Origin of the sequence: Mesorhizobium sp. B2-4-12, from assembly GCF_006441575.1 — a bacterium.
In the GTDB taxonomy this organism is placed as follows: Bacteria; Pseudomonadota; Alphaproteobacteria; order Rhizobiales; family Rhizobiaceae; genus Mesorhizobium.
Genome location: NZ_VFVC01000002.1, coordinates 112,570 through 225,041, shown reverse-complemented (window position 1 = coordinate 225,041; position 112,472 = coordinate 112,570). Strand labels below are relative to the sequence as shown.

The following is a 112,472-nucleotide window of genomic DNA, read 5'->3' as shown; positions in this document are numbered from 1 at the left end:
GCGGCGCTGAGCACCTTGTCGAGGCTGAGGCCTTCCTTGCTGCCAAACGCAAAACCAGCGCTAACGGTGCATGTAAGCAAGCCGGTTTCGGTTTCTATCAGGCGCGTCGCGAAAGCGGTCCGGATGCGCTCCGCCACTTCCTGCACCGTTTCCGGCAGCGTGCGCTTCAACACCAGTGCGAATTCCTCGCCGCCCATGCGCGCGGCGACGTCGGTCTGGCGAAGATTGCCGGCGAGTTCGCTGGCGAACACTTTCAGCACCTCGTCGCCCGCCGCGTGGCCGAACTCGTCGTTGATGGCCTTGAAGTTGTCGAGGTCGAAGACGACCACCGCGGTAAAGGCGCCGACCGGGGCATTGCCATGTATGTCGAACAGAGCGCGCCGGTTGAGCAGGCCTGTCAGCGGATCGGTCAGGGCATTGCGGCGGTGGTGCCTGGCCAGACGACCCTGGTTGAGAGCAAGCGAGAGCGCGCCAATACCCGTCATGCTGGCGATAACCACGACGAGGCTCAATTCCTCGGCCCAGTTGCTCGGCGCATGGCCCAGGACCAGTTTTCCATCCCAGCCAAGCACCATGGCGCACAGCGCGAAGGAGGCGGCGGTGGCCGAATAGAGCGCGGTGATGCCGATCGTCAGGGCAGGGGCCTCGTCGCGGCCCCTCCAGTATTCGAAGGCCGTCGCGAACAGGAGCAGGGCGGCGAACATGTTCTCGAACATGAAGCCGAGGCCATCATAGCCCAGAGCCATGGGAGGCAGCGCCACCGCCAGCGAAAGGCAGCCAAACATCATTCGCCGCAGCGGCGAGCCGCCTGTCCTGAACTGGTAGGCAGCACCCAGCATGACTGAGAAACCAATCAACAGGAACGCCAGCGCGGCGATCCCGAGCAGGCGCCCAGGCATGTCGATATAAGCGTCATAGGCAAAAATATCGCCGACCACGAACACCAGGCTGATCGCCCATGTCAGCAGGAACCGCTCCGTGCGCGCGGTCAACCACATGCCGAACAATGTCAGGCTCAGGCAGGCGGCGGAGAACCCGACAGCCAGCAGAAGTGAAGTGTAGTCGAGCGACATGCCCCTCTTTTCCTGCCGGCGGCGGTTCCAGTTCTGCGGCTTGGCGTCCGCGCATTCATGCAGCAAGGAAGTGTCGAGAAGGTTACGATCGTGGCGAAGATGCCACGAAGTGGGCGCCCGCCTGCGCGCAAAACGCATAGGCGGCGCGCTTATGGCGTGCAGCCGGATACCGGCTGACGCTCGTCAGCCGGTCACACGCTTCATCAGCGCCATGGCCCCGAACGGTGCGCGCACCTTGCCCTCGGTGATGAAGTAGACAAACACGTCGCGTGGCTGCACCGGCGCGTCGGTTGCGGGATCGGCGCGCCGCAGATCGGCCGGCTGCTTGCCTTCCGCCCAAGTCTTTGCCCGCGCCGCCCATTCGTCGAGACCCTTTGGCGTGTAGCAATCGGGATTGTCGTCGCTGCCGGTCTGCAGCCTCGCATAGACGAAATCGCCGGTGATGTCGGCGATATCGGGGTATTTGGCATGATCGGCGTAGACGATCGCCGCCTTGTATTTGCGCGCCAGCGCGGGAAATTCCGGGACAATGAAACTGTCGTTGCGCACTTCAAGCGCATGGCGCAGCGCGACACCGTCCTGCTTCTCCGGCAGCAGTTTCAGAAAGGCTTCGAAATCGTCCGGGTCGAACTTTTTCGTCGGCGCGAACTGCCACAGGATCGGTCCCAGTTTTTCGCCGAGCGCGGCGACGCCCGAGCCAAGGAAGCGCATCATCGATTCGCCGGCTTCGCCGAGTACGCGCCGGTTGGTGACGAAGCGATTGCCTTTCAGCGAATAGACGAAACCGTCCGGCGCTTCGCTGGCCCATTTGATGAAGGTCGGCTCCTTGAAACTGGAATAATAGGTGCCGTTGACCTCGATGCTGGGCACCTGACGGCTGGCATATTGCAACTGTTTCGCCTTCGACAACTTGTCCGGATAGAAGGACGTGTCCCAGGGCTCGAAGGTCCAGCCGCCCATGCCGGCGCGGATTGTTCCCGATTTGCTCATTGTCGTCCTCCCAGGTGCAGAAGTCGGTTCCGAAAGATCAGGCTGTCTCACCGACCGGCTTGGCCATGTCGACGAGCACCCATCCTGGTCGGTAAGGATTGGGCCGGCGACCCGTTTCGCGATAACCGTAAGCGAGATAGAGCGCGATGTTTCGCTCCATTTTCGCATTGGTATAGAGCCGCACCTCCGGCAAGCCCCAAAGGCGGGCCTGTTCATCCGCGTGCTTGAGCAGCGTGATGCCGAAGCCCTTGCCTTGGAAGGCAGGTGACACCGCGACGGAGAAGATCATCGCGTGGTCGGCGTGGCGTTCCAGCGTGATTACCCCGGCGAGCTCGCCGACGCGCTCCAGCAGCCAGACCTCGCCCCGGGCGATGCGCGGCGCGTAGTCTTCGGTAACCGGGATCGGCGGCGCATCGAGTATGGCGTCATAGGGGGCATAGGCTGCTTTCGTCAACGCGACGATCGCGGCAAGATCATCACGGCGGGCGAGCCTCATGATTGATCCATTCCAGCAGCAGAGGCGATCACCTTTTCCATGCCGGCGGCAATCGCCGCGACTGCGGCGCGGCTGGCCTCGCCCAGGCTATGGCGCCCGGCGATCCAATTCGCATCATTGTAGGAGAGCCACACCTTGCCTTGCTCATCCTCCCAGGCCAGCGCCTTGACCGGCAGATCGATGCCGGCGAGCTGCCTGTCCTGCATCAGTGGTGTGCCACCCTTGGGATTGCCGAAAATCAACAGTTCGGTGGGGCGAAGCGCGGCGTCGACATCGCGCGCGCCGGCTGCGTGATCGATGCGCGCGAACTCAAGCAGTCCCGCACGCTTTATCGCTTCCGCCAGGCGGTCGATGGTTTCGGTCACGCCAAACTGGCTCTGGACCGTGATGAGACCATCCCCAGCCATCACTCCGCCGCTTCGCGTTTGCCTCCGGGGCGCCGCTCCAGAAGTTCCTTCAAGAACTGGCCGGTGTAGCTGCGCTTTTCGCGCACGATCGCTTCCGGCGTGCCGGAGGCGACCAGTTCGCCACCGCCGTCGCCGCCTTCGGGACCTAGGTCGAGCACCCAGTCGGCGGTTTTTATCACCTCGAGATTGTGCTCGATGACTACCACCGTGTTGCCCTGGTCGACCAATTCGTGCAGCACTTCCAGGAGCTTGGCGACGTCGTGGAAGTGCAGGCCGGTGGTCGGCTCGTCGAGAATGTAGAGCGTCTTGCCGGTCGCCTTGCGCGACAGTTCCTTGGCGAGCTTGATGCGTTGCGCCTCGCCGCCGGAGAGCGTCGTCGCCTGCTGGCCGATATGGATGTAGCCGAGGCCGACCTGTTTCAGCGTGTCGAGCTTGTCGCGCACGCCGGGCACCGCGGCGAAGAAATCGACGCCTTCCTCGACGGTCATGTCGAGCACGTCGGCGATCGACTTACCCTTGAACAGCACGTCGAGCGTCTCCCTGTTGTAGCGCTTGCCGTGGCAGACGTCGCAGGTGACATAGACGTCGGGCAAAAAGTGCATTTCGATCTTGATGACCCCGTCGCCCTGGCAGGCCTCGCAGCGGCCGCCCTTGACGTTGAACGAAAAACGGCCCGGTTGGTAGCCGCGCGCCTTGGCTTCAGGCAGGCCTGCGAACCAGTCACGGATCGGCGTGAAGGCGCCGGTATAGGTGGCGGGGTTCGAACGCGGCGTGCGGCCGATCGGCGACTGGTCGATGTCGATGACCTTGTCGAGGAACTCCAGACCCTCGATGCGGTCATGTTCGGCCGAATGCTCGCGCGAACCCATGATGCGGCGCGAGGCCGCCTTGAACAGCGTCTCGATCAGGAAGGTCGACTTGCCGCCGCCCGACACGCCGGTGACGGCGGTGAAGGTGCCGAGCGGTATTTCGGCGGTGACGTTCTTCAGATTGTTGCCGCGCGCACCGACGATCTTCAGGCGCCGGTTCTTCTTCGCCTCGCGGCGCACGGCCGGCGTTGCCACTTCGAGTGCGCCCGACAGATATTTGCCGGTGATCGAATTGGGGTTCGCCATCACCTGCTGCGGCGTGCCCTGGGCGATGATCTCGCCGCCATGGATGCCGGCGGCCGGGCCCATGTCGACGACATAGTCGGCGTGCAGGATGGCATCCTCGTCGTGCTCGACGACGATCACCGTGTTGCCGATGTCGCGCAAATGCTTCAGCGTATCGAGCAGGCGCGTGTTGTCGCGCTGGTGCAGGCCGATCGATGGCTCGTCCAGCACGTAAAGCACGCCGGTGAGACCCGAGCCGATCTGCGATGCCAGCCGGATGCGCTGGCTTTCGCCGCCCGACAGCGTGCCGGAATTGCGCGATAGTGTCAGGTAGTCGAGCCCGACGTCGTTGAGGAACCGCAGGCGCTCGCGGATTTCCTTCAGCACGCGCACCGCGATCTCGTTCTGCTTGTCGTTGAGCTTTGCGGGCAGGTCGGTGAACCAGCGATCGGCGTTGCGGATCGATTGCTCGGTGACTTCGCCAATGTGCTTGCCGGCAATCTTAACCGCCAGCGCTTCCGGCTTCAGCCTATAGCCCTTGCAGACCGGGCAGGGCGTTGCCGACATGAAGCGCTCGATCTCTTCGCGCATCCAGGCGGACTCGGTTTCTTTCCAGCGCCGCTCGAGATTGGGGATGACCCCTTCGAAGGTTTTGGTGGTCTTGTAGGAGCGCAGGCCGTCATCGTACTGGAAGGTGATTTCCCGTTCGCCGGTGCCACGCAGGATCGCCTCCTGGGCCTCGGCGCTCAAATCCTTGAACTTGTCGCCGAGCTTGAAGTTGTAAGCCTTGCCCAATGCCTCGAGGGTTTGCACGTAATAGGGCGAAGTCGACTTCGCCCATGGGCTGACCGCGCCGTCGCGCAACGACACATTCTCATCCGGCACCACGAGATTGGGATCGATGGCGCGCTGGCTGCCGAGACCGTCGCAGGTCGGGCAGGCGCCGAACGGGTTGTTGAACGAGAACAATCTCGGCTCGATCTCGGGAATGGTGAAGCCGGATACCGGGCAGGCGAATTTTTCGGAGAACAGGATGCGTTCATGCGTCTCGTTCTTCGATTTGTTGACCGAATCCTCGCCGGTCTGGCTGGCGTCGAGCGGCTTGTCGGCGAACTCGGCCACCGCCAATCCCTCGGCGAGCTTCAGTGCCGTCTCGATGGAGTCGGCAAGCCTCGTGGCGAGATCGCCGCGCACAACGATGCGGTCGACGACGACATCGATGTCGTGCTTGTACTTCTTGTCCAGGGCCGGAACGTCGGCGATTTCGTAGAAGACGCCATCGACCTTGACGCGCTGAAAGCCCTTCTTCTGCAGTTCCAGCAATTCCTTGCGGTACTCGCCCTTGCGGCCACGCACAATCGGCGCCAGCAGGAACAGGCGTGTGCCCTCCTCGACCGCCAGCACGCGGTCGACCATCTGGCTTACGGTCTGGCTCTCGATGGGCAGGCCGGTGGCCGGCGAATAGGGCACGCCGACACGGGCGAACAAAAGCCGCATGTAGTCGTAGATTTCAGTGACGGTGCCGACCGTTGAACGCGGATTCTTCGACGTGGTCTTCTGCTCGATGGAGATGGCGGGCGACAGGCCGTCGATCTGGTCGACGTCGGGCTTCTGCATCATTTCGAGGAATTGCCGCGCATAGGCCGAAAGGCTCTCGACATAGCGGCGCTGGCCTTCGGCATAGATGGTGTCGAAGGCGAGCGACGATTTGCCGGAGCCCGACAGGCCGGTCATGACGATCAGGCTGTCACGCGGCAGGTCGAGATCGACATTCTTCAGATTGTGTTCGCGCGCCCCGCGAATGGAAAGGAATTTATGGTCGGCCATCGCCGGTCGCCGCCTCAGATCTGGAATTCGTGGGATTGGCGGGTTTTCCCGACCATCCCCTATGTAGGTTTTTTTGCCGCCACGTCGAGAGACGCCACAACTCCCGACAGAAGTCGTTTAACCGCCTTTCGTGCGAACGGGCAAGCGGAAAGAACAAAGGCCGAACACGCTCCTGACAAAGCTGTGCGGAAACTGACCTGCACGTAACCTCCGCGCGATCACATTTTTCCGTAACCGGCTATTGATGGTTGACGCGGCCGGCTCACGGGGGCAGTCTCGGGACGTCAACGAAGCCGGCTGTCTTTCGATGGCCTCGCCACCCAGAGGTGGCCTGCGAGACGCCGCAGGCATTTGCGATTTGCGCTTCGGGACGAGATGTCGCAACGGACAGAGGAGCGGAGCATGACGCCACCGGACAGTCCCTTGAGGCTCCACGTGTCGCTGGAGCCGCGGCAGGCATAAGTGTCAAGGGTTTAGCGTTTGCGCCACCCGACAAACCGTGACCTGCCGTAACCCACCAAAAATCAGAGACTGCTAGTCGGATCGTCGGCTGAAAGCCGCGAAGCATCCGAAATCTAACGCCGGCAGTACACTCCCGGCAAAAGATTGGACTATAGATCCAGGAAAGCCCCGGCCGTTTGCCAAGAGCACGGCGGGGCTGTTCTCTTTTTGAGCGGGGAGTTGGCAACGCTCCGGGCCTTTTGGAGGCCTCATCCCACTACCTATCTGGCCACTACTTATCTGGGAGGCTTGATCGCGCCGGCGCCGATATCGACGGTGATGCTGCCGGAAATCCTGACATCCGTATCGCCGATCTTGAATTGACCATTGCCGTTGCCGGGGAACGCGTCGTCGGGCTCCGGCTGTGGGGCTGGCTTGGCAATGCGATAGTCGCCGCTGACGCCGGGCAGGGCGCTTTTCTGCGCCGATGGCGAGGCATTCTCGGCAAACGCCGTACTGGATACAAAACCTGTGATGGCGAGCACCGTAGCGATGATGGCGCGATGCGATACTCTGGGCGGATGCGTGTCAGTCATCCCGGGACTATAGGGGCGTACCCCCATCGGAACCAGACCGGTATCGTCAAATCTTCGACAGGCGGCTGGCTTTTGGTCTGATCAAGCCGCTTTTTTGCGGGTGCCGAAGACATGGTCGACGATGCCCCAGGCCTGGGCTTCGCGGGCGGTCATGAAATGGTCGCGGTCCAGCGTGCGTTCGACCTCTTCATAGGTGCGGCCGCAATGCTGGGCGTAGAGTTCGGTCATGTGGCGCTTGGTCTGGCCGATGCGCTCGGCATGGCGCTGGATGTCGGAAGCCTGGCCCTGGAAGCCGCCCAGCGGCTGATGTAGCAGGATGGTGGCGTTCGGCAGTGCGATGCGGCGCCCCACCGTGCCTGCCATCAGCAGGAATGAGCCCATCGAAGCGGCAAAGCCCATGCACACGGTCGATACCGGACAGCTGATATATTGCATCGTGTCGTAGATGGCGAAGCCGCTGGTCACCACGCCGCCCGGCGAGTTGATATAGAGCGAGATCTCCTTGTCGGGATTGTCGGATTCCAGCGACAGGAGCTGTGCGCAGACCAGCGCCGAGACGTCGTCATTGATCTCGCCGTTGATGAAAATGATGCGCTCGCGGAGCAGCCGCGAGAAAATGTCGAAGGCACGTTCGCCGCGGCTCGATTGCTCGATCACCATCGGCACCAGACTGGCGAGGCCGCTCATTTCTCTTCTCCGATTTCCGTGTTCAGGCCGCGCGCAGCAGCAGGCATGGCGTGTTCGCGGCGATGGGCTTTCCGGCCCCACGCAACCCGAGCGAAAGCTGGCAGCGGGCGCCCGCCACGGCAATAGCGGGCATTGCCGTGCGGGCAAAACCGTCATGGACAATGCGCAGATGCGTGCCGCCGGAAATCGTGCGGGCGAGCGTGAAGGTGACGACGCTGTCGAGCGGATCCTGGCGCGCGGCATCCCCCGGCTGCTCCCGCCAGGAATAGCGCAAGAGGCGTTCGGGTTCGGCTTCGAGGATTTCGCATTCGATCGCCGCCTCAGTTCCGGCGAAGGCAAAACGGCTACCAGCCCGCGGCCTGATGTCGTTCGGCATCATCCAGGCTGCGAGCAGTTCCGGCACGGTCAGCGCCCGCCACACTTTTTCCGGGGGTTCGGCAAGATCGTATTCGAACTCGATCGCATCCGGGACGACTTCGCTTTGATTTTTGGCGTTCATCGATCCTATGTCCTTCACTGATCCGGATCTTTCACTGATCCATGTCCTTCAAAACCGTCTTCAGCCTTTCGATGCGCTCCGGCCAGAACGTGCGGTAGCGTTCGATCCAGGAGAGCAGGGGGGCAAGCCCTTGCGGATCGGCTCGATAATAGGCGTTGCGGCCAGCCCGCCGCTCGACCACCAGGCCGGCGCCGCGCAGCACCGCCAGATGCTGGGAGACGGCCGGCTGCGACACCGTCAGGCCGCTGCGCAGTTCCGACACACTCATCTCGCTTGTCGCCAGACGCTCAAAGACGGCGCGTCGCGTCGGGTCGGCCAGTGCGCGGAAAATCTCTGCTTCAATCATGGCAAAAGCATAAGTCGATACTTATCGATTTGGCAAGCGCTGTTTTGAAACCCATATGATGGCCTCAACCATTGCTGCCATTCCTTGACAATCAGCAGCAGTTCATATAGGAACGAAAAGGGAACAAAAACCTTGTGGGAAAAGCCAGCCTTGGCAGGCGGCTGACGTTCGCAGCCTGTAAGGTGCTGCGACAAAAATTTGTTTCGGATGAGCGCGGAGAAGTATCATGGCGGGTAGCGTCAATAAGGTCATTCTGGTCGGCAATCTCGGCGCGGACCCTGAAGTCCGGCGCCTCAACTCGGGCGAGCCGGTCGTCAACATCCGCATCGCCACGTCGGAGAGCTGGCGCGACAAGAATTCCGGCGAGCGCAAGGAAAAGACCGAGTGGCACAATGTCGTCATCTTCAACGACCAGCTCGCCAAGGTGGCGGAGCAGTATCTGAAGAAGGGCATGAAGGTCTATGTCGAGGGCCAGCTGCAGACCCGCAAATGGCAGGACCAGACCGGCAATGACAAGTACACGACGGAAGTCGTGCTGCAGAAGTTCCGCGGCGAGCTGCAGATGCTCGATGCGCGCGGCCAGGGTGAGGGCGGCCAAGTCGGCGGCTATTCCGGCGGCAGCAGCCGTGGTTCCGATTTCGGCCAGTCCAGCCCGAACGAGAGCTTCAACCGTGGCGGCGGTGCGCCGAGGGGCGGTGGTGGCGGCTCGTCACGCGAGCTGGACGACGAAATCCCGTTCTGATCGACAGCAATACCGAACGGCTGACGTCAGGTGATCGATATGCCTCGAAGGTCCTGCATGGACTTTTCGGGGTTTTGCATTGTTGATTTGGCCTGAACAGGCGCGATCAAGGACTGAAAGGGCAGAGCGGTGAAAGCACGGGTAAAATGGGTCGAGGAGCGCACCTTCGTCGGCGAGTCCGGCAGCGGCCATAAGGTCGTGTTGGGCACAGCCTCCCGCCCTGATGGCAAGACGCCGGGGCCAAGCCCGATGGAGCTGGTGCTGATCGGCACTGGCGGCTGCTCTGCCTATGATGTCGTCCATATCCTGGAAAAAGGCCGCGAGGCGGTCGAGGACTGTGTGGTCGAACTCGATGCCGACCGGGCCGAGACTGACCCAAAAGTGTTCACGCGCATCCATATGCACTTCATCGTCAAGGGCAGGGCGCTCTCGACCGACAAGGTCAAGCGGGCGATCGACCTGTCGATCGAGAAGTATTGCTCGGCTTCCGCGATGATGGCCAAGACGGCCACGATCACCCACGATTTCGAGGTCATCGATACCGCGGCGAAATAGACCGACAGGCGCGCCTGTCGCGGATTATCCCACCATCAGCGCCTTGATGCCGTCGGCGACGAACTGCACAGCGAGTGCGGCGAGAATGACGCCGAGCAGGCGGGTCAGGATCGAGCGGCCGGTCTGGCCAAGAATGCGGTCGATGCGTTCCGACAAGACGAACACCAGATAGGTGATGACGAGGCACGCGAAGATGATGCCGACCAGTGCCGCCTGCGCGGCAAAGCCCTGAAACGAGCCTGAAAGCAGCACCGTCGCCGAAATCGCGCCGGGGCCGGCGATCAGCGGGATCGCCAGCGGGAAGGCGGCGATGTTGTGGATCATATCCTTGGTGATGGCGACGTCGCCGATCTTCTCCTTGCGGTCCTGCCGGCGTTCGAACACCATTTCGAAGGCGATGAAGAAGAGCAAAAAGCCGCCGGCGACGCGGAACGCTGGGAGCGTGATGCCGAACACCGACAGGATCGAGGCGCCGGCGACCGCGAACAGCGCCATCACCAGGAAGCCGATGACCGAGGCGCGCACGGACACCTGCTGGCGCTCCTCGCGATTCATGCCGCGTGTCACGGCGAGGAACAGCGGCGCCAGCCCGGGAGGATCGATGGTCACGAGAATGGTGACGAAGGCATTGAACAGGCTGTCGAAACTCGGCATCGCTGACCCCTCCCGCCGGGCCGAGCCCGCGCTCCGATATTGGTAGAGCAAAGCCCGGTCGGTGGGAACTGCCAGGGCCGCGAAACTACCGCGCCCGACAGAGGGTCAGCCGGCGGCACCGTGACAGGATGCTGTCTCGCGTCGGCGCGGCGAAGGTTTGTCCATCGCTGCAACGGGTTGCTGCGTCAGGGGGTTGTTGCTCGGCGCGCCAGGAACTCGACCTCCATCCGCCATGTCGCGCCATTGTCGTGCGAGCGCTCGCCGAGCCAGCGGAAGCTATTCGCCGTGATGCGCGAAAAGCTCCAGCGCACCGAGGCGCCGGTGCCGTCAGCGCCGACCTGCACGATCGTGTCGCCCTCGGCGCGGCCGAGCTGGCGGCTGAAATACTGGTTGCGCGGATCGCTCCAGAAGATATGCCAGGCATCGGCGCCGGGATCATAGACGCGCAGCGTTGTGCCATAGAAGGTCCACTTGCCGAGCGAGGGCGACGGGCCGGCATCGCGCGCCGGCAGGATCCAGACATCCTGGATGGCGCGGCCTTCCAGCACCCAGCCGAAATGCACCTCGCCGCGGCCAGTCAGCACGGTGCCATCCTCGAGGCGACGCGAGGCGTCGAAAGTCCAGGCGCCGACGAAGCGACCGTAGAGGTTCAGTTTCTCGGCAAGTCCGTCGATCGGTCCGGCACTGTGCAGGGCTTCGGCAAAGGAGGACGGGGTGAACATGGCTGCGGTCTCTTCTTGTCAGGAGATCGGAAGGAGTAGGCGCTGACGGGGTTCTGGGCTTGGGAAAAATTGCTATATTTCGGCCATGACAGCGACCACCCGCACTATCGCATCCGGATCCGGCTGGCACGTGGCGGATGTGATCTGCACAGCCGGCGCCGGCGATCGGCCGTTCGAGGAGGCACATCAGGATTTCTGCATCGCGGCGGTCACCGGCGGCGCGTTCCGTTACCGCGCGCAACAGGGCACCGCGATGCTGGCGCCGGGGAGCCTCCTGCTCGGCAATTCCGGCACATGCTATGAATGCGGGCACGAGCATGGCAGTGGCGACCGCTGCCTCTCGTTCCATTTCAGGCCGGCTTACATGGAACGGATTGTGGCTGGCGTGCCTGGTGCCAGGGGGCTGACCTTCGAGGCTCCGCGCCTGCCGCCTTTGCCGGCCCTGGCGCCGTTGTTGGCCGAGGCGGAAGCCGCGCGTGAAATGGCCGACACGGACGCTTTCGAGGAACTCTCCCTGCGCATTGCCGCCGCCGCCGTGGCCACGGTTTCCGGCGCCACGCCTGTCCGGCGCGCGCCGAGCCGCCGCGATCAGAAACGGGTGGCCGAAGCCGTGCGGCGGATCGAACTGGATGCTGATGGACCGGTTTCGCTGTCGGCTCTGGCGGATGAAACGGCGACCAGTCCCTACCATTTCCTGCGTACCTTTCGGCGGATCGCCGGCATGACGCCCTACCAGTTCCTGCTCAAAACCCGGCTGCACAGGGCGGCGGTGCGGTTGCGCCTGTCAAATGAAGCGATCTCGGCGATCGCCTTCGACGCCGGCTTCAACGACCTGTCGACCTTCAACCGCCGGTTTCGACGCGTCATGGGTGAGACGCCAGGCAACTATCGTGCCCGCCGGCCAAGCCGTTGAGGCGGGGTCAGTCCGAAGTCGGCCCGCACCAGCCTGGCAGATAGTCCGCGTCCTGGCCCTTGGACACGCGCAGCGCTTCTTTCATCGCCTTGTCGAAGTTCTTCGCCACGGCGCCCGGCGTGATGCGCCGGCGCAGGAAGTCCGCCCACAGGAATTCGCTGAACGGGGTCGTGTCCTTGGCAAAGCCACCTTGCCGGCGCAGTTCGCCCGCCATGCTCCGGTATGGGTCGTCGACGAGTTCGGCCATGGTCTTGGGAATGGCGTCGTAGGGTTGACGCTTGCCGTTCTCGTCGAACGGATGCATCCAGCCCCTGTTATCGAGCACGACGAAGAAGGCGTCCTTGTCGAGCCCCGACAGGTCGCTGATCACCGTGACCAGCACATCCCTGACACCTTCCTCGAGCAAGGCGCGGGCGAGGTGATGATGGTCCGTGACATAATTGCGCTTCTTCGGCCCCAGCACGACGGGAATCATGTGGCTGCCGAGAAAGGTCCCGGTCTTTCTGGCGCTCTGCGAGCGGATCATCTGGCGCTTCAAGGCGACCTCGCGCATGCCGACCGTGATCTGCGTCGGCCGCAGATCACTGACGGCAACGGGGTTCAGCAAGGGTTCCCGTTGGCTCATCATATTGCTTCGTCCTGTTGTTGCGGCTCCCGGCCGCGAAGCCGCCGAGCCGGGCCGTTGCCATCTGCTCGGGAATGGCGATCGCGGCCAGTGTCACGCCGGCGATCAGATCACCATTGAGATCCCGGCGCGTCCAGCCGCTCATCGCTCGCAGAGGCAGCCACGGGGTCCAATTCATTGCGCTCGCGGCTTTCGTTCGGGGAAATTGGTCCATTGCCGGCTTTTGCCTTCCTGGCGGCGAAAGGCACCGTGGCCATATCGTCGCAATCAGCGGTATCCTTTTGAAATTACCACCAAAAATGACACTGGAAAAGTGCCGCGAACGTTGGAGTTTCGGCCTGGCTTCCTATATAAGCAGCAAGTGATTCCTGATTAGATTGTGATCCGATTTGACCGACCAAAAGACACCGCGCGGCGCCGACGGCGGCCCTACCGGCATCGAGCCGATCTCCATCATCGAGGAGATGCAGAGCTCCTATCTCTCTTACGCCATGAGCGTGATCGTCAGCCGCGCGCTTCCTGATGTGCGCGACGGCCTGAAGCCGGTGCATCGCCGTATCCTCTATGCCGCCCATGAGAGCGGCTACCACTGGAACCGCAAATATGTGAAGTCCGCGCGTCCCGTCGCCGACGTGATGGGTAAATACCATCCGCATGGCGATGCCTCGATCTATGACGCCTTGGTGCGCATGGCGCAGGGCTGGTCGCTGCGCGTGCCTCTGATCGACGGGCAAGGCAATTTCGGTTCGATCGACGGCGATCCGCCGGCGGCCATGCGTTATACCGAATCGCGGCTGACCAAGGTCGCGCATGAGTTGCTGGAGGATATCGACAAGGACACCGTCGACTTCCAGGACACTTATGATGCCTCGGACACCGAGCCGAAGGTTCTGCCGGCGCGCTTTCCCAATCTGCTGGTCAACGGCTCCGGCGGCATCGCCGTCGGCATGGCCACCAACATCCCCCCGCACAATCTCGGTGAGGTCTGCAACGCCGCCATTGCCGTCATCGACAATCCGGCGATCGACCTGCCGGCGCTGATGGAGATCATTCCAGGTCCCGATTTCCCGACCGGTGGCATCGTGCTTGGCCGTTCCGGTATCTACAGCGCCTATTCGACCGGCCGCGGCTCCATTGTCATGCGCGGCAAAGTCAACATCGAACAGCGCGGCAATGACCGTGAATCGATCATCATCACCGAGGTTCCCTATCAGGTGAACAAGGCCTCGATGATCGAGAAGATGGCCGAGCTCGTGCGCGACAAGCGCATCGAGGGCATTTCCGACATCCGCGACGAGAGCGACCGCCAGGGCTACCGGGTCGTCGTCGAGCTGAAGCGCGATGCCGTTGCCGATGTCATCCTCAACCAGCTTTACCGTTTCACGCCGCTGCAGACCTCGTTCGGTGCCAACATGGTGGCGCTGAACGGCGGCAAGCCGGAACTGCTGACGCTGACCGATATGCTGAAGGCGTTCGTCACCTTCCGCGAGGAGGTGATTACACGGCGGACGAAATTCCTGCTGCGCAAGGCGCGCGACCGCGCCCATGTGCTGGTTGGCCTGGCGATTGCCGTCGCCAACATCGACGAGGTCATCAAGCTGATCCGTACCGCGCCGGATCCGCAGACGGCGCGCGAACAGTTGATGGAGCGGCGCTGGCCGGCCGGCGACGTCGAATCGCTGATCCTTCTGATCGACGATCCCCGCCACCGCATCAACGAGGACGGCACCTACAATCTTTCCGAGGAACAGGCACGCGCCATCCTCGAACTGCGCCTGCAGCGCCTGACGGCGCTTGGCCGCGACGAAATCGCCGACGAATTGAACACGATCGGCACCGAAATCGTCGACTATCTCGACATTCTGTCATCGCGGGCGCGCGTCCAGCAGATCGTCAAGGACGAGCTCGCCGCCGTGCGCGACGAGTTCGGCACGCCACGCCGCACCGAACTCACCGACGGCGGCGCAGACATGGAAGACGAGGACCTGATCCAGCGCGAGGACATGGTCGTGACGGTGAGCCATTCCGGCTACATCAAGCGCGTGCCGCTGTCGCTCTACCGGGCGCAACGCCGGGGCGGCAAAGGCCGCTCCGGCATGTCGACCAAGGAAGAGGATTTCGTCACCAGGTTGTTCGTGGCCAATACGCACACGCCGGTGCTGTTCTTCTCCTCGCGCGGCATCGTCTACAAGGAAAAAGTCTGGCGGCTGCCGATCGGCAATCCGCAGTCACGCGGCAAGGCGTTGATCAACATGCTGCCGCTCGAGCAGGGCGAGCGCATCACCACCATCATGCCGTTGCCCGAGGACGAGACGAGCTGGGGCGAACTCGACGTGATGTTCGCCACCACGCGCGGCACGGTGCGCCGCAACAAGCTTTCCGACTTCATCCAGGTCAACCGCAATGGCAAGATCGCCATGAAGCTGGAGGAGGAGGGCGACGAGATTCTCGGCGTCGAGACGTGTACCGATAATGACGACGTACTCCTGACCGCGAGCTCCGGCCAGTGCATCCGCTTCTCGGTTGGCGACGTGCGCGTATTCCAGAGCCGCAACTCTGTCGGCGTGCGCGGCATAGCCATGGCCGATACCGACCGCGTCATTTCGATGGCTGTCATCGAGCATGTCGATGCGCCGCCGGCCGAACGCGCCGCCTATCTCAAGCGGGCGGCGGTCGAACGGCGGTTGGCTGCCGGTATACCGGGCGAAGAAGAAGAAATCGCGCTGACCAATGAAGAGGTCGACGAGGAAGCGGAGCTGTCCGACGAACGCTACGAATTCCTCAAGGCGCATGAGCAGTTCGTGCTGACGGTCACGGAATACGGTTACGGCAAGCGCTCCTCGTCCTACGATTTCCGGCTGACCGGCCGCGGCGGCAAGGGCATCCGCGCTACTGACGTCTCGAAGACGGCGGAAATCGGCAGGCTGGTGGCGACCTTCCCGGTCGGCAATGACGATCAGATCATGCTGGTGTCGGATGGCGGCACAGTCATCCGGGTGCCGGTGAACGGCATCCGTTTCGCAAGCCGGGCCACCAAGGGCGTGACCATCTTCAATACCGCCGAAGGTGAAAAGGTGGTTTCGGTCGAGCGCATTTCCGAGCCGCAATCGGACGAGGAAAGCGAAGAGACCGTCGAGGGCGTCGCCGAGACCACTCCTGTGGTGGACACCGGCCCGGAGATTGCCGAGTAAGTCCGGCCGCGGGTCTTTAAACACGGCAACGCCGGCCAATCGGCCGGCGCGGTAGCAAGCTCAGACTGACTTGGTTCAGGCTGACTTAGTGGTGGCGATACGGCTTGCGGAGGCCGAAGCCTTCAAAACGTTTCGTGGTGGCCTTGACGCGGGCGCGTTGCGCCTCCTGATGCAGCCCGAATACTGTGGCGATCAGCATGGCAACGGTCATTGCGGTGGCGAGCATGTAGATCAGCATGTGCGTGTTCTCCTGCGCCTTACCAACGGATAGATGGGGTTTTGGTTTCATCCTATTAAGGTGCAACCTAGTGAACGCTGCGTGAAGGCTTCGTGATCAGCGTGTTCATCTGTCGTTCATGTGCCGGAAAAGGTTCACGGACATGATCTCGATCGGATTTGCCTTTGTGAGAGAGGCTCGCTAGAAGCTCCGGCATGACCGAACGCACAGCCCTCTATGCCGGCTCCTTCGACCCGCTGACCAACGGCCATCTCGATGTGCTGAAGGCGTCTCTGGCGGTTGCCGACATTGTCTATGCCGCGATTGGTATTCATCCGGGCAAGAAGCCGCTGTTCTCCTTCGAGGAGAGGGTGCACCTCATCGAAGCGGCGACGAAGGCTGAATTCGGCCGCGACGGGGGCCGCATCAAGGTGGTCGCCTTTGACGGGTTGGTCATCGATGCCGCCAGGAAACAGGGAGCCTCGATCATGATCCGTGGCCTGCGCGACGGCACCGATCTCGACTACGAGATGCAGATGGCGGGCATGAACGAGACCATGGCGCCGGAATTGCAGACGGTTTTTCTGCCCGCCAGCCCTTCGGTGCGCACCATTACCGCCACACTTGTGCGCCAGATAGCTTCGATGGGAGGCGACATCCGCCCCTTCGTGCCGGCGGCGGTTGCCGGCGCGCTCACCGCAAAATTCGCAAAATAAGTTTCCCGGAGAAGACCATGCAGCTGAAAAAGCTTGCCTCGTTCCTCGTCGTGCTCGCCGGTCTCGTGACCGCATCGGTCTCGGCCTATGCCGCCGATCCCGAGAACACCATGATCATCACGCTGAAGGACGGCGACGTGACCATCGCGCTTCGGCCCGATCTGGCGCCCAAGCATGTCGCGCAGATCAAGAAGCTCGTGCGTGAGCATGCCTACGACAATGTCGCGTTCCACCGCGTCATCGACGGCTTCATGGCCCAGACCGGCGACGTCAAGTTCGGCAACATGAAGAAGGGTTTCAATGCCCAGGCCGTCGGCACCGGAGGTTCCGATCTTCCCGACCTGCCGGCCGAATTCTCGCAGACCGAGCACTACAAGCGCGGCGTGGTCGGCATGGCCCGCTCGCAAGATCCGAACTCTGCCAATTCGCAGTTCTTCATTATGTTCGCGCCGGCGCCGCCGCTCGATGGCCAGTATACCATCGTCGGCAATGTCGTCAGCGGCATGGAACTGGTCGACAAGATTAAGAAGGGCGATGAGGCGGACAATGGCACGGTTGCCGATCCCGACCGGATGATCAAGGTGCGCATCGCCGCCGACAAATAATTCTGTTTTTGGAAAAGGATATCTGACATGGCCGAAATCAAGGACCGCGAGAACGCGCTCATCATGGAAACGACCAAGGGCGAGGTCGTCATCGAAATGTTTCCCGACCTGGCGCCCGGCCATGTCGCCCGCATCAAGGAACTGGCGCGTGAGGGTGCTTATGACGGCGTGGTGTTCCACCGCGTCATCGAAGGCTTCATGGCGCAGACCGGCGACGTCAAGTTCGGTAATTCGTCCAAGCCGACTTTCGCGCCTTCCCGCGCGGGCATGGGCGGCTCCGACAAGCCGGACCTGAAGGCAGAATTCTCCAACGCCAATCACGGCCGCGGCACCTGCTCGATGGCCCGCGCCCAGAACCCGAACTCGGCCAATTCGCAGTTTTTCATCTGCTTCGACGATGCCGCGTTCCTCAACCGCCAGTACACGGTCTGGGGCCAGGTGATCGAAGGCATGGACAATGTCGACAAGATCAAGCGTGGCGAGCCGGTGCAGGACCCCGACAAGATCGTGTCGCTGAAGGTCGCGGCTGACGTCAAGTAAGGCAGATAACAATGATGGGCGTCGTCTGGTCGCTTCTCGGCATCCTGTCCGGCGCCTTCATTGCCATTCAGGCGCCGATCAATTCGCAGTTGGCGCGCGGCCTGGGGCTCCCGGTCGCGGCGGCCGCGTTTTCGTTCCTGTCGGGCGCTATCGTGCTTGGCATCATCTCCGTCACGGTGGTGAAGCTGCAAGGCATTTCGCTCGACTGGAAGGCGCCGGCGCCGTGGCTGTTCGTCGCCGGCGGCATGCTCGGCGGCTTCTATGTCACGCTCTCGACGATTCTCACGCCGCGCATCGGCGCTGCCGCGCTGATGGCGTTCCTGGTGGCCGGCCAGCTGCTGGCCGGCATGCTCATCGACCGCGTCGGCTTCCTTGGTGTCGCGGTGCGTGAAATCTCGCTCGGCCGCGTCGCCGGCGCGGTGCTGCTCTTGGTCGGAGCACTGCTCGTCCGGCTGTTTTGATTTCCAATGCGTGTCGACCTCTTTGATTTTGACCTTCCGGAGCAGCGCATCGCGCTTCGCCCGGCAGAGCCGCGCGACAGCGCCAGGATGCTGGTGGTCAAACCGGGCGAGGCGCTCGATGACCGGACGGTTGGCGATCTGCCTTCCTTGCTCAAGGCCGGCGACGTTCTGGTGTTCAACGACACCAAGGTCATTCCGGCGCAGCTCAAAGGCATCAGACGGCGCGGCGAAGCGCAGGCGCAGGTCGAGGCCACGCTGCATATGCGCGTGGCGCCGGATCGGTGGCTCGCCTTCATGCGGCCAGGCAAGCGCATCGCCGCCGGCGACCGCATCCATTTTGGCCATGACGGCAATTCCTGTTTCCTTGGCCAGCTCGATGCCACGGTGATCGAGAAAGGCGAGGGCGGCGAGGCGCTGCTCGGCTTCGACCTGTCGGGGCCTTTTCTCGACGAAGCGTTGCACGCCGTCGGCCATATCCCGCTGCCGCCTTACATCGCCTCGAAGCGCGACGACGACGAGCGCGACCGGTCCGACTACCAGACCATCTACGCCCGGGAGGAGGGGGCGGTTGCGGCGCCCACCGCCGGCCTGCATTTCACGCCGGAGCTTTTTGCGGCACTCGACGCCAAGGGGATCGAACGCCGCTTCGTCACCTTGCATGTCGGTGCCGGCACGTTCCTGCCGGTGAAGGCGGACGACACCGCCGACCACAAGATGCATGCCGAGATCGGCTCGGTCAGCGAGGCGACCGCCGACGCGTTGAATGCAGCGAAGACGAAGGGCGGACGCATCATTGCCGTCGGCACGACATCGCTGCGCCTTCTGGAGAGCGCTGCACGCGACGATGGCACGCTGGCGGCCTGGTCCGGACCGACCGATATCTTCATCACCCCAGGCTACCGCTTCCGCACCGCCGATCTGCTGATGACCAATTTCCATCTGCCGCGTTCGACGCTGTTCATGCTGGTTTCGGCCTTCAGCGGCCTCGACACGATGCGTGCGGCCTATGCGCATGCCATCGCTAACCACTACAGGTTCTATTCCTACGGAGACGCGAGCCTGCTTTACCGCGCGCGGATGAGCCCTGCATGATCCAATGCCAGTCGCTCAACACGCAGGCGCCGTGCGCGCCAATCCATGACAGGGAATTCAATGGCTAAGCCGTTCAGCTTCACGGTTCTGGCGACCGACGGCAAGGCGCGGCGCGGTTTGATCGACATGCCGCGCGGCGAAATCCGCACGCCCGCCTTCATGCCGGTCGGCACCGGCGGTACGGTCAAGACCATGTACATGGACCAGGTGCGCGGTGTCGGCGCCGACATCATCCTGGGCAATACCTATCATCTGATGCTGCGGCCCGGCGCCGAGCGCGTGGCGCGGCTCGGCGGTCTGCACGAATTCGCCCGCTGGCCGCATCCGATCCTGACCGACAGCGGCGGTTTTCAGGTGATGTCCCTGTCGAAGCTGAGGAAACTGACCGAGAAAGGCGTTACCTTCCGCTCGCATATCGACGGCGCCCCTTACGAGATGTCGCCGGAGCGTTCGATCGAGATCCAAGGTCTGCTCGATTCCGATATCCAGATGCAGCTCGATGAATGCACGGCGCTGCCGGCCGAGTTGAAGGAGATCGAGCGCGCCATGGAGTTGTCGCTGCGCTGGGCCGAGCGCTGCAAGGTGGCGTTCGGCGACCAGCCCGGCAAGGCGATGTTCGGCATCGTACAGGGCGGCGACAACGCGGCCCTCAGGGTGCGGTCCGCGCAGGCACTGAGCGCGATGAACCTGAAGGGCTATGCGGTTGGCGGGCTGGCCGTCGGCGAGCCCCAAGCGGTGATGCTTGAGATGCTTGACATCACCTGTCCGGAGCTGCCTCAGGACAAGCCTCGCTACCTCATGGGCGTCGGCACGCCGGATGATATCCTGAAATCGGTGGCGCGCGGCATCGACATGTTCGATTGCGTGATGCCGACGCGGGCGGGCCGCCATGGCCTTGCCTACACCAGGCGCGGCAAGGTCAACCTGCGCAACGCCCGCCACGCCGATGATCCGCGCCCGCTCGACGAGGAAAGCGACTGCCCGGCGGCGCGCGATTATTCGCGTGCCTATCTGCATCATCTGGTGCGCTCGCAGGAGGCGCTCGGCGCGATGCTGCTGACCTGGAACAACCTGTCCTATTATCAGAAGCTGATGCAGGACATCCGGGCGGCGATCGAGGCCGGCAGCTTCGAGACGCGCGGGGCCGAGATCACCGAGGGCTGGGCGAGGGGCGATATCCCGGCGCTATAGCCGTTCAGGTGCTGAGCGAGTTCGACGCCCGCAGGCTGCAGCCGGTGATCCGGAACGTGCCGTCGGGCTGTTGCTGCAACGTGTAGACCGCCTCATAGTCCTTGCCGTCGGGTCCGACGATCAGCACCTGCTGGACGATCGAACCTGGGCTCGTCTCCTTGACCTTGCCGAAGGAGTAGGTCTGTGGCTTGCGTACCGGCGCATAGCCATTGGTGACCATGTTCATGAAGGTGTCGACGGTCGGAAAGATCTGTTTCACATTAGGGGCCGCGAAGCTGTAGGCGGTGGCGCCGTCATTGGCGATGAAGGCTTTCAGCTGACCATCTATGGCTGCCTGGGCCGCCTTGATATCGGCATCGCCGGCAGACGCCGAGGAAGCGAGTATCAGCGGAACCAAAGCGAATGCGAAAAGTGTGCGGCGCATGACCGGTCTCCCTTGTCCTCGAAAGCCGCCATTGAAAAAGCTGTCGGCGGGTATTCTAACATACGCATGACGGCGCTCCACGGTTTCAGCGTCCGCCAATATTCGTTTCCCTGCGGCAGATGCTGACGGCCAATGAGCTGGGGCTTTCCGAAGACCGCACTAACGATATTCTCGGCTCCGTAGGGTCGACATCGCCCTGTCACGCAACGACGCCCAGGCAACCGCCTTCCTGCTGCAGGGCACGCCGGCACTGGTGATCGGCGGCAGGTCCTGCAAGCGCGGCACGCCGGTTGCGCAGCTGCGCGAGGCCGTGGCGAAGGCCCGCGCCGGCTAAGTGCGCATTCCAACGCTTGAAAGGCCGCCTCCAGTCTGCCAGAAGGGCCGCTTGGACCTGGAAGTTTAGCGGGACGAAGCCATGAAGGCGTTTTTCGTGCAGATCAAATGCGAACTCGGCAAATCCTATGAGGTTGCCAGCGCGCTTGCCGATGCCGAGATCGCGTCGGAAATCTATTCCACCGCCGGCAATTACGATCTGCTCGCCAAATTCTATGTCGACGACGAGGAAGACGTCGGACATTTCGTCAACGAAAAGGTGCAGGTTCTGCCGGGCATCAAGGACACCTTCACCGTCGTCACGTTTCGCGCCTTCTAGCTGCCGAGCGGATTTGCCCGGGCATCATGCAAAGCCTGAGCAAGGTGATATTTCAGCTGCCTTAAATTTAGGCAAGCGCAAGATACTGATCGGCTGCACCCCTCAAATCACCGATTGCGCTTGATTTTCTCCGGCGACGCCAGTGAAATGGCGTTACAGGGGAGTTTGCGATTGGCAGCGTTCGATGAAATGCTTCCGGAGGTCTCCGGACTTAGAAGACCGTATTCGGCTTATGACCGTTGGCTGAAGGAGCAGGATCCAGCCAGGCTTACCGAGAAGATGCAGGACGCCGAACGCGTCTTCCGCAAAACCGGCATCACCTTCGCCGTCTATGGCGAGCAGGAAGCCTCCGAGCGGCTCATTCCTTTCGACATCGTTCCGCGCATTATTTCCGGCCAGGAATGGCGGCGCCTGACACAAGGCATCGAACAGCGCGTGCAGGCGCTGAACGCCTTCCTCGACGATATCTACCATCGCCAGGAGATCCTGCGCGCCGGCCGTGTCCCCAAGGACCTGATCGCCAGGAACGAGGCTTTCCTGCCGGAGATGATCGGTGTGCGGCCGCCGGCCGGCGTCTACACCCACATCATCGGCGTCGATATCGTGCGCATCAGCGAGGACGAGTTCTACGTTCTGGAGGACAATGCGCGCACGCCGTCCGGTGTCTCCTACATGCTGGAGAACCGCGAGACGATGATGCAGCTGTTCCCCGAGCTGTTCCAGAAGATCAAGGTGCGGCCGGTGGAGAATTACCCGCAGCTGCTGCGCCAGTCGCTGGCGGCGGTTCGCCCCCAGAGCACCAAGGGCGCGCCGACCATTGCGGTGCTGACGCCCGGCAGCTACAATTCCGCCTATTTCGAGCACGCCTTCCTCGCCGACCAGATGGGGGTTCAACTGGTCGAGGGCCAGGACCTGCGCGTTATCGACGGCCACGTCGCGATGCGCACGACCGAAGGCTATAAGCAGATCGACGTGCTCTACCGCCGTGTGGACGATTCCTTCCTCGATCCGCTGACCTTCCGGCCGGATTCGGCTCTTGGCATACCCGGCATCATGGATGTCTACCGAGCCGGCAACATCACCATAGCCAATGCGCCGGGCACCGGCATCGCCGACGACAAGGCGATCTACTCCTACATGCCCGAGATCGTCGAATTCTACACCGGCCGCAAGGCGATCCTCGGCAACATTCCCACCTGGCGCTGTTCCGAGCCGGACAGCCTCAAATATGTGCTCGAGCACATCCACGAATTGGTGATCAAGGAAGTCCATGGCTCCGGCGGCTACGGCATGCTGGTGGGACAGGCAGCGACCAAGCAGGAATGCCAGGACTTCGCCAAGAAGCTGGCCGCGAAGCCTTCCAACTATATCGCCCAGCCGACACTGGCGCTGTCGACCTGTCCGATCCTGACCGAGAAGGGGTTGGCGCCGCGCCATGTCGATCTCCGGCCCTACGTGCTGGTCTCCGACCGCATCCAGATCGTACCCGGCGGGCTGACGCGGGTTGCGCTGAAGGAAGGTTCGCTGGTCGTGAACTCCTCACAAGGCGGCGGCACCAAGGATACCTGGGTGCTGGATGATTGAGATGAGCAGGGATTAGGCAGTAGGCAGTAGGCAGTAGGCAGTAGGCAGTAGTAGAGGGGGGACAGCGCATGCCATATCCAGTGGAGATTCAACTGTTTACTACTGCCTACTCACTATTCCCTACTCACTAGCTCGAAGGGGCCGCTTCACATGCTTCTCGGCCGCACCGCAAACGGGCTCTACTGGATGAACCGCTACATCGAGCGAGCGGAAAACATGGCAAGGTTGGTCGATGCCGGCTTGCGCATGGCGCTGACCCGGACGCAGGACGCATCCGAAGAATGGAACTCAGTGCTGCTCAGCGCCGGTTCGGATGCCGCCTTCACACAGAAATACCAGGACTACACGGCGGCCAATGTCGCTGACTTCCTTTTGCGCGACACGTCGAACCCGTCGAGCACCATGGCGTCGATCGAGACGGCCCGCAACAATGCGCGCATGGTGCGCACCGCGCTGACGCGCGAGACATGGGAAAGCATCAACGAGGCCTGGATGGCGCTCAAGCGGATGCTGGCAAGGCCGATCGACGAGCGCGACCTGCCCAGCGTGCTCGACGCCATCAAGCGCGAGACGGCGCTGATCCGCGGCTCGTTCTACGGCACCATGCTGCGCAACGAGATCTTCGACTTCTCGCAGCTCGGCACCTATGTCGAGCGTGCCGACAATACGGCGCGCATCCTCGACGTGAAATACTACGTGCTTCTGCCGTCGATCTCCTGGGTCGGTTCGACGCTCGACAACTACCAATGGGAATCGATCCTGCGCTCGGTGTCGGCGCATCGCTCCTACCGCTGGGTCTATGACGCTGACTACAAGCCGACCAATATCGCCGATTACCTGATCCTCAACGTCCGCATGCCGCGATCGCTGACCTTTTGCTACCGCTTCCTGGCGGAGCATCTGAAATTCCTCGGCGAGGACTATGGCGAACGCCATGCCTGCCACGCAACGGCGGAGAAAACGCAGGCGATGTTGAGGGCAGGGTCGATCAAGGACATTTTCGATGCCGGCCTGCACGAGTTCCTGGCCAATTTCATTCGCGACAACACCAGGCTCGGCGACGAGATCGCACAGGACTACAGGTTTAATTGAGCATGGTCCCGAACCGAATGACCATGACGGTGAAAAATGGTTGCCGGTTTTCGGATGAGATTATGCACACAAACGGACGATAGCCATGCGGCTGAAAATCTCTCACCGGACCGAATACCGCTACGATGCGCCGGTGCATTACCTGTTACAGCGGCTGCGGCTGCTGCCGGTAAGCGGGCCGACACAGACGGTGCTGTCCTGGGCATTAAAGGTTGAAGGCGCGCGCGAGGAGGTTCGCTTTACCGACCAGTATGGCAACGATAACAGGCTGTTGAGCGTCGAGGGTGACCACGACTTCATCACGGTTGAGGCGTCGGGCGAGGTGGTGACGCGCGACACATCAGGCGTCAGCGGTCCGCATCAGGGCTTCGCGCCACTCTGGTTGTTCGCGCAGGAGACGCCTTTGACCACCATAGGCAGCGGCATCCGTGGTCTTGCCGAAGCGGTCGGCTCGGGCACCGATATCGAAAGGCTGCACCGGCTGATGGCCATCATCGGCGAGCGCGTCGCCTATACACCTGGCATCACCAATGCGGCGACCCCGGCTGAAGAGGCCCTGTCGCTGAAAACCGGGGTTTGTCAAGACCATAGCCACATCTTTGCCGCCGCCGCGCGCGCCATGGGTTTTCCGTCCCGCTATGTCAGCGGCTATCTGATGATGGAGGCGTCTGTCGAGCAGGCGGCAAGCCATGCCTGGGCCGAAGCACATGTTCCGGGCCTGGGCTGGGTTGCCTTCGATCCCGCCAATGGTATTTCTCCCGACGAGCGCTATGTGAAGGTGGCCACCGGCCGCGATTATCGTGACGCCTCGCCGGTCTCGGGAATTCGGCTGGGACAGGCGGAAGAACAGCTTGCGGTCACCGTCACGGTAGAGCAGTAATCCCTCAGGATTGCCGCCAGAAGCAATTCCAGGAAAAGTGTGAAGCGGTTTTCCGTCCGGAATTGCGTCGAGCCACTCTAGAAGAGATTCCATGACCTATTGCGTCGGCCTGAAGATCGATCGCGGGCTCGTGTTCATGTCGGACACGCGCACCAATGCCGGTATGGATTCGATCTCGACTTTCAAGAAGATGCATGTCTGGGAACAGCCGGGCGAGCGCGTCATCGTGCTGATGTCCGCCGGCAATCTGGCGACGACACAGGCCGTGGTCAGCCTGCTCGAGGAGCGCACCAAGGCCGTGGCGGACCGCCATGCCACGCTGCTCGAAACACCGTCGATGTATCAGACGGTGCGGCTGGTCGGCGACACGGTCAAGGAAGTGATCGCCCATTCGTCGCCTGTCGGCGAGAAGGCCGATTCCTATTTCAATGCCTCTTTCATCCTGGGTGGGCAGATCAAGGGCAGCCCGCCACGGCTGTTCATGATCTATCCCGAAGGCAATTTCATCGAATCGACCGACGACACTCCATTCTTCCAGATCGGCGAGACCAAATACGGCAAGCCGATCATCATCCGCGCCTATGAGCGGACGATGAGCCTTGCCGAGACCGTGAAGCTGCTTCTGGTCTCGTTTGATTCGACGCTGAAGTCGAACCTGTCGGTTGGTTTGCCGCTCGACCTTCTGTTCCTGGAGAAGGATGCTTTCCAGGTCGGGCTGAAGAAACGGATCAGCCAGGACAACCAATATTATCGCGCCATTTCCGAAGGCTGGTCGAATGCGTTGAAGTCAGCCTTTGCCAGCCTGCCGGACTTTCCGGGGTAGTGCTGCCGCCAGGCCTCTCGCCGGTTGCTCCAATTAAAGAGACGGCTGGGGCAACCGGCCCGCTCGCCGGCTATTGGGAGAAAAGCATGGACAATGAAGAGTTCCGCGACTGGTCGAGGCGGGCCGCCGACTGGGGCGCCGACTATCGCGCCAGCCTGCGCGACCGGCCGGTGCGGCCAGCGATTGCGCCGGGCGAGATATTCAGGAGCATCGAGGCCTCTCCACCCGAAGCCCCGGAGCTGATGGACACGATCTTCGCCGATTTCGAAGCGAAGATCGTGCCCGGCATGACGCATTGGCAGCATCCGCGCTTCTTCGCCTACTTTCCGGCCAACGCGGCACCGGTCTCGGTGGTGGCCGAGTATCTGGTTTCGGCGATGGCCGCGCAATGCATGCTATGGCAGACCTCTCCGGCGGCAACCGAGCTTGAAACGCGGACCGTCGACTGGATGCGCCAGGCGCTCGGCCTACCGGAAGGGTTCTCCGGCGTGATCCAGGATTCCGCCTCGTCGGCGACGCTCAACGCCGTGCTGACCATGCGCGAGCGGGCGCTGGACTGGCAAGGCAACAAAAAGGGACTGGCCGGACAGGCGCGGTTGCGTATCTATTCCTCCGACCAGGTGCACACGTCGATCGACCGCGCGATATGGGTTGCCGGTATCGGCGAGGACAATCTTGTCCGTATCCCGGTGGCAGGTCGCTTTCGCGCAATGGACACCGCAGCTCTTGAAGCGGCGATCGTCGCCGACAGGAAAGCCGGCCTGCTGCCGGCGGGCATCATTGCTTGCGTAGGTGGTACCAGCACGGGTGGCACTGACGACGTTGTCCTGGTCGCCGAGATCGCCAAGCGGCATGGGCTCTACCTCCATGTCGATGCGGCCTGGGCCGGATCGGCGATGATCTGTCCGGAGTACCGGCGCTTCTGGACAGGTATCGAAGGTGCGGATTCGATCGTCTTCAATCCGCACAAATGGCTGGGCGCGCAGTTCGACTGTTCGATCCAGTTCCTGCGCGATCCCGAAAGCCATGTCAGGACGCTGGCCATCAAGCCCGACTATCTCAAGACGCACGGACATGACGGCATCATCAACTATTCCGAATGGTCAGTGCCGCTGGGCCGGCGCTTCCGCGCCCTGAAATTGTGGTTCCTGCTGCGCGCCCACGGGCTGGAAAACCTGCGCACCATGATCCGCAATCATGTCGCCTGGAGCGAGGGCCTTGCCGCCCGGCTGGCAAAGGAGCCTGACTTCGAGATTGTCAGCCAACCGATTCTGTCGCTGTTTTCGTTCCGGCACAAGGCTGCCGTGAACGGCGATGCCGACGAGCACAATCTGCGGCTGGTCAATGCGATCAACGATGATGGCCGCATCTACCTAACGCAGACGCGGGTCGATGGACGGGTGGCGATCCGCTTCCAAGTTGGTCAGTTCGAAACGACCGGCGATGATGTCGATGCGGCTTTCGCTGTCATCACGGAAATCGCGCGCGGCATGGCTTGATCAACCCGGATTCGAATCGGACACGGGTGCTGGCGTAATCAGGAATTTTCGTTAGCCGGCTTGTGCCTTTTCATTGGTTTCGTTTTCCGCTATAAGCAACAAAAACGAAAATGGGAGCTGTCTAATGTATCTGTCGCCGCGTCATGCCGAGATCATCCAGATGGCCAAGGACCACGGCCGCGTGCTGGTTGACGATCTGGCCACGCATTTCAACGTGACGCCGCAGACCATTCGCAAGGACCTCAACGATCTGTGCGACCAGAGGCTGCTTTCGCGCATTCATGGCGGCGCGTTGTTCCCGTCCGGCATCGAGAACATGGAGTATGAGGCCAGGCGCAAGATCGCGGCGGACGAGAAGGAGGCGATCGGCCGCGCGGCGGCCAGGCTGATCCCCGACAACGCTTCCTTGTTCATCAACATCGGGACAACGACCGAGGCCGTCAGCAAGGCGCTGCTCGATCACAACGGCCTGATGGTCATAACCAATAATATCAATGTTGCCAATAGGATGCGTATCTATCCTTCGATCGAGGTTGTGATTGCCGGTGGCGTGGTCCGCGGTTCGGATGGTGGTGTCGTCGGTGAGGCCGCGGTCGATTTCATCAGGCAATTCAAGGTTGACTACGCCGTCATCGGCGCCTCGGCCATCGACCATGATGGCGCCTTGCTCGACTTCGATTTTCGCGAAGTGAAGGTGGCGCAGGCGATCATCGCTAATGCCAGGCACGTCATCCTGGTATCCGACCAGACCAAGTTCGAACGCACCGCGCCGGTGCGCATCGGCCATCTGTCGCAGGTCAACACTTTCATCACCGACCGCTGCGATATTCCGTCGGTGCGCAAGATCTGCCAGGAGGCCGAGGTTCATCTGATCGAAACTTCGCCTGGCGGACCCATTCACGACCATTTCACAGGCGTGTGATATTTCGTTTGACATTCGTTATCAGTTCGAAATAATTCCGCCACAGTTTCGCAAAAGGCCAAAAATGGTGCAATGCGAAATCGTGGAGGAGCTCAGTGGACACATCTTCGGTCCGGGACATTTTCGTCATAGGCGGCGGCATCAACGGCTGCGGCATCGCCCGTGACGCCGTTGGCCGCGGGTTCTCGGTTTTTCTCGCCGAGATGAACGACCTCGCCAGCGGAACGTCCTCGGGCTCGACCAAGCTGATCCATGGCGGCCTGCGCTATCTCGAATTCTACGAGTTCCGCCTGGTGCGCGAGGCGTTGATGGAGCGCGAGGTTCTGTGGAAGAACGCGCCACACATCATCTGGCCGATGCGGTTCGTGCTGCCCTATGCCAAGGGCCTGCGTCCCGCCTGGATGATCAGGCTCGGCCTGTTCCTCTACGACCACATTGGCGGGCGCAAATTGCTGCCAGCGACCAGGACACTCGACATGGCGAGCGATCCGGCGGCCAAGCCTCTGAAACCATTGTTCAAAAAGGCTTTCGAATATTCGGACGGCTGGGTCAATGATGCGCGCCTGGTGGCGCTCAACGCCCGCGATGCCGCTGATCGCGGCGCGACGATCCGGACCCGCACGAAGGTGGTCGGAGCCAGTCGTGAAGCCGGCATGTGGGTGATCAAGATCGAGAACCTCAGGACCGGCGATACCGAGGAGGTCAGGGCCAGGCTGCTGGTCAACGCCGCCGGACCATGGGTCGACCACGTACTCTCCGACGTCGTCGGCCTCAATGACGTGCACAATGTCCGGCTCGTGCAGGGCAGCCACATCGTCATCGCCAAGAAATTCGACGATCCGCGCGCCTATTTCTTCCAGAACAAGGATGGCCGCATCATTTTCGCCATTCCCTACGAGGAAGAGTTCACGCTGATCGGCACCACCGACCGGGACTATCCGGGCGATCCGCATGACGTGAAGATCAGCGACACCGAGATCGATTATCTCTGCGCCGCGGCCAGCGAATATTTCGCTCAACCCGTCATGCGGTCCGACATCGTCTGGACCTATTCGGCCGTGCGTCCGCTCTATGATGACGGCGCCTCCAAGGCGCAGGAAGCAACGCGCGACTATGTGTTGAAGGCCGATGGCGGGGAGGGCGCCGCCCCGATCGTCAATGCCTTCGGCGGCAAGATCACCACCTACCGCCGGCTGTCGGAATCGATGCTGGAGAAGATCGAAGGGTTCCTCGGCACACGCGGCAAGCCATGGACCGCCAACGCACCGCTGCCGGGCGGCGATTTCCCGGCCACCGGTTTCGATGCGCAGGTGACGAAGCTGAAGGCGGCCTATCCGTTCCTCGATGCGCGCCTCGCCCGCCGGCTGACCCGGCTTTACGGAACGCGCGCTCAGGTTCTGCTCGGCCTTGCCAAGTCGAATGCCGAACTCGGCCGCAACTTCGGTGGTGACCTTTACGAGGCCGAGGTGCGCTATCTCGTTGAAAACGAATGGGCAGTTACGGCGGAGGATGTGCTGTGGCGCCGGACCAAGCGCGGTCTGCACCTTAACCGCGAGCAGGTCGCAGCGCTCGATGAATTCATGCGCGGCATAAGCCGCCGACATGTCGCTGCTGCCGAATGAAGAGGTTTTGAGCTGATGCGGAAAGCCTGGGAGGAGGCGTCATGCTTGAATTGAGGAACGTTACCAAGACGGTCGGTGCGGTCGAGCATATTCGCGACGTGTCGCTGACGCTTCAGCACGGCTCGCTCAACGTTCTGCTCGGGCCAACGCTTTCCGGCAAGACCAGCCTGATGCGGCTGATGGCCGGCCTCGATGTGCCGACCACGGGTTCGGTCTGGTTCGACGGCCGCGACGTCACCGGCACGCCGGTGCAGAAGCGCAAGATCGCCATGGTCTACCAGCAGTTCATCAACTATCCGGCGATGACCGTCTACGAGAACATCGCCTCGCCGCTGCGGGTGGCCGGCGTAGAGCAGGGCAAGATCGACAGCCAGGTGCGCGAGGCCGCGGCGCTGCTCAAGCTGACGCCCTATCTCGACCGCACACCGCTCAACCTTTCAGGCGGCCAGCAGCAGCGCACCGCGCTGGCGCGCGCCATCGTCAAGAATGCCAGCCTGGTGCTGCTCGACGAACCGCTGGCCAATCTCGACTACAAGCTGCGCGAGGAATTGCGGGCTGAACTGCCGAGGATCTTCGCCGCCGCCGGCACCATCTTCGTCTATGCCACCACCGAGCCGCACGAAGCGTTGCTGCTGGGCGGCAACACGGCGACGCTGTCGGAAGGCCGGATCACGCAGTTCGGACCGACGATCGATGTTTTCCGCAAGCCGATCGACCTGGTGACGGCCAGGACATTCGCCGATCCGCCGCTCAACACCATCGTGCTGGCCAAGAAGGGGCCCGACTTCCTGCTGGAGGGCGGCGTCAAACTGCCGGTGCCGACGGAACTCGTCGGCATCGCCGACGGCAATTACACGATCGGTTTCCAGCCGCATCACCTGTCGCTCGAACGGCCTAATGCCTTGGCGGTACCGGTGCGGGCGAAAGTCATCATCACCGAGATCACCGGCTCCGAGAGTTTCGTCCATCTCGACTTCGCCGATGCCCGCTGGGTGATGCTGAGCCATGGCATCAGGGATTTCGAGACCGACGCGGTGGTCGAAGTGTTCATCGATCCGCGTCATATCATGGTCTTCGACCAGCACGGCCGCGCCGTGACCGCGCCGAAGCTGGCGGCATAGGAGGGCGATATGGCGCGCATCGACGTCAACCATGTCAGGCATTCCTATCTGCCTAACCCGCGAACGGACGCCGATTTCGCGCTGCGGGAAGTGCATCATACGTTCGAGGATGGCGGCGCCTATGCGCTGCTTGGGCCATCCGGCTGCGGCAAGACCACACTGCTCAACATCATTTCAGGCCTGCTTCATCCCTCGCACGGCCAGTTGCTGTTCAACGGCAGGGACGTGACCAACCTGTCGACGCAGGAGCGCAATATCGCACAGGTGTTCCAGTTCCCGGTCATCTACGACACCATGACCGTCTACGACAATCTGGCGTTCCCGCTGCGCAATCGCGGCGTGACGGAGGCCGACGTCGACCGCAAGGTGCGCGAGACGCTGGAAATGATCGACCTGGCCTCCTGGGCCAAGAAGAAGGCGAGAGGGCTGACCGCCGACCAGAAGCAGAAAATATCGCTCGGGCGCGGGTTGGTCCGCTCGGACGTCAACGCCATCCTGTTCGACGAGCCGCTGACGGTCATCGATCCGCACATGAAATGGGTGCTGCGCTCGCAGTTGAAGCAACTTCACCGCCGTTTCGGCTACACTATGGTCTATGTCACCCACGACCAGACCGAGGCCCTGACCTTCGCCGACCAGGTCGTGGTCATGTATGATGGCGGCATCGTGCAGATCGGCTCGCCGGCGGAACTGTTCGAACGGCCGCGCCATACCTTCGTGGGCTACTTTATCGGCTCGCCCGGCATGAATGTCATGCCGGTGGCGATCGACGGCAGGACGGCGACGCTCGGCTCGCAGCGCATCGAACTGCCTGGTGTGCCGAAGGCCGGCAGCGGCGCCGTCGAACTCGGCATTCGCCCCGAATATATCAGGCTCGGCCGCGATGGCATGGCCGTTTCGATCAGCAAGGTCGAGGATCTTGGCCGCCACAAGGTGGTGCGCGCCAAGCTGGAGGGTCGCGACATCGCGGCGGTCATCGGCGAGGACGAGATCGTTCCAGCCGAGCCCAAAGTGCGGTTCGATCCTGCCGGCATCAACATCTATGCCGATTCCTGGCGTGTCGAGATGGGGGCTTAGATGGAAAAGACCTGGAACAACAAGGCCTGGTTCCTGGTGCTGCCGGTGCTGGTGCTGGTAGCGTTCTCGGCCGTCATCCCGCTGATGACCGTCGTCAATTATTCGGTGCAGGACACGTTCGGCAACAACGTCTTCTTCTGGGCCGGAACGGAGTGGTTCGAGGAATTGTTGCATTCCGACCGCTTCTGGGAGGCGATGGCCCGCAACCTGATTTTTTCCGTCATCATCCTGGCCATCGAGGTTCCGCTTGGCGTCTTCATAGCGCTCAACATGCCGAAGAAGGGCTGGGGGGTGCCGGTTTGTCTGGTCTTGATGGCGCTGCCGCTGCTGATCCCGTGGAACGTGGTCGGTACCATCTGGCAGGTATTCGGGCGCGGCGACATCGGTCTGATGGGCTATTACCTCAACGCCCTAGGCATCGACTACAATTACGTACAGGATCCGTTCGATGCCTGGGTGACGATCATCATCATGGACGTTTGGCACTGGACCAGTCTGGTCGTGCTGCTCTGTTATGCCGGTCTGGTCTCGATTCCGGACGCCTTTTACCAGGCGGCCAAGATCGACGGCGCGTCGCGCTGGGCGGTGTTCCGCTATATCCAATTGCCGAAGATGCAGCGCGTGCTGTTGATCGCCGTGCTGCTGCGCTTCATGGACAGTTTCATGATCTACACCGAACCCTTCGTCGTTACCGGCGGCGGCCCGGGCAATTCGACGACGTTCCTGTCGATCGACCTGGTCAAGACGGCGCTCGGCCAGTTCGACCTCGGTCCGGCAGCGGCCATGTCGCTGGTCTACTTCCTCATCATCCTGTTGTTGTCGTGGATCTTCTACACCGTGATGACCAATTACGACGCGGAGCGCTGAGATGACCGGCGTCAACGAACGCACCGAACGTAGTGCGATGAACGGGACCGCCGCCTCCGAAGGGCTCGCCAGTTCGCTGTCGCAGAGCGAACTGGACAGGCGGATGCGCCGGCGCGGCGAGGAATCGCGCTGGTGGTGGATGGTGCCGACGCTGTACATCTTTGTGCTGCTGCTGCCGATCTACTGGCTCATTAATATGAGCTTCAAGACCAATGCGGAGATCGTCAACTCGCTGACGCTGTATCCGCACGCACCGACCCTGCATAATTACTACACCATCTTCACGCAGTCGGCCTGGTATTCCGGCTACATCAACTCGATCACCTATGTCGTGATGAACATGGTGATCTCTGTCACCGTGGCACTGCCGGCGGCCTATGCCTTCTCGCGCTACCGCTTCCTCGGCGACAAGCATCTGTTCTTCTGGCTGCTGACCAACCGCATGGCGCCCCCAGCGGTGTTCGCACTGCCGTTCTTCCAGCTCTATTCCGCCTTCGGCCTCATCGATACCCATATTGCGGTGGCTCTCGCCCACTGCCTGTTCAACGTGCCGCTGGCTGTGTGGATCCTCGAAGGCTTCATGTCGGGCGTGCCGAAGGAAATCGACGAGACAGCCTATGTCGACGGCTATTCGTTCCCGCGCTTCTTCATCAAGATATTCATGCCGCTGATAGCCAGCGGCATCGGAGTCGCATGCTTCTTCTGCTTCATGTTCTCGTGGGTCGAACTGCTGATCGCCCGCACGCTGACGACGACTGACGCCAAGCCGATCGCGGCGACCATGACCCGCACCGTGTCCGCATCGGGCATGGACTGGGGGCTGCTGGCGGCCGCCGGCGTGCTGACGCTGATCCCCGGCGCGCTGGTGATCTGGTTTGTGCGCAACTATATCGCCAAGGGCTTCGCCCTGGGGAGGGTCTAATCCATGAACCTCAATTTCTCCTGGATGGCGTGGACCTGGCCGACGGCCGCGTTCTTTGTCGTCATCGCGCTGCTTCTGTTTGGCATGGGTGTTTGGGAATACGCTTCGCCGGGTGGCAACCCGCGCGTCGGCGTGCTGCGCTTCGAGACGACGCGCGGCGATCGCCTTTTCGTTTCGCTGCTTGGCAGCGCCTTTATCCATCTCGCTTGGTTGGGTCTCGTTGGATCCAATCTGTGGTGGGCTCTCGCTCTCTCCGTGCTCTACGCCGTTGGCGTGTTCCGCTACGTATAGAGGGAGATACTGATGGAGCGGCCGCGTGTCGGCGGACGGTCCAGATCGCACTTGAAACCTTTTAAAAACTCGGAGGAGACACAATGCGACGGCAATTTTTAACGTCAACGACTGCCCTTGTCCTGTTGCTCGGTGCGGGCAATGCCTATGCCGGAATGGATGAAGCAAAGACCTTTCTCGACAAGGAGATAGGCGATCTGTCGACGCTTTCGCGCGCCGACCAGGAAAAGGAAATGCAGTGGTTCATCGATGCGGCCAAACCGTTTGCCGGCATGGACATCAAGGTCGTCTCGGAAACCTTGACCACACACCAGTACGAATCGCAGGTGCTGGCGCCTGCTTTCACCGCAATTACCGGCATCAAGGTCACGCACGACGTTATCCAGGAAGGTGACGTCGTTGAGAAGATCCAGACCCAGATGCAGACCGGCCAGAACATCTATGACGGCTGGGTCAACGATTCGGATCTTATCGGTACCCACTGGCGCTACCAGCAGGTGCGAAACCTGACTGACTGGATGGCGGGCGAAGGCAAGGACGTCACCGATCCGATGCTCGATGTCAACGACTTCATCGGCACCAAGTTCACCACAGCGCCGGACAAGAAGCTCTACCAGCTTCCCGACCAGCAGTTCGCAAACCTCTACTGGTTCCGCTACGACTGGTTCAACGACGAGAAGAACAAGGCCGACTTCAAGGCGAAGTACGGCTATGACCTCGGCGTGCCTGTCAACTGGTCGGCTTACGAGGACATCGCTGAATTCTTCACCGGCCGCGACGTCGGCGGCAAGAAGGTCTACGGCCACATGGACTACGGCAAGAAGGATCCGTCGCTCGGCTGGCGGTTTACGGACGCCTGGCTGTCGATGGCCGGCAATGGCGACAAAGGCCTGCCGAACGGCCTGCCGGTTGACGAATGGGGCATCAAGGTGGACGAGAACTCTCGCCCGGTCGGCTCATGCGTGGCGCGGGGCGGCGATACCAACGGCCCGGCGTCGGTCTATGCGATCCAGAAATACCTCGACTGGTTGAAGGCCTATGCGCCGCCGGAGGCGCAAGGCATGACCTTCTCTGAATCGGGCCCGGTTCCGTCGCAAGGCAACGTGGCGCAGCAGATCTTCTGGTACACCGCCTTCACCGCCGACATGGTCAAGCCCGGCCTGCCTGTCATGAACGACGACGGCACGCCGAAGTGGCGCATGGCGCCGTCGCCGCACGGCTCCTACTGGAAGGACGGCATGAAGCTCGGCTACCAAGACGTCGGCTCGTGGACGCTGATGAAGTCGACGCCGACCGACCGCGCCAAGGCCGCCTGGCTCTATGCTCAGTTCGTCATCTCCAAGACCGTGGATGTGAAGAAGAGCCATGTCGGCCTCACCTTCATCCGCGACTCCACGATCCACGACAAGAGCTTCACCGAACGCGCTCCCAAGCTCGGCGGGCTGATCGAGTTCTACCGTTCGCCGGCGCGCGTACAGTGGACGCCGACTGGCACCAACGTTCCCGATTATCCGAAGCTGGCGCAGCTCTGGTGGCAGAACATCGGTGACGCCTCGTCGGGAGCCAAGTCGCCGCAGGAGGCAATGAATGGCCTCTGCGCCGATCAGGAGAAGGTTCTGGAGCGTATCGGGAAGTCGGGTGTCCAGGGCGATATCGGTCCGAAGATGGCCGAAGAGCATGACCTTGCTTACTGGAACGCCGACGCGGTGAAGAAGGGCAACCTCGCGCCGCAGCTAAAGCTCGATAACGAGAAGGAAAAGCCGATCACCATCAACTATGACGAATTGGTCAAGAGCTGGCAGAAGTAAGACGATCCATGCGGGCGCCGTGCCCGTGTGAAATTGGGGGAGGCGGCGCATTGCCGTCTCCCTTCTTTGTGTCAAGGCGGAGGACGCGGGAATGAGCGGTTTTGTGCTGGCAATCGACCAGGGAACGACATCGACCCGGGCAATTCTGTTCGACGGCGACATGAAAGTCGTCGGCAGCGGGCAGCAGGAATTCACCCAGCACTATCCCGCGTCCGGTTGGGTCGAGCACGATCCGGAAGAAATCTGGGCAAGTGTCGTGGCTACCGTGAAAGCCGCGCTGAGGGCCCCCGATTGTGAGGCTTCGGATGTGGCCGCCATCGGCATTACCAACCAACGCGAGACCGTCGTCATCTGGGACAAGGCGACCGGCAAGCCGATCCACAATGCCATCGTCTGGCAGGACCGCCGCACCGCGCCGCTCTGCCAAAAATTGAAGAAGCAGGACCTGGAGAAGAAATTCACCCGCAAGACAGGGCTGCTGCTTGATCCCTATTTTTCCGGCACAAAGATCGCCTGGATGCTGGACAAGGTGAAAGGCGCCAGGAAACGCGCGGAGAGGGGCGAATTGCTGGCAGGTACCATCGATAGTTTCCTGATCTGGCGGCTGACCGGCGGCAAGGTCCACGCCACCGATGCCACCAACGCCTCGCGCACGCTGGTCTACAACATCGCTGAGAATATTTGGGACGACGAACTGCTTTCCATCCTGCGTATCCCCGCCGCTTTGCTGCCTGAGGTGAAGAACTGCGCCGACGATTATGGGGTGACGGAAAAGAGCCTGTTTGGCGCGGAGATACGAATCCTCGGTGTCGCCGGCGACCAGCATGCCGCGACCATCGGCCAGGCCTGCTTCGAGCCAGGCATGATGAAGTCCACCTATGGCACAGGCTGCTTCGCGCTGCTCAATACCGGCGCCGATCTGGTGCGCTCGAAGAACCGGCTGCTGACCACGATTGCCTACCGGCTGAACGGCAAGACCACCTATGCGCTGGAAGGCTCGATCTTCATTGCCGGCGCCGCCGTGCAGTGGCTGCGCGACGGCATCAAGGTGATCGGAAAGGCCGAGCAGAGCGGCAAACTGGCTGCCGAGGCCGATCCGGCGCAGCAGGTCTATCTGGTGCCGGCCTTCGTCGGACTGGGCGCGCCGCATTGGGACGCGGACGCGCGCGGCGCCATCTTCGGGCTGACGCGCAATTCGGGCCCGGCGGAATTTGCCCGCGCCGCACTCGAATCTGTCGGCTACCAGACCCGCGACCTGCTGGATGCCATGCACAAGGATTGGAAAGGCGCCGCAGCCACGGTACTTCGCGTGGATGGCGGCATGGTGGCGTCGGACTGGACGATGCAGCGCCTAGCCGACATACTCGACGCGCCGGTCGACCGCCCGACCATATTGGAGACGACCGCGCTCGGTGCGGCCTGGCTCGCCGGCTCGAAGGCAGGTGTGTGGCCCAAGGCGAAGGAATTCGCCAAGACCTGGGCGCTCGACCGGCGATTCAAACCGGACATGGACGTCGCCACACGATCCGCCAAACTGGCAGGCTGGCGCGATGCCGTGCGCAGGACCCTGAGCTCGCAATAAGGGACTGTGCGGATGGATGTGGGGGAAATGAAGCCAGATTGGTATTCTGATTGGCGCGATGAGGCCTTCGAACAGCTGAAGGTCAAGAACGAGCGCCTGCACAAAGATTTCCGCCTCGGCACCTGGCCGCGCTACGACTATGACCTGAAAACTGGGAAGCTCCTGTTCTCGGAGGAAGGAACGGTCAAGGTCATTGCCGAGATCCAGATCGCGGGCACCACGAGCGCCAAGGCGAACAACTGGCTCTGGGCCTGGGCAAACGCAAATTTGCCTGGTGAACTCCTCGGCGACGCAAAGCTGGTTCGGTCCTTCGGGGAGAAGAATGGCATAGACGAATTGGCCCGGGCCTATGTGACGGATGGGATCAACGACCTTGAACCGCTCGGTTGGGAACTGACCGGAGCAATGGTGCGGATTTGCAATGCCCTTGGCGCCTATCGCTCTCCAAGCGGCGAAGGTGGCGGACTTTATCTAATCATCAAAAGGATCGGCTGGGCCAACTGATTCGGTCTTTTTTACGATCTCAAGACCATGGGAAACCCCGCGCCCGTCGGCGCGGGGTTAAAGAGACTCGTCCTTGATAGCTCCAATCAGTAGGGGGAGCGGCACTCCCGACGAGGACCATTGTTCGGCTGGAAGGTATTGTCCGAAGCGCGGTAACTTCGGTAATGGTCATAACACCACTGCACGTGGGCATTGCCTTCGTAAACGCGGTGGTTCTCGCTGTTGACAATAGCGCCAGTGATCAACGCGCCGGTAGCGAAGGCCGCAAGCGGGAACCAGTAGTCGCCATGGCGGCGATAGCCGCGATGATACTCACGATAGCCGCGATGGCCGTTCCAATACATGTCGCCGTTGCGAGCAAAGCTGCGATTGCGCGAGAAACTGCGATTGAACGGACGGTTTCGCCTCCATTCCTGATATTGCACCGTCTGCACATCCGGCGTTGCGATCTCGGGCATGGGCACATAGGCCGGCTGGGCGTTGACCGGCACGGTCTCCGCAGCAATGAGTGTGGCTGAGAGGGCCGCAGCAAGAAGGCCCGATTTGACTCTGCTCATGGTATTCTCCTCGAGGGTTTTGCGAACGTCCCTGTCGACGGAAAACGAACGTCGCACGCGATTTGTTCCGCGGGAGGCGGGCGGCGGCTATCGGGTGGAGATCGTGGCCCACTCCTGACGGACTGCCCGCCCGACCGGTACCAGCAGGCAAAGGTGCCGCGATTTAGGGGCGAAGAAGCGGCTGCCGAGCCGTCTTTTCCGGTTGACCGCTCGCGGCACTCTCCCTATGTTCCGCGCAATTTCGGGGGCGGCCTTTTCGAGCCCGCGGGAGCGCGTAGCTCAGCCGGTAGAGCAACTGACTTTTAATCAGTAGGTCATGGGTTCGAATCCCATCGCGCTCACCAAACATGCTCATCGCCAGCACGACTATGAATACCCAGGGCAACTATATGGGGACCGAACTCGCGCAAGTGCCTGGCACGCGAGTTCACCGTCTGGGATTGCAACATCACCTGCCAGGGCTGCGGCATCCAGCTGATCACACGACCGGCGTCAAGATCCTTAAGTCTTATATCGAGCACCCGTCGTATAGGTTATTATTCCAATTTTGACCAAGGGGCGACATTGAGTCTTACAAACAGTAACGTCAAGACGTTTCACGTTTGGCTGGCGGCTTTCTTTGTTGGCGCCATTTTCCTGGGTGGCGTATGGCTCGGCAAGATTACGCTACCGATAAGCACGTTGATATTGCCGGTATTCTTCATGAGCCGCGCCCAGTTCAACTTGCGGCTCCCTCCGGCCTGCGTTCCGCTCTTGGTGATAGTCGTCGTCATCCTGATCCAGTTCGGCATGTATCTCGGTAACCCCGCCTTCAGATGGAAATCCGATCTGGCGGTCTGGCTACCGGTTGCCTTTGCAGGCTTGACGATCGTGGCGCTGAGGCGCGCCTCTATTTCTGATCGGATGGCGCTTCGGTCCATGATCGCCGGCGGCGCGGTGACCGCCGCAATTATGATTACGATGATCGTGTTTGTTCCAAACGGCGCGTTTCTTCTGCCGGGCCAGGACGCGGCCAATGTCGAGGCTGCATATGCAGCGGACGTGGAAAGGACCACGTCCCGCCCCATCATCGTGCAGCCGTTGGCGCAAGATCCCGCATCAATCGATGCCGAAAATCCTTCCCCTCAAACGCCATCAGTAGCTGCGCCCGCTGGCAGGGAAGCTTTCTCGCCTAAGGTCGGAGATCAAGGGTTCTACGACCTGAAAAACAGAGCCAGAAGCTTCCTTGGATTGTCGAATTATATCGCCGTTTTTTTAGTGTTTCTATTCGCGGTAACGCTTTTTTCCGGGCTTCCTTTCGTCGCCGGGGTCTTTGGTATCCTTGTGTTTCTGACCCTGTCCCGCTTTGGGATAGCCATGCTAGTGGTTGTCACTGGCGTCTATGTCTTGCGCTCGAAAGTGAACCCGGTGAAAGCTGCGACGTCGGCAGCGATCCTCTGCGCAGTCGGCCTGGTTGTTCTATATGTCCTAAGGGACGCCGTGCCACATATGCCTCACTTGGCGTCCTTGATGGCTAGGTTCGAATATTGGCGCTCCGGCGTCGATGCACTGAGGCTGCATCCGATCGTCGGCGCGCCTCGATCTGTCTATCTGATCGAGATGGGCTACAGTATCACATGGAACCCGCACAATTCGATTCTGTGGCTGGCCGTGAACTTTGGTCTTATCGGGGTTGCCGGCTACGGTGCCTACGTATGGATTGCTGTGCGAGAGATTGCCAAAGCGGCCGTCTCGTCCAGCCTCTGGACTGGAGTATTTGTCGGTATGATCGCGCTCCTGGCATGGAGCTTCGAAGAGATTATCGTGCTTACGCCTGCCTTTGAGCTGTTGCTGGCAGCGATGTACTCCCTGGCGCGGGCCAGCCGCCGCAGTTGACCCGCCGACGACGGCCTTAGTCTCCGTCTCACAACAAGAGTGAGCGACATGTGCAAGGGCAAGGCAGAGGATCCGTTTCGTTCGAAGGCGCGTCTTCACTACCGGTGACAGCGCCGATCAGCTTCGCAATCATCCTTCGATTTCCGTGCGGAGATCCCGCACGGGCTGGGCGAGCTAGTCCACCGCGGCACAAGGTGATCGACCGCTCAGCCGCTCTGCGACAAATGAACGTGCAGAACGGCGGCTTTCTTTGCAATCAGTCCTTCCAAATCCGCGTCCGACCGTTTGGTGCCGGTCCGTTCCCGCAGCAGCGAGATCACCGCTTTCATAGAAAGCTGGGCCGTCTGACCGCTCAGGATGGCATCCACCGCGCCGGCAACATCCGGGGTCTCCGTTGGTGCTCGCATGATCGGCTCCTTTCTGTTCAGGTCGGCCTCGGTGCCGGCCGGTCCTCTGAGGCCGCGGTCGAAGAAGACGGGCAGGCCGTTCTTGACGGCGAGGGCGGCGACCATATCGTCGAGCTTGCGGTCGGAGAGTGCCGGGTCCGAAGGAGCGGGTTTCAGGATTCTACGGATCACTCGGGCAGCCTGGTCCGTCGACACAAAACCAAAACGCCGCTTTCTGGCCTCGACATATTGTTCGATGATCATGCTCAGACGTCGGGCTGCAACATCCTTCGATTCCTGCACCTGGGCCTCCTTGGCTGCCATGCGTGCGATATCGGCAGCACAAACAGGAAATAGGGCGGCTTGATCGAACATCAAACAGGGAATTGGCCATCATTCGCTCCATCTTCTCGTAAGACAGGAACGATCCCGCGCCTGAAGCATTTCGCCCTATGACCAGCTCATTGAGGGAACGCCGGGCCATGAAGATTGCCCATGTCGCACCGCTTTACGAATCCGTGCCGCCAAGGCTCTATGGCGGCACGGAGCGTATCATCTCCTACCTTACCGAGGCTCTCGTCGACCTCGGCCATAGCGTGACCCTGTTCGCCAGCGGCGATACGAAGACCTCAGCCAATCTGGTGCCATGCCGTGAACGGGCGCTTCGTCTCGATCCTCGTCCGCTGAAATCCGAGATAGCGGCGCATTTGTCGATGCTCGACGAGGTGCGCAAACGGGCCGACGATTTTGACGTCATTCATTTTCATCTCAGCCATTTCCTGCATTTCCCGTTTTTCCGCGACATGCCGCAGCGGACCGTGACGACGCCCCATGGCAGGCTGGATTACGCCGACCTCCCACAAGCCTACGATCGGTTCCCGCGGTTCCCGATGATTTCCATATCCCGCAGCCAGCGAGCGCGATTCGCATCCGCGAACTGGCTGGCCACGATCCATCACGGGCTGCCGATCGAGCTCTATGAGCCCGATTTCGAGGCAGGATCGGATGGTTCCTATCTTGCCTTTCTTGGCCGGATGTCGCGTGACAAGCGGCCGGATCGGGCGATCGAGATCGCCCGCCGTACCGGCCTGAAACTCAAGCTCGCGGCCAAGATCGGCGATGGCGATCGCGCTTATTTCGAGGAAGTCGTCCAACCGATGATCGATGGCGACCGGGTCGAATATGTCGGCGAGATCGGCGAGGACCAGAAGAACAGGTTTCTTGGCAATGCGGCAGCCTTGCTGTTTCCCATCGATTGGCCCGAGCCTTTCGGCCTTGCCGTGGTCGAGGCCATGGCCTGTGGTACCCCTGTGATGGCCTGGAGTTGCGGTGCCATGCCCGAGATCATCGATCATGGGGTCAGCGGCTTCGTCGTCGAAACCATTGAAGATGCTGTGGCGACGATGCCGGCTCTCCTCCAACTCGACAGGCGGCGAATAAGAGCGGTTTTCGAGAGGCGGTTTTCAGCCGACAGAATGGCCAGGGATTATGTCGCGGCCTATTCCCGGCTGAGCGACGGCCATCAGCAAAGCAGAGCCTCCTAGGCCCCTTCACCCGTTCGGAAACCCAACACGGGGACAGTCTTCTTGACCATCATCCAACTCGACGAACGCAAGCTTGATCCGGCGATAGCGCTGGCTTCACTCGATGAAACCGCGCCCAGGGAGCCGCACAGGCTCTTCGCGCTCAAGCATGGCGATTGCTTTGCCGTCGCCGATGCCTATGGCGACATCCGTGGTGTCGGCGACGGGTTCTTCCGCGATGACACGCGCGTGCTTTCTGAATATCGCCTCGCGATCGGCGGCCGTTCGACATCCCTTCTTGGTGCGTCGCTCAGCCAGGACAATGTCCTGTTCACCGCCAATCTCACCAATCTGCCGATCGAAACCGTTGGTGGCCGGCCCATTGCGCAAGGCGCCATTCACATCGAGCGCGTCAGGCTGCTGTGGCAGGACCGCCTCTATGAGCGGCTGACGCTGTCGAACTACGGCCGGGAGCATTCCACCATCCTGCTTTCGCTGCGCTTTGCCGCCGATTTCCGCGACATGTTCGAAGTTCGTGGATCGACGCGGCCGAAGCGGGGCACCTCACATACGGCCGAGGTTGGCCGGAGCTCCGTGATGCTTCGCTACGAGGGGCTGGACAAGGTCGAGCGCAAATCGGCGATATCGTTTTCGCAAGTGCCCGACGAACTGACCTCGGAACGAGCGGACTTCCTCATCGCCGTCACCAAGCGCAGTCGCAAGACGCTGTATGTCGAGGTTGGCACCGATGCCAGGGATACGCCCGAACGCGAGCGGTTTCGCGCTGCGGCCGCCCGCGCGCGTTTCGGCATGCGCGCCAAGCGTCGCCACGGCGCAACGCTGCACAGCTCCGGCAGGGTGTTCAACGACTGGATCGAACGGGCGCGTGCCGACGTGGCGCTGCTCACAACGGAGCTGGCGACAGGTCCCTATCCCTATGCCGGCATTCCATGGTTCTCGACGGCCTTTGGCAGGGACGGGGTGATCTCCGCGCTGCAAATGCTGTGGCTCAACCCCGGCCTGGCGCGCGGCGTGCTCGCCTTTCTTGCGCAACACCAGGCAACCGAAACCTCGCCCTTCAGCGACTCCCAGCCCGGCAAGATCATGCACGAAACGCGCAAGGGCGAGATGACGGCGCTCAGCGAACTGCCGTTCGGCCGCTACTATGGCGGCGTCGACACCACGCCGCTCTATGTCCATCTTGCCTGTGCCTATGCTGACCGCACTGGCGACACGGACCTTATCGATGTCCTGTGGCCGTCGCTGTGCGCCGCCGCCGAATGGATCGAAGCCGCGAGCCGGCCGACAGGATTTGTCACCTACCTCCGTGCGGCGGAATCAGGCCTCGCCAACCAGGGTTGGAAGGACAGTTTCGATTCCGTTTTCCACGCCGATGGTCGCATCCCGAAGGGGCCGATCGCGCTGGTCGAGGTCCAGGGTTACGTCTTCGCGGCGTTCCAGGGGTTGGCGAAGCTGGCTCGGCTGCGCGGCGAAGACGAGAAGGCCGAAGGTTGGGAGAGGCGCGCTCAGGAAATCCGTCAGCGGGTCGAAAGCCATTTCTGGGTGGAGGAGCTTGGCTATTATGCGCTGGCCCTGGACGGCGACGGCCAGCCTTGCAAGGTGCGCACGTCCAATGCCGGACACCTGCTTTATGTCGGCCTTCCCGACCCGGATCGCGCGCGGATCGTCGCTGACCAATTGCTGTCGGCTTCATTCCACACCGGCTGGGGACTGCGCACGCTGGCGGATGATGCGATCTTCTTCAATCCGATGTCGTACCACAACGGCTCCATCTGGCCACACGACACCGCGATCTGTGCGGCAGGCCTTGCGCGATACGGCATCCGCGACAGCGTGGTGCGGCTGATGAGCGGTACATTCGAATCCGCAGTCCATTTCAACATGCGGCTGCCTGAGCTGTTCTGCGGTTTCACCCGCGCACCTGGCGAGGCGCCGATCGCTTATCCGGTCGCGTGCTTGCCGCAGGCCTGGTCGGCAGGCTCGGCCTTCATGCTCATGCAGGCGTGTCTCGGCCTTCAGATCGACGGCTGGACCGGTGAAATCCAGGTGACACGGCCGCGCTTGCCAATCGGCATCGACAATCTGGTGGTCCGCCATCTCGCGGTCGCGGGTGTTGCTGTCGATCTGACATTCCAGCGGGTAGGGGACCGCGTCGGCGCCTTCCTGGCCGATCGCCATGAGGGGCTGGTGCCTCTCGTGGTCAGAAGCTGAAAACATCGGAACCATCGCGCGCCGCGAACGTTGGACCCCCGCACGATGGGTGCCGGAACTCAGTCGACGAGGCCCGCCGCGGCATCCCGTTGAAAGGTAATTGACTTCAAATGCCCGACAACACTTCGTACCTGGTCGCTCCCTCGTCCGCCTTGTGGCTTCTTGTCCTTGTAGCTGTCGGCATCCTGATCATCGCGCGGGCGACCATGATGTTGCGGGCGAAGAGGAGCAGGAAGCTTGCCGCCGTGACGGTTGAGCCGGCTCGCGGTCCATTGCCGGAATTCGCGAAGAATGGGCAGTCCGCCGCCGCTGCGCTGGTGCAGTGGTCGCCCGAAACGCTGCGTCACATATTGGCGACGGAGCTTCCCGATGCCCAGGTGATCGTCGTGTCAAATCGCGAGCCGTATATCCACAACCGCAAGGGAGAGGACATACAGTTGGTCGTACCCGCCAGCGGCCTTGTCTCTGCCCTGGAGCCGATCACCCGGGCCTGTGCAGGCACGTGGATCGCCTATGGCGGTGGGTCGGCCGACACGCTCGTGGTCGACAAAAATGACAGGGTCGAGGTACCGCCCGAAAACCCTTCCTACACGTTGCGTCGTGTCTGGCTGAGCGAAGAAGAACAGCAAGGCTATTATCTCGGCTTTGCCAATGAGGGCCTCTGGCCGCTGTGCCATATCGCCTTCACCCGGCCAATATTCCGCGCCTCCGATTGGGAGTCCTACGAGGCGGTCAACCGCAAATTCGCCGACACCGTTGTCGCGGAAGCCCGCAACGAACGGCCCATAGTGCTGGTCCAGGACTACCATTTCGCGTTGTTGCCGCGGATGATCCGGGAGCGCCTGCCGGAGGCTATCATCATCACCTTCTGGCACATTCCATGGCCGAATTCGGAGGTGTTCAGCATCTGCCCGTGGCGCGAGAAGATTCTCGAAGGCCTGCTCGGCAGTTCAATTGTCGGCTTTCACACCCAGTTCCATTGCAACAACTTCATCGACAGCGTCGACCGCTTTCTCGAGAGCAGGATCGAGCGGGAGGATTCGGCCATCTCCTATGGTGGCCAGGTCAGCCTGGTTCACGCCTATCCGATTTCGATCGAATGGCCGCCGGTGCAACTCGGCAAATTGCCTGACGTGGCGCAATGCCGCCAGCGTGTTCGTGAGAGATTCGGACTGGCTGAAAATATCAGACTGTGCGTGGGCGTTGAACGTCTCGACTACACCAAGGGTATCCTCGATCGCTTCAACGCGCTCGATGAACTGTTGAAACTCCATCCCGAATGGATCGGCAAGGTGGCGTTCCTGCAGATCGCCGCGCCCAGCCGCGGAAGCTTGCCTGCTTATCAGCAGTTGCATGAAGAGTGCCTGCGTCAGGCAGAGGATCTCAACCAACGCTATGGTCGCGAGGGTTACACGCCCGTCGTGATGGTGACGGAACACCACTCACAAGAACAGGTCTACGAGCTCTATCGCGCCGCTGATGTTTGCATGGTCACAAGCCTGCATGACGGCATGAACCTGGTCGCCAAGGAATTTGTCGCGGCGCGTGACGACGAACAGGGTGTCCTGCTGCTCAGTATGTTCGCTGGAGCTTCCAAGGAGTTGCTTGAGGCGCTGATCGTCAATCCCTATGACGCGGCAATGATGGGCGACGTCTTGCTTCAGGCTTTGACCATGTCGCAAGAGGAGCAGCGCCAGCGCATGCAGCGCATGCGTGAGGTCGTTCGCGACAACAATGTCTATCGATGGGCAGGCAGCATGCTGCTCGACGCCGCGCGCTTGCGCAAACGTATTGAAATCGATCGCGCCGTCGGTGCCGCTCCGATGGCTCCACGTAACGTGATATCGTTGCTCGACCGCAAGCGGGTGGCGGCTCTGTGATGTCGATACTTCCGAACCTGCCCGCGCCTGACGTTCCCCAAGGGCCATGGGCCTTGTTCCTGGACATCGACGGTACGCTTCTTGAACATGCCGCGCATCCTGACGCAGTGGTTGTCAATGACGCGTTACGCATGCTGTTGGCAAGACTTGAAGCGCAATTGGACGGAGCGTTGGCGTTTATCACGGGACGGTCGATTGCCGCTGTCGACCATCTCTTCCAGCCCCTTCGACTGCGCGCCGCCGGACTTTATGGTCTCGAGCACAGGCTGGCGCGGGATGGTCCGGTGGAGGCGGCGGGCGAGCCGGCCGACATTGCAGCACTTGCCGGGGAAATCGAGGCGGAACTGGCCAGCGCTGATGTCTATATCGAACGCAAGGGACCGATCCTTGCCATTCATACGCGTGCGGCGCCGCACTTGCTTCAGCGTGCGACACAGTTGGTCGAACGGGCGTTGGACAGGTTGCCCCCGGGATATCGGGTGCTGGCTGGCAATGCAGGGGTCGAGCTGATGCCGCTTGAGGCTGCCAAAGGAGCGGCGATCAGGCGCTTCATGGCGGAACCGGCTTTCAGGGAACGATGCCCGGTGTTTCTTGGCGACGATACATCCGATGAGAACGGGTTCGACGTCATCAACGAAATGGATGGGGTCTCGGTACGTATCAGACCGCGCGCACCGACAGCCGCGCACCATACGCTTGCCAATGTCGACGAGGCACTCGCCTGGCTGGACGCCGTGAGCCGGAGTAATGCGAAGAGACTTACCGCCTGACCATCTCATGAACCGAAGGAGCCGGCAATGACCCAACTCGCAAGCCTCATTCGGGAGATCATGCCCACTTGGCTGCGCCGGCGCCCACGCCAGAACGCGCAGCAGACCGAGTCAGGGCTCGATCCGTCTCGCCCGGCGAATGCAGATATGGTCTGGCGCAAGATTGTCGAAAAGGATCTCTTTGGCGCCAATACACAGGACTATGCGGAAACTCAGGACGAAGGGACCAAACGTCACTGAAGGACGGCTTCAGTCGTTCCCAAAAACCAGCGAAACATGGCCGCCCGCATGACGTTCGAGCCGGCCGGCGAGATCGAGTTCCAGAAGCACCATGAAAACCTGGGCCGGGTGCAGGCCGGTGTGGCGGATGATTTCGTCGATCGACACCGGCGTCGGGCCGAGCGCCTCGATTACCTCTGTGCGGTCGCTCTCGCCGGGCGGCGGTGTGGCCGAGAAATCGGGCGGGTCCTCAAACGGCGACACGTCAGGTGCCTGCATGCCGGTCAACGGCGCGATTGCCCTGGAAACATCCGATGCTTCGGTGACCAGCGTGGCGCCGTCCTTGAGTAGGCCGTTGGTGCCGGCAGCACGCGGATCGAGCGGGGAGCCCGGCACGGCGAAGACCAGGCGGCCCATTTCGCCGGCAAGCCTGGCGCTGATCAGGGATCCCGACCGCTGCGCCGCCTCGATCACCACCAGCCCAAGGGCGGCACCCGCGACGAGACGATTGCGGCGCGGAAAATCCTGCGCACGCGGCTGCCAGCCGAATGGCATCTCGGAGATGACCGCCCCATGTTCGGCGATTTCCTCGCACAAGCCGGCATTTTCGGGCGGGTAGGGCAGGTCAAGGCCTCCGGCCAGCACGCCGATCGTGCCGGTCGACAGACTGCCCTGATGTGCCGCTGTGTCGATGCCGCGTGCCAGGCCGGAGATGATCCCATATCCATCGCGCCCAAGATCGGCCGCCAGCATGCGCGCCATCTTGATGCCAGCCAGCGATGCGTTGCGCGCGCCGACGATGGCTACGCCCGGCAACCGGAACACGGCGGCATTGCCCTTGACCGCCAGCAGCGGTGGCGGATGGTCCATGCTGCGCAACAGCGGGGGGTAATCGGCCTCACCGATGCCGACAAAGCGTGCACCATTGCGCCGGGCTGCTTCCAGTTCGGCTTCTGCCTCGGCAACGGAAGGGATGCGGACCATCCGGTTGGCGCCCCCGGAAATCATCAGTTCCGGCAGCATTTGAAGCGCGACTTCGGCCGACCCGAAGCGGTTGATCAGGTCCCGGAAGGAAGCAGGGCCGACATTCTGGGTGCGGATCAGCCGCAGCCAGCTCAGCCGCTGCCGGTCGCTGAGGCGCGGCCCGGCGGCTGGATCGCTCACCCCTTGGCTCCGATCTTGCCCTCTGTGCCGGCAAGCAGGCGTGAAATGTTGGCGCGATGCTTGACGAAGACGATGATGCTCATCACCACGAAAACAGCGGCGATCCGCGGTGTGCTCAGGACGTAGAGAGCGATCGGCACGATCACAGCTGCCGTCAGTGCTGCCAGCGAGGAGTAGCGGAAGAGGTATGCCATCGCCAGCCAGGCGACGGCGAAGACCAGCGCCACTTGCCAGGCCAGGCCGATCAGCACGCCGAGATAGGTCGCGACGCCCTTGCCGCCCTTGAAGCCTAGCCAGGCCGGGAAGAGATGGCCGAGAAAGGCGCCAAGGCCGGCCCAGACCGCGGTTTCAGGCGCGAAATGGCCCGCTATCAGCACTGCGGTCGTGCCTTTCAGCGCATCGAGCAGCAAGGTCGCGGCTGCCAGCCCCTTGTTGCCGGTGCGCAGCACGTTGGTGGCGCCAATATTGCCGGAGCCGATATTGCGTACGTCACCAAGACCAGCGGCTCGCGTCAGCAACAGCCCGAAGGGAATCGATCCCAGAAGGTAACCGAATACCAATGCCAGGATCAGGCCGTAAGTCATTGTTTCCCCCGCATTTCCCCCTGGCGAACTTGATCAGACGCGACTGGCGTGTCCGGTCTATGCCGAGAACACTGTGCGGCCCGCGACCAGCGTTTGCAAGACCTTGCCTTGCAGGCGCGCGCCTTCGAAGCAGGTGTTTTTCGAGCGCGAGCGGATCCCGCTCTCACTGACGATCCAGGGTTCATCGAGGTCGACAAGCGCAAGGTCCGCGATGGCGCCGGGCTTCAGCGTGCCGCCGGGCAATCCGAACAGCCTTGCCGGCGCGGTGGAGAGTGTCTCGATCAGCCGCGGCAATGGCACGTCGCCATTGTGGTAGAGCCGCAAGGCGGCGCCAAGCAACGTCTCCAGCCCGATGGCGCCGGCTGCCGCGTCGGCGAAGGGCAGGCGCTTGGTGTCGACATCCTGCGGATCGTGCGAGGAGACGATGATGTCGATCGTACCGTCCTTTACCGCCTCTATCATTGCCAGTCGATCTTCCTCGGCGCGCAGCGGCGGCGTCAGCCGGAAGAAGGTACGATATTCGCCGACATCGTTTTCATTGAGCGACAAATTGTGGATCGACACGCCCGATGTAACCGTCGCGCCGTCGGCCTTCGCTCGCGCCACCGATCCAACCGCCATAGCCGTCGAGATCTTGGCCGCGTGGTAGGAGCCGCGCGTCAGCCGAGCCAGCGCCAGATCGCGCTCGAGCGGAATGGATTCGGCTTCACGAGGAATACCGGAGAGACCAAGCCAGCTCGCGTAAAGGCCCTCATTCATCACCCCGGACGAGGCAAGATCTGCATCCTGCGTCTCATGCACAATCGTGGCGCCGAAGTCGCGCGCATAGGTCAGCGCGCGGCGCATCATCAGCGCGCTCGATATGGTGTGGCGGCCATCGGTGAAGGCGACGGCGCCTGCTTCGCGCAGCAGGCCGAACTCGGTCATCTCGCGGCCATCAAGGCCCCTGGTGATGGCCGCCGCCGGGAAGATGTTGACCACCGCCGTGTCCTTGGCGGTGCGCAGCACGAACTCGACCAGTGCCACATTGTCGATCACGGGATCGGTATCGGGCATCATGACGATGGAGGTGATGCCACCGGCCGCCGCGGCGACACTTGCCGACGCAATGGTTTCGCGATGCTCGCCGCCGGGTTCGCCGATGAAGACGCGGCCATCGACCAGGCCTGGGATGATCGCCTTGCCGGCACAGTCGATCAGCGCAGCCCCATCGGGCGCGCCCTGGTTCAGCGCCGCCTTGCCGGCGGCAACGATTTTCCTGCCGTCGACAATGACGGAGCCCACTTCGTCCATACCGCGCGAAGGGTCGACGATGCGGGCGCGCTCAAAGACCGTCGTGCTCATGCGCCGCAGCCCTCTTGGTTGCGGCCCTCTTGATTACGACGGGGATCGAGCAGCGCTTCCATCACCGCCATGCGCACGGCGACACCCATTTCCACCTGTTCCTGGATGACGCTTTGCGGGCCGTCGGCGATTTCCGAGGCGATCTCGACGCCACGGTTCATCGGGCCGGGATGCATCACAAGCGCATCGTCCTTGGCGGCCTTCAGCTTCTCGGCGTCGAGGCCGAAATAGCGGAAATATTCGCGGGTCGACGGTACGAAGGCGCCTTCCATCCGCTCACGCTGCAGGCGCAGCATCATCACCACGTCGGCATCCCTGAGGCCTTCGGCCATCGAACGCGACACGATCACGCCCATTCTGTCGATACCGGAGGGCAAAAGCGTCGAAGGCGCGACGACCCGCACCTGCGCGCCGAGCGCGTTGAGCAGCATGATGTTGGAACGCGCTACGCGCGAATGCAGGATGTCGCCGCAGATCGCCACGATCAGCTTCGACAGCGGGCCCTTGGCGCGGCGGATGGTCAACGCGTCGAGCAACGCCTGCGTCGGATGCTCATGCGCGCCGTCGCCGGCATTGACTACGGAACAGCCGACCTTCTGCGCCAGCAGGGCCGCGGCACCCGCCGACTGGTGGCGGATGATCAAGATATCGGGCCGCATGGCATTCAGCGTCATTGCGGTGTCGATGAGCGTCTCGCCCTTCTTCACCGAGGAACTCGCCACCGACATGTTCATGACATCGGCGCCGAGCCGTTTCCCGGCCAGCTCGAACGAGGACTGCGTGCGGGTCGAGGCTTCGTAAAAGAGATTAATCTGGGTGCGGCCGCGCAGCGTCGAGCTCTTTTTCTCGGATTGCCGCGAGATCGCGACCGCCCGATCCGCCCTGTCGAGCAACAGTTCGATATCTCCAGGCGAAAGATCGCTGATGCCCAGAAGATGGCGGTGGGGATAGAGTGGCAGGGACGAAGCGTCGGTCATCTCAAGGGGCTGCTATAGGGTGCGGATTTCGCGCCCGCAAGCGTCCGCTTTGGATTGCCGCCATTCTCCCCGGTATTTTCGTCGCGCGCCCAGCGATGCTTGGGTTATATCTAGCCGACGGCCTCGGATTCGTGGCCTTTGGCAACAAGGACAGAGCGTGACCGACGACGTAACGAACCAGCCGCCGCCGCTGACGGGCGGCAACGCCTGGCGAGGCGATCCGTTGCTGATCCAGCTTGCCGAGCGCTTTTCCGATCCGGTACGCAAGGACCTCGATGGGCTCGGCCGTTTCGTCTTGACGCAGGAAGCGCAGGAACTGGCGCGCCTGGCCAATGTCGAGACGCCGAAACTCAGGACGCATGATCGCCAGGGACGGCGCATCGACCTGGTCGAATTCCATCCGGCCTACCACGCCTTGATGCGCCGCTCGGTGGCGAACGGGTTGCATTCTTCGGTCTGGGAAAATGGCGACGCCGAGATCGGCCGCCGCCATCAGGTGAGGGCCGCCCGTTTCTACCTGACCGCGGAACTCGAGACCGGGCACCTCTGCCCCATCACCATGACCAGCGCCTCGCTGGCGGCGTTGATGGCCAGCCCAAAACTGTTTCGGGAATGGGCGCCGCGCGTGACCACGCGCAAATACGACCAAAGCCAGAAGCCGCCGGTCGAGAAGACCGGGCTGACGCTTGGCATGGGCATGACCGAGAAGCAGGGCGGCACGGATGTGCGCGCCAATGTGACCAGGGCCGAGCGCGTCGGCAGCGGCTTCTACCGCCTCACCGGGCACAAATGGTTCATGTCGGCGCCGATGTCGGACGCCTTCCTGGTGCTGGCGCAGGCGCCGGAGGGGCTGTCATGCTTCCTCGCGCCGCGCGTCCTCGGCGACGGATCGGGCAATGGCTTCCGCTTCCAGCGTCTGAAGGACAAGCTCGGCAACCGCTCCAACGCGTCTTCCGAGATCGAGTTCGTCAACGCCATCGGCGAGATGGTCGGCGAACCCGGCGCCGGCGTGAAGACGATCATGGACATGGTGACGCTGACGCGGCTCGACTGCGCGGTGGCGTCTTCGGCGATCATGCGGGCGGGGCTGGCCGAGGCGGTTCATCATGTCCGCCATCGCCAGGTGTTCGGCGCCAATCTGATCGAACAGCCGTTGATGCAGCGCGTGCTGGCTGACATGGCGTTGGATGTCGCTGCCGCCACGGCACTGTCGTTCAGGCTGGCGCGTTCCTTCGACGAGGCGGCGAGCGATCGCGGCGAGGCGGCGTTTGCCCGCGCCATGACGCCGGTCGTCAAATACTGGGTGTGCAAGATCGCGCCACCGTTGCTCTACGAGGCGATGGAGTGCCTCGGCGGCAATGGCTATGTCGAGGAAGCGCCGCTCGCCCGCTACTACCGCGAGGCTCCGGTGAACGCTATCTGGGAAGGCTCGGGCAATGTCATGGCGCTCGACGTGCTGCGCGTGCTCGGGCGTGCGCCTGGCCTGTTCGAGGAGGTGCTGGCCGGCATCGACCGTGACCTCGGCGCCGGCGGGCGTGGCACGATCGGTGTGCTGAAGGCGGCGATGCAGGTCGCCGCAACCGACGAGGGCTCGGCCCGACTGCTGACGGAACAACTGGCGCTGTCGGCGGCGGCGGCGGAACTGCGGAGGCTGGGGGCAGGGCGGATTGCCGATGCCTTTGTCGAGACCCGCCTGGCCGGCCAGTGGCGCAACACCTATGGCATGCTCGATTCGCGCCACGACGCCCGCATGATCATCGATACGCTCTATCCGCCGTTGACCTGAACCGGACGCCGTCCAAGGACGGTGCCATCCATCTTTCGATGATGCAGTCGGCATTCTGATCCGAGGCTGCCGTTAACCTTAACAAATGGTTTCCATTGCGGCGGCGAAGCGCAAAGCCCACTGTCATTCCTGTCGAAGCAGGAATCACGATGCGACATGTATTGACCTCTTTCTTGTCCGTGCACTGGGCGATCGTTTTCGCCCTGTTGGCACTGATCTGCATCGACGGAAACCGTGGTGTGGCGGCGGCTCTAGGCGTGCTCGGCGTGACCATTGGGAGCGCTCGTTTTGTCGATCTGGAGAACGTCGTCGTGGTCGCGCCGCTGTCGATCGCATTGCTGGTCGTGTCGGTGCTGTTCTTCTGGGCCTTTGTCGATACGCTGATCAACGACACGGCCAGCCCGGGCGCGGACAGCGTTGTTCGCATAGCCTTCATCTCGGCTTCCGGCGTGTTGTCAATGATCCTGATCGGCGGCGCAGCTCAAGGCATCAACGGTCTTTTCATGGTGGTGGCCGTGCAACTGGCCGCGCTCCTGGCGTCGTATGTCGCCATGCTCGCCGAGCGGCGCTCGGCAGCGGTGTCGGATGATGCCGATTTCCGCGCCACGGCGCATGGCATGGCGAAGGCGGCGGCCCATAACTCGCTGCTGTCCCTGATCTCGGGCCGGGCCGGGCCGAAGGGAGGCCGCTGATGCGCTACATCTTCGCGATGTGGGCAGGCCCGATGGCGATTTTCTGGGGCTGGTTCTATCTGTCGGCCAACGACATCAATTTCGGCTACGTCATGTTCACCCGGCAGACGCACGACTTCTTCTTCCAGCTCTACGGTCAGATGCTGGGCATCGACCCGTCGATCATCCCCGGAATGGTGGCGAAGACGTGCATCTTCGACGGGCTTCTGCTGATGGCGCTGTGGGCGTTCCGCCGCCGCCGCGAAATCTGGGGCTGGATCAAGGGGCGGACGGCGGGTCAGGCTCCGTTCGAGCGGCTGCATCGAGTGACTGGAGCCGGTCCAGAACTCCCTGCAGAATAAAGGCCGCCGCGGCCGAATCGATCTTGCCGGCGCGTTTGGCGCGCGAGAAATCCATTTCGATCAGCGTCCTTTCGGCCGCGACCGTCGACAGTCGTTCATCCCAGAACACGAAGGGCAGATCGCTCAGCTGGGCCATGTTGCGCACGAAGGCGCGCGATTTCTGCGCGCGCGGACCTTCGGACCCATCCATGTTGATCGGCAGTCCGATCGCCACCGCGCCGACGTTCTCCTTCTCCAGCAAAGCCAGCAAGGCTGCGGCATCGAGCGAGAATTTCCTCCGATTGATGACCGGTCGTGGGTGAGCGAAGGAGAAACCCCGGTCGGAAACCGCGACGCCGATCGTCTTGTCGCCGAGATCGAGCCCCGCCAGCGTCCTGCCGTCGGCGAGCCATGCCGGCAATTGCTCAATCGTGATGATAGCCAACGGTTTTCCCTTGTCTTTTTCAGCCGCGCGCGCTTTTGCGGATGCTCGGCACACTATACCCTTTGATCTCGGGGCTATCGGCGTTCTATCCTGCGGCCCGGCAAAAATCGAGGAATGCATCCATGAAACTGACCTGGTACGGCCACTCGGCCTTCCGCATCGAAACCGGCGACGCCAAGATCCTCATCGACCCCTATCTGGTCGGCAACCCGTCCTGGACGGGCGGCTGGGAAGGGCCGGCGGAGGGGATCACGCATGTCCTTTTGACGCACGGGCACAGCGATCACATCAGCGGCGCGCTGGAAGTTCTCGGCAAGAGCGGCGCCCAGCTGGTCGCCAATTTCGAGATCTGCATGTATCTCGTCGGGAAGGGCGTCAGCGACAAGAAGATCAATCCCGGCAATATCGGCGGCACGGTCGATTGCGACGGCTTCACCACCACTTTCGTCCAGGCACTGCACTCGTCCTCGTTTGGCGAAGAGGGCGGCAAGAACGTCTATCTCGGCAACCCCGGCGGGCTGGTTCTGCATTTCCCGGAAGACAGCACGCTGTATCATATGGGCGATACCGACATCTTTTCCGACATGGCGCTGATCAACGAGTTGCATGAGCCGAAGATCGGCATTGTGCCGGTCGGCGACCGTTTCACCATGGGCGGCGCGGTGGCGGCGCTTGCCTGCCGCCGCTTCTTCAAGTTCGAGACGGTCGTCCCTTGCCACTTCGGCACCTTTCCTATGATCGATCCGACCGCCGAGAAATTCGAGACCGGCCTGGAAGGATCCGGCGTCAAGGTCGCTTTGCCGAAGATCGGCGAGACGATTACGATCTAGAAACAGTCGGCGCGTAATGGCAGCTGGAGATCGTCAGCGGAGGCTTTTTATGTATCGCCATCCTCCGCTGCCGGCTATCCTTGCAGCCGCTCCCTGATGCGCGGCTGACCATCTCGGTCCATCACGATACCGGGTACCGGCAGAGCTAAACGGCTTCGGAGTACGCCGGCCCACGCTTCGCATGATGCATGTTGCGCACCGCGTGCCGCGCCGCTATAGCCCGGACTGGTTTTCCCCGAGGCAAATAGGCAAATACATGTCCGTTGATCTCAAGACAGTGAAGCGCGTCGCGCATCTCGCCCGCATCGCGGTGAGCGAGGAAGATGCCGAACGCATGACCGGCGAATTGAACGCCATACTGGGCTTCGTCGAGCAGCTGAACGAGGTCGATGTTTCCGGTGTCGAACCGATGACCTCGGTGACACCGATGGAGATGAAGAAGCGCAGGGATGTCGTCACCGACGGCAACAAGGCGGCCGACATCGTCGCCAACGCACCGGCGGCCGAAGAAAACTTCTTCCTCGTGCCGAAGGTCGTGGAGTAACGCGCCGATGGCAATCGAGATCGCCATCGAGACGCCGTTGCAGGACGACGTGCGCGGCCTGGTCAGGGAACTCAACGAAACCCTGCTCGAATTGACGCCGCCGGAGCATTGCTACCACCTGACGGTCGAGCAGATGGCAGGCCAGGACACGACCGTTTTCATCGCCCGCGATAGGGGCGTCGCCATTGGTTGCGGTGCGCTGAAACGCCATGGTGACGGCATTGGTGAAGTCAAGCGCATGTATACGCGGCCTTCGCATCGCGGCCAGAAGATCGGCGCCAGGATCGTCGAGCGGGTCGAGGCGCTGGCGCGCGATGAAGGGCTGAAGCGGCTGGTGCTGGAGACGGGCGACCGCCATCCCGCCGCATGGACCGTGTACGAGCGTGCCGGGTTTTCGCGCTGCGGCCCGGTGCTGGATTATCCCGATTCCGAGTGGTCGGTGTTTTACGAAAAGAGCCTTTGATGAGCGACCTGACCCGACTGACGATTTCGCAGGCCCGCGCCAAACTGCGCGGCAAGGAAATCACCGCGACCGAGATCACCGAGGCTTATCTCTCCGCGATCGATCGCGCCAATCCGGCGCTCAATGCCTATGTCGCGGTCACCGGCGACAAGGCGCGCGACATGGCCAAGGCGTCCGATGCCAGGCTGGTCAAGGGCGAGGGCGGAGCGCTGGAAGGCATTCCGTTGGGGATCAAGGACCTGTTCGGCACCGAGGGTGTCCACACCCAGGCCTGCAGCCACGTGCTCGACGGCTTCAAGCCGCGCTACGAATCCACCGTCACGGCAAATCTGTGGGCCGACGGCGCGGTGATGCTCGGCAAGCTCAACATGGATGAGTTCGCCATGGGCTCGTCTAACGAGACCTCCTATTATGGCCCGGTCATCAACCCGTGGCGGCGTTCGCGCCTCGACACGGTGGTGATGCCGACGACGCATCAGGGCGATGGCGGCTTCGTATCGGCCGGTGGCACGAAAACCCAGCGCAGCCTGGACAACGCGCAGCTGGTGCCGGGCGGTTCTTCCGGCGGTTCGGCGGCCGCGGTCTCTGCCTTCCTGTGCGCCGGCGCCACGGCGACGGACACCGGCGGCTCGATCCGCCAGCCGGCCGCCTTCACCGGCACGGTCGGCATCAAGCCGACCTATGGCCGCTGCTCGCGCTGGGGCGTCGTCGCCTTCGCCTCGTCGCTGGACCAGGCCGGGCCGATCGCCCGTGACGTGCGCGACGCCGCGATCCTGCTCAAGTCGATGGCCTCCGTCGATCCAAAGGACACCACTTCCGTCGACCGGCCGGTGCCGGACTACGAGGCGGCGATCGGCAAGCCGATCAGGGGCATGAAGGTCGGCATTCCCAAGGAGTATCGCGTCGACGGCATGCCCGAAGAGATCGAGGCGCTGTGGCAGAAGGGCATTGCCTGGCTTAAAGAGGCCGGCGCCGAGATCGTGGATATCTCCCTGCCTCATACCAAATACGCGCTGCCGGCTTACTATATCGTGGCGCCCGCAGAGGCGTCGTCCAACCTGGCGCGCTATGACGGCGTCCGCTATGGGCTGCGCGTGCCGGGCAAGGACATCGTCGAAATGTATGAGAAGACCCGCGCCGCGGGCTTCGGCCGCGAGGTCAAGCGCCGCATCATGATCGGCACTTATGTGCTCTCGGCAGGCTATTACGACGCTTACTATCTGCAGGCGCAGAAGGTGCGCAACCTGATCAAGCGCGACTTCGAAAACGTCTTCGCCGCCGGTGTCGATGTCATCCTGACGCCTGCGACACCGTCCGCCGCCTTCGGCATCGCCGACGAGGATATGGCATCCGATCCGGTCAAGATGTATCTCAACGACATTTTCACGGTCACCGTGAACATGGCCGGCCTGCCGGGCATCGCCGTGCCCGCCGGTCTCGACCCCAAGGGGCTGCCGCTCGGCCTGCAGCTGATCGGCAGGCCGTTCGAGGAAGAAACGCTGTTCCAGACGGCGGCTGTCATCGAACAGGCGGCCGGCACATTCCAGCCGGAGAAGTGGTGGTAAGGGTATCGCTCGACTAGCGCATGGCCCCAAATACCGGAATCGATTTCGGAAAGGATCATGCGCAGAATCAAAGTTTTACAGCGTCCTTTGCGCGTCCAAGCACGCGCGGCGCTGTGATGGGGTGAGCGATGTTCTTCTATCTTTCCAAGATATTCTGGTTCTTCATTCAGCCGCTCAACCTTGCCATCTTGCTACTGCTGGCAGGCTTGCTGGCAGCGCTTTTCGGCCACCGGCGGCTTACGGGCACCAGCAGCGTGCTCGCCTTCCTGATCCTCGCCCTGTCGGCCTGGACCTCGCTTGGCGCCATGATGCTCAATCCGCTGGAGGAACGCTTTCCACGGCCGCCGCTACCGGAGAAGGTGGACGGCATCGTCGTGCTCGGCGGCGGCTTCGAGGGCGCCATCAACCTCGTGCGCGGTGGCTACGAATTGAGCACCAGCGGCGATCGCATGGTCGAGACCGCGATCCTGGCCCGGCGCTTCCCGCAGGCCAAAGTGGTTATATCAGGCGGAAACGGTTCGCTTTTCCTTGATGGCGAGGGCGACGCCGACACCGCGCCCCGCCTGCTCGGCCCGCTGGGTGTCTCGGCTGATCGCCTCGTCCTCGAGGACAAGTCCCGCAACACTTATGAAAATGCGGTCTTCAGCCGCAAACTGGTCGATCCGAAGCCGGGCGAGACCTGGCTGCTGGTGACCTCCGCCTTCCACATGCCCCGGGCCAAGGCATTGTTCGACAAAGCCGGTTTTCCAACCATCCCATGGCCGGTCGACTATCGCACCTCTGGCAAAGAGGGCGTCGGCCTGTTTCGCGACAACGCCGCCGATTCCTTGCAGAACACGACCATGGCGATCCGCGAATGGATCGGGCTTTTCGCCTATTGGCTTTCCGGCCGTATCGATCAGCCCTTTCCGGCGCCGGGCGGCTGACCAATGACGGCGCGCCGCGCCGCCGAGAAGAACTGGCGCCGCACGAGCACGGCCAGCAGCAGAAGCGTCGACAGCACGAACACCACGGGATCGACGAACCAGCCGAGATAGCCGATCGAGAAGAACACGCCGCGCAGGCCCGAGTTGAAATGCTTGCCGGCCAGCATGTTCATCTGCGTCGCGCGCCAGACAGCCGTTTCGGTGACCGGGTTGCGCGAGGCTTCGCCATGCGGGATCGGCACGGCGCCTATCAGGATCGAGCAATAGTTGAACAGCCGGTAGGCCCAGCCGAATTTGAAGAAGGAAAAAGCCAGGATCAGTACCAGCCCGAGCACCTTGATCTGAAAGGCCGAGCGTGACGGCGCGCTGCCGAGCGGCAGGTTGCTTAGCACTTCAAGAACCCGGTCGGAGGCGCCGAGCAAGGCAAAGCAGCCGCCGAGCGCGATCAGCGAACTGGAGGCGAAGAAGGCGGTTCCCTGCTGCAGGCCGCTCATGATGGCGGTGTCGACGATGCGGATCTCGCGGTCGGCCATGGTGCGCATCCAGGCTTCGCGCTGCGCATTCATCGCCGTCGTCAGTGACATGCGGCTGACCAACCTGCCGTCGGAAGCAAGCGTGTGCAGCACCCAGGCCAGGAGGAAAAAGCCGAGCGCCGCGAGGTCTGCCGTCGACAGGTAGGAGGAATCGTCCATGCTTTCTTGTACCTGCTTTGGTTGGCTCAGGTCGGCAAGGGTTCGGTGGCTTCCATCTCCAAGGCCTTGATGACTTTGTCGGTGCTGGTGACCCATCCCAAGGCGTTCTCGAAATTCCACAATGTCGATTGGCGATTGAAATCCGGGCCCGAATGGTTGATCGCGTCCTCGACCAGGATAGGCCAGAACTCCAGCATGTAGGCGTCGCGCGCGGTTGCATCGACGCAGATGTTGGTGGCGACCCCCGTGAAGAGGAGATAGCGGATTTTACGGGCACGCAGGTATGTTTCCAGGCCGGTGTTGCAAAAACCGCTGTAGCGCGATTTGCGAATAACCTCGTCGCCCGGCTCGGGCTTCAGGGCGTCGACGATCCGCCAATCCCAACTGTCGTCTATCAGCAGCTTGCCGCGAAGCTCCGGGCGCTCGCGCATCAGCACCATCCCCAATTCCTTCTGGTAGTTCGGCGAGGAGGGGTCTCCCGCGTCGCTGAGATCAGACCGATATGACATCTGGAGATAGACCACCGGCATGCCATTTCGGCGGGCGGCCGCAAGCAGGCGCCTGCTGGCTTCGATCGCCGGGGCAGCGCCTGAAATGTCCATGCCTGCCAAGTCGAACATACCGCCCGCCGAGGCAAACGCGTTCTGCATGTCCACAACGACGACCGCTGTCCGGGCGGGATCGATATGCACCGGCTTCGGCCTGGCATCCAACACGAGCATCACATCCCCCTCATGAACCGCAAACCACGCTGGTGCGTTATGTGCGAGAATAGCCGCGAGCCGATGCTCCGGCAATCAATGTCGCTGCCGGAGCAAACAAAGTCGGCAGATGCTGCGCCGCGATTGCCAAAAGAGCGGAAACATCCCGGGAATTCCTATATGTACTCCTCGACGTGACTCAGGAGACAGCGTGTTCCTTTCGGTTTTCGACCTGTTCAAGATCGGCATCGGCCCCTCCAGTTCGCATACGATGGGGCCGATGACGGCCGCGCGGCGGTTTCTCGACGAGGTCGCGGGAGATGACTGGCCGCGGCCCGCCGGCGCCAAAATTGCCCGCATCGGCGCCAGCCTGCATGGCTCGCTCGCCTATACCGGCATCGGCCATGGCAGCGACCGCGCTGTCACCCTTGGCCTCGCCGGCCAGACCCCGCAAACGGTCGACCCCGACCAGGCCGATGAAATCGTCAGCCGGATCACCGCCGACAAGCTGATCTCACCGCCCGGCCATCCCTCCTACCGTTTCGACCCGGCCACCGATCTGGTGCTCGACCGCAAGACGCCGCTCACCGGCCATGCCAATGGCATGGCGTTCTATGCCTACGACGCGGACGGCCGCCTGCTGCTCAAGCGCATCTACTATTCGATCGGCGGCGGATTCGTGGTCTCGGAAGAAGAGTTGCAGCGAATGAGGGCCAAGGGGTCGGTGCCGGCAGAAGGCAAGAAAGTGCCGTATCCCTTCAAGAATGCGGTCGAAATGCTGAAGATGGCGGCCAGGAGCGGCCTTTCGATTGCCGAAATGAAACGCGTCAACGAGCAAACGCAGATGTCGCGCGAAGAGCTCGACGCCGGTCTCGACGCCATCTGGAGTGCCATGAAGGGCTGCATTGACCGCGGGCTGTCGCAGGACGGCGTCATGCCGGGCGGGCTGAAGGTGCGGCGCCGCGCCAGACAGCTCCACGACAAGCTGCAGGAGCAGTGGCAACAGAATCGGCCGAATCCCTTGCTCGCCAATGACTGGCTGTCGATCTACGCGATGGCCGTGAACGAAGAGAATGCGGCTGGCGGCCGCGTCGTCACCGCCCCCACCAATGGAGCCGCGGGCACACTGCCTGCGGTGCTGCGCTATTGGCTGCATTTCCATCCCGAGGCCGACCAGCCAAGCATCCGCGACTTCCTGCTGACGGCTGCCGCTGTCGGCGGCATCATCAAATCCAATGCGTCGATCTCCGGCGCCGAGGTCGGCTGCCAGGGCGAGGTGGGCTCCGCCTCGGCAATGGCCGCGGCAGGCCTGTGCGCCGTCATGGGCGGCACGCCCGAGCAGGTCGAGAACGCCGCCGAGATCGCTCTCGAACACCATCTCGGCATGACCTGCGATCCGGTCGGCGGGCTGGTGCAGGTGCCGTGCATCGAGCGCAACGCGCTTGGCGCCGTCAAGGCGGTGACGGCGGCATCCCTGGCGATCAAGGGCGACGGCGTCCATTTCGTGCCACTCGACGCAGCGATCGAGACCATGCGCCAGACCGGCCTCGACATGAACGAGAAGTACAAGGAAACCAGCCTTGGCGGCCTGGCTGTCAATGTCGTGGAGTGCTGAGCAGGCGTCTGGCACTGTGGAGAACTTGTTCAGGCCGTTGACGCGTTGGTGCACCGGATTAAATCTTCGGGAATGGCTCTCAATCTCCTGAAACTATGCGTCGGCTGCGACAGCGTCGAGGATCTCGAGGAATGGATTGCATTCCGCCTCGACGAACGGCGCCGGGCCGGCGAAGCGGCCGAACACTGGCACACGACCCGCATGATGCCGACGCGCGGCGCCGAGATCACCGACGGCGGCTCGCTCTATTGGGTAATCAAGGGCAGCGTCCAATGCCGTCAGTTGATCACGGAGATCCGACCTTTTACCGACGATGAGGGCATCGGCCGCTGTCACCTGGTTCTCGACCAGCAAGTCGTGCGCACCGACTGGCAGCCGCGCCGGGCATTCCAGGGGTGGCGCTATCTGAAGCCATCGGACGCACCGGCCGATCTCGGCAAAGGCAAGGCGGGTTTGGTCGAGATGCCGCCGAAACTCCGGCGCGAGCTTGCCGACCTGGGCTTGCTATAGCTCATCGAGCCGAAGCGTTGCCCGTTGCTGTCGCGGGCTGGTTTCTGGCCCTCTATCTTGCTTCGCACTGGACTTGCAAGCGGCGCGACAACGCCACATCTTGAAATTCATGCGCGATGAAACTGTCGAAGTCGACGAAGGCTGCGGCGTTGGCGGACCCGGTTCGTATCGCGGCCCTATTCTTGTCCGCGGGAAGGCCATGATTCCGGCGCAGAAAAAGTGTTGAAGGACATCACGCGGCTGTCCAGGCGGACAGGGCACCTGCGGGGCAGTGGGAAATGTTAGGCGCAATTATCGTTCTGGTCGCATTGCTGCTGGTGCTGCTGGGCATAGCCTCGGCTTTCCTCCAGGCCAATCCGGCCCGGCTCGCAACCGAGATGAAAACAGTTGGGCCGATCCTGCTGGCACTGGTTGGTGGCGCGGTGCTCCTGGTCGGACGTCAAGGGATCGGCGGTATCATCCTGTTCGCGGCGATCGCCTGGTACGGCGCCACGCGCGCGAGCCGGCCAAATGCCAATCTGGCGCCTGGGAAACGCTCGATGGTGCGGACGGCAGCCCTCGATATGGAGCTCGACCACAATACGGGTGGCCTAGAAGGACTGGTTCTGGCCGGCCGCCACGACGGCAAGATGCTTGGCGCGATGGGTCTTTCGGAATTGCAGCATCTCTACCGCGAACTCTCCGGCGATGCGGAGAGCCGCCAGCTGCTAGAGACGTATCTTGACGGCAGATTTCCCGTCTGGCGCAAAAACACTGAGACGAACGGTGGCGAAGGGCTGGGTGTTGCGCCAGGTCCGGGCGCCATGACTAAGGAGGAGGCCTACAAGGTCCTTGGTCTTGAAGCGGGGGCCGCCGCGGCGGATGTCCGCAAGGCGCACCGCCGCCTGATGCAGCGCCTGCACCCCGATGTCGGCGGCACGTCTTTCCTGGCGGCGCGGATTAACGAAGCCAAGGACGTCTTGCTCTCCAATCACAACTAGTTCTCCTTCGACGCAGAAATTTTCCGGGAGATATCTCGCCGCCTTACTGCTGGACGGCGTAGCAGGCGATCTTCTTCTTCTTCAAAGCGGTGCAGGCCTTCCAGGCGGCATCCTTCGAGTCGAAACCGCCGAAACGGGCGCGGTAGTAGGTCTCGCCATCCTTGTCGAAGGCGACGGTGAAGCCGGAAGCATCGGCCAGCACCTTGGGCGCTTGCTTGGTGGTCTTGTCGAGAAATGCCTGGGCTTCGGACTGTTTCGGCGAAGAGGCGACCTGGATCGCCCAGCCCGACGGTACCGACGCGGTGCTGACCGGATCGACGGCGGGGGCCGGCTCGGCATAGGCGGCCACGACCTGTGCCGTGGCGACTTTCGGGCTGGAGACGATGACCGTCTTCACCTTCTTTGCCGGGGCGACGAGTTTGGGAGTCTCGGCCTCGGCAGTGCTGTCGGCATTGTCTTCATCCTGGGCGACCATCGCATCCTCGGCAACGGCGTCATCGGCACTGGCCACCGCCACCGGCTTGTCGTCCGGGGTCGGCGCGTCGTGCTTGGGCAGGAGGACTTTGGCAATTGCCTTGACCGGGTTGCTGTCGGCCTTGGCAACCAGATCACCATCGCCGCGGGTCGAGGCCCGCGGCATATAGGTATGGATCAGGCTCGCCATCTGGTTGTCACGGCTGCCGCCCGAGGTGCCGCCCATCACAACGGCGACAAGGCGGCGGTTGCCGTCGGACACTGACGAGACGAGATTGAAGCCGGAGGCGCGGGTATAGCCGGTCTTGATGCCGTCGACGCCCTTGATGCGTCCAAGCAGACGGTTGTGACCGTTGATGCGCTGGCGGCCGTAGAGAAAAGATCGCTGCGAGAAATAGCCGTAATATTGCGGGAAATGCTCCCGGAGCGCGATGCCGAGCGTGGCCATGTCGCGCGCCGTGGTGAACTGACCCGGGTCGGGCAGGCCGTTGGCGTTGCGGAAGACGGTGCCGTTCATGCCGAGCTGACGCGCCTTGGCGGTCATCATTCGGGCGAAATTGGTTTCGTTGCCGCCCAACATTTCGCCGAGTGCTGTCGCCGAGTCGTTGGCCGACTTGGTGACTATCGACAGGATGGCGGTCTCGACCGTGACCGAACCGCCCGGCTTCACACCGAGCTTCGTCGGCGCCTCCGCGGATGCCTTGGCGGAAAACACGACTGGCGAGTTCTTGCCGATCTTGCCCGCCGCCATCGCTTCGAAGGTCAGATAAAGCGTCATCATCTTGGTGAGCGAGGCCGGGTAGCGGCGGCCGTTGGCATCGGCTGAATAGAGCACCTTGCCGGTCTTGGCGTCGACCACGATGGCGGACGACCTCGCCGCCAAGGACGAGGCGGCGCCGGCAACGACAAACGTTATCGCCATGGCGATGATCATGATCGTTTTGAGGGGAGAGGTGGATTTGGAAACGATGCCCGACAACGCCTGACGCACTGGTAGTTCCTTTGAATTCTCGTTGCTTTGGAGGCGGCAAAGGGATCCTGCCTCACTTCCGGCCACGCTACCGGGGCAGCGTTACCAATCCGTTTATGGTAACCGCCGCGTTCACCATTTTCTTCGGGCTTGAAGCTCTCTTTATTCGAATCTTAGCCATTGACGTTCGGGCGGTGCCTCCAGCGGGCGAAATGTTGACTTTTTGTGCAGCGCACAATATATAACGTGCATTGCACAAAACGCCGCCCGGGCAGGGCGCGTCCTATGAACAGGCAACCGTCAAGGGAATCAGGAAATGACCCAGACCTACGAAGATTTCAGCAAATACGGCAAAGAGTTTGCCGACACCGGATTGAAGAGCTTCGCTTCGCTGTCGAAGGGCGCTCAGGCGATCGCCACCGAGGCCGGTGAATACACCAAGAAGAGCTTCGAAGCCGGCAGCGCCGCCTTCGAGAAGCTGTTCTCGGCCAAGTCGCTGGACAAGGCGATCGAGATCCAGTCCGACTACGCCAAGCAGTCCTACGAGGCATTCGTTGCCGAGGCCACCAAGATTGGCGACCTCTATGCCGAACTCGCCAAGGAAGCCTACAAGCCGTTCGAATCGATCGTTGCCAAGGCGAAGTAATTTTCGCCTGACAGTCTAACTCCGGCCCTTTGGGCCTGGGACAAACCCGGTGGCGGAAACGCAGCCGGGTTTTTTCATGTCAATTTCCGGTCCAGGGCCGCGTCACGCTTCACGATTGCGAAAATCCGCCAAGTTTGGTCACCTAGCCATATTGTCAGCTAACCAGAAGGGCTTAAAATCGTCCATCGAACACCTACATGTTGAACTCGCATGAGGATTCGAAGAGGCAGGATTACGTGACGATCGGTTTGACTGCCACGAAACAAGTGGCGCGGATGCAAAACGGCGGCGGTGACGGCAATGAGGCCGGCCGCGGGACGGCGGTCATCACGCGCACCAAAACCAAGACCAAGAAGCCCAGCCTCTACCGGGTCCTCATCCTCAACGATGACTACACTCCGATGGAGTTCGTGGTTCACGTGCTGGAGCGTTTTTTCCAGAAGGACCGCGAAGCCGCCACACGCATCATGCTTCATGTTCACAATCATGGAGTGGGCGAGTGCGGGGTCTATACATTCGAGGTGGCCGAGACCAAAGTGTCTCAGGTCATGGATTTCGCCCGACAGAATCAGCATCCGCTGCAATGCGTGATGGAGAAGAAGTGAGGTAACATGCCGGCTTTCTCCCAAGGCCTGGAAAAGGCGCTTCACCAGGCGCTGACGCTCGCCAATGAGCGGCACCATGAATATGCAACCCTTGAACATCTGCTGCTCGCGTTGATCGACGACACGGAGGCCGCCGCCGTCATGCGCGCCTGCAACGTCGATCTCGACGAGCTGAAGCACACTGTTCTCACCTATATCGACACCGAGCTCGACAACCTCGTCACCGGTTACGACGAGGATTCCAAGCCGACGGCCGGCTTCCAGCGCGTCATCCAGCGCGCTGTGATCCATGTGCAGTCGTCGGGCCGCGAGGAGGTATCGGGCGCCAACGTGCTCGTCGCCATCTTCGCCGAGCGCGAGAGCCATGCCGCCTATTTCTTGCAGGAACAGCAGATGACCCGCTATGACGCGGTCAACTATATCTCGCACGGTATCGCCAAGCGTCCGGGCGCATCGGAGACGCGCTCGCCGCGTGGCGCCGATGACGAGCAGGGCGGCCAGAATGGCGCCGAGCCGCAGGAGGAAGGCGGCAAGAAGAAACAGCAGCAGGATGCGCTGACGGCTTATTGCGTCAATCTCAACAACAAGGCCAAGGCCGGCAAGATCGATCCGCTGATCGGGCGCGAGTCGGAGATCAACCGCACCATCCAGGTGCTGTGCCGCCGCTCGAAGAACAACCCGCTCTACGTCGGCGATCCCGGCGTCGGCAAGACGGCGATCGCCGAGGGGCTGGCCAAGCGCATCGTCGAGGGCGACGTCCCCGAAGTGCTGCACAACGCCACCATCTTCGCGCTCGATATGGGCACGCTGCTGGCCGGCACGCGCTATCGCGGCGATTTCGAGGAACGGCTGAAGCAGGTCGTCAAGGAACTCGAGGATTATCCCGGCGCGGTGCTGTTCATCGACGAAATCCACACCGTGATCGGTGCGGGCGCGACGTCGGGCGGCGCCATGGACGCTTCGAACCTGTTGAAGCCGGCCCTGTCGTCGGGTGCGATCCGCTGCATCGGTTCGACCACCTACAAGGAGTTCCGCCAGTTCTTCGAGAAGGACCGCGCTTTGGTGCGGCGCTTCCAGAAGATCGACGTCAACGAACCGACGGTCGAGGACGCCATCGAGATCATGAAGGGCCTCAAGCCCTATTTCGAGGAATTCCACAAGGTCCGCTACACCAGCGAAGCCATCAAGGCCTCGGTGGAACTGTCGGCGCGCTACATCAACGACCGCAAGCTGCCGGACAAGGCGATCGACGTGATCGACGAGACCGGCGCCTCGCAGATGCTGGTGCCGGAAGCCAAGCGCAAGAAGACCATCGGCATCAAGGAGATCGAAGCCACCATCGCGACCATGGCGCGCATCCCGCCGAAAACGGTTTCGGCCGACGACGAGAAGGTGCTTCAGGGCCTCGATATCGAGCTGAAGCGCGTCGTCTACGGCCAGGATACCGCCATCACCGCGCTCACCTCGGCGATCAAGCTGGCGCGGGCCGGCCTGCGGGAACCGGAAAAGCCGATCGGCTCCTACCTGTTCTCGGGCCCGACCGGCGTCGGCAAGACCGAGGTCGCCAAGCAGTTGGCTGCTTCGCTTGGCGTGGAGCTGATCCGCTTTGACATGTCGGAATATATGGAACGCCACACCGTTTCCCGGCTGATCGGCGCGCCTCCCGGCTATGTCGGCTTCGACCAGGGCGGTCTGTTGACCGATGGTGTCGACCAGCATCCGCATTGCGTGCTGCTGCTGGACGAAGTGGAAAAGGCACATCCGGACCTGTTCAACATCCTGTTGCAGGTCATGGACCACGGCAAGCTGACGGACCACAACGGCAAGCAGATCGACTTCCGCAACGTGATCCTGATCATGACCACCAATGCGGGTGCGTCGGATGCGCAGCGCGCGGCGATCGGTTTTGGTTCGACCAAGCGCGAAGGCGACGATGTCGAGGCGATCAACCGGTTGTTCACGCCGGAGTTCCGCAACCGCCTCGATGCGATCATCCCGTTCGGCTCGCTGCCGGTGCCGGTCATCCATCAGGTGGTGCAGAAGTTCGTCATGCAGCTCGAAGCCCAGCTCTCCGAGCGTGGCGTCACCTTCGACCTGTCGCCGGATGCGATCGCCTGGCTCGCCGACAAGGGCTATGACGAGCGCATGGGGGCACGGCCGCTCGGCCGCGTGATCCAGGAGCACATCAAGAAGCCGTTGGCCGACGAGGTGCTGTTCGGCAAGCTGAAGAAGGGCGGCACGGTGCGTGTCACCGTCGAGAAGAAGGAAACCGGCGAGACCGGCCTGAAGCTCGAATCGCTGGCCGACGAAGCGCCGGTGAAGCCGAAGAAGGAAGAGCCGGAAGACGCGCCGAAGCCGCGCAAGGCGGTGGCCAAGAAGCCTTCTGCAAGGAAGGTAGTGGCGCAGAAGCCGGAGCCCAAGGGCAAGGATGGCGGCAAGCGCAGCCTTGTACCGCAGCTGCCCCGCAAGGGCTGACAGCTCTTGCTCCAGTAATAAAAAAGCCCCGGAGACGGGGCTTTTTTATTGCGCCATAGTCATCATGCGAGTGCGGCGAACAGACGCCTCAGCTTGCGAGTGCGGCACGGATCTTGCCGGCATTCTCGGCCAGCACTTCCGGCTTCTCCATCTGTCCGGAATGCGGTTTGAGCGGCACGCCCTCGAAGCGCGGAACCACATGGACATGCAGGTGGTAGACGGTTTGTCCGGAGGCCGGCTCGTTGAACTGCATGAGGGTGACGCCGTCGGCGTTGAAGGCCTTTTTCACGGCCACCGCCACTTTCTGCACGACGGCAAACAATGGGCCGAAGGTCGCCGGGTCGGCGTCGAGGATGTTGCGCGACGGTGCCTTTGGCACCACCAGCGTATGCCCCGGTCCTTGCGGCATCACATCCATGAAGACCATGACCGCATCGTCTTCGTAAACGCGATGCGAGGGAATTTCTCCACGCAGGATCTTTGCGAAGATGTTGTCGGTGTCATAGGCGGTTTCAGCCATGGCGAATGCTCCAGATTGTGCCTCGCCGTCCCGTGTAGCGAAGCTCTTCGGGAGCGGCAAGACGATGACGGGCGATCAGGCGAGATCGACCATCCAGATTCGACAAGTGCGCGATGGAAGCGCCTTTTGCGATGCGATGATCTATCGAAATAAAATGCGGCGCAGACGCCAAACCCTGCATGTGTCCTCAGGGGCTTACGCACCCATGGCCGGGGCATGGCATGCCAAAAAGCCTGCTATTCCTCGAGATCCTTGCGGAATGGGGTATGCTCTTCCAGATATTCGCCCATCCGCTCCACCTCGCGCCTTTCGCGCCTGAGGTAGTCGGCGACCGCGTTGCGTAAGCCAGGGTGCGAAATGTAATGGGCCGAATGCATGGTCACCGGCCGGTAGCCGCGTGCCAGCTTGTGCTCCCCTTGCGCGCCCGCCTCGACCACCTTCAGCTTGCGTTCGATGGCGAAGTCGATGGCCTGGTGGTAACAGACCTCGAAATGCAGGAAAGGGTGATCCTCGATGCAGCCCCAGTTGCGGCCGTAGAGCGCGTCGGAGCCGATGAAATTGATGGCTCCGGCAATGTAGCGCCCGTTGCGCCTGGCCATCACCAGCAGGATGTCGTCCGCCATGCGTTCGCCGATCAGCGAAAAGAACTGGCGGTTCAGATAGGGGCGGCCCCATTTGCGGCTGCCGGTGTCCATGTAGAAGGTAAAGAAGTCGTCCCAGGCCTCTTCGGTCAGATCCTTGCCGGTCAGCCAGTCGATTGAGATACCGTCGGCAAGCGCCTCGCGCCGTTCCTTCTTCATTGCCTTGCGCTTGCGCGAAGCCAGCGTGGCGAGGAAGTCGTCATATGTCGAAAAGCCTTCGTTGAAGAAGTGGAACTGCTGGTCGGTGCGATGCAGGAAGCCCGCGGCCTCGAGCGTCGCGACGTCGTTCTCCTGCGCGAAGGTGACATGCGCCGAGGACACGCCGAGCTTGTCGGTCACCATTTTGAGACCGGCCGCAAGACCAGCCTTCACCGCATCCTGATCCTCGCCCTTGCTGACCAGCAGGCGAGGGCCGGTGACGGGCGTGAATGGCACGGCGCACTGCAATTTCGGGTAATAGCGGCCGCCGGCCCGCTCGAAGGCATCCGACCAGCCGTGGTCGAACACATATTCGCCCTGGCTGTGCGATTTCAAATAGCAGGGGACTGCGCCCAGCAGCCTGCCTTGTGCATTTTCGAGCCGCAGGTGATGTCCTTGCCAGCCGGTGCGCCTGACAGCGCAACCGGAATCCTCAAGCGCGCTCAAAAAAGCAAATGAAACGAGGGGATTGTAGCCGCTTTCTGCATTATTGCGCGACGTGCCGACAAAGCCATCCCATTCATCGCAAGTGAAGGCACCGATACCAGCGGCGATGCGGATTGAAAACTCCGCGTTCGCTGTTTGCCCGTCGCCGTCATCGCCCTGATCCATGCGGCTTATTTAAGCTCCATCCGGGCCGCTACAAGTCACGTTTGAGTCACCTCGTTCAGGCGATCTCGACGAGGTCGGGTTCGAACCCTTCGAATGTCATCTGATCCGCATATTTGAAGGTCAGGTCGACCGCGGGCTGATCATGCACCGTCCAGGTGATAACTGGCATTTTGAGTTTTTCACGCACGAAACTGACAAACGGGTTCGGCAGGTCGCCGGCGGCATACGACGTGAAGGAGAGCTCATGCGCCAGCATGGCGAAATGCGCTTCGATCAGCTTGAGGTCCCTGCCGTAGGCCGTCAATCCAGCGGGAATGCCAGGCGCGTGCTTTGGGAAATCGCGGATCAGCCAATGATCGAACGACATGATCGCCGTCTTGCCCGTGTAGCGCTTGAGCATCTTGCCGACTCGCGCCACCAGGCCTTCGTCCCGACCGGGAATCCCTTTCAGTTCGACGACAATGGGCACGCGACCATCGACGAGGTCGAGCGCTTCCTGCAGCGTCGGCACGTGATCGGCCGTGCCCCCAACCTTGAGCGCGCCAAGTTCAGCCGCGCTGCGTTGCCAGACGAAGCCATCCTGTCCGGTCAGCCTTTTCAGGTCGTCATCATGGATGATGATGGGAACGCCGTCCGACGACAGATGCACGTCGCATTCGATGGCATAGCCACGTTCGGCCGCGGCTGCGAAGGCGGAAAGCGTGTTTTCCCAGCGCGTCTTGTTCATGTCGTGAAAGCCGCGATGGGCAACGGGCCGGGCGATCAGCCAGGAGAGGTCGGTCATGTCAGGCCTTCGCTCACTCGACTTCGAAGATTGCTTCGATTTCCACCGCGGCGTTAAGCGGCAGCGAGGCGGTGCCGACCGCAGAGCGGGCATGCTTGCCGCGCTCGCCAAGGGCGGCGACCAGGAAATCGGAGGCGCCGTTGGCAACCAGATGCTGCTCGACAAAGTCGGCGGCGGAGGCGACGAAGACGGTGATCTTCACCAGCCTGCGGATCTTCTCAAGATCACCGAGGGCGGCCTTGGCCTGGGCCAGAATGTTGATCGCGCAGTATTTTGCCGCGTCCTTGCCGGTAGCGGTGTCGACGTCGCGGCCGAGCAGCCCGGTCGCCTGCAGCTTGCCGTCCTTGAGCGGCAACTGTCCGGCGGTGAACAGCAGGTGGCCGGTCCTGCAATAGGGCACGTAGTTGGCCGCGGGCGCGGCCGCGACAGGAAGCGTCACGCCGAGATCGCTTAGCCGCTTTTCGATTGTTTCACTCATTGCTTTTCCCTATTGCTGGAAGGCGCCGCGCTGGCCGGGCCGAAATTGCTATTTTTGCCTCGCTTCCGCCACGACTTTTTTTAAGCTGGACCATCTTTCCCTGCGGCCTGCCACCAGCCGCGACGATCGGAGTACCTCATGCGCGCAACGCGCCTCGCATTCAACGCCGTTTTTTTGTCGGCGGTCTTCTCGATGGGCCCCGCCTTTGCCGTGCCGGCGTTGCAGGCGCACCGCGCCGTGTACGACCTTACCCTCAACAAGGCCTCCGACCGCTCCGGCATTACAGGCATATCCGGGCGCATGGTCTATGAATTCAACGGTTCGGCTTGCGAAGGCTATACGGTGAAATTCCGTTTCGTCACCCAGATCGTCACCAACGACAACACCAGACTGACCGACCAGCAGACGACGACGTTCGAGGACGCCGAAGGCAAGACCTTTTCGTTCGTGACCAAATCCTTTGTCGACCAGAATCTCGACAAAGAGGTCAAGGGTATGGCCACGAAAAATGCCAAGGGGTTGAAAGTCGATATCGACAAGCCCGAGAAGAACAGCCTGGAGCTAGCCACCACCCAGTTTCCGACCCAGCATCTGGTCGAACTGATCGGCAAGGCCGAGAAGGGCGAAAACTTCTACCAGACAAACCTGTTCGACGGTTCGGAAGATGCCAACAAGGTGATGACGACCACCGTCGTCGTCGGCAAGAAGACCGATGCCGACAAGGCCGATCCCGAGGCGCCGGCGCTGGCGAAGCTCGCCACCGACAAATACTGGCCGGTCGACATCGCCTATTTCGACGACAGCGCCCAGAACGGCGAAGAGGTGCCGGAATACCGGATCAGCTTCAAGCTGCACGAAAACGGCATCACCCGCGATCTCGTCATGGATTATGGCGATTTCTCGATGACCGGCAAACTGGTCAACCTGTCGCTGTTCGACCAGACAAAGCCCTGCCCGGTGTCGAAGTAGCAGCGCAATTGAGCTGGCCGCGGCGGGCTTGATGGCGGTCTATGTCGATGCGGCGATCTGGAAGTGGGCCGGTCATCTCTGGTGCCACCTCCTGGCTGATGATACCGACGAGTTGCATCGCTTTGCCGCCGAGCTCGGCATCAAGCGCTCGTCCTACCAGGGCCCGCCCAAGACATCGGCACCGCATTATGACATAACCGGCTTCGAGCGCGACCGGGCGGTGCGGCTCGGCGCCGTCGAATGCAGCCGCGAGCAGATCGTCGCAATCTTCCGGCGCGTGCGTGTGGCCAACGGAAAGGCCAAGTCATGACCCCAACGGCATTCCTGGCTTATTGCGCCGCGATTACGCTGGCCGCCGCGACGCCAGGTCCGGCGATGTTCGCGGTCATCACCAATGGTGTGTCGCGCGGTTTCCGTCGCGCCTTCATGGCCGGCGTCGGCGTCGCCGCCGGCGATGCCGTGCTGGTCACCCTCGCACTGCTCGGGCTGGTGGCGCTGGCCCAGACCTTCGAATGGGTCTTTCTTCTGCTGAAATATGCAGGCGCCGCCTATCTGATCTATCTCGGGATCCGGATGTGGCGTGCCGCAGCCGCGCAGCCGGATAAACCGCAGGCGACTGAAGCAAGGTTGTCGCGATCGTTCCTGCTCGGCGCGTCCATTGCGCTCGGCAATCCAAAGGCGATCCTCTTTCACGCCTCGATCATGCCGCTGATCCTCAACCTCGATACGATGACCTTTTTCGATGGCCTGCTCGTGGTGGCCGTCGTCATCAGCGTCAATGTCGTTACCATGGGGATCTATGCCGCCCTGGCGGGCCGAGCATCGGGCTGGTTCACGACGCCCAGGCGCATGCGGCTGATGAACAGGTTCGCCGGCAGCGCCATGATCGGTACCGGAGCGCTGATTGCCGCACGCTGAGCGCTGAGGCGCCACAACGCTTGCGTTTGTCGCGCTTCCCCTCTATATGCCCGCTCATTCCACACACGGACTTTGGTGTCTGCCCGGGAGAAATCCGGCTGAAACCTCCGGTGGCGTTCGAGGACTGAGGTCCAAAAATGCCTGTGTCCGTGGAGGCTAACCGGAAAGGAAAATGAGAATGGCACTGCCTGATTTCAGCATGCGCCAGCTTTTGGAAGCTGGCATTCACTTCGGCCACCAGACCCATCGCTGGAACCCGAAGATGGCGCCCTACATTTATGGCGCCCGCAACAACATCCACATCATCGACCTGTCGCAGACGGTGCCGTTGCTGCACCAGGCGCTTAAGCAGGTTTCGGACACCGTCGCCAAGGGCGGCCGCGTGCTGTTCGTCGGCACCAAGCGCCAGGCGTCTGATATCGTCGCCGATGCGGCGCAGCGTTCGGCACAGTACTATGTCAATTCGCGTTGGCTCGGCGGCATGCTGACCAACTGGAAGACGATCTCGAACTCGATCCAGCGCCTGCGCAAGCTCGACGAGATGCTTGCCGGCGAGGCGCAAGGGTTGACCAAGAAGGAACGCCTGAACCTCGATCGCGAGCGCGAGAAGCTCGACAAGGCGCTGGGCGGCATCAAGGACATGGGCTCGACGCCCGACCTGATGTTCGTGATCGACACCAACAAGGAAGCGATCGCCATTCTCGAGGCCAAGCGCCTCGGCATTCCGGTCGTCGCGATCATCGATTCGAACTGCGACCCGGACAAGATCGACTTCCCGATCCCCGGCAATGACGACGCGGCCCGCGCCATCCAGCTTTATTGCGATCTGATCGCCAAGGCTGCGATCGACGGCATCGCCCGTCAGCAGGGCGCGCTCGGCGTCGACATCGGCGCTTCGGTTGAAGCCCCGGTCGAACCGGCGCTCGATCCGGCTCCGGCGTCGGAAGCTCCCAAAGCTTGATAGTCGAAGGCCGGTTGCGGCCTTCATCTTTCTCATATTTTGGCACGCTAAACAGACGCACCATCGAATGCCGATGGTGCGTCGGTGCATTTAAAACAAAGAGGCGACAATGAGCATTTCGGCTGCACAGGTCAAAGAACTCCGCGACTTGACCGGCGCGGGCATGATGGACTGCAAGGCGGCGTTGAACGAGACCAACGGCAACATGGAAGAGGCCGTCGACTGGCTGCGCAAGAAGGGTATCTCCAAGGCCGACAAGAAGGCCGGCCGTACCGCTGCCGAAGGCCTGATCGGCGTCGACAATGGGGTGCGCGAGGCTGCGGTCGTCGAGGTCAATTCCGAGACCGACTTCGTTGCCCGCAATGCCGCCTTCCAGGAAATCGTCGCCAACGTCGCCAAGGTGGCGCTTGCCTACGGCACGACCGAGGCGGTCGCGGCCGCCCAATATCCGGGTTCGGACAAGTCGGTCACCGACACGATCAAGGACGCGGTCGGCACCATCGGTGAGAACATGGGCTTCCGCCGCTCGGCCAAGCTCACCGTGCCGCATGGCGCGGTGGCGACCTATGTGCACAACGCGGTTGCCGACGGCCTCGGCAAGCTCGGCGTGCTGGTCGCGATCGAGACCACCGGCAATGAGCACGCCGCCAACGCCTTTGGCCGTCAGGTCGCCATGCATGTCGCTGCCACCAACCCGATGGCGCTGACGGCAGAGCAGATCGATCCGGCCGCGGTGGAACGTGAAAAGGCGATCTTCTCCGACCAGGCGCGCCAGTCGGGCAAGCCGGAGGCGATCATCGAGAAGATGGTCGAAGGCCGCCTGCGTAAGTTCTACGAGGAAGTCGTGCTCCTGAAGCAGGCCTTCGTGCTCAATCCCGACATCACCGTCGAGAAGGCGCTGAAGGATGCCGAGAAGGAAATCGGCGCCCCGGCCAAGATCACGGCCTATCTGCGCTTCGCGCTCGGCGAAGGCATCGAAAAGGAAGAGACGGATTTCGCGGCGGAAGTCGCGGCGGCGGTCAAGAAGTAAGCCGCTTACCGCCATATCCCGAAAGCGGTTTTCCGGCCTGGCGTCCGCAGGGATGTCAGGCCGATTTCTTGCGCGATGTCGATAAAGGCCCGCAGTTTCGGTGCCCGATATAGGCGGGGAGACAGACGATCACGGCGTGAAAGGGTGGCGCCAGCCGGACCGTGACCATGTCCTGCGCGATCATTTTCTGCTTCGGTTCACAGTCCAGGTCAGGGTCGCCGGAGGCGTCGTGACCGGCGACAAGCCTCTCTGCCATTCGCCGCCCGTGGTGGTCGAGGGCCGGGCCGCCAGCCTCAGCAGCAACTCATCCAGAAAGCCTGAAATTTTGCACAACGGCGCGGCGTGACATCGCTGCGCCCTTCGTGTATCCGATCAACCCGCCATGACAGAACCGCCGGGTGAAGCAAGGGCCTTTCGCCTCCGGAACCTGCCGCGCCGAGATTTTCGAGGAACCAGATGACGGTGAAGCCCCTCTACCGACGTGTCTTGCTGAAAGCCTCGGGTGAAGCGTTGATGGGCGAGCAGCATTTCGGCATCGACGTTTCGGTCGTGGATCGCATTGCCGCCGACATCGCGGAGGCCCGCGCGCTGGGCATCGAGGTCGGTGTCGTCATCGGCGGCGGCAATATCTTTCGAGGTGTGGCCGTCGCCTCCAAGGGCGGAGATCGCGTCACCGGCGATCACATGGGCATGCTGGCCACGGTCATCAACTCGCTGGCGCTGCGCACGTCGCTGAACAAGATCGGTGTCGACGCCGTCGTGCTGTCCGCGATCGCCATGCCCGAGCTGTGCGAGAGCTTTTCGCAGCGCCAGGCGACCGCCTACATGAATCAGGGCAAGGTGGTGATCTTCGCCGGTGGCACCGGCAATCCGTTCTTCACCACTGATTCGGCCGCGGCACTTCGCGCCGCCGAAATCGGTGCCGATGCACTGTTCAAGGGCACGCAGGTCGATGGTGTCTATTCGGCAGATCCGAAAAAGGACCCGAATGCGACGCGTTTCGAGCGCATCAGTCACGCTGAAGTCATAAAGCGCGGCCTTTCCATCATGGATACGGCTGCGATTGCACTTGCGCGCGAAAACAACATTCCGATAATCGTCTATTCGATCCACGAAAAAGGTGGTTTCGGCGATATTCTGAGGGGCGGCGGCCGCTGCACGGTCGTCGCGGATGATTGATCCGGGCCTGATCCCTAAAAAGGGAAACCGGCTTTTCGAGAATCAGGCTCGCACATGGGGCGTTGCCCCGAAGCAGTGAACCCGCGGCAGACGGGTCGAGGAGACTAAGATGAGTGGTGAGTACGACGACCTCAAGAGGCGCATGGATGGGGCGATCGCCGCGTTTAAGCATGATCTGGCTTCGCTGCGGACCGGTCGCGCCTCCAGCAATCTGCTCGATGCTATCCAGGTTCAGGCCTACGGCACCACCATGCCGATCAATCAGGTGGCCAACGTCACCGTGCCGGAACCACGTATGATCTCGGTGTCCATCTGGGACAAATCGATGGTCGGCGCGGTCGACCGCGCCATCCGTGAATCCAATCTGGGCTTCAACCCGATCGTCGACGGCACCAATCTCAGGATTCCGCTGCCGGAGCTCAACGAACAGCGCCGCAAGGAACTGGTCAAGATCTCGCATGGCTATGCCGAGAACGCCCGCGTCGCTGCACGCCATGTGCGCCGCGACGGCATGGACTTCCTGAAGAAGGCCGAGAAGGACGGCGCGATCAGCGAGGACGATCATCGCAAGCGTTCGGATCAGGTCCAGAAGCTTACCGATGAAACGATCAGCACCATCGATCATCTGCTTTCCGACAAGGAAGCTGAAATCATGCAGGTTTAGGGTTGGGCTTCGGCTGACCCGAAAGCGAGATCATGACAACGCCCGCGCATGTCGCGATCATCATGGATGGAAATGGACGCTGGGCCAAGGCGCGCGGCATGCCGAGGCTCGCGGGTCATCGCGCCGGCGTCGAGGCGCTACGCAAGACGGTGCGCGCGGCACCGGCTCTCGGCATCTCATTCCTGACCGTCTATGCCTTCTCGTCGGAGAACTGGTCGCGGCCCAAGTCCGAAGTCAGTGACCTAATGGGGTTGTTGAAACTGTTCATCCGCCGGGATCTGGCCGAACTGCACCAGAGCGGCGTGCGGGTCAGGATCATCGGCGACAGGGCAGGGCTGCAGCCGGACATCAGAGGCCTGCTCGAAGAGGCCGAATCGCTGACAATCCGGAACACGTCGCTGACGCTGGTCATCGCCTTCAACTATGGCGGACGCGATGAGATCGTGCGCACGGCGCGCAAGCTCGCCGAAGCCGTCGGGCGGGGTGAGTTGGACAGCGAGGCGATCACCGCCGACAGCTTTGCCGCCTCTCTCGACACACAGGGCATCCCCGATCCCGAACTGGTCATCCGCACCAGCGGCGAGCTTCGCCTTTCCAACTTCCTCCTATGGCAGGCTGCCTATAGCGAGCTCGTCTTCCTGCCGTGCTACTGGCCGGACTTCAGCCGCGAGCACCTGGCAGAAGCCCTGCGCGAATTTGCCGGCCGCGAACGCCGTTTCGGCGGACTGGACCCGCAAGACGTCGCATCGCGACCGGCCGCGGGATGAGCAATCTTCAGCTCCGCGTCATTTCAGCGGTCGTGCTTGCCATCGTTGCCCTTGGCCTGACCTGGCTGGGTGGCCTGCCTTTCCGGCTGCTGTGTGCCGTCATGTCGGCGATGATCTTTTACGAGTGGACGCGCATGTCGCGGCCCGCTGGGGCCAAGCGGCTCGGCTTCCTGCCCGAGATGCTGACCGTCGTTTTCATCGGTGCCTTGATTGCCGGCCTTCCCGCATTCTGGCTGCTGTCCCTCGTCTTGTTTCTGATTGCGGTGACAGCGATTGCCGCTCTGGTTCGCGAGACCGGGCAGTGGGAGGCGAGCGGCCTTGCCTATGCCAGCGTGTCCGGCCTGTCGCTTGCCTTGCTGCGCAATGGCGATCATTCGGGTCTTGTCGCCATCCTGTTCCTGTTCGCGGTCGTCTGGGCGACCGACATTTTTGCCTATTTCGTCGGGCGCGCCGTCGGCGGTCCGAAATTGGCGCCGTCGATATCACCCGGCAAAACGCGCAGCGGCGCGCTTGGCGGCGCGGTTGGCGGTGTTGTCGCGGGGCTCATTCTGGCCGCTATTGCCGGTGCCGGCAATCTGGCCTTGCTTGGCGTGGTGGCGCTCGTGCTTTCGATTGTCGCCCAGGCCGGCGACCTATTCGAATCCTGGGTCAAACGGCGTCACGGACGCAAGGATTCGGGCGTGCTCATTCCAGGCCATGGCGGCGTCATGGACCGCGTCGACGGGCTTGTCGCGGCGGCTCTCGCCCTATACGTCATCGGCTGGATGGCGGCGGGCGCCGATCATCCGGCGCAGGGGCTGTTTCCCATTTGACCTTGTCGTTTCACGATCTGGTGCGGATACGCCTTGGATTCGCCTGGATTGATGTCACAGTCACGCCTCAACGGCGGAAGAATTTTGAGGGCATGACTTGAACGGGATTCTTCACGCGATTTTCAGTACGGAAGGTTTCTTCCTCGGCACGCTCGTGCCGTTTCTCTTCGTGCTGACCGTGGTGGTGTTCGTCCACGAAATGGGCCACTACCTTGTCGGCCGCTGGTGCGGCATTGGCGTCAGGGCCTTTTCGATCGGCTTCGGTCCCGAACTCATAGGCTTCAACGACAGGCATGGCACGCGCTGGAAGCTTTGCGCCATACCGCTTGGCGGCTATGTCAAATTTGTCGGCGACATGAGCGCCACCTCCAGCCAGCCGACATCGCAAGAACTCGAAACATTGACCGACGAGGAGCGCAAGGTTGCCTTCCACACCCAAGCGATCTGGAAGCGCGCGGCGACGGTGGCGGCCGGGCCTCTGTTCAATTTCCTGCTGACGATCGTCGTCTTTGCCGTGCTGTTTGCCGCTTATGGGCGTTATGTCGCGGAGCCCATGGTGGCCGAAGTTACCGCCGACAGTCCGGCGGCGAAGGCCGGCATCATGCCCGGCGACCGATTCGTCAGCGTTGATGGCAGCAAGGTCGAGACCTTCGGCGACGTCCAGCGGCTGGTCTCGGGCCGTGCCGGCGACACCATCACCTTCGTCATGCTGCGCGACGGCAAGGAAGTCACGGTGACCGCGACCCCGAAGTTGATGGAGCAGGAAGACGCGCTCGGCAACAAGATCAAGGTTGCGGTGATCGGCGTCGTCAACAACAAGGAACTCGGCCAGCCCCGTCTCATCACCTATACCCCGGTGGGAGCGGTTGCGGCGGCAGTCGAGGAAACAGGCCATGTCATCGAGCGCACGGGCCAGTTTTTGCAGCGCTTCGCCGTCGGACGCGAGGACAAGTGTCAATTGGGTGGTCCCGTCAAGATCGCCGACATGGCCGGCAGGGCGGCCAAATTGGGTTTCGAGTGGCTGGTGCAGCTTGTCGCGCTGCTGTCCGTCGGGATAGGCATTCTAAACCTTTTGCCGATTCCCCCCCTCGACGGAGGCCATCTCTTGTTCTACGGGGTGGAGGCCGTCATCCGCCGGCCGGTGTCGGAACGGATGATGGAAATGGCCTATCGGGCCGGTCTGCTTCTGGTCTTGTGCTTCATGGGTTTCGTATTCTGGAACGATCTGTTTGGGTGCTGAAATCATGAAGAAATTTGGCTTTGGCATGGTCGATGTTGAGACGCCGTTTACCATGCACGGGGATATGAGTGACGCGAAAGCCACGCAGCAGGGTTAAGTAAATACAAATTAACCAGAAGCCTTGCGTGTAGGGAAAATCCGGTTAATACGGTAGGGGAAATTACCGCACGTCCGGTTTTCTCGCCGTGGGGACTACGAGAAAAGGTTATTAAGCCCGATGAAGGCAGCATCCAAGTTTTTGAACGCCGCGTCAGCGGCGGCACTGTCCGCCGCTTTGGTTGTGCCAGGCGCGCTCGCAGTGCAATTCGTTGCCACATCGGCGGCTGAAGCCGCTGTCGTCAGCAGGGTGGAGGTCAGCGGCAACCAGCGTGTCGACGCCGATACGATTCGCAATTACATCACCATCAAGCCGGGCAAGGCCTTCTCGAGTTCCGACATCGACGCCGCGGTCAAGGCGCTGTTCGGCACCGGGCTATTCTCGGACGTGCGGATCAACCAAGTCGGCTCGACACTGGTGGTCAAGGTTTCCGAATACAAGGTCGTCAACCAGGTGCTGTTCCAGGGCAACAAGAAGCTCAAGGACAATGCACTCCAGGCCGCGGTCCAACTGAAGCCGCGCGGCACCTTCTCGCAGGCGACGCTGGATTCGGACGTCGAGGCGGTCAAGGCCGCCTACAGGCGCATCGGCCGTGACGATGCCGGCGTGACCACGCAGGTCATGGAGCTCGGCGACAACCGCGTGAACGTGGTGTTCCACATCACCGAAGGCGACCGCACGCAGATCGCGGCGATCAATTTTGTCGGCAATAGCGCTTATTCGAGCCGCCGCCTGTCGGACGTAATCAACACCAAGCGCTCGTCCTGGGTTTCGTTCATCCTACGTGACGACGTTTATGACGAGGACAAGCTGCGCGCCGACCAGGAACTGCTGCGCCGCTTCTATTACAATCACGGCTATGCCGATTTCCAGGTCGTGTCCGCTGTCGGCGAACTCGACAGCGCGACGAACAAGTACACGGTTACTATCACCGTCCAGGAAGGCGAGCGTTACACGTTCGGCGATATCAGCGTCGAAAGCACCATCCCGGAAGTGGACTCGAAAGCGCTTGAATCGGTGGTCGAGACCCACAAGGGCGATGTCTACAGCGCCAAGGACGTCGAAGACACCATCGTAGCGCTCACCGAGAAGGTGGCCGGTTCGGGCTATGCCTTCGCGCAGGTGACGCCACGCGGCGATCGCAACTTCGAGAACCATACGATTTCGGTCGTTTATACGATCGACCAAGGGACCAAGGCCTATATCGAGCGCATCGAAATCCGCGGCAACGATCGCACGCGCGACTATGTCATTCGCCGCGAGTTTGACGTCAGCGAAGGCGATGCGTTCAACCAGGTACTCATCCAGCGGGCGAAGAAGCGCCTGGAAGACCTGAATTATTTTGACAAAGTCGAAATCTCGACGGTGCCCGGTTCGCAGCCCGACCAGGTTGTGCTGGTGGTCGACGTGGTCGAGAAATCGACGGGCGAATTCTCGGTTGGCGCCGGTTATTCGACTGGCGGTGACACGGCCGGCCCGTCGGTCGAAGGATCGATCACCGAGCGCAACTTCCTCGGCCGTGGCCAGTACATAAAGCTGTCGGCGGGTGGCGGCAGGCATTCGCGCGACTACAGCCTCTCGTTCACCGAACCGTATTTCCTCGGGCGGCGCATCGCCGCCGGCTTCGACATCTACAAGTCGACGCGGCAATACAACGGCAATTACGACAGCGATACCACGGGTGCGACCGTGCGCTTTGGCCTGCCGATTACCAACAGCATTACGACCCAACTGGCCTACAATATCGCGCAAGAGAAATATTCGGTGGATGACAGTTGCGGTCCCACGAGTCCAGGAGACCCTGATGGCACTTGCACCATTTCTCCAGCTATCCTTGATGGCATAGAGCAGAGTCCCTGGATCAAGTCGTCGGTCAGCCTGGGGCTGGTCTACAACACCATCGACGATATGAAGAACCCGCATGAGGGTATCTATGCCAATACGACCGTCGAGGTCGCGGGACTTGGCGGCGATGCCAAGTTCGTGAAGGTAACCGGGCGCGGGAGCATCTACCAGACGCTTTCCGAGCAACTCGACCTCGTAGGCTTGGTTTCGGGTGGCGCCGGTCATGTCGAAGGTTACGGCGGTGGTGATCTGCGCATTTTCGATCACTTCCAAAGCAATGACCGCATGATTCGGGGCTTTGCCTATGGCGGCATTGGCCCCGTTGACTCTGCCGGCGTAGGTGACCATCTCGGCGGCACGACCTACTTCAACGCGTCGGCCGAGGCCCAGTTCCCGCTGCCGGTCGTTCCCGAGAGCTTCGGTCTGCGCGGCGCCGTGTTCGCCGATGCGGCGACGCTCTATGGCAGCAAGATTGCCCCCGGGCTGGTCGATCAGGCCTCTACGGACATGAAGGTGCGCGCCTCGGTCGGCGTTGGCCTGATGTGGGCCTCGCCGTTCGGCCCGATCCGTATCGACTATGCGATCCCGGTCAAGAAGGAAGCGACCGACGATGTGCAGGAATTCAACTTCGGCATATCGACCCGCTTCTGATCGGCGGCCAACGATGCTCCCGGGTTTTTCGGATCCGGGAGAAATGTTCCGACCTAGCTGGATATAGCTTCTGGAATGACCGATCCGGTGTTCTTCGCGCCATCACGCCGGTATACGGCGGCCGAAGTCGCGAATCTGACCGGCTCGGTGCTTGTCGATTCCGGCCAATCCGACGTTTCGATCGAAGCACTGGCACCAGCCAGCGAGGGCGGAGCGAATGCGCTCGTCTTCGTGGACGGCAGGCGTAATTCCGCGCTGATGCCATCGCTGCGGGCCGCGGCGGTGCTATGTCCAGCCGAATTCGCCAACAAGGCGCCGGTCGGCATCGCTGTGCTGATCCACCCGCGACCGCAGCAGGCATTCGCGCTGGTCGGGCGACTGCTGTTCCCCACGGCCGCCACGCCAGGGCCAATGACCGGCGAAACCGGCGTTTCGCCGCATGCCCATGTCGATCCAACCGCGCATGTCGAAGCCGGCGTGATCATCGAGGCCGGCGCGGTCGTTGGGCCGGGCGTCTCGATCGGCAGCGGCACCGTGATCGCGCCCAACGCCGTCATCGGGCAATCCTGCCAGATCGGACGTAACGGCTATGTTGGCCCAGGCGCGAGTATCCAATATGCGCTGATCGGCAACCGGGTCATCATCCATGGCGGGGCCAGGATCGGCCAGGATGGCTTTGGCTTCGTCGGCGGCGCCAAGGGGCCGGAACGTGTTCCCCAGATCGGTCGGGTGGTCATCCAGGACGATGTCGAGATCGGCTCCAATTCCACTGTCGATCGCGGCGCCATGTCGGATACGATTATCGGTCAGGGCACCAAGATCGACAATCTCGTGCAGATCGCCCATAACGTCCGCATCGGTCGCAATTGCATAGTCGCCGGGCTTTCAGGTATTTCCGGTTCCGTGGTCGTGGGTGACAATGTCACCATGGGCGGCGGCGTCGGACTTGCGGATCATCTGACCATCGGCACGGGAGCCAAGCTTGCCGCCAGAAGTGGATTTATGAGCAATGTTCCTGCCGGCGAGATCTGGGGCGGCTATCCGGCGCAGCCGATGGCGGAAGCGATGCGAGAGATAGCCATGTTGCGCACAATGGCCAGGGCACGCAAGCAGGGCAAGGACAATGGCTGACATGGTGGCGGCGACGACGCTGGAAGCGGTCGACATAATGGGGCTGATGAAGCTTCTGCCGCATCGTTATCCATTCCTGATGATCGACCGCATTGTCGACATCGATGGCGATGAATCCGCCATCGGCATCAAGAACGTCACCATCAACGAGCCACATTTTCAGGGCCATTTCCCCGAGCAGCCGGTGATGCCGGGCGTGCTGATTGTCGAGGCAATGGCGCAGACGGCCGGCGCCATCTGCATCCGCAGCCTTGGGGCGTCGAAGCCATCGCTGGTCTATTTCCTGACCATCGACAACGCCAAATTCCGCAAACCGGTCGTTCCCGGCGACCAGTTGAAGATCCACGTCAAGAAAATCAAGAAGCGCGGCAACCTGCTCAAATTCGCCTGTGAAGCCATGGTCGAGGGCACCAAGGCGGCCGAGGCCGAGATTTCAGCCATGATGGTCACCGGCGACTGACGATCGAATGCTTATGAAAATCATGACTTCAATCCATCCTTCCTCCGTCGTGGAGGAAGGCGCCCAGATTGGCCAGGGTGTGCGTATAGGGCCGTTTTGCCACGTCAGCGCCGAGGCCGTGATCGGTGACGGTGTCGAATTGGTCAGCCATGTCTCGGTGATGGGCGCAACCACCATCGGTTCCTCGACCAAGGTCTACCCGATGGCGATACTGGGTGGGCCACCGCAGAACACCAAGCACAAGGGCGGACGCACCACGCTGGTTATCGGCGCCAACTGCACCATCCGCGAAGGCGTCACCATGCATGTCGGCACCGACACCAGCCGCGGCGAGACAACGGTGGGCGACAATGGCAACTTCCTCGCCTATGCCCATATCGCCCATGATTGCGTGGTCGGCAACAACGCCACCTTCGCCAATGGGGCGACGCTGGGCGGCCACTGCGAGATCGGTAACAATGTCTACATTGGCGGCCTGACCGCCGTTCATCAGTTCGTGCGCGTTGGCGATAACGCGTTTCTGGGCGGTTGCTCCGCCATCGTGGGCGATGTCATTCCTTACGCCATCGCCGTTGGCAACCGCGCCAGCCTGCGCGGCCTCAACATTATCGGCCTGAAGCGTTCCGGCCTGCCAAGGTCCGAAATCCATTTGCTGCGGAAAGCTTACAAGACGATCTTCGACCGTTCCCGAACCGTTGGCGAAAACATCGAGTTCGCGAAAGCAGAGTTCGCTTCGTCCCCAACCGCGATGAAGATCATCGATTTCATCACCAGTCGCGGCAAGCGGCACTATGCGGTGCCATCGCTCAAGGGTGGCGATGACGACGATGCCGACGATGAAGACTAAGACAGCGGCAAGCGGTCTTGATCTCCCGCCTGATGCCAGGGTTGGCATCATCGCCGGCGGCGGCAGTCTTCCGGTCGAAGTCGCGCAAGGCTTGGCCACACGAGGGTATCCGCCTTTCGTCCTGTTGATGGAAGGCGAAGCTGATCGCGAGCGGGACCTGCGTCTATACGAGCATGACAGCCTGGCCCTGGAGCAGATCGGCTCCCTGGTACCGACGCTGAAGCGATATGGAATCACGCATCTAGTTCTGGCCGGCGAAATCAAACGCAGGCCGCAATTGGCCAGGATTCGCCTGAGCCTTGGCCTGCTGGCGATTTTGCCCTCGGTGATCATGGCGCTGGCGCGTGGCGATGACGGCCTGCTGAAGGTCGTGACACGCGGTCTGGAAAGGCGGGGCATCAAGGTGATCGGCGCGCATCAGGTCGTTCCCGAACTCGCCGCCGCCGAAGGCACGCTGACCGCCAAGGCACCGAAGCAATCGGACTGGCGTGACATCGAAGCGGCGAGGCAGGCAGCCAAGGCCATCGGCGCACTCGATATCGGCCAGGCGGCAATTGCCATCGGTGGCAGGGCGATCGCGCTCGAAGGCATCGAAGGTACGCACGGCCTGCTCGAAAGAACACGAGAGCTGCGCGGCCATGGCCGGCTTGCCGGCAAGACCCGTGGGGTTCTGGTCAAGTGTGCCAAACCTGGCCAGGAATTGCGCGCCGACCTGCCGTCGATCGGACCACAGACGGTCGAGGCGACGCATGCGGCCGGGCTTGCCGGCATCGCGGTCGAGGCTGGACGTTCGCTGATCCTCGAAGGTCCGGTGACGCTGGGGCGCGCCAATGCGCTCGGCCTGTTCATCGTCGGCCTGCCAGCAACGGAGCCGCCACATGGCTGACAAGGCGCTGAAGATCGCAATCGTGGCCGGTGAAGAATCCGGCGACCTGCTGGGCGCCGACATCGTGCGTTCGCTGAAGGCATTGACAGGCCGCGAGGTGCAACTCGTCGGCCTTGGCGGTCGCCATTTGCAGGGGCTAGGGCTGGTTTCGCCCTTCGATGCCGGCGAGGTCGCGCTGATGGGTTTCAGTGCCGTCCTGCGCGATCTGCCGCGCCTGATGCGGCGGATCGGCCAGATGGCCGGGATGATCGCGGACGCGAAGCCGGATTGCCTGATCACCATCGACAGCCCGGACTTTTCGCTGCGCGTTGCCAGGAAGGTACGCGCGGCCAACCCGTCGATCCCGATCGTCCACTATGTCTGCCCGAGCGTCTGGGCGTGGCGGCCGGGCAGGGCGGTGGCGATGAAGCCCTATGTCGATCACATATTGTGCATCCTGCCGTTCGAAGTGAAGGAACTCGCCAGGCTTGGCGGCCCGCCCGGCACCTATGTCGGGCACCGTCTCGCCCATGACGCGGGTGTGCTCTCGGCGGCGAAGGCTCAAGGGCAGCCGCGCGACCTTTCGCCGGACCGCGTGAAGACGCTGCTTGTCCTGCCCGGCTCGCGGCGCGGCGAGGTGCGGCGACTGCTGGAGCCGTTTGGCGAGACCGTGTCGATGCTGCGGGCACGCGGACACCGCCTTCGGCTGATGTTGCCGACGGTGCCCCATGTCGCGGACACCGTCCGTTCCGCTGTCACGCGCTGGGACGAGAAACCCGAGATCATCCTCGCGCCCGAGCGTAAATGGCAGGCCTTCGGCAAGGCCGACGCGGCGTTGATCGCGTCCGGCACGGTCTCCCTGGAACTGGCGTTGTCCGGTGTGCCGATGGTCTCCTGCTACCGCCTCGACCCTGTCGCGCGCGTCGTCGCGCCGTATCTCGTTACCGTCTGGTCGGCGCTGCTGCCCAACCTGATCTCGGATCGCGCGCTGATCCCGGAGTTCTACAACGAGTACGTCAAACCGAACAATCTGGCGCGCCAGTTGGAAGGGTTGTTGACCGACACCGGCATCCGCGCCTGGCAGAAAGATGGGTTTGCCGAGATCGCACGGCGCATGGCGACGGACAGGCCGTCCGGTGAGATCGCGGCGCAGGTGGTGATGGAGTGCGTGAGGAAGCGAGTGAGTAGTGAGTAGTGAGTAGTGAGTAGTGAGTAGTGAGTAGTGAGTAGATGATCCTCTTCACTACTGACTACTGACTACCAACTACTCCCTATCCTTTTTACCGCTTGGCGATCGGCACGTAATCGCGCTCCGGCGCGCCGGTATAGAGCTGGCGCGGGCGGCCGATCTTCTGGCGCGGATCCTCGATCATCTCTTTCCATTGCGCGATCCAGCCGACAGTGCGGGCGACCGCGAACAGCACCGTGAACATGGTGGTGGGGAAGCCCAGCGCCTTCAGCGTGATGCCGGAATAGAAGTCGACATTCGGGTAGAGCTTCTTCTCGATGAAATAAGGATCGGTCAGCGCGATCTTTTCCAGTTCCATGGCGATGTCGAGCAGCGGATCGTCCTTGATGCCGAGCTCGCCCAAAACCTCGTGCGCCGTTTTCTGCATGATCTTGGCGCGCGGATCGTAATTCTTGTAGACGCGATGGCCGAAGCCCATCAGCCGGAACGGGTCGTTCTTGTCCTTGGCGCGGGCGATGAACTCCGGGATGTGGTCGACATGGCCGATCTCGCCCAGCATGTTGAGCGCCGCTTCATTGGCGCCGCCATGCGCCGGGCCCCACAGGCAGGCAATGCCAGCGGCGATGCACGCAAACGGGTTGGCGCCCGAAGAGCCGGCGAGGCGAACCGTGGAGGTCGAGGCGTTCTGCTCGTGATCGGCGTGCAGGATGAAGATGCGCTCCATGGCGCGCGCCAGCACCGGGTTGATCTTGTACTCCTCGCACGGCACGGCGAAGCACATATGCAGGAAGTTTGCCGCGAAACCGAGATCGTTCTTCGGGTAAATGAACGGCTGGCCGATATGATATTTATAGGCCATGGCCGCGATGGTCGGCATCTTGGCGATCAGCCGCATGGAAGCGACCATGCGCTGGTAGGGGTCAGAGATGTCGGTGGAGTCGTGATAGAAGGCCGACAGCGCGCCGACCACGCCGCACATCACCGCCATCGGGTGCGCGTCGCGACGGAAGCCGGTGAAGAAGCGCGACATCTGCTCGTGCACCATTGTGTGGCGTGTCACGCGGTAATCGAAATCGTCCTTCTGCGCCTTGGTGGGCAGTTCGCCGTAGAGCAGCAGGTAGCAGACTTCCAGGAAGTCGCCGTGTTCCGCCAACTGGTCGATCGGGTAGCCGCGATGCAGGAGAATGCCCGCATCGCCGTCGATGAAGGTGATCTCCGATTCGCAACTCGCGGTCGAGGTGAAGCCGGGATCGTAGGTGAAGGCGCCGGTTGTGCTGTAAAGCGTGGCAATGTCGATGACGTCGGGGCCGACGGAGCCACTTCGCACCTTGAACTCATGAGTCTTGCCGCCGAGCTCCAACTTGGCCGTGGCCTCCTGGGTCTTGCCGCCAAATTCCAGTTTTGTCGCAGCTTCGGTCATTGCAAACTCCTTCTCGTTTCATCATGCCGGCAAAGGCAAATTTCTGCGAAGCGACACGTCGAAATCACTGCAATGCGCGTATTCGCCACCGCATTTTAGGAGGTGCGTGCCAGATTGGGCCAAGGCCTAATGTTGCACTGCGAAACCCGCCTTTCAATGCCAATCTTTTTGGGCCAGTTTGCTCCTAATCGATTTGATCCGCTATGCGACCCAGGCTTTCCTCACGCCCCAGCACGGCCAGTACGTCGAACACGCCGGGCGAGGTGCTTTTGCCGGTCAGGGCGGCGCGCAAGGGCTGTGCCACGGCGCCCAGCTTGTGGCCTCCAGCCAGCGCATAGTCGCGGATCGCGGCCTCCGCAGCGGCAGCCGTCCAGTCCCCCGGAAGCGCATTCAAGGCTTCGTGGGCGCCGCGCAGGATCTTGCGGGAATCGTCGTTGAGCAGCAGCGCCGCCTTGTCGTCGACCGGCAGCGGCCGCTCCGCAAACAGGTAAGCGGCGCCATTGACGAGTTCTACCAGCGTCTTGGCGCGCTCCTTCAGGCCCGGAAGGGCCGCCAGCAATTGCGCCTTGTTATGCTCGTTGAGGCGCGCGGCCATCGCCGGGCCGCCCTCGAGATAGGGCAGGGCGGCGATGAAGATGTCGAACAGTTCGGCGTCGCTCATGCGGCGCATATGGACGCCGTTCAGCGCATCCAGCTTGGCGAAATCGAAACGGGCGGCGCCCTTGTTGACGTCGCCGATGTCGAACCAGGAGATCATGTCCTTGATCGACATGATCTCGTCGTCGCCATGGCTCCAGCCGAGGCGCGCCAGGTAATTGAGCAGCGCCTCCGGCAGATACCCCATGGCGCGATAGGCTTCGACGCCGAGCGCGCCATGGCGCTTCGACAGCTTGGCACCGTCGGCGCCGTGGATCAGCGGGATGTGCGACATCGATGGCACGTCCCAGCCCATGGCCTTGTAGATCACCGTCTGGCGGGCCGCATTGGTCAGGTGATCGTCGCCCCGAATGATATGCGTTACGCCCATGTCATGGTCGTCGACGACGACGGCGTGCATGTAGGTCGGGTTGCCGTCCGAACGCAGAATGATGAAATCGTCGAGATCCTTGTTGGGGAATCGCACCTCGCCCTGGACACGGTCGTGCACCACCGTCTCGCCCTCGGTTGGCGCCTTGATGCGGATTGCGCCCTTGACGCCGGGAGGCGCCTCGGACGGATCACGATCACGCCACTGGCCGTTGTAGCGTGGCGGCAGGCCCTTGGCACGCGCTGCCTCGCGCATCGCCTCCAGTTCGGCAGGCGTCTCGTAGCTGTAGTAGGCCTTGCCCAGGCGCACGAGTTCCTCGGCCACCTCGCGATGCCGCGGCGCGCGCTCGAATTGGGAGACAGCGTCGCCGTCCCAGCCAAGACCGAGCCAGGAGAGTCCGTCCAGGATGGCGGCCGTCGCCGCATCGGTCGAACGCTCGCGATCGGTGTCCTCGATGCGCAGCAGCATCGTACCGCCAGTGTGTTTGGCATAGAGCCAGTTGAACAGCGCCGTGCGGGCGCCGCCGATGTGCAGATAGCCGGTGGGCGAGGGGGCAAAACGGGTGACGACCTTGTCGGACATGAAATTCTTGGAAACCATCTGAAGCGGGGTTGGGTTGCGCGGACTTTCGCGCGTCGCGGGTTCATGTACCATAGGGCGACAGGGGTGCAAGGGGCAGACCCGATGGCTGGACGAGGCCGGGGCTCGGATCAGGGCGAGGACGCTGTTGCTGGCGTCAGCGAACGGTCCTTGTTTGCAACGCATCCGGCTATCCCGTTGCCATCACCTACGCCCCTCGTGCCCGCGCCGGGCACCCGGCCGCCGCAGGCGGATATCCCTGCACCAAGTCTATCGCCTGCCGCAGGCAGGATTGCGCGCGTGCGCCGGCAATTCGGCCTGACATCATTGCCTCGCCTGCGCCATGGCGTGGCCAAGGCGGCGGAACTGGAACTTGACCGGGGCATCGCCTTTCTGCTGGTGCCGGTCTGTCTGGCCGCCGGAGCGATCGGCTACTATTCGCTGGCGGCGGAGCCTGATTTTGCCAAGCCTGTAGCGGTCGTCGTGCTGACGGCGCTCTGTGCGCTTGCGTCGCGTTCCTGGCCAAAAACCCATCTGTGTTTCACGGCGATGCTGCTGTGCGCGCTGGGCCTGCTCGCGGCGAAGGTCGAAACATGGCGGGCCGGAACACGAATGCTGGGCTCGGAGATTTCGACTGAAGTGACGGGTCGCGTCGTCTCGCTCGATCGGATGGAGACCGGCCGCATCCGGCTGACCATTGACGTGACGTCCACCGCCCGGCCGAAACTGCGCTATGCGCCGGAAAGGGTCCGGCTTTCGGCACGCAAGATACCGCGGGAATTGACCGCCGGCTCGTTGATATCAGGCTATGCCAAACTCTTGCCGCCGACCGGTCCGGTGCGGCCGGACAGCTATGATTTCTCCTTCGACAGCTATTTCGCCGGCATCGGCGGCAGCGGGTTTTTTCTCGGCAATCCCAGGATTGTCACAGCCGAGGACGATGACATGCCGCTTTCGGCTCGCCTGTCCTCTGCGGTGGAAAATGCCCGCCAATCCATCGCTGGCCGCATCACAGGTATCGTCGGCGGCGCCGAGGGCGAGATCGCAGCGGCACTGATCGTCGGCGTGCGCGCCGGCATTCCCGACGAAATCAACGAGGCGATGCGGCGAACCGGCATCTATCACATCATATCCATTTCCGGACTGCATATGGCGCTGGTCGCCGGCACGGTCATGGGTCTGCTGCGCGGCGCCTTCGCGCTGTTTCCAGATTTTTCCGCACGAAGGCCGGTGAAGAAATACGCGGCCGCCGCAGCGCTGTTCTCGATCGCTGCCTATCTCGTCATTTCGGGCATCGTCGTTGCCGCCGAACGCAGCTTCATCATGCTGGCGGTGATGCTGATCGCGGTTCTGTTCGATCGCGCGGCTCTGACCATGCGCAATCTGGCGATCTCGGCGGTCGCCGTTATCCTGGTCTCGCCGCATGAAGTGGTCGGACCGAGTTTCCAGATGTCGTTCGCCGCGACCGCTGCCCTGGTCGGCGCCTATGCCGGTTGGGCGGATTATCGCGCGAGGAAGATCAGAACGCCTCCGCCCAGACGAACACCGGCCGGTTTTCTCATGGGCAAACTCGTCGCGCTCACAGGAGGCGTGGCAATGACATCCATTATTGCCGGCAGCGCCACGGCGCTGTTTGCCATTTGGCATTTCCAGCGTGTATCGCCACTCAGCTTGTTCGCCAATCTGGCCGTCATGCCGATCGTTTCGGTCGTGATGTTCCTGGCCGTCGCCAGCGCGTTGCTCATGCCGTTCGGCTTGGATGCGCCATCCCTTTACCTGATGGGCAAGGGCCTGACGGCAATGATCGCCATATCGGCGTGGATATCGGAACGCTCTCCTGTCGATGCGGTCGGGCTGATTTCCCAGCAATCCGTGCTGCTGGTGACGGTCGCCCTGGTCATCGCGACGATGGCGACGACATGGCTGCGGCTCGCCGCACTCCCGTTCGCGCTTGCCGGCCTGTTGACTGTGTCGGATACGCGCACGCCCGATGTGCTGATCTCGGAAGATGCCCGGCTGGTCGCGGTGCCGATCGGCGGTGGCGAACTCGCGGTCAGCCGGGCACGCCCGAACGAATTCACCGTCGACAACTGGAAACGTGCATTGGTATCCGAAAGCATCGTCGTGCCGGAGGTGTTCAACAAGACAGACGGGCAGTTCGCCATTGCCGATGCCGTAAACCTGCCGCCGGGGGCACCGTTCTACTGCACCGACGGCGTCTGCCTCGCCAGGCACCCGTCCGGAGCGATTATCGCGCATGTCGAAGACCGCAAGGATACCTGGAAAGCCTGCGGTTTCGCCGACGTGATCGTCGTCAACGACGCGACTGGCTATGACGCCTGCCATAACCCGCTGGTTCTCGTCGTCACCAAACGGCAACTCGCTCGCAAAGGGAGTGCTGCGGTCTTCTTCGACCGCCAATCGGCGACTGGCCCACCAATCGTCAGCTTCGCCGTCGACAGGCCATACCGTCCCTGGCATGAACAGCGCAAATTCTCGCGCGAGGCGAGGGGCCTGCCGCCCTATAAAAAGCCTGACAATACCAGCGCGCCAGTGCCTGCTCAGTAGCGCCTGATCAGCCCGACGAGTTTGCCTTGCACCTTGACCCTGTCCGGCCCGAAAATGCGGGTCTCGTAGGCCGGGTTGGCGGCTTCAAGGGCAATCGAAGCTCCCTTGCGGCGGAACCGTTTCAGGGTCGCTTCCTCTTCGTCGACCAGCGCCACGACGATCTCGCCCGGGCTCGCTGTATCGGCGTTGCGGATGATGACCGTGTCGCCATCGAAGATCCCGGCCTCGATCATCGAGTCGCCCTTGACCTCCAGCGCATAGTGCTCGCCGCCCATGATCATGTCAGGCGGGACCGAGATGGAATGCGTCTGATGCTGGATGGCATCGATCGGCACACCGGCGGCGATACGGCCCATCACCGGGATCGAGACCGCGGGAACCGCATCGTCGTCATTGCCGGCCGCGGGCAAGCGCGACGGCGCCGGCTTGATCTGGCGACCAAGGTTGCCCTGACCGAGGCTGCCCTGGATGACACTTGGCGAAAATTTTTTTGCCGCGTTGAGGCCGGGCGCGATCGAATCCGGCAACCGCAGCACCTCCAGTGCGCGCGCCCTGTTGGGCAGTCTCCGAATAAAGCCACGTTCCTCCAGCGCCGTGATCAGGCGGTGGATCCCCGACTTGGAGGCAAGATCAAGAGCCTCTTTCATCTCGTCGAAGGAAGGCGGGATGCCGCTTTCCTTGAGCCGTTCATGAATGAACATCAGCAGTTCATGTTGCTTGCGCGTCAGCATGGCGGCCCCCAAGGCATTGAACGAAGGGTCTGAATCGGAATCGAAAAACAAACCCAGAACAAACACTATCTGTTCCAGTTGTGTTCCGCAACCGTTTAAAGTTTAGTGAATTTGTTAAGGGGTTCGAAATTTTTGCCGCCGGCAACAAACGGCAACCGACGCTTACCGACGATTTCTGCCCCGGACACACGCATTGAAATCGTTTTGGTTAATGGCCTGTGGCCCACCCCTTGTTGAGGTTTGGCTTCAGTCGTTTGAAAGGCGCACGGGGCGGATTTATGGAGTCGCCCAGTGTCATCCCAGCGGAACGAAACGAAACCAAAACGCCAACGTTCGCCAGCTCGCTTGGGGGATGGATCCGTGTGTAAGCGTCGGACGGCGCGGAAGCGCCGAAATCATCCGGAAACCGCTTTCAGGCTGCCGGCGCGTGCGGTGTAGTTGTTGGCGCTGCTGTCTTCGCTGTGAACATAGACGTGCAGCGTGTAGCCGATATGCGCCGTCATCAATGCCTTTGCCCGCTCGACATCACGATCGAGCGCCGCCTCCATGATCGCGGTGTGATGCTCGATCGCGATCGCCTCGCGCAGTGCGTCCATGGCCTCTCCATAGCCATGCTTGAGGCCGGCCGCTGCCCGCAAAGTCGGCGCCAGGCCGAGAAAACGATGATGTCGCCGCAGCTGATCCGCGATCGTCGAGCGGAATCGCAGCAGCCAGTTGGACGTCGCAGCACTCAGCAGCGCCGCGTGAAAGGCCTCGTGGCTTTCGTCCCATTGATCGACGGCCGCATCCGAGGGGTCGTCAACCGCGGTCTTGCAGCGAGAGAGCCGGTAATGAGCGGTGACAACGGCATCTTCCCATTGCCTGTCGCCTTTTTCCATCGATTCCAGGAACAGGGGCATCTCGACAACCATCCGCGCGCGCGCCAGGTCCTCGAGTTCGGCCCGCGACACGGGAGCGACGGCAAAGCCGCGATTGCTGATGGCAGTGACAAGGCGCTCGGCTTCAAGCCGAGACAATGCTTCACGCAGCGGCGTCCAGCCGACGCCATATGTGCCGCGCAGCGCACTCAACTTGAGCGGCGCACCCGGCATGAGGCGCGTCGTCAGAATATCGCGCCGCAGCAGCTGATAGGCCGCCTCCGTCTTTGTGGAACTATTCTGATCCTGCATCGCAGTCCGTCCATCGTCAGGCTCGGAAAATTATATATCATGGCGGTGCATGGCAAGAATTATATATAATGTTTGACATGGACCGGCGGACTGACCATGATCGCCTGATGTGCCGTCTTTAAGCGGCGCTAATCAAATCTGGGAGGAAATGATGTTGAAGTCGAAATGGCTGTCAGGATTGGCCCTGGCAGGCGCCTTGATGGTCAGCGCCGGCAGCGCCGCGGCTGATCAGATTCGTATCGGCATAGCCAATTTCGGAGAGCATCCTCAGTTGAATGCCGCCATAGCCGGTTTCAAGAAGGCGCTGACGGACAACGGCTTCGTCGAGGGCAAGGACGTCGTCTACACCGAGAGCCATACCAATTTCGACGCATCGCTTGTGCCGCAGATGATCGCCAAGCTGCAGGCGGAGCAGCCCAAGCTGATTTACACCATCACCACGCCAGTCTCGCAGATCGCCAAGAAGGCGCTCGCAGGATCCGACATTCCGATCGTCTTTGCCGCGGTCACCGATCCGGTCGCGGCCAAGCTGGTGCCGTCATGGGACTCCGGAGACGAAGGCATGACCGGCGCCAGCGATCTGCAGGATGTCGCCGCGGTGATGGCCTTCACCAAGAAGCTGCTGCCGAACGCCAAGCGCTTTGGCGTGCCCTACAATCCAGGCGAGGCCAATGACGTTGCCCTGATCGAAAAGATCAAGGCGGCGGCACCCGCGGCCGGCTTCGAGGTCGTGGAGGTCGGCATCGACAACGTCAATGACATCCAGCAACGCATCGCTTCGCTCGCCGGCAAGGCCGACGTGATCTACGGCCCGGCCTCGAACCTGATCCAGCCGGCGATCGCCGCTGTCTCCGCAGCCGCTCGTCAGGCTGGAATCCCGGTCGTCAACTCCGATGACAGCGCGGTCCGCAACGGCACCGTACCGGCAAGCTTCGCGGTCAACTACACGCAGGTTGGCGTCAATGCCGGCAACATCGCCGCCGAAATCCTTAAGGGCAAGGATCCGAAGACGATCGCGCCGTCGCGTCCAGCTTACAAGGACCACATGGCAACGATCTCCCGCAAGGCGATGGCCGCGTTCGGCATCGAGATACCCGCTTCGATGGCCGATTGCGGCTGCATCGTCGACTGACGTTGGGCTGCAGCGGTGACGGCGTCGGCGCCGTCACCCTTCAGTTGTGGGAGGAACGATGCTCGAGATCCGATCCGCGCGCAAAGTGTTCTACAAGGGCCAGGCCGACGAGAAGGTCGCGCTGGACGGCCTCAACCTGTCGTTGGCCACGGGCGAGTTCGGTATCGTCATCGGCTCCAATGGGGCCGGCAAGAGCAGCATGCTCAACGCCATTTCCGGAGCTCTCATCCTCGATTCCGGCAGGATCCTGATCAACGGCACCGATGTGACAAACATGCCGGTGCACAAGCGCGCGGCAAAATTGGCGCGCGTCTTCCAGGATCCGATGCGCGGCACAGCCGCCAGCATGACCGTGGCGGAGAACATGTTGTTGGCTGACCTTCGCGGCCACAAACGCGGCTTGCGGCAAGGGCTGAACGCCACCCGGCTTGCGTCCTACAAGGAGCGCTTGTCCATACTGGGTCTCGGCCTTGAAAACCGCCTGGACACACGCGTCGACCTGCTTTCGGGCGGGCAGAGGCAGTCGCTGTCGCTGATCATGGCGGTTGGCGGATCGCCGGACCTGCTGCTGCTCGACGAGCATACGGCAGCGCTCGACCCGCGCACGGCCGAAATCGTCATGCAGGCGACGGTGCGCGCCGTCAATGCGCTGAAACTGACCACGCTGATGGTGACCCACAATATGCAACATGCCGTCGACCATGGCAGCCGGGTGATCATGCTCGACGCGGGCCGGATCAGGCTGGAAGTCACCGGCGAGGAGAAATCGGCGGTCACGGTTGCAGATCTGATCGGCCATTTTTCCGTCAAGACCGATCGCATGTTGCTGGCGAGCTGATCACCATGAGCTTTATCCAGGACGTTCTGACGAGCTTCGTCGCGATCATCCCGGTCACACTGGCGCAGAGCCTGATCCTGGCCTTTGTCGTGCTCGGGATCATGATCCCGTTTCGCATGCTGAATTTTCCGGATCTGACCAGCGAGGGCGCCTTTCCGCTGGGCGGCTGCGTCTGTGGCGTGCTTCTTGCAGCCGGTGCATCGCCGCTGACAGCCATCGCGGTCGCCGTCGCAGCGGGCTTTGTGGCGGGTTGCTGTACCGCCTTCATCCATCTGCGCTTCCGCATCCACACGCTTCTTGCGGGTATCCTGATGATGACGATGCTCTACAGCATCAACCTGCGCATCATGGGCAAGTCCAATCTCTCCGTCTTCGGCTCGCCCACTGTGTTCGACTGGGTGCCGTTCGCGCGGCCTGGTTTTCCGGTCAGCAAGATCGTTGTTGCCGGCCTTCTCGCGCTCCTCGTCTTCCTCGCGCTCTACATGTTCTTCAGGACCGAGAAGGGGACCGCGGTGCGTGCGGTGGGCGCCAACCCGGACATGGCCGAGGCTCAAGGCATCAATGTCTGGGCGGCGACCATAGGCGGTGTCGGGCTGGCGAGCGCGTTTTCGGCGTCAAGCGGCGCGCTGATGGTGCAGTCGCAGGGATTTGCCGACGTCAATATGGGACTGGGGATTCTCATCAACGGGCTTGCCGCGCTGATGATCGGCGAGGCGGTTGTCGGCAAGCAGACGGTCTGGCGTCAGCTGCTGGCGCCTTTCGCCGGCGCGATCATCTACTACCAGTTGGTGTCGTTCTGCCTCGCCGCCGGCATGCCGCCGCCTGACCTGAAGCTTGCCACCGGCTTGTTCGTGCTCGCCATGCTGGCCTTGCCCAGCCTCAAGCGCAGCCGGGGATCCGCGCCGGCTCGCGAAGCCATTCGTGAATAAATTAGAGCGTGAACAAACCAGGGAATGTCTGAAATCATGCGTGCAACGCTCGATCTCGCAGCAGTCGAAGCCATGGATGCGGCGGATCCGCTGCGTGCCATGCGCGACCGGTTCATCTTGCCGGACGGGGTTATCTATCTCGACGGCAATTCGCTAGGCGCGGCGGCTCCCGCCGTCTTCAACGAGCTGCAGAAGGCCGCGACCCAGGAATGGGCGCAGGATCTGATCCGTGCCTGGAACACCGCCGGCTGGTTCGAAATGCCGGTCGCCCTTGGCGACCAGCTCGGACGCCTGATCGGCGCCGCGGCCGGCCAGACGGTGGTCTGCGATACGACCTCGATCAACATCTATAAGGTGCTGCATGCCGCGCTTGGCATGCGGCCGGACCGGTCGGTCATCGTCGCCGAAGGCGACAGTTTCCCAACCGACCTCTATATGGCCGAAGGTGTCGCATCGACACGGCCGGGTACGGTGCTGCGGCTCGAAGGGGTCGACGCGCCTGATATCGAGGATCTCATCGACGAACGCGTCGCCGTCATCCTGGTCAACCACGTCAATTACAAATCCGGGCAGTTGCGTGACATGGCCGCGCTGACGCGCAAGGCCCATCAGGCTGGCGCGCTGATCGTCTGGGATCTCTGCCACACAGCCGGGGCCTTACCGGTCGAACTCGACAGCGCGAACGCTGATTTCGCCGTCGGCTGTACCTACAAATATCTCAATGGCGGGCCGGGCGCGCCCGCCTTCATCTATGCCGCGAAGCGTCATCACAGTGAGGTCCACCAGCCGCTTAGCGGCTGGTGGGGTCATGCGAGGCCCTTCGCCTTCGAACAGGGCTATGCGGCCGGCACCGGCATCCGCCGGTTCTTGTGTGGTACGCAGCCTGTGCTTTCGATGCGGGCGCTGAAGGGGGCACTGGATCTTTGGGACGACGTCGACATGGCGGTGGTGCGCAAAAAGAGCATCGCGCTGACCGACCTGTTCATTGAGCTCGTCGAGACCAGATGCGACGCCTACGGCCTTGAGCTCGAAAGCCCGCGAGACGGCAACGCGCGCGGCAGCCAGGTATCGTTCATCCACCCGGAAGGCTATCAGGTAATGCGGGCCTTGATCGAGCGCGGCGTGATTGGCGATTTCCGCGCGCCGTCGACGATCCGCTTCGGCTTCACGCCGCTCTATGTCGGCTACAGGGACGTTTGGCAGGCGGTGGAGGTGCTGGAAGGCATCCTGCGCACCGGCGCCTGGCAGGAAGCGCGTTTCGCCGTCAAGACAGCCGTGACTTGAGTGGCTGTTGCCCGAAAGCGTTCAGCGGGCGACGACATTTACGAAGCAAAGGCGCTCGTCAGAGCCGGGTGCGGACGGTCCAGAGTTCCGGAAACAGGACGACCTCGAGCATTTTCTTAAGATAGGAGGCGCCTGACGTGCCGCCGGTGCCGCGCTTCATGCCGATGATACGTTCGACTGTGGTGACGTGGTTGAAGCGCCAGCGACGGAAATAGTCTTCGAAGTCGACCAGTTTCTCGGCCAGTTCATAGAACATCCAGTAGCGCTGCGGATCGCGGTAGACGGTCTGCCAGGCGACGAGGACTTCTTCGTTCTCGGTGCGGGTTTCACGCCAATTCGTGCGCCTGGCATCGGCACCAATGTCGAACCCGTTGCGCGCCAGAAGCAGCAGCGCTTCGTCGTAGAGTGATGGCTCGGCCAGGATCGCCTCCAGCTTTTGGCTGAGGTCCGGGCGGTGTTTGTGCGGGCCGAGCATTGCGAGGTTGCGGTTGCCGGCCATGAACTCGATGGCGCGGTATTGCCAGGACTGGAAGCCCGAGGATTGGCCGAGCGCATCGCGGAACTCGGTGTATTCGCTGGGCGTCATCGTGCGCAGCACGTCCCAGGCATTGTTCAACTGCTCGAAAATGCGCGCGACGCGCGACAGCATCTTGAAGCTCGGCTCAAGCCGGTCGGCACGGATGGAACGGATGGCGGCGCCGATCTCATGCAAAGCGAGCTTCATCCAGAGTTCCGAGGTCTGGTGCTGGATGATGAACAGCATCTCGTCATGCGCTGACGACAGCGGTGCCTGCGCGTCGAGGACTTTTTCCAGATGCAGATAGTCGCTGTAGGACATGCGCTCCTTGAACGACATCTGTGCGCCTTCGGACGCCGGATCGTAGGGCTCGCTCAATTGATTTTCTCCATGCGCAACCGGAAGCGCTGGATCTTGCCGGTCTGGGTCTTGGGCAGGGCGGCAATGAATTTCACCGAGCGCGGATATTTGTAGGGGGCGATGGTTGCCTTGACGTGGTCCTGCAGGCGCTTGATGGTCAATGCATCGGGCGCCACGCCTTGCACCAGCACGACATGCGCCTCGACGATCTGGCCGCGTTCTGGATCCTCGGCGCCGATGACCGCGCATTCGGCGACATCGGGATGCGCCAGCAGCGCCGCCTCGACCTCGGGCCCGGCGATGTTGTAGCCGGCGCTGACGATCATATCGTCGGAGCGCGCGGCGAAGTGGAAGAAGCCGTCCTCATCCTGGGTGAACGTGTCGCCGGTCAGGTTCCAGCGGTCGCGAACATAGTCCTTCTGCCTGTCATCGGCCATGTAGCGGCAGCCGGTCGGTCCGCGCACCGCCAGGCGTCCGGGTTGGCCACGCGGCACGTCGCGCATTTCGTCGTCGACAATGCGCGCTTCGTAGCCGACCACAGGCTTGCCTGTCGACGCGGGCTTCATGTCGTCAAAGCGGTTGGAGATGAAGATGTGCAGCATTTCGGTGGCGCCGATGCCGTCGAGGATCGGCTTGCCGGTTTTTTTCGTCCACTCTTCGAAGACCGGGGCCGGCAATGTCTCGCCGGCCGAAACGGCGACGCGCAGCGATGACAGGTCGGCGCCTTCATCCATCGCCTTCAGCATTGCGCGGTAGGCGGTCGGCGCGGTGAAGGAAATGGTCGCTTTGTAGGTCTCGATGATGTGGATCATGTTGGGCGGCGTCGCCTGTTCCAGCAGCGTGGCCGCGGCACCGAAGCGCAGGGGAAAGATGGCGAGCCCGCCAAGGCCAAAGGTGAAAGCGAGGGGCGGCGAGCCGACGAAGATGTCGTCGGGCGTTACCTGCAGGACCTCGCGGGCATAGGCGTCGGCGATGATCAGGAGGTCGCGGTGGAAATGCATCGTCGCCTTGGGCACGCCCGTGGTGCCCGAGGTGAAGCCGAGCAGCGCGACGTCGTCGCGGCCGGTATTGACAGCAGTGAAGGTGACAGGCTTGTCGAGGGCAGCGCGATCGAGTTCGGCATCATGGTTGGCGGTGCCGTCGAAGCCGATGACCTGTTTCAGGAACGTGCTGTCCTTGGCGCAGGCGGTCATCTCGTCCATCAGCCTGGTATCGCAAAGCGCGATGGTGATCTCCGCCTTGTCGACGATCTTGGTGAGTTCGCCGGCGCGTAGCATCGGCATGGTGTTGACGACCACGGCGCCGACCTTGGTGGCGGCCAGCCAGCAGGCGACCATTGCGGGGTTGTTGGCGGAGCGGATCAGCACCCGGTTGCCTGGCTTGACGCCGTAATTCTCGACCAATGCATGGGCGAGTCTGTTCGTCCAGTCGGACAATTCCTTGTAGGTGCGGCGGCGACCATTGCCGATCAGCGCGGTGTGGTCACCGAGACCTCTTTCGACCAGCCTGTCGGTCAATTCGACGCCGGCGTTGAGATGTTCGGGGTAGTCGAAGCCGTCGAGCAGGAAGTCCGGCCATTGATCCGGCGGCGGCAGATGATCACGTGTGAACGTATCGATATGCGCTGAAGGCCCAAGCATCTTGCCGCTATCCTGTCTGCTGCCTGGCCGGTGCGCGCGGCACCTGGCGAGGTGGTGGATATGAAGTTCCCGTCTTTCGCGAGAGGGCTTCGTGCAGCCAGCTACACCTGTTCGGCGGAAGGTGGACATCTGTAGGTTTAGACAGCACAGCAGACCTCCCATTGTCGGCTGTTGGTCCGGCAGGATCGCACCAGTCGGAATTTGTTTCAAGCCTAAAATGTTTTGCTCCGCGTTGACGTGTGCGGCCTAGGAAACGATGGGAAAATCGAGAAAAGTGTCTTGCCGGGTCGCCAGGGCGGCGCATAAGTCACTGGGCTTTGCGATGTCACTGAGCCGACGGTCCATATCGTCGCCGAACAGAGCCTGGAGAGCCGCCATGCCCCACGACCTTAATGGGCTGATGAAATTCCTCGACCGCGACGAGTGGCGCGGCTGCTTCGAAGAAGTGTTCGACGAACACTTCGGCCCGGTGCTGGAGGTCGGCGATGCGGAGTTTGAAGATCTTGCCGAAGTCATCGGCGACGACTGGGCTATGATACTGTGGGGCTGCGCCTTTGAGGATTTTCTGACGCAGGACTTCGACGTTGACGGGGGCAACATCGTCGACGAGTATCTCAAGCGCCGCGGCTGGAAGGAGGGCGCTCGGACAAAGACCTACATGAAGGCGTTGCGGACCTCGATCATGAGTCTTTACGAGGTGAGCGACATCGTGCCGGGAAAATCGCTTGTGGCGCGCGACCTAATTCGCGGCGGCGATCCGATCGTCGTCAGTGAAGGCACGGCTACCAAAGCGCTAAAACAGTGGGACAGGATCGCCGCCCGCATCGTGCCTGTTATGGGCAAGAACATCTTAGCCGGTGGACTTTTGTCCTTCACACCGCGGGCCACGGAAATGCTGCTCGACGGACTGCGGCGCACCTTCGGGAAAAGGGGCGCGAAGAAACTCCCCGCGATCAGGAGCGAAGATCTACAGGAGGTCGCCGCCATATTCACCTTGTCGTGGCTGTTCGACACGCTCGATCGGGCCATGAACAGGCCTTCGGTTCAAAACTCGGATGGCGACGACATCATGTTTCACGATGTCCAGTTTCCACTGGCACCCGGCGCAACCCAGAAAGACATCGCCGCGCGGTTGAATGCCATTCAGGGAATGGCACAGGAAAACCCGAAATTCTGGAACTGGCTAGAAGACGAGCCGACTGGCCGAGGGAAAAAGAAGCAAGGCGGCTCGCCTTCTCTTGATACCACCATGGACACTGGTTTGCGTGTTCTGGGCAATGTCGAGTTGAAGGGACGCTTCCTGCACCTTTCAACCAATTCCTCCAGGCGCGCGGACGAGGGGACCACCTTGCTTCGGCAGTTTCTCGGCGAAATGGTCGGCACGCCTCTGACCGAAATCGTCACCGTCGACCAGATGATCGCCGAGCGACGGACCCACGGTCGCAAGAAGGCTTCATCGAGCATTCCTTCGGAAATGGCCGAAGAAGTCGTCCACGAGTTCATGGACCGCCAATATCGTGAAACCCTCGATCAGCCGGTCAGTATGCTTGGCAATAAGACCCCACGCCAGGCCGCCAAAACACCGATGGGCCGCCAAAAGGTGGCCGAGTGGCTCAAATATCTTGAAAACCAGACGGCAAAGCGGCCGGATCCAACGGATCCCATGGCTACCTACAGCTTCCAATGGATGTGGCGAGAACTCGGCGTCCACGATCTACGTCAATAATCGCGCCGCACATCCTGTCCAGTGCTGGGTCGGGAACACCCTGCCGGTTTTTAGCTGCTGAAAGATGCCGATCTTGGGGAGGACACGAATGCTCGACCATCGCATTGCCGATTGGGACAATGCCTACGCCAACGGCGCGAACATTGCCGGCAGCGATCGCTGGCCGGTCGCCTGGGCGGAACCCGCGCAAGCGTTTCGTGACGCGATGTCGGCGCAAGGCCGCGCAAGGTTCGACATCGCCTATGGCGATCGACCGCGCAATCGGTTCGACCTTTTCCTTCCCGAGGCCGCTCCCAAGGGGCTCGTCGTGTTCATCCATGGAGGTTACTGGCTGGAGTCCGACAAGAGCACCTGGTCGCACCTCGCCAAGGGCGCGGTCAGCAGCGGCTTCGCCGTGGCGATGCCATCCTACACGTTGTGCCCGGACATACGCATCGCCGGCATCGTCGGCGAAATCGGTGCGGCAATCGGCAAGGCGGCGGCGATGGTCGAGGGGCCTCTGATGCTGTCCGGACATTCGGCCGGCGGGCATCTCGCCAGCCGCATGGTGACCACAACCACGCCTCTGGCTGGTGACGTGGCAAGACGCGTACGTCATGTCGTTTCGATCTCGGGCCTCCATGATTTGCGGCCGCTGATGCGCACCGGCATGAACGCAGCATTGGCAATCGATGAGGCCGAAGCCCTGGCCGAAAGCCCGGCACTGCTGCGTCCCATGGATGGTGTTCGCATCACCTGTTGGGCCGGCGGCGGCGAGCGTTCCGAATTCCTGCGCCAGAACGCGTTGCTGGCCAACATCTGGACTGGGCTCGGCGCCACTACCAGTGTCGTCGTCGAACCCGACCGGCATCATTACGACATTGTCGACGGCCTCGCCGATCCGGCGCATCCGCTGACGCGAGCCTTGATCTCGCAATAACCGAGATCATTTTCCATCTTGTTATCAGAGATCTATATGGCGGCTCTTCAGCGCAGCATCAGCACGCTGCAAGATTGTCCGGCAGCTGACGCAGGGGTAAACGGGGATCGCACGATCAGCCCATTGGCGTCAGCCAGCATCCTCAGCATCGAGGAGTCCTGGATGCTGAACGGCGTCGCCACCAGCCCGCCATCGTCCTCCCTGACCACCGCCCGAACGTAATCCTGGCGCAGATCATTGGCCGCCATTGCGGCGCCCAGCCGCGCCTGGCGTATGTCCTGACGATAGTCACGGCCGCCAAGCCTTGCCAGCAGCGGCTTCAGGAACAATTGCGAGCAGACCAGGCTTGCCACGGGGTTGCCGGGAAGGCCGACGCATCTTATCCCGCCGAGACGCCCGAACATCAGCGGCTTGCCGGGACGCATGGCGATCTTCCAGAAGCCGAGCGTCATGCCTTCGCCCATCAACACGTCATGGATCAGGTCGTGGTCGCCAACCGAGGCGCCGCCGAGAGTGACGATGACATCCGCGCCGGCCCCGACCGCTTTCCTGACCAGCGCGGCGATTGCGTCCTTGCGGTCGGCGGCTATGCCAAAATCGAGCGCGCGGGCGCCGACAGACTGAGCGGTGGCGGCGACGCCATAGGCGTTGGACGAGATGATCTGGTCCGGCCCGGGTTCGCTGCCGGGCCGCAACAACTCGTCCCCGGTAGCGATGATGGCGACCAGCGGCCGTTTCACCACGCTCACCCGGGGATGATTGGCCGATGCTGCCAGGGAAAGGGCTGCCGGATCCAGCATCCGTCCTTTTCCCAGAAGGACGTCGCCCCTGGAAAAGTCGAGGCCGATGCGGCGGATGTTGCGCCACTCGGCGGTGGGTTCGATCACTTCGATATCGCTACCGCCGAGATCCCGGACATTCTCCTGAATGACGATGGTGTCGGCGCCGTCAGGCAGCGGCGCCCCTGTGAAAATGCGCACCGCCTGCGCCTTGCCGACCGTGCCGTCGAAGCCACGTCCGGCCGGCGCCATGGCGATCACCGAGAGTTTCGACGGTACGGAGGCTACATCTTCGGCACGGACAGCATAGCCGTCCATCGCCGAAGCGTTGAAGGGCGGCTGGGTGCGCAGCGCCACGACGGGTTCCGCCAGCACGCGATCAGCCGCTTCGATCAGAGGCACGCTTTCACCGGCCAGCGGCACAGCGCCGTCCAGCAGGCGTTCCAGCGCCTCCACCACCGGAAGCAGCGCCATCAGGCACCTGCCTTGTAGTCGCCCGACTTGCCGCCGGACTTTTCGACCAGCCGGATGCCGGAGATGACCATCGCGCGATCCACCGCCTTGGCCATGTCGTAAATGGTCAGGCAGGCAACCGATGCGGCGGTCAATGCTTCCATCTCGACGCCGGTCTTGCCGGTGACGCGCGCCAATGCGGTGACCTTGAGGCCTGGCAGCGCGTGGTCCGGCTCAATGTCGACGGAAACCTTGGTCAACAGCAGCGGATGGCAGAGCGGGATCAGCTCATGTGTCTTTTTCGCCGCCATGATGCCGGCGAGGCGCGCGGTGCCGAGCACATCGCCTTTCTTGGCGTTGCCAGCGAGGATGGTCTTCAGCGTTTCGGGCTGCATCGAGACGAAACCCTCGGCGATCGCCGTGCGCGTCGTCTCGTCCTTGCCGCCGACATCGACCATGTTGGCCTCGCCATGCGCGCCGAGATGAGTGAGGGCAGGTGCCATCGTCAGACGGCCTCGGCCGGCGCCTTGCCCGTCAACAGCAGGCGCGTCGCCATGGCGACGTCCTGTTGGCGCATCAGGCTCTCACCGACGAGGAAGGTGCCGATGCCACTCTTCTGCATCCTGAGGCAATCATCATGAGTGAAGATCCCGCTTTCGCTGACCAGCAGGCGATCGGCAGGCACCATCGCGGCCAGCCGCTCCGAGGTTTCAAGGCTGGTCTCGAATGTTCTGAGATTGCGGTTGTTGATACCGATCAGCCGCGAAGACAGCTTTACCGCGCGCTCCGTCTCCGCCTCGTCATGCACCTCGATCAGCGCATCCATGCCGAGTTCGAACGCCGTCGCTTCAAGCTCGCTCGCCAGGGCATCGTCGACGCTGGCCATGATGATCAGGATGGCATCAGCGCCCCAGGCGCGGGCCTCAAAGACCTGATAGGGATCGAACAGGAAATCCTTGCGCAGTGCGGGCAGGGCGACTGCTGCTCTTGCCCTGGTGAGGAATTCCGGCGCGCCCTGGAAGGACGGCGCATCGGTCAACACCGAAAGACAGGCGGCACCGCCCTTCTCATAAGCCTTTGCCAACGCCGGTGGATCGAAATCGGCACGGATCAGCCCTTTGGAGGGGCTCGCTTTCTTGATTTCGGCGATCAGCGCGAAACCGCCCGATCCGCGCTTCGCCTCGAGAGCCGCAAGGAAGCCGCGTGGCGCATCCGTGTCCTTCGCCCGCGCCTTGACCTCGGTCAGCGGCAGGCGCGCCTTGGCGGCGGCGATCTCGTCGCGCTTGTAGGCCTCGATCTTGCGCAGAATGTCAGACACGGCTCACCCGTTCGAAATTTCGACCAAATGGTCGAGCACCTGCAGCGCCCGGCCGCTGTCGATGGCCTGCGCGGCCATCGCGATGCCGTCGCCAAGCGTCGTCGCCTTGCCGGCGATCACAAGTCCGGCGCCGGCATTCATCAACACCGTGTCGCGGTAGGCGCCGGCAACGCCGCCCAGCATATCGCGCAATGCCTTGGCATTGTAGGCGGCATCACCGCCGCGCAGCTCGTCCTTGGCATGGCGCTTCAGCCCAACCTCTTCCGGGGTCAGTGTGAAGCTGCGGATCTCGCCGCCAACCAGTTCGGCGACCTGGGTCTCGCCGGTTGTGGTGATCTCGTCATAGCCATCGCCATGCGCCACCCAGGCATGCTCGGTGCCCAGCGCCTTCAGCGTCTCGGCCACCGGCATGATCCATTCCGGCAGGAATACGCCGACCATCTGGCGCTTGACGCCCGCCGGATTGGAAAGCGGGCCGAGCAGGTTGAAGATGGTGCGGGTGCCAAGCTCGACCCGGGTCGGGCCGACATGCTTCATCGCCGGATGGTGCGCGGGCGCGAACATGAAGCCGACGCCCGCCTCCTGGATGCAGCGGCCGATGAATTCGGGCGAGAGATCGATCTTGACCCCGAGTGCGATCAGGACATCGGCCGCGCCAGTCAGCGACGACAGGCCGCGATTGCCGTGCTTGGCGACGGGAACGCCGCTGGCGGCGATGACGAACGCCGAGCCCGTTGAAATGTTGACACTGTGGGAATTGTCGCCGCCGGTGCCGACGATATCGATCGCGTCGGCGGGTGCCTCGACGCGGAGCATCTTGGCGCGCATCGTGGCGACAGCGCCCGAGATTTCGCTCACCGTTTCACCGCGCACGCGCAGCGCCATCAGGAAGCCGCCGATCTGCCCGGGGGTCGCGTCGCCCGACATGATGATGTCGAAGGCCTCACGCGCTTCCTCGAAGGAAAGTGCGGTGCCGGCCGCGACCTTGGCGATATGGGTTTTCAGCGCGCTCATCTTGTCGAGGCTTGGGCAACGGCGGCCTGGTCGACGCGGACGCCGTACTGCGTCTGCAACTGCGCCACCAACTGGTCGAGCAGATCGTCCGACATGCCGGAGGTGAAAGATTTTTGCGCATCCTCCGGCACCGAACTGGCATCGGCCCCGGCGGGTTCGAACACTTCGGCGACCTTGAACAGGATTTGCCCATCGCCGGTGGGCGAGGGGATCAATCCGGTGCCGCCTTCGCCGACGCCGAACATGACGGCAGCGCCCTCCTTGCCGAAATCGGCATCGTCGGCTTCGCGCTTCAGGCCGCGCTTGGTCTGCTTTTCCAGCTTGAGCTCACCGGCGATCACGTCGAGCGTCGCGCCGGCCTTGAGGCGCTTTTCGAGTTCGGCTGCCTTGGCGGCGAGCCGCTTGGTCGTCTCTGCCGCCGTCCAGTCGGCGACGACCTTCTGGCGGACCTCATCCAATGTGCGGTCGCGAGCCGGCGTGATCGAACCAACCTCATAGAAGATGAAGCCGTTGTCCGCCGTGGTCAGCGCTTCGTTTTCGGTGTTGGGTTCCGCGTCAAAGACCGCCTTGATCAGTGCCGGCGATTCCGGCAAGTCCTTGACGATGGAACCATCCGGCCTGAGGCCATTGCGATCGATGGCGTCGATGGTGACGTCCTTCAGTTTCAGCTTTGCGGCCGCAGCTGCCAGCGAACTGCCGGACGCGCGGGTGTCTTCATAGTTGTCGTGCACATCCAAAAGGATGCGGCTTGCCTCACCCAGCGCCAGATCCTTGCGGATCTGGTCCGACACTTCGGCCAGCGGCTTCACCACCTCGGGCTTGATCTCGGTGACGCGCAACAGCACTGGACCGAAGGCACCCTGGACGACCTGGCTGACTTCGTTGGCGTTGAGCGCGAAGGCGGCATCGGCAACCGCCTTGTCGGCGATCTTGTCCTTGGCGAGTGTGCCAAGCAGTGTGTCGGCGGGGGTCTTGCCTTCGGCGGTCACCAGCTTTTCGAAAGTGGCGCCTGCCTTGAGCGAATCGAGCGCCGCCTTGGCAGCGTCCGGTGTCTTGAACACAAGCTGCTCGATGGTGCGCATTTCGGGCGTGGTGTAGCGCGCCTTGTTCTTGTTATAGTCGTCGCTCACCTGTTGGTCGGTGACCGCGGTCGGATCCATGATGTCCGCCGGCTCGAGCCGGACATAGGAGAATTTGCGGTATTCGGGTGCGGCGTAGGTTTTCTTGTTGGCCTCGAAATAGGCCTGAAGCACGCTATCGCTCGGCGTCTCTATGGGTTGGACGAGTGTCTTCGGCAATGTCAGGTAATCGACAGTGCGGTCCTCGCCGCGGTAGAGTGCCACCGCCTTGAGGAAAGTGTCCGGCGCCTTGAGGCCGTCCGAGACCGCTTCGACGATCTGCTGACGCACCGCGACCTGGGCGCGGTTCTTCAGATAGTCCTCGGGCCGCATCCCGACCTCGCGCAACAGGTACTCGAACGTCCTCCTGTCGAACTGGCCGCTCGGGCCCTTGAACGCAGGGTCTTCGCGCGTTAGCTCGGCCAGCCTGTCCTTGGACAAGCCCAGACCCAGCTTGCGCGCCTGTTCGTCGAGAACGGCACCGGAAACCAGCTGCGACAGCACCGTGTTGTCGATGCCAAGCGCCTTTGCCTGTTCGTGGGTGAGGCGCTGGCCGAACTGCTGCGACATGACGGCGAGCTGGCGATCATAGGCAAGGCGATATTCGTTGATCGACACCTTGGTGCCACCCGCCGTTATGACCGAATCGTGGCCCGCAAAGCCGCCCATCAGCCGCCCGGAAATGCCCCAGGCGGCGAAACTCACCACCAGCAGCGAAAGCAGTGACTTCGCGACCCAGGTACCCGCCGCGCTTCTCAATGTACCAAGCATGGTTACTTCCGATTTATGCGCATTTTCGGATGCGCCGAGTCTGAAACAAGCGCAATAGCGCCCTTCCGGCCCACTGTCGATTGCTTTGTGGCTTGATTTTGGTAGTGAGGGCCAGAGCCCGATATCGCCCCGGAGAAGCAGACCATGACACCAGGAATTCGCCCGTTCGTCGCCGGCAACTGGAAAATGAACGGCACCAGCGCCTCGCTGAACGAACTCAGGATGATCGGCAATGGGTTCATGAGCGGGCTCGACGCGGAAACCGAGGCACTGATCTGCGTTCCCGCGACGCTGCTTTCCCATGCCGCGGAGATTCTGTCGCGCACGCCGGTCCATGCCGGTGGTGAGGATTGCCACCCCAAGGAAAGCGGCGCCTACACCGGCTGCATCTCGGCGGAGATGCTGAAGGACGCGGGCGCGAGCCATGTCATCGTCGGCCATTCCGAGCGCCGCGAGCAATGCGGCGAGGACGATGCGACTGTCCAGGCCAAGGCCGCCGCCGCATGGCGTGCCGGGCTCGTGGCGATCGTTTGCGTCGGCGAGACGCGGCAGGAGCGCGAGGCCGGAGCCGCGCTGGAGGTGCTGTCGCGCCAGGTCGCCGGCTCGGTGCCGCCAAGCGCCACGCCATCCAACACCGTCATTGCTTATGAGCCGGTATGGGCGATCGGCACCGGCCTGACGCCAACCGCGGCCGACGTGGCCGAAGCGCATGCGCATATCCGCGAAAGGCTGTCGGAAAAACTCGGCGCCGCCGCTGCCAGGATACGCATTCTTTATGGCGGCTCGGTCAAGCCGTCGAATGCCGTGGAGTTGCTTGGCGTCCGGAATGTCGATGGCGCGCTGGTTGGCGGCGCCAGCCTGAAAGCTGCCGATTTCCTCGGTATCGCGGAAGCGTATCGCAGCATTTCAGGATGAATCCACGACGATGGACGGGTCGCGGCGCGTCCAAATTCGTTGCAAAGGACGCGTTGCTTCCCATATTCCGGCCACGGGCTTGGAAATGCCGTGAAAGCATTGTATTGAGCCGCCTCCAATTCACCGGTCGTGTCCGCGGCCGGGCAGGGCCTTGCCAGGATAAACTATGCAAACCGTACTGATCGTCATCCATCTCATGGTCGTGCTCGCCCTTGTCGGCGTGGTGCTGCTGCAACGCTCTGAAGGCGGCGGCCTTGGTATTGGTGGCGGATCGGGCTTCATGACGGCGCGCGGTGCCGCCAATGCGTTGACACGAGCGACGGCGATCCTGGCGGCCGCTTTCTTTGTGACGTCGCTGACATTGTCGATCATTGCCCGCTATGGCGAGAAGCCGATCGACATTCTCGATCGGGCTCCCGCGACCTCGGACAGCGCCGGCAAGGGCGTGCTCAACCAATTGCCCGGCACGACGACCCCGGCGCCCGCCGGCACTGCCACGCCGACGCCGCCATCCGGCAATGACGCCGCCACGAAGCCTCCGGCAACAACACCGGCCACCGCGCCCGCCGCCGGCTCGACGTCGCCGGCGACGAACGGCGCCACCAACACCGCGCCGGCGGCACCGCAGGTCCCGAACCAGTAGCCTTCACTTCTCCCAAACCGCGACCTGTTGTCGTTTGAACACAGTCGCGGCAAATGCTGCGCGATCACGAAGATTCGACGCGCAGCAGCGAGGTCTCGCGCTTGAGACCGCCGAGCTTATTCGACTATAGATTGCACGCGGCATTTTCGGTGTCCTTGGGGGACGCCGGGCGACGCCGTGGGCAACAAGCATTGAACGATCGGATCTTCGCCATGCAGCTTCGCAGCTTCATTCTCCTGGGACTTTGCGCCGTACTTGGCCTCAGTTCCCCGGCCTTCGCCGGCGTACCGGCCAATCTGGCCGCCAATCAGTCGGTCGAGAAAACCGACGCCATCAACGTCGCAGTCAAGAGCGATGCGGCGCAGTTGAGGCTTCTCAAGAAGAAGAAAAACCCGACGCCGGCCGATCTCGCCCAGATCGAGAAGATCGAGGCCAAGATCGCCGCCGACAAGGAAGATGCCAAGGCCAAGGCGCTGGAAGCCAGGAAGCTGGCGATGCGCGAGGCGGCAAAAGCAAAGGCCGAGGCGGAACGGCAGGCCTTCCTGGCCAACAAGGGCAAGAGTGCCCCGGCGACCGACGTGGCCGAGGCCAAGCCCGCCAAGAAGACTACCAAGATCATCGAACCGGTGACGTCGATCGAGCCGATCCAGTCGGCCGAACCGAT

At 62.2% G+C, this 112,472-nt stretch carries 112 protein-coding genes and 1 tRNA gene (2 of these 113 only partly in view); 73 read left to right on the top strand and 40 right to left on the bottom strand.

All coding sequences use genetic code 11. The features are described 5' to 3' along the window. The 9 genes from FJ934_RS02455 to FJ934_RS02415 all read right to left on the bottom strand — a co-directional run. Nucleotides 1-1,073, bottom strand: the 5' portion of a protein-coding gene (locus FJ934_RS02455; RefSeq protein WP_140607061.1) for a GGDEF domain-containing protein. Its footprint begins 76 nt before the window's first position; only the first 1,073 of its 1,149 coding nucleotides appear in the window; its start codon is at nt 1,071-1,073; its stop codon lies off the left edge, out of view. A gap of 183 nt (nt 1,074-1,256) precedes the next feature. Continuing rightward, nucleotides 1,257-2,063, bottom strand: a complete 807-nt coding sequence (locus FJ934_RS02450) for a DUF72 domain-containing protein (RefSeq protein ID WP_140607060.1) — start codon at nt 2,061-2,063, stop codon at nt 1,257-1,259. 37 nt (nt 2,064-2,100) lie between these two features. Continuing rightward, a complete protein-coding gene (locus FJ934_RS02445; protein WP_140607059.1) occupies nt 2,101-2,559 on the bottom strand; it encodes a GNAT family N-acetyltransferase in 459 nt (152 codons plus the stop codon). Then, a complete protein-coding gene (locus FJ934_RS02440; protein ID WP_181165481.1) occupies nt 2,556-2,966 on the bottom strand; it encodes a DUF302 domain-containing protein in 411 nt (136 codons plus the stop codon). The genes FJ934_RS02445 and FJ934_RS02440 overlap by 4 nt, the downstream gene beginning before the upstream one ends. After that, nucleotides 2,966-5,887, bottom strand: coding sequence for an excinuclease ABC subunit UvrA (gene uvrA, locus FJ934_RS02435; RefSeq protein WP_140607057.1), 2,922 nt, complete (start codon nt 5,885-5,887; stop codon nt 2,966-2,968). The genes FJ934_RS02440 and uvrA overlap by 1 nt, the downstream gene beginning before the upstream one ends. Before the next feature lie 737 nt (nt 5,888-6,624). Next, complete coding sequence (locus FJ934_RS02430) at nt 6,625-6,924, bottom strand: hypothetical protein (RefSeq protein ID WP_140607056.1); 300 nt, start codon at nt 6,922-6,924, stop codon at nt 6,625-6,627. Between the two features lie 81 nt (nt 6,925-7,005). Continuing rightward, nucleotides 7,006-7,611, bottom strand: a complete 606-nt coding sequence (locus tag FJ934_RS02425; protein ID WP_140607055.1) for an ATP-dependent Clp protease proteolytic subunit — start codon at nt 7,609-7,611, stop codon at nt 7,006-7,008. 22 nt (nt 7,612-7,633) lie between these two features. Further along, nucleotides 7,634-8,110: an SRPBCC domain-containing protein gene (locus FJ934_RS02420; protein ID WP_140607054.1), complete on the bottom strand. Its 477-nt coding sequence runs from the start codon at nt 8,108-8,110 to the stop codon at nt 7,634-7,636. Between the two features lie 31 nt (nt 8,111-8,141). Beyond that, nucleotides 8,142-8,456, bottom strand: coding sequence for a metalloregulator ArsR/SmtB family transcription factor (locus tag FJ934_RS02415; protein ID WP_015317709.1), 315 nt, complete (start codon nt 8,454-8,456; stop codon nt 8,142-8,144). Between the two features lie 226 nt (nt 8,457-8,682). Here FJ934_RS02415 and FJ934_RS02410 point away from each other — a divergent pair, with 226 nt between their 5' ends. Both FJ934_RS02410 and FJ934_RS02405 read left to right on the top strand, forming a co-directional pair. Further along, the gene (locus FJ934_RS02410; RefSeq protein ID WP_140607053.1) at nt 8,683-9,198 is read left to right on the top strand and encodes a single-stranded DNA-binding protein; all 516 of its coding nucleotides are present in this window, start codon (nt 8,683-8,685) and stop codon (nt 9,196-9,198) included. Between the two features lie 129 nt (nt 9,199-9,327). Then, nucleotides 9,328-9,753, top strand: coding sequence for an OsmC family protein (locus FJ934_RS02405; protein WP_140607052.1), 426 nt, complete (start codon nt 9,328-9,330; stop codon nt 9,751-9,753). A gap of 24 nt (nt 9,754-9,777) precedes the next feature. Here the strand turns inward: FJ934_RS02405 and FJ934_RS02400 are convergent, their stop codons facing one another. Further along, nucleotides 9,778-10,407: a MarC family protein gene (locus FJ934_RS02400; protein WP_140607051.1), complete on the bottom strand. Its 630-nt coding sequence runs from the start codon at nt 10,405-10,407 to the stop codon at nt 9,778-9,780. A 185-nt stretch (nt 10,408-10,592) separates the two neighbouring features. Then, nucleotides 10,593-11,129 carry a hypothetical protein gene (locus FJ934_RS02395; RefSeq protein WP_140607050.1) on the bottom strand — a complete coding sequence of 179 codons (537 nt, stop codon included), beginning with the start codon at nt 11,127-11,129 and terminating at the stop codon, nt 10,593-10,595. A gap of 85 nt (nt 11,130-11,214) precedes the next feature. Between FJ934_RS02395 and FJ934_RS02390 the strand changes: the two genes are divergently transcribed. Beyond that, entirely contained in the window at nt 11,215-12,042 is an 828-nt protein-coding gene (locus FJ934_RS02390) for an AraC family transcriptional regulator (protein ID WP_140607049.1), read from the top strand. 7 nt (nt 12,043-12,049) lie between these two features. Here FJ934_RS02390 and FJ934_RS02385 read toward each other — a convergent pair whose 3' ends face one another. Both FJ934_RS02385 and FJ934_RS02380 read right to left on the bottom strand, forming a co-directional pair. Then, entirely contained in the window at nt 12,050-12,670 is a 621-nt protein-coding gene (locus FJ934_RS02385) for a ParB-like protein (RefSeq protein ID WP_140607048.1), read from the bottom strand. Beyond that, on the bottom strand, nt 12,624-12,812 hold the full coding sequence (locus tag FJ934_RS02380; RefSeq protein ID WP_181165485.1) for a hypothetical protein: 189 nt from the start codon (nt 12,810-12,812) through the stop codon (nt 12,624-12,626). The genes FJ934_RS02385 and FJ934_RS02380 overlap by 47 nt, the downstream gene beginning before the upstream one ends. A gap of 244 nt (nt 12,813-13,056) precedes the next feature. Between FJ934_RS02380 and gyrA the strand changes: the two genes are divergently transcribed. Continuing rightward, complete coding sequence (gyrA, locus tag FJ934_RS02375; protein WP_140607046.1) at nt 13,057-15,858, top strand: DNA gyrase subunit A; 2,802 nt, start codon at nt 13,057-13,059, stop codon at nt 15,856-15,858. 85 nt (nt 15,859-15,943) lie between these two features. On the opposite strand, the gene FJ934_RS02370 is transcribed toward gyrA, so the two are convergent. Next, nucleotides 15,944-16,096 (bottom strand): hypothetical protein, encoded by a 153-nt coding sequence (locus tag FJ934_RS02370; RefSeq protein WP_140607045.1) that lies wholly within the window; start codon nt 16,094-16,096, stop codon nt 15,944-15,946. Between the two features lie 194 nt (nt 16,097-16,290). Between FJ934_RS02370 and coaD the strand changes: the two genes are divergently transcribed. The 6 genes from coaD (at nt 16,291) to tgt (ending at nt 20,680) form a co-directional block, all read left to right on the top strand. Further along, a complete protein-coding gene (coaD, locus tag FJ934_RS02365; RefSeq protein WP_140607044.1) occupies nt 16,291-16,791 on the top strand; it encodes a pantetheine-phosphate adenylyltransferase in 501 nt (166 codons plus the stop codon). Between the two features lie 110 nt (nt 16,792-16,901). Next, the gene (locus tag FJ934_RS02360; RefSeq protein WP_226890686.1) at nt 16,902-17,396 is read left to right on the top strand and encodes a peptidylprolyl isomerase; all 495 of its coding nucleotides are present in this window, start codon (nt 16,902-16,904) and stop codon (nt 17,394-17,396) included. 27 nt (nt 17,397-17,423) lie between these two features. Further along, a complete protein-coding gene (locus FJ934_RS02355; RefSeq protein ID WP_140607042.1) occupies nt 17,424-17,936 on the top strand; it encodes a peptidylprolyl isomerase in 513 nt (170 codons plus the stop codon). 11 nt (nt 17,937-17,947) lie between these two features. Further along, nucleotides 17,948-18,397 (top strand): DMT family transporter, encoded by a 450-nt coding sequence (locus FJ934_RS02350; RefSeq protein ID WP_140607041.1) that lies wholly within the window; start codon nt 17,948-17,950, stop codon nt 18,395-18,397. A 6-nt stretch (nt 18,398-18,403) separates the two neighbouring features. Further along, nucleotides 18,404-19,489, top strand: coding sequence for a tRNA preQ1(34) S-adenosylmethionine ribosyltransferase-isomerase QueA (gene queA, locus FJ934_RS02345; protein WP_140607040.1), 1,086 nt, complete (start codon nt 18,404-18,406; stop codon nt 19,487-19,489). Nucleotides 19,490-19,549: 60 nt separating this feature from the next. Beyond that, the gene (gene tgt / locus FJ934_RS02340) at nt 19,550-20,680 is read left to right on the top strand and encodes a tRNA guanosine(34) transglycosylase Tgt (RefSeq protein WP_140607039.1); all 1,131 of its coding nucleotides are present in this window, start codon (nt 19,550-19,552) and stop codon (nt 20,678-20,680) included. A gap of 4 nt (nt 20,681-20,684) precedes the next feature. Here tgt and FJ934_RS02335 read toward each other — a convergent pair whose 3' ends face one another. Further along, nucleotides 20,685-21,104, bottom strand: a complete 420-nt coding sequence (locus tag FJ934_RS02335; protein ID WP_140607038.1) for a DUF4864 domain-containing protein — start codon at nt 21,102-21,104, stop codon at nt 20,685-20,687. Nucleotides 21,105-21,519: 415 nt separating this feature from the next. Between FJ934_RS02335 and FJ934_RS02330 the strand changes: the two genes are divergently transcribed. The 16 genes from FJ934_RS02330 to FJ934_RS02255 all read left to right on the top strand — a co-directional run bounded on the left by FJ934_RS02330 (nt 21,520) and on the right by FJ934_RS02255 (nt 38,350). Continuing rightward, nucleotides 21,520-21,756, top strand: a complete 237-nt coding sequence (locus tag FJ934_RS02330; protein ID WP_091574954.1) for an Lrp/AsnC family transcriptional regulator — start codon at nt 21,520-21,522, stop codon at nt 21,754-21,756. A gap of 171 nt (nt 21,757-21,927) precedes the next feature. Further along, entirely contained in the window at nt 21,928-23,340 is a 1,413-nt protein-coding gene (locus tag FJ934_RS02325) for a circularly permuted type 2 ATP-grasp protein (RefSeq protein ID WP_181165480.1), read from the top strand. Between the two features lie 150 nt (nt 23,341-23,490). After that, complete coding sequence (locus FJ934_RS02320) at nt 23,491-24,432, top strand: alpha-E domain-containing protein (RefSeq protein WP_140607036.1); 942 nt, start codon at nt 23,491-23,493, stop codon at nt 24,430-24,432. Nucleotides 24,433-24,517: 85 nt separating this feature from the next. Then, a complete protein-coding gene (locus FJ934_RS02315) occupies nt 24,518-25,312 on the top strand; it encodes a transglutaminase family protein (protein ID WP_140607035.1) in 795 nt (264 codons plus the stop codon). A gap of 91 nt (nt 25,313-25,403) precedes the next feature. Beyond that, nucleotides 25,404-26,135, top strand: a complete 732-nt coding sequence (locus tag FJ934_RS02310) for a peptidase (RefSeq protein ID WP_140607034.1) — start codon at nt 25,404-25,406, stop codon at nt 26,133-26,135. Nucleotides 26,136-26,221: 86 nt separating this feature from the next. Then, the gene (locus FJ934_RS02305; protein WP_140607033.1) at nt 26,222-27,634 is read left to right on the top strand and encodes a pyridoxal-dependent decarboxylase; all 1,413 of its coding nucleotides are present in this window, start codon (nt 26,222-26,224) and stop codon (nt 27,632-27,634) included. A 124-nt stretch (nt 27,635-27,758) separates the two neighbouring features. After that, nucleotides 27,759-28,556 (top strand): DeoR/GlpR family DNA-binding transcription regulator, encoded by a 798-nt coding sequence (locus FJ934_RS02300; RefSeq protein WP_140607032.1) that lies wholly within the window; start codon nt 27,759-27,761, stop codon nt 28,554-28,556. A gap of 95 nt (nt 28,557-28,651) precedes the next feature. Then, entirely contained in the window at nt 28,652-30,178 is a 1,527-nt protein-coding gene (gene glpD / locus FJ934_RS02295; RefSeq protein ID WP_140607031.1) for a glycerol-3-phosphate dehydrogenase, read from the top strand. Between the two features lie 41 nt (nt 30,179-30,219). After that, on the top strand, nt 30,220-31,299 hold the full coding sequence (locus FJ934_RS02290) for an ABC transporter ATP-binding protein (protein WP_140607030.1): 1,080 nt from the start codon (nt 30,220-30,222) through the stop codon (nt 31,297-31,299). 9 nt (nt 31,300-31,308) lie between these two features. After that, complete coding sequence (locus FJ934_RS02285) at nt 31,309-32,376, top strand: ABC transporter ATP-binding protein (protein ID WP_140607029.1); 1,068 nt, start codon at nt 31,309-31,311, stop codon at nt 32,374-32,376. Further along, entirely contained in the window at nt 32,377-33,243 is an 867-nt protein-coding gene (locus FJ934_RS02280; RefSeq protein WP_140607028.1) for a sugar ABC transporter permease, read from the top strand. Between the two features lies 1 nt (nt 33,244). Then, nucleotides 33,245-34,165 carry a carbohydrate ABC transporter permease gene (locus tag FJ934_RS02275; protein WP_140607027.1) on the top strand — a complete coding sequence of 307 codons (921 nt, stop codon included), beginning with the start codon at nt 33,245-33,247 and terminating at the stop codon, nt 34,163-34,165. 3 nt (nt 34,166-34,168) lie between these two features. Continuing rightward, the gene (locus tag FJ934_RS02270; protein ID WP_140607026.1) at nt 34,169-34,456 is read left to right on the top strand and encodes a DUF2160 domain-containing protein; all 288 of its coding nucleotides are present in this window, start codon (nt 34,169-34,171) and stop codon (nt 34,454-34,456) included. An 83-nt stretch (nt 34,457-34,539) separates the two neighbouring features. Next, on the top strand, nt 34,540-36,264 hold the full coding sequence (locus FJ934_RS02265) for an ABC transporter substrate-binding protein (RefSeq protein WP_140607025.1): 1,725 nt from the start codon (nt 34,540-34,542) through the stop codon (nt 36,262-36,264). Nucleotides 36,265-36,355: 91 nt separating this feature from the next. Then, entirely contained in the window at nt 36,356-37,846 is a 1,491-nt protein-coding gene (glpK, locus tag FJ934_RS02260; RefSeq protein WP_140607024.1) for a glycerol kinase GlpK, read from the top strand. A gap of 12 nt (nt 37,847-37,858) precedes the next feature. Continuing rightward, a complete protein-coding gene (locus FJ934_RS02255; RefSeq protein WP_246671412.1) occupies nt 37,859-38,350 on the top strand; it encodes a DUF6882 domain-containing protein in 492 nt (163 codons plus the stop codon). Between the two features lie 86 nt (nt 38,351-38,436). On the opposite strand, the gene FJ934_RS02250 is transcribed toward FJ934_RS02255, so the two are convergent. After that, entirely contained in the window at nt 38,437-38,907 is a 471-nt protein-coding gene (locus FJ934_RS02250; protein ID WP_140607023.1) for a BA14K family protein, read from the bottom strand. A 268-nt stretch (nt 38,908-39,175) separates the two neighbouring features. Here FJ934_RS02250 and FJ934_RS02245 point away from each other — a divergent pair. Together FJ934_RS02245 and FJ934_RS02240 are read left to right on the top strand one after the other, a co-directional pair. After that, a tRNA-Lys gene (locus tag FJ934_RS02245) sits at nt 39,176-39,251 on the top strand. A gap of 220 nt (nt 39,252-39,471) precedes the next feature. Continuing rightward, nucleotides 39,472-40,782: an O-antigen ligase family protein gene (locus FJ934_RS02240; protein WP_140607022.1), complete on the top strand. Its 1,311-nt coding sequence runs from the start codon at nt 39,472-39,474 to the stop codon at nt 40,780-40,782. Nucleotides 40,783-40,988: 206 nt separating this feature from the next. Here FJ934_RS02240 and FJ934_RS27885 read toward each other — a convergent pair whose 3' ends face one another. Then, nucleotides 40,989-41,543 carry a hypothetical protein gene (locus FJ934_RS27885; RefSeq protein WP_246671411.1) on the bottom strand — a complete coding sequence of 185 codons (555 nt, stop codon included), beginning with the start codon at nt 41,541-41,543 and terminating at the stop codon, nt 40,989-40,991. A gap of 107 nt (nt 41,544-41,650) precedes the next feature. Here FJ934_RS27885 and FJ934_RS02225 point away from each other — a divergent pair, with 107 nt between their 5' ends. The 5 genes from FJ934_RS02225 to FJ934_RS02205 all read left to right on the top strand — a co-directional run bounded on the left by FJ934_RS02225 (nt 41,651) and on the right by FJ934_RS02205 (nt 47,813). Then, nucleotides 41,651-42,712, top strand: a complete 1,062-nt coding sequence (locus FJ934_RS02225) for a glycosyltransferase family 4 protein (protein WP_140607021.1) — start codon at nt 41,651-41,653, stop codon at nt 42,710-42,712. Nucleotides 42,713-42,754: 42 nt separating this feature from the next. Next, nucleotides 42,755-44,923 (top strand): amylo-alpha-1,6-glucosidase, encoded by a 2,169-nt coding sequence (locus FJ934_RS02220; protein WP_181165479.1) that lies wholly within the window; start codon nt 42,755-42,757, stop codon nt 44,921-44,923. Nucleotides 44,924-45,033: 110 nt separating this feature from the next. Then, nucleotides 45,034-46,803, top strand: coding sequence for a trehalose-6-phosphate synthase (locus FJ934_RS02215; RefSeq protein WP_140607020.1), 1,770 nt, complete (start codon nt 45,034-45,036; stop codon nt 46,801-46,803). After that, nucleotides 46,803-47,573, top strand: a complete 771-nt coding sequence (gene otsB / locus FJ934_RS02210) for a trehalose-phosphatase (protein ID WP_140607019.1) — start codon at nt 46,803-46,805, stop codon at nt 47,571-47,573. Before FJ934_RS02215 ends, otsB begins: the two co-directional genes overlap by 1 nt. 27 nt (nt 47,574-47,600) lie before the next feature. Continuing rightward, complete coding sequence (locus tag FJ934_RS02205) at nt 47,601-47,813, top strand: hypothetical protein (RefSeq protein WP_140607018.1); 213 nt, start codon at nt 47,601-47,603, stop codon at nt 47,811-47,813. Between the two features lie 9 nt (nt 47,814-47,822). On the opposite strand, the gene dprA is transcribed toward FJ934_RS02205, so the two are convergent. Genes dprA through FJ934_RS02185 form a run of 4 tightly spaced genes read right to left on the bottom strand, consistent with a single transcriptional unit; the run spans nt 47,823 to nt 51,861 of the window. After that, a complete protein-coding gene (gene dprA, locus FJ934_RS02200) occupies nt 47,823-48,956 on the bottom strand; it encodes a DNA-processing protein DprA (protein WP_140607017.1) in 1,134 nt (377 codons plus the stop codon). Further along, a complete protein-coding gene (plsY, locus tag FJ934_RS02195) occupies nt 48,953-49,540 on the bottom strand; it encodes a glycerol-3-phosphate 1-O-acyltransferase PlsY (protein ID WP_140607016.1) in 588 nt (195 codons plus the stop codon). The genes dprA and plsY overlap by 4 nt, the downstream gene beginning before the upstream one ends. A 57-nt stretch (nt 49,541-49,597) precedes the next feature. After that, nucleotides 49,598-50,884, bottom strand: a complete 1,287-nt coding sequence (locus tag FJ934_RS02190; RefSeq protein WP_140607015.1) for a dihydroorotase — start codon at nt 50,882-50,884, stop codon at nt 49,598-49,600. After that, complete coding sequence (locus FJ934_RS02185) at nt 50,881-51,861, bottom strand: aspartate carbamoyltransferase catalytic subunit (RefSeq protein ID WP_140607014.1); 981 nt, start codon at nt 51,859-51,861, stop codon at nt 50,881-50,883. Before FJ934_RS02185 ends, FJ934_RS02190 begins: the two co-directional genes overlap by 4 nt. A 157-nt stretch (nt 51,862-52,018) precedes the next feature. Between FJ934_RS02185 and FJ934_RS02180 the strand changes: the two genes are divergently transcribed. From FJ934_RS02180 to FJ934_RS02170, 3 genes are all read left to right on the top strand, one after another. Continuing rightward, on the top strand, nt 52,019-53,647 hold the full coding sequence (locus FJ934_RS02180; RefSeq protein ID WP_140607013.1) for a DNA alkylation response protein: 1,629 nt from the start codon (nt 52,019-52,021) through the stop codon (nt 53,645-53,647). A 149-nt stretch (nt 53,648-53,796) separates the two neighbouring features. After that, nucleotides 53,797-54,339: a hypothetical protein gene (locus tag FJ934_RS02175; RefSeq protein ID WP_140607082.1), complete on the top strand. Its 543-nt coding sequence runs from the start codon at nt 53,797-53,799 to the stop codon at nt 54,337-54,339. Continuing rightward, a complete protein-coding gene (locus tag FJ934_RS02170) occupies nt 54,339-54,680 on the top strand; it encodes a DUF6105 family protein (protein ID WP_140607012.1) in 342 nt (113 codons plus the stop codon). Before FJ934_RS02175 ends, FJ934_RS02170 begins: the two co-directional genes overlap by 1 nt. Here the strand turns inward: FJ934_RS02170 and ruvX are convergent. Next, entirely contained in the window at nt 54,598-55,104 is a 507-nt protein-coding gene (gene ruvX, locus FJ934_RS02165) for a Holliday junction resolvase RuvX (RefSeq protein WP_140607011.1), read from the bottom strand. The two genes, FJ934_RS02170 and ruvX, sit on opposite strands and share 83 nt — an antisense overlap. Nucleotides 55,105-55,226: 122 nt before the next feature. Here ruvX and FJ934_RS02160 point away from each other — a divergent pair, with 122 nt between their 5' ends. From FJ934_RS02160 to FJ934_RS02140, 5 genes are all read left to right on the top strand, one after another. Next, nucleotides 55,227-55,934 (top strand): metal-dependent hydrolase, encoded by a 708-nt coding sequence (locus FJ934_RS02160; protein WP_140607010.1) that lies wholly within the window; start codon nt 55,227-55,229, stop codon nt 55,932-55,934. 256 nt (nt 55,935-56,190) lie between these two features. Next, nucleotides 56,191-56,478: an Asp-tRNA(Asn)/Glu-tRNA(Gln) amidotransferase subunit GatC gene (gatC, locus tag FJ934_RS02155; protein WP_140607009.1), complete on the top strand. Its 288-nt coding sequence runs from the start codon at nt 56,191-56,193 to the stop codon at nt 56,476-56,478. Between the two features lie 7 nt (nt 56,479-56,485). Then, complete coding sequence (locus tag FJ934_RS02150; protein WP_140607008.1) at nt 56,486-56,941, top strand: GNAT family N-acetyltransferase; 456 nt, start codon at nt 56,486-56,488, stop codon at nt 56,939-56,941. Then, nucleotides 56,941-58,506 carry an amidase family protein gene (locus tag FJ934_RS02145; protein WP_140607007.1) on the top strand — a complete coding sequence of 522 codons (1,566 nt, stop codon included), beginning with the start codon at nt 56,941-56,943 and terminating at the stop codon, nt 58,504-58,506. The genes FJ934_RS02150 and FJ934_RS02145 overlap by 1 nt, the downstream gene beginning before the upstream one ends. A gap of 128 nt (nt 58,507-58,634) precedes the next feature. Beyond that, entirely contained in the window at nt 58,635-59,432 is a 798-nt protein-coding gene (locus FJ934_RS02140; protein WP_140607006.1) for a YdcF family protein, read from the top strand. On the opposite strand, the gene FJ934_RS02135 is transcribed toward FJ934_RS02140, so the two are convergent. Together FJ934_RS02135 and FJ934_RS02130 are read right to left on the bottom strand one after the other, a co-directional pair. Beyond that, entirely contained in the window at nt 59,405-60,124 is a 720-nt protein-coding gene (locus tag FJ934_RS02135; RefSeq protein ID WP_140607005.1) for a DUF599 domain-containing protein, read from the bottom strand. The two genes, FJ934_RS02140 and FJ934_RS02135, sit on opposite strands and share 28 nt — an antisense overlap. A 26-nt stretch (nt 60,125-60,150) precedes the next feature. Next, nucleotides 60,151-60,846, bottom strand: coding sequence for a cysteine hydrolase (locus FJ934_RS02130; RefSeq protein ID WP_140607004.1), 696 nt, complete (start codon nt 60,844-60,846; stop codon nt 60,151-60,153). Nucleotides 60,847-61,036: 190 nt separating this feature from the next. On the opposite strand from FJ934_RS02130, the gene FJ934_RS02125 reads away from it, so the two are divergent. The 3 genes from FJ934_RS02125 to FJ934_RS02115 all read left to right on the top strand — a co-directional run bounded on the left by FJ934_RS02125 (nt 61,037) and on the right by FJ934_RS02115 (nt 63,930). Further along, nucleotides 61,037-62,440 (top strand): L-serine ammonia-lyase, encoded by a 1,404-nt coding sequence (locus FJ934_RS02125; RefSeq protein ID WP_140607003.1) that lies wholly within the window; start codon nt 61,037-61,039, stop codon nt 62,438-62,440. A 72-nt stretch (nt 62,441-62,512) separates the two neighbouring features. Continuing rightward, nucleotides 62,513-62,950 (top strand): DUF1489 family protein, encoded by a 438-nt coding sequence (locus FJ934_RS02120; protein ID WP_140607002.1) that lies wholly within the window; start codon nt 62,513-62,515, stop codon nt 62,948-62,950. A 278-nt stretch (nt 62,951-63,228) separates the two neighbouring features. Continuing rightward, nucleotides 63,229-63,930, top strand: coding sequence for a DnaJ domain-containing protein (locus FJ934_RS02115; RefSeq protein WP_140607001.1), 702 nt, complete (start codon nt 63,229-63,231; stop codon nt 63,928-63,930). A gap of 43 nt (nt 63,931-63,973) precedes the next feature. Here FJ934_RS02115 and FJ934_RS02110 read toward each other — a convergent pair whose 3' ends face one another. Then, entirely contained in the window at nt 63,974-65,395 is a 1,422-nt protein-coding gene (locus FJ934_RS02110; protein ID WP_140607000.1) for a D-alanyl-D-alanine carboxypeptidase, read from the bottom strand. 295 nt (nt 65,396-65,690) lie between these two features. On the opposite strand from FJ934_RS02110, the gene FJ934_RS02105 reads away from it, so the two are divergent. The 3 genes from FJ934_RS02105 (at nt 65,691) to clpA (ending at nt 69,100) form a co-directional block, all read left to right on the top strand. Beyond that, nucleotides 65,691-66,020: a phasin family protein gene (locus tag FJ934_RS02105; RefSeq protein ID WP_095774324.1), complete on the top strand. Its 330-nt coding sequence runs from the start codon at nt 65,691-65,693 to the stop codon at nt 66,018-66,020. 275 nt (nt 66,021-66,295) lie between these two features. Further along, nucleotides 66,296-66,625, top strand: a complete 330-nt coding sequence (clpS, locus tag FJ934_RS02100; RefSeq protein ID WP_010909565.1) for an ATP-dependent Clp protease adapter ClpS — start codon at nt 66,296-66,298, stop codon at nt 66,623-66,625. A 6-nt stretch (nt 66,626-66,631) separates the two neighbouring features. Further along, a complete protein-coding gene (gene clpA, locus FJ934_RS02095; protein ID WP_140606999.1) occupies nt 66,632-69,100 on the top strand; it encodes an ATP-dependent Clp protease ATP-binding subunit ClpA in 2,469 nt (822 codons plus the stop codon). Nucleotides 69,101-69,188: 88 nt separating this feature from the next. Here the strand turns inward: clpA and FJ934_RS02090 are convergent, their stop codons facing one another. The 4 genes from FJ934_RS02090 to FJ934_RS02075 all read right to left on the bottom strand — a co-directional run bounded on the left by FJ934_RS02090 (nt 69,189) and on the right by FJ934_RS02075 (nt 72,333). Beyond that, on the bottom strand, nt 69,189-69,620 hold the full coding sequence (locus tag FJ934_RS02090; protein WP_140606998.1) for an HIT family protein: 432 nt from the start codon (nt 69,618-69,620) through the stop codon (nt 69,189-69,191). A 236-nt stretch (nt 69,621-69,856) separates the two neighbouring features. Beyond that, a complete protein-coding gene (locus tag FJ934_RS02085; RefSeq protein WP_140606997.1) occupies nt 69,857-71,071 on the bottom strand; it encodes a GNAT family N-acetyltransferase in 1,215 nt (404 codons plus the stop codon). Between the two features lie 55 nt (nt 71,072-71,126). Next, nucleotides 71,127-71,855, bottom strand: a complete 729-nt coding sequence (locus tag FJ934_RS02080; protein WP_140606996.1) for a glycerophosphodiester phosphodiesterase — start codon at nt 71,853-71,855, stop codon at nt 71,127-71,129. A 13-nt stretch (nt 71,856-71,868) separates the two neighbouring features. Then, nucleotides 71,869-72,333 (bottom strand): RidA family protein, encoded by a 465-nt coding sequence (locus FJ934_RS02075; RefSeq protein WP_140606995.1) that lies wholly within the window; start codon nt 72,331-72,333, stop codon nt 71,869-71,871. Nucleotides 72,334-72,471: 138 nt separating this feature from the next. Between FJ934_RS02075 and FJ934_RS02070 the strand changes: the two genes are divergently transcribed. The 16 genes from FJ934_RS02070 (at nt 72,472) to lpxB (ending at nt 87,964) form a co-directional block, all read left to right on the top strand. Then, entirely contained in the window at nt 72,472-73,302 is an 831-nt protein-coding gene (locus FJ934_RS02070) for a cell envelope integrity EipB family protein (protein ID WP_140606994.1), read from the top strand. A gap of 31 nt (nt 73,303-73,333) precedes the next feature. Next, nucleotides 73,334-73,612 (top strand): DUF4031 domain-containing protein, encoded by a 279-nt coding sequence (locus FJ934_RS02065; protein WP_140606993.1) that lies wholly within the window; start codon nt 73,334-73,336, stop codon nt 73,610-73,612. Next, a complete protein-coding gene (locus FJ934_RS02060) occupies nt 73,609-74,220 on the top strand; it encodes a LysE family translocator (RefSeq protein WP_140606992.1) in 612 nt (203 codons plus the stop codon). The genes FJ934_RS02065 and FJ934_RS02060 overlap by 4 nt, the downstream gene beginning before the upstream one ends. A gap of 178 nt (nt 74,221-74,398) precedes the next feature. After that, entirely contained in the window at nt 74,399-75,181 is a 783-nt protein-coding gene (gene rpsB, locus FJ934_RS02055; protein ID WP_140606991.1) for a 30S ribosomal protein S2, read from the top strand. Nucleotides 75,182-75,290: 109 nt separating this feature from the next. Continuing rightward, nucleotides 75,291-76,211 (top strand): translation elongation factor Ts, encoded by a 921-nt coding sequence (gene tsf / locus FJ934_RS02050; RefSeq protein ID WP_140606990.1) that lies wholly within the window; start codon nt 75,291-75,293, stop codon nt 76,209-76,211. A 456-nt stretch (nt 76,212-76,667) separates the two neighbouring features. Beyond that, the gene (gene pyrH, locus FJ934_RS02040) at nt 76,668-77,390 is read left to right on the top strand and encodes a UMP kinase (RefSeq protein ID WP_140606988.1); all 723 of its coding nucleotides are present in this window, start codon (nt 76,668-76,670) and stop codon (nt 77,388-77,390) included. A gap of 109 nt (nt 77,391-77,499) precedes the next feature. Beyond that, the gene (gene frr / locus FJ934_RS02035) at nt 77,500-78,054 is read left to right on the top strand and encodes a ribosome recycling factor (protein WP_140606987.1); all 555 of its coding nucleotides are present in this window, start codon (nt 77,500-77,502) and stop codon (nt 78,052-78,054) included. 32 nt (nt 78,055-78,086) lie between these two features. Then, nucleotides 78,087-78,821 (top strand): isoprenyl transferase, encoded by a 735-nt coding sequence (locus FJ934_RS02030; protein WP_140606986.1) that lies wholly within the window; start codon nt 78,087-78,089, stop codon nt 78,819-78,821. After that, a complete protein-coding gene (locus tag FJ934_RS02025) occupies nt 78,818-79,633 on the top strand; it encodes a phosphatidate cytidylyltransferase (protein WP_140606985.1) in 816 nt (271 codons plus the stop codon). Before FJ934_RS02030 ends, FJ934_RS02025 begins: the two co-directional genes overlap by 4 nt. A 97-nt stretch (nt 79,634-79,730) precedes the next feature. Continuing rightward, complete coding sequence (gene rseP, locus FJ934_RS02020; protein WP_140606984.1) at nt 79,731-80,873, top strand: RIP metalloprotease RseP; 1,143 nt, start codon at nt 79,731-79,733, stop codon at nt 80,871-80,873. Nucleotides 80,874-81,090: 217 nt separating this feature from the next. Then, nucleotides 81,091-83,466, top strand: a complete 2,376-nt coding sequence (bamA, locus tag FJ934_RS02015) for an outer membrane protein assembly factor BamA (protein ID WP_140606983.1) — start codon at nt 81,091-81,093, stop codon at nt 83,464-83,466. Between the two features lie 75 nt (nt 83,467-83,541). Next, the gene (gene lpxD, locus FJ934_RS02010; protein ID WP_140606982.1) at nt 83,542-84,597 is read left to right on the top strand and encodes a UDP-3-O-(3-hydroxymyristoyl)glucosamine N-acyltransferase; all 1,056 of its coding nucleotides are present in this window, start codon (nt 83,542-83,544) and stop codon (nt 84,595-84,597) included. After that, nucleotides 84,590-85,057, top strand: coding sequence for a 3-hydroxyacyl-ACP dehydratase FabZ (gene fabZ, locus FJ934_RS02005; protein ID WP_140606981.1), 468 nt, complete (start codon nt 84,590-84,592; stop codon nt 85,055-85,057). The genes lpxD and fabZ overlap by 8 nt, the downstream gene beginning before the upstream one ends. Before the next feature lie 13 nt (nt 85,058-85,070). Then, a complete protein-coding gene (gene lpxA, locus FJ934_RS02000) occupies nt 85,071-85,904 on the top strand; it encodes an acyl-ACP--UDP-N-acetylglucosamine O-acyltransferase (RefSeq protein ID WP_140607081.1) in 834 nt (277 codons plus the stop codon). Next, nucleotides 85,876-86,790, top strand: coding sequence for an LpxI family protein (locus tag FJ934_RS01995; protein WP_140606980.1), 915 nt, complete (start codon nt 85,876-85,878; stop codon nt 86,788-86,790). Before lpxA ends, FJ934_RS01995 begins: the two co-directional genes overlap by 29 nt. After that, nucleotides 86,783-87,964, top strand: a complete 1,182-nt coding sequence (lpxB, locus tag FJ934_RS01990; RefSeq protein ID WP_140606979.1) for a lipid-A-disaccharide synthase — start codon at nt 86,783-86,785, stop codon at nt 87,962-87,964. The genes FJ934_RS01995 and lpxB overlap by 8 nt, the downstream gene beginning before the upstream one ends. Nucleotides 87,965-88,049: 85 nt before the next feature. On the opposite strand, the gene gltA is transcribed toward lpxB, so the two are convergent. Beyond that, nucleotides 88,050-89,378: a citrate synthase gene (gltA, locus tag FJ934_RS01985; protein WP_140606978.1), complete on the bottom strand. Its 1,329-nt coding sequence runs from the start codon at nt 89,376-89,378 to the stop codon at nt 88,050-88,052. 184 nt (nt 89,379-89,562) lie between these two features. Further along, nucleotides 89,563-90,987 (bottom strand): glutamate--tRNA ligase, encoded by a 1,425-nt coding sequence (gltX, locus tag FJ934_RS01980; RefSeq protein WP_140606977.1) that lies wholly within the window; start codon nt 90,985-90,987, stop codon nt 89,563-89,565. Between the two features lie 102 nt (nt 90,988-91,089). Between gltX and FJ934_RS01975 the strand changes: the two genes are divergently transcribed. Further along, nucleotides 91,090-93,552 carry a ComEC/Rec2 family competence protein gene (locus FJ934_RS01975; protein ID WP_140606976.1) on the top strand — a complete coding sequence of 821 codons (2,463 nt, stop codon included), beginning with the start codon at nt 91,090-91,092 and terminating at the stop codon, nt 93,550-93,552. On the opposite strand, the gene lexA is transcribed toward FJ934_RS01975, so the two are convergent. Further along, the gene (gene lexA, locus FJ934_RS01970; protein ID WP_140606975.1) at nt 93,546-94,283 is read right to left on the bottom strand and encodes a transcriptional repressor LexA; all 738 of its coding nucleotides are present in this window, start codon (nt 94,281-94,283) and stop codon (nt 93,546-93,548) included. The genes FJ934_RS01975 and lexA overlap by 7 nt on opposite strands. 395 nt (nt 94,284-94,678) lie before the next feature. Next, nucleotides 94,679-95,452, bottom strand: a complete 774-nt coding sequence (locus tag FJ934_RS01965) for a GntR family transcriptional regulator (RefSeq protein WP_140606974.1) — start codon at nt 95,450-95,452, stop codon at nt 94,679-94,681. A gap of 151 nt (nt 95,453-95,603) precedes the next feature. Here FJ934_RS01965 and FJ934_RS01960 point away from each other — a divergent pair, with 151 nt between their 5' ends. The 4 genes from FJ934_RS01960 to kynU are packed head-to-tail and all read left to right on the top strand — an operon-like array spanning nt 95,604 to nt 99,635. Next, nucleotides 95,604-96,584, top strand: coding sequence for an ABC transporter substrate-binding protein (locus tag FJ934_RS01960; RefSeq protein ID WP_140606973.1), 981 nt, complete (start codon nt 95,604-95,606; stop codon nt 96,582-96,584). Between the two features lie 58 nt (nt 96,585-96,642). After that, nucleotides 96,643-97,422, top strand: coding sequence for an ABC transporter ATP-binding protein (locus FJ934_RS01955; RefSeq protein WP_140606972.1), 780 nt, complete (start codon nt 96,643-96,645; stop codon nt 97,420-97,422). A 5-nt stretch (nt 97,423-97,427) separates the two neighbouring features. Then, nucleotides 97,428-98,351, top strand: coding sequence for an ABC transporter permease (locus FJ934_RS01950; protein ID WP_140606971.1), 924 nt, complete (start codon nt 97,428-97,430; stop codon nt 98,349-98,351). A 36-nt stretch (nt 98,352-98,387) separates the two neighbouring features. After that, entirely contained in the window at nt 98,388-99,635 is a 1,248-nt protein-coding gene (gene kynU / locus FJ934_RS01945) for a kynureninase (RefSeq protein WP_140606970.1), read from the top strand. 58 nt (nt 99,636-99,693) lie between these two features. Here kynU and kynA read toward each other — a convergent pair whose 3' ends face one another. Beyond that, a complete protein-coding gene (kynA, locus tag FJ934_RS01940; protein WP_140606969.1) occupies nt 99,694-100,530 on the bottom strand; it encodes a tryptophan 2,3-dioxygenase in 837 nt (278 codons plus the stop codon). Next, entirely contained in the window at nt 100,527-102,152 is a 1,626-nt protein-coding gene (locus FJ934_RS01935; protein WP_140606968.1) for an AMP-binding protein, read from the bottom strand. The genes kynA and FJ934_RS01935 overlap by 4 nt, the downstream gene beginning before the upstream one ends. Before the next feature lie 376 nt (nt 102,153-102,528). Here FJ934_RS01935 and FJ934_RS01930 point away from each other — a divergent pair, with 376 nt between their 5' ends. Beyond that, nucleotides 102,529-103,878, top strand: coding sequence for a hypothetical protein (locus FJ934_RS01930; protein WP_140606967.1), 1,350 nt, complete (start codon nt 102,529-102,531; stop codon nt 103,876-103,878). A gap of 88 nt (nt 103,879-103,966) precedes the next feature. Further along, on the top strand, nt 103,967-104,797 hold the full coding sequence (locus FJ934_RS01925; protein ID WP_140606966.1) for an alpha/beta hydrolase: 831 nt from the start codon (nt 103,967-103,969) through the stop codon (nt 104,795-104,797). Between the two features lie 47 nt (nt 104,798-104,844). On the opposite strand, the gene glp is transcribed toward FJ934_RS01925, so the two are convergent. The 5 genes from glp to FJ934_RS01900 are packed head-to-tail and all read right to left on the bottom strand — an operon-like array spanning nt 104,845 to nt 110,250. Further along, complete coding sequence (gene glp, locus FJ934_RS01920) at nt 104,845-106,050, bottom strand: gephyrin-like molybdotransferase Glp (RefSeq protein ID WP_140606965.1); 1,206 nt, start codon at nt 106,048-106,050, stop codon at nt 104,845-104,847. Then, nucleotides 106,050-106,532, bottom strand: coding sequence for a cyclic pyranopterin monophosphate synthase MoaC (moaC, locus tag FJ934_RS01915; protein WP_140606964.1), 483 nt, complete (start codon nt 106,530-106,532; stop codon nt 106,050-106,052). The genes glp and moaC overlap by 1 nt, the downstream gene beginning before the upstream one ends. Before the next feature lie 2 nt (nt 106,533-106,534). Next, nucleotides 106,535-107,347 (bottom strand): indole-3-glycerol phosphate synthase TrpC, encoded by an 813-nt coding sequence (gene trpC, locus FJ934_RS01910; protein WP_140606963.1) that lies wholly within the window; start codon nt 107,345-107,347, stop codon nt 106,535-106,537. A gap of 3 nt (nt 107,348-107,350) precedes the next feature. Then, on the bottom strand, nt 107,351-108,361 hold the full coding sequence (gene trpD, locus FJ934_RS01905; RefSeq protein WP_140606962.1) for an anthranilate phosphoribosyltransferase: 1,011 nt from the start codon (nt 108,359-108,361) through the stop codon (nt 107,351-107,353). Continuing rightward, a complete protein-coding gene (locus tag FJ934_RS01900; protein ID WP_140606961.1) occupies nt 108,358-110,250 on the bottom strand; it encodes a SurA N-terminal domain-containing protein in 1,893 nt (630 codons plus the stop codon). The genes trpD and FJ934_RS01900 overlap by 4 nt, the downstream gene beginning before the upstream one ends. 144 nt (nt 110,251-110,394) lie before the next feature. Between FJ934_RS01900 and tpiA the strand changes: the two genes are divergently transcribed. The 3 genes from tpiA to FJ934_RS01885 form a co-directional block, all read left to right on the top strand. Continuing rightward, a complete protein-coding gene (tpiA, locus tag FJ934_RS01895) occupies nt 110,395-111,165 on the top strand; it encodes a triose-phosphate isomerase (RefSeq protein WP_140606960.1) in 771 nt (256 codons plus the stop codon). 166 nt (nt 111,166-111,331) lie between these two features. After that, a complete protein-coding gene (gene secG / locus FJ934_RS01890) occupies nt 111,332-111,808 on the top strand; it encodes a preprotein translocase subunit SecG (protein WP_140606959.1) in 477 nt (158 codons plus the stop codon). 212 nt (nt 111,809-112,020) lie between these two features. Continuing rightward, a protein-coding gene (locus FJ934_RS01885; RefSeq protein ID WP_140606958.1) for a L,D-transpeptidase crosses the window boundary here: on the top strand, nt 112,021-112,472 show its 5' end (the start). The gene runs 676 nt beyond the window's last position; only the first 452 of its 1,128 coding nucleotides appear in the window; it begins with the start codon at nt 112,021-112,023; the stop codon falls past the right edge of the window.

What these genes read in the sequence shown, in the direction of transcription:
- FJ934_RS02450 (WP_140607060.1), bottom strand. Translation starts at nt 2,063, where the DNA reads ATGAGCAAATCGGGAACAATCCGCGCCGGCATGGGCGGCTGGACCTTC.
- FJ934_RS02445 (WP_140607059.1), bottom strand. Translation starts at nt 2,559, where the DNA reads ATGAGGCTCGCCCGCCGTGATGATCTTGCCGCGATCGTCGCGTTGACG.
- FJ934_RS02440 (WP_181165481.1), bottom strand. Translation starts at nt 2,966, where the DNA reads ATGGCTGGGGATGGTCTCATCACGGTCCAGAGCCAGTTTGGCGTGACC.
- uvrA (WP_140607057.1), bottom strand. Translation starts at nt 5,887, where the DNA reads ATGGCCGACCATAAATTCCTTTCCATTCGCGGGGCGCGCGAACACAAT.
- FJ934_RS02430 (WP_140607056.1), bottom strand. Translation starts at nt 6,924, where the DNA reads ATGACTGACACGCATCCGCCCAGAGTATCGCATCGCGCCATCATCGCT.
- FJ934_RS02425 (WP_140607055.1), bottom strand. Translation starts at nt 7,611, where the DNA reads ATGAGCGGCCTCGCCAGTCTGGTGCCGATGGTGATCGAGCAATCGAGC.
- FJ934_RS02420 (WP_140607054.1), bottom strand. Translation starts at nt 8,110, where the DNA reads ATGAACGCCAAAAATCAAAGCGAAGTCGTCCCGGATGCGATCGAGTTC.
- FJ934_RS02415 (WP_015317709.1), bottom strand. Translation starts at nt 8,456, where the DNA reads ATGATTGAAGCAGAGATTTTCCGCGCACTGGCCGACCCGACGCGACGC.
- FJ934_RS02410 (WP_140607053.1), top strand. Translation starts at nt 8,683, where the DNA reads ATGGCGGGTAGCGTCAATAAGGTCATTCTGGTCGGCAATCTCGGCGCG.
- FJ934_RS02400 (WP_140607051.1), bottom strand. Translation starts at nt 10,407, where the DNA reads ATGCCGAGTTTCGACAGCCTGTTCAATGCCTTCGTCACCATTCTCGTG.
- FJ934_RS02395 (WP_140607050.1), bottom strand. Translation starts at nt 11,129, where the DNA reads ATGTTCACCCCGTCCTCCTTTGCCGAAGCCCTGCACAGTGCCGGACCG.
- FJ934_RS02390 (WP_140607049.1), top strand. Translation starts at nt 11,215, where the DNA reads ATGACAGCGACCACCCGCACTATCGCATCCGGATCCGGCTGGCACGTG.
- FJ934_RS02385 (WP_140607048.1), bottom strand. Translation starts at nt 12,670, where the DNA reads ATGATGAGCCAACGGGAACCCTTGCTGAACCCCGTTGCCGTCAGTGAT.
- FJ934_RS02380 (WP_181165485.1), bottom strand. Translation starts at nt 12,812, where the DNA reads ATGAGCGGCTGGACGCGCCGGGATCTCAATGGTGATCTGATCGCCGGC.
- FJ934_RS02370 (WP_140607045.1), bottom strand. Translation starts at nt 16,096, where the DNA reads ATGCTGATCTACATGCTCGCCACCGCAATGACCGTTGCCATGCTGATC.
- coaD (WP_140607044.1), top strand. Translation starts at nt 16,291, where the DNA reads ATGACCGAACGCACAGCCCTCTATGCCGGCTCCTTCGACCCGCTGACC.
- FJ934_RS02360 (WP_226890686.1), top strand. Translation starts at nt 16,902, where the DNA reads ATGATCATCACGCTGAAGGACGGCGACGTGACCATCGCGCTTCGGCCC.
- FJ934_RS02355 (WP_140607042.1), top strand. Translation starts at nt 17,424, where the DNA reads ATGGCCGAAATCAAGGACCGCGAGAACGCGCTCATCATGGAAACGACC.
- FJ934_RS02350 (WP_140607041.1), top strand. Translation starts at nt 17,948, where the DNA reads ATGATGGGCGTCGTCTGGTCGCTTCTCGGCATCCTGTCCGGCGCCTTC.
- queA (WP_140607040.1), top strand. Translation starts at nt 18,404, where the DNA reads ATGCGTGTCGACCTCTTTGATTTTGACCTTCCGGAGCAGCGCATCGCG.
- tgt (WP_140607039.1), top strand. Translation starts at nt 19,550, where the DNA reads ATGGCTAAGCCGTTCAGCTTCACGGTTCTGGCGACCGACGGCAAGGCG.
- FJ934_RS02335 (WP_140607038.1), bottom strand. Translation starts at nt 21,104, where the DNA reads ATGCGCCGCACACTTTTCGCATTCGCTTTGGTTCCGCTGATACTCGCT.
- FJ934_RS02330 (WP_091574954.1), top strand. Translation starts at nt 21,520, where the DNA reads ATGAAGGCGTTTTTCGTGCAGATCAAATGCGAACTCGGCAAATCCTAT.
- FJ934_RS02320 (WP_140607036.1), top strand. Translation starts at nt 23,491, where the DNA reads ATGCTTCTCGGCCGCACCGCAAACGGGCTCTACTGGATGAACCGCTAC.
- FJ934_RS02315 (WP_140607035.1), top strand. Translation starts at nt 24,518, where the DNA reads ATGCGGCTGAAAATCTCTCACCGGACCGAATACCGCTACGATGCGCCG.
- FJ934_RS02310 (WP_140607034.1), top strand. Translation starts at nt 25,404, where the DNA reads ATGACCTATTGCGTCGGCCTGAAGATCGATCGCGGGCTCGTGTTCATG.
- FJ934_RS02305 (WP_140607033.1), top strand. Translation starts at nt 26,222, where the DNA reads ATGGACAATGAAGAGTTCCGCGACTGGTCGAGGCGGGCCGCCGACTGG.
- FJ934_RS02300 (WP_140607032.1), top strand. Translation starts at nt 27,759, where the DNA reads ATGTATCTGTCGCCGCGTCATGCCGAGATCATCCAGATGGCCAAGGAC.
- FJ934_RS02290 (WP_140607030.1), top strand. Translation starts at nt 30,220, where the DNA reads ATGCTTGAATTGAGGAACGTTACCAAGACGGTCGGTGCGGTCGAGCAT.
- FJ934_RS02285 (WP_140607029.1), top strand. Translation starts at nt 31,309, where the DNA reads ATGGCGCGCATCGACGTCAACCATGTCAGGCATTCCTATCTGCCTAAC.
- FJ934_RS02280 (WP_140607028.1), top strand. Translation starts at nt 32,377, where the DNA reads ATGGAAAAGACCTGGAACAACAAGGCCTGGTTCCTGGTGCTGCCGGTG.
- FJ934_RS02275 (WP_140607027.1), top strand. Translation starts at nt 33,245, where the DNA reads ATGACCGGCGTCAACGAACGCACCGAACGTAGTGCGATGAACGGGACC.
- FJ934_RS02270 (WP_140607026.1), top strand. Translation starts at nt 34,169, where the DNA reads ATGAACCTCAATTTCTCCTGGATGGCGTGGACCTGGCCGACGGCCGCG.
- FJ934_RS02265 (WP_140607025.1), top strand. Translation starts at nt 34,540, where the DNA reads ATGCGACGGCAATTTTTAACGTCAACGACTGCCCTTGTCCTGTTGCTC.
- glpK (WP_140607024.1), top strand. Translation starts at nt 36,356, where the DNA reads ATGAGCGGTTTTGTGCTGGCAATCGACCAGGGAACGACATCGACCCGG.
- FJ934_RS02255 (WP_246671412.1), top strand. Translation starts at nt 37,859, where the DNA reads ATGGATGTGGGGGAAATGAAGCCAGATTGGTATTCTGATTGGCGCGAT.
- FJ934_RS02250 (WP_140607023.1), bottom strand. Translation starts at nt 38,907, where the DNA reads ATGAGCAGAGTCAAATCGGGCCTTCTTGCTGCGGCCCTCTCAGCCACA.
- FJ934_RS27885 (WP_246671411.1), bottom strand. Translation starts at nt 41,543, where the DNA reads ATGTTCGATCAAGCCGCCCTATTTCCTGTTTGTGCTGCCGATATCGCA.
- FJ934_RS02225 (WP_140607021.1), top strand. Translation starts at nt 41,651, where the DNA reads ATGAAGATTGCCCATGTCGCACCGCTTTACGAATCCGTGCCGCCAAGG.
- FJ934_RS02215 (WP_140607020.1), top strand. Translation starts at nt 45,034, where the DNA reads ATGCCCGACAACACTTCGTACCTGGTCGCTCCCTCGTCCGCCTTGTGG.
- otsB (WP_140607019.1), top strand. Translation starts at nt 46,803, where the DNA reads ATGTCGATACTTCCGAACCTGCCCGCGCCTGACGTTCCCCAAGGGCCA.
- FJ934_RS02205 (WP_140607018.1), top strand. Translation starts at nt 47,601, where the DNA reads ATGACCCAACTCGCAAGCCTCATTCGGGAGATCATGCCCACTTGGCTG.
- plsY (WP_140607016.1), bottom strand. Translation starts at nt 49,540, where the DNA reads ATGACTTACGGCCTGATCCTGGCATTGGTATTCGGTTACCTTCTGGGA.
- FJ934_RS02190 (WP_140607015.1), bottom strand. Translation starts at nt 50,884, where the DNA reads ATGAGCACGACGGTCTTTGAGCGCGCCCGCATCGTCGACCCTTCGCGC.
- FJ934_RS02185 (WP_140607014.1), bottom strand. Translation starts at nt 51,861, where the DNA reads ATGACCGACGCTTCGTCCCTGCCACTCTATCCCCACCGCCATCTTCTG.
- FJ934_RS02175 (WP_140607082.1), top strand. Translation starts at nt 53,797, where the DNA reads ATGCGACATGTATTGACCTCTTTCTTGTCCGTGCACTGGGCGATCGTT.
- FJ934_RS02170 (WP_140607012.1), top strand. Translation starts at nt 54,339, where the DNA reads ATGCGCTACATCTTCGCGATGTGGGCAGGCCCGATGGCGATTTTCTGG.
- FJ934_RS02160 (WP_140607010.1), top strand. Translation starts at nt 55,227, where the DNA reads ATGAAACTGACCTGGTACGGCCACTCGGCCTTCCGCATCGAAACCGGC.
- gatC (WP_140607009.1), top strand. Translation starts at nt 56,191, where the DNA reads ATGTCCGTTGATCTCAAGACAGTGAAGCGCGTCGCGCATCTCGCCCGC.
- FJ934_RS02150 (WP_140607008.1), top strand. Translation starts at nt 56,486, where the DNA reads ATGGCAATCGAGATCGCCATCGAGACGCCGTTGCAGGACGACGTGCGC.
- FJ934_RS02145 (WP_140607007.1), top strand. Translation starts at nt 56,941, where the DNA reads ATGAGCGACCTGACCCGACTGACGATTTCGCAGGCCCGCGCCAAACTG.
- FJ934_RS02140 (WP_140607006.1), top strand. Translation starts at nt 58,635, where the DNA reads ATGTTCTTCTATCTTTCCAAGATATTCTGGTTCTTCATTCAGCCGCTC.
- FJ934_RS02135 (WP_140607005.1), bottom strand. Translation starts at nt 60,124, where the DNA reads ATGGACGATTCCTCCTACCTGTCGACGGCAGACCTCGCGGCGCTCGGC.
- FJ934_RS02130 (WP_140607004.1), bottom strand. Translation starts at nt 60,846, where the DNA reads ATGCTCGTGTTGGATGCCAGGCCGAAGCCGGTGCATATCGATCCCGCC.
- FJ934_RS02120 (WP_140607002.1), top strand. Translation starts at nt 62,513, where the DNA reads ATGGCTCTCAATCTCCTGAAACTATGCGTCGGCTGCGACAGCGTCGAG.
- FJ934_RS02115 (WP_140607001.1), top strand. Translation starts at nt 63,229, where the DNA reads ATGTTAGGCGCAATTATCGTTCTGGTCGCATTGCTGCTGGTGCTGCTG.
- FJ934_RS02105 (WP_095774324.1), top strand. Translation starts at nt 65,691, where the DNA reads ATGACCCAGACCTACGAAGATTTCAGCAAATACGGCAAAGAGTTTGCC.
- clpS (WP_010909565.1), top strand. Translation starts at nt 66,296, where the DNA reads ATGCAAAACGGCGGCGGTGACGGCAATGAGGCCGGCCGCGGGACGGCG.
- clpA (WP_140606999.1), top strand. Translation starts at nt 66,632, where the DNA reads ATGCCGGCTTTCTCCCAAGGCCTGGAAAAGGCGCTTCACCAGGCGCTG.
- FJ934_RS02090 (WP_140606998.1), bottom strand. Translation starts at nt 69,620, where the DNA reads ATGGCTGAAACCGCCTATGACACCGACAACATCTTCGCAAAGATCCTG.
- FJ934_RS02085 (WP_140606997.1), bottom strand. Translation starts at nt 71,071, where the DNA reads ATGGATCAGGGCGATGACGGCGACGGGCAAACAGCGAACGCGGAGTTT.
- FJ934_RS02080 (WP_140606996.1), bottom strand. Translation starts at nt 71,855, where the DNA reads ATGACCGACCTCTCCTGGCTGATCGCCCGGCCCGTTGCCCATCGCGGC.
- FJ934_RS02075 (WP_140606995.1), bottom strand. Translation starts at nt 72,333, where the DNA reads ATGAGTGAAACAATCGAAAAGCGGCTAAGCGATCTCGGCGTGACGCTT.
- FJ934_RS02070 (WP_140606994.1), top strand. Translation starts at nt 72,472, where the DNA reads ATGCGCGCAACGCGCCTCGCATTCAACGCCGTTTTTTTGTCGGCGGTC.
- FJ934_RS02065 (WP_140606993.1), top strand. Translation starts at nt 73,334, where the DNA reads ATGGCGGTCTATGTCGATGCGGCGATCTGGAAGTGGGCCGGTCATCTC.
- FJ934_RS02060 (WP_140606992.1), top strand. Translation starts at nt 73,609, where the DNA reads ATGACCCCAACGGCATTCCTGGCTTATTGCGCCGCGATTACGCTGGCC.
- rpsB (WP_140606991.1), top strand. Translation starts at nt 74,399, where the DNA reads ATGGCACTGCCTGATTTCAGCATGCGCCAGCTTTTGGAAGCTGGCATT.
- tsf (WP_140606990.1), top strand. Translation starts at nt 75,291, where the DNA reads ATGAGCATTTCGGCTGCACAGGTCAAAGAACTCCGCGACTTGACCGGC.
- pyrH (WP_140606988.1), top strand. Translation starts at nt 76,668, where the DNA reads ATGACGGTGAAGCCCCTCTACCGACGTGTCTTGCTGAAAGCCTCGGGT.
- frr (WP_140606987.1), top strand. Translation starts at nt 77,500, where the DNA reads ATGAGTGGTGAGTACGACGACCTCAAGAGGCGCATGGATGGGGCGATC.
- FJ934_RS02030 (WP_140606986.1), top strand. Translation starts at nt 78,087, where the DNA reads ATGACAACGCCCGCGCATGTCGCGATCATCATGGATGGAAATGGACGC.
- FJ934_RS02025 (WP_140606985.1), top strand. Translation starts at nt 78,818, where the DNA reads ATGAGCAATCTTCAGCTCCGCGTCATTTCAGCGGTCGTGCTTGCCATC.
- bamA (WP_140606983.1), top strand. Translation starts at nt 81,091, where the DNA reads ATGAAGGCAGCATCCAAGTTTTTGAACGCCGCGTCAGCGGCGGCACTG.
- lpxD (WP_140606982.1), top strand. Translation starts at nt 83,542, where the DNA reads ATGACCGATCCGGTGTTCTTCGCGCCATCACGCCGGTATACGGCGGCC.
- fabZ (WP_140606981.1), top strand. Translation starts at nt 84,590, where the DNA reads ATGGCTGACATGGTGGCGGCGACGACGCTGGAAGCGGTCGACATAATG.
- lpxA (WP_140607081.1), top strand. Translation starts at nt 85,071, where the DNA reads ATGAAAATCATGACTTCAATCCATCCTTCCTCCGTCGTGGAGGAAGGC.
- FJ934_RS01995 (WP_140606980.1), top strand. Translation starts at nt 85,876, where the DNA reads ATGACGACGATGCCGACGATGAAGACTAAGACAGCGGCAAGCGGTCTT.
- lpxB (WP_140606979.1), top strand. Translation starts at nt 86,783, where the DNA reads ATGGCTGACAAGGCGCTGAAGATCGCAATCGTGGCCGGTGAAGAATCC.
- gltA (WP_140606978.1), bottom strand. Translation starts at nt 89,378, where the DNA reads ATGACCGAAGCTGCGACAAAACTGGAATTTGGCGGCAAGACCCAGGAG.
- gltX (WP_140606977.1), bottom strand. Translation starts at nt 90,987, where the DNA reads ATGTCCGACAAGGTCGTCACCCGTTTTGCCCCCTCGCCCACCGGCTAT.
- FJ934_RS01975 (WP_140606976.1), top strand. Translation starts at nt 91,090, where the DNA reads ATGGCTGGACGAGGCCGGGGCTCGGATCAGGGCGAGGACGCTGTTGCT.
- lexA (WP_140606975.1), bottom strand. Translation starts at nt 94,283, where the DNA reads ATGCTGACGCGCAAGCAACATGAACTGCTGATGTTCATTCATGAACGG.
- FJ934_RS01965 (WP_140606974.1), bottom strand. Translation starts at nt 95,452, where the DNA reads ATGCAGGATCAGAATAGTTCCACAAAGACGGAGGCGGCCTATCAGCTG.
- FJ934_RS01960 (WP_140606973.1), top strand. Translation starts at nt 95,604, where the DNA reads ATGTTGAAGTCGAAATGGCTGTCAGGATTGGCCCTGGCAGGCGCCTTG.
- FJ934_RS01955 (WP_140606972.1), top strand. Translation starts at nt 96,643, where the DNA reads ATGCTCGAGATCCGATCCGCGCGCAAAGTGTTCTACAAGGGCCAGGCC.
- FJ934_RS01950 (WP_140606971.1), top strand. Translation starts at nt 97,428, where the DNA reads ATGAGCTTTATCCAGGACGTTCTGACGAGCTTCGTCGCGATCATCCCG.
- kynU (WP_140606970.1), top strand. Translation starts at nt 98,388, where the DNA reads ATGCGTGCAACGCTCGATCTCGCAGCAGTCGAAGCCATGGATGCGGCG.
- FJ934_RS01935 (WP_140606968.1), bottom strand. Translation starts at nt 102,152, where the DNA reads ATGCTTGGGCCTTCAGCGCATATCGATACGTTCACACGTGATCATCTG.
- FJ934_RS01930 (WP_140606967.1), top strand. Translation starts at nt 102,529, where the DNA reads ATGCCCCACGACCTTAATGGGCTGATGAAATTCCTCGACCGCGACGAG.
- FJ934_RS01925 (WP_140606966.1), top strand. Translation starts at nt 103,967, where the DNA reads ATGCTCGACCATCGCATTGCCGATTGGGACAATGCCTACGCCAACGGC.
- glp (WP_140606965.1), bottom strand. Translation starts at nt 106,050, where the DNA reads ATGGCGCTGCTTCCGGTGGTGGAGGCGCTGGAACGCCTGCTGGACGGC.
- moaC (WP_140606964.1), bottom strand. Translation starts at nt 106,532, where the DNA reads ATGGCACCTGCCCTCACTCATCTCGGCGCGCATGGCGAGGCCAACATG.
- trpD (WP_140606962.1), bottom strand. Translation starts at nt 108,361, where the DNA reads ATGAGCGCGCTGAAAACCCATATCGCCAAGGTCGCGGCCGGCACCGCA.
- FJ934_RS01900 (WP_140606961.1), bottom strand. Translation starts at nt 110,250, where the DNA reads ATGCTTGGTACATTGAGAAGCGCGGCGGGTACCTGGGTCGCGAAGTCA.
- tpiA (WP_140606960.1), top strand. Translation starts at nt 110,395, where the DNA reads ATGACACCAGGAATTCGCCCGTTCGTCGCCGGCAACTGGAAAATGAAC.
- secG (WP_140606959.1), top strand. Translation starts at nt 111,332, where the DNA reads ATGCAAACCGTACTGATCGTCATCCATCTCATGGTCGTGCTCGCCCTT.